General features: G+C 64.1%; 93 protein-coding genes, 6 tRNA genes and 5 pseudogenes (2 of these 104 only partly in view). 59 read left to right on the top strand and 45 right to left on the bottom strand.

Going from position 1 to position 115,343, the window contains the following annotated elements; genetic code table 11:
- Nucleotides 1-794, top strand: the 3' portion of a protein-coding gene (dprA, locus tag CI805_RS10370; protein WP_260923024.1) for a DNA-processing protein DprA. Its footprint begins 343 nt before the window's first position; the window shows 794 of its 1,137 coding nt (coding positions 344-1,137); the start codon falls outside the window, past its left edge; its stop codon occupies nucleotides 792-794.
- 129 nt (nucleotides 795-923) lie between these two features.
- Complete coding sequence (gene topA / locus CI805_RS10365; protein ID WP_260923021.1) at nucleotides 924-3,521, top strand: type I DNA topoisomerase; 2,598 nt, start codon at nucleotides 924-926, stop codon at nucleotides 3,519-3,521.
- A 10-nt stretch (nucleotides 3,522-3,531) separates the two neighbouring features.
- Here topA and CI805_RS10360 read toward each other — a convergent pair whose 3' ends face one another.
- The 5 genes from CI805_RS10360 to lepB all read right to left on the bottom strand — a co-directional run bounded on the left by CI805_RS10360 (nucleotide 3,532) and on the right by lepB (nucleotide 8,613).
- The gene (locus CI805_RS10360) at nucleotides 3,532-5,049 is read right to left on the bottom strand and encodes an ArnT family glycosyltransferase (protein WP_260923019.1); all 1,518 of its coding nucleotides are present in this window, start codon (nucleotides 5,047-5,049) and stop codon (nucleotides 3,532-3,534) included.
- 43 nt (nucleotides 5,050-5,092) lie between these two features.
- On the bottom strand, nucleotides 5,093-5,896 hold the full coding sequence (locus CI805_RS10355; RefSeq protein ID WP_260923017.1) for an SGNH/GDSL hydrolase family protein: 804 nt from the start codon (nucleotides 5,894-5,896) through the stop codon (nucleotides 5,093-5,095).
- A gap of 241 nt (nucleotides 5,897-6,137) precedes the next feature.
- A complete protein-coding gene (era, locus tag CI805_RS10350) occupies nucleotides 6,138-7,043 on the bottom strand; it encodes a GTPase Era (protein ID WP_260923015.1) in 906 nt (301 codons plus the stop codon).
- A gap of 8 nt (nucleotides 7,044-7,051) precedes the next feature.
- Nucleotides 7,052-7,720 carry a ribonuclease III gene (rnc, locus tag CI805_RS10345; RefSeq protein ID WP_260923012.1) on the bottom strand — a complete coding sequence of 223 codons (669 nt, stop codon included), beginning with the start codon at nucleotides 7,718-7,720 and terminating at the stop codon, nucleotides 7,052-7,054.
- Nucleotides 7,721-7,722: 2 nt separating this feature from the next.
- The gene (lepB, locus tag CI805_RS10340; protein WP_260923009.1) at nucleotides 7,723-8,613 is read right to left on the bottom strand and encodes a signal peptidase I; all 891 of its coding nucleotides are present in this window, start codon (nucleotides 8,611-8,613) and stop codon (nucleotides 7,723-7,725) included.
- Nucleotides 8,614-8,822: 209 nt separating this feature from the next.
- Here lepB and pgi point away from each other — a divergent pair, with 209 nt between their 5' ends.
- Nucleotides 8,823-10,346, top strand: coding sequence for a glucose-6-phosphate isomerase (pgi, locus tag CI805_RS10335; protein WP_260923007.1), 1,524 nt, complete (start codon nucleotides 8,823-8,825; stop codon nucleotides 10,344-10,346).
- A 47-nt stretch (nucleotides 10,347-10,393) separates the two neighbouring features.
- Here the strand turns inward: pgi and CI805_RS10330 are convergent, their stop codons facing one another.
- Complete coding sequence (locus CI805_RS10330; protein WP_260923005.1) at nucleotides 10,394-11,074, bottom strand: RBBP9/YdeN family alpha/beta hydrolase; 681 nt, start codon at nucleotides 11,072-11,074, stop codon at nucleotides 10,394-10,396.
- Between the two features lie 235 nt (nucleotides 11,075-11,309).
- Between CI805_RS10330 and gorA the strand changes: the two genes are divergently transcribed.
- The 9 genes and pseudogenes from gorA (at nucleotide 11,310) to CI805_RS10285 (ending at nucleotide 21,982) form a co-directional block, all read left to right on the top strand.
- The gene (gene gorA, locus CI805_RS10325; RefSeq protein WP_260923004.1) at nucleotides 11,310-12,656 is read left to right on the top strand and encodes a glutathione-disulfide reductase; all 1,347 of its coding nucleotides are present in this window, start codon (nucleotides 11,310-11,312) and stop codon (nucleotides 12,654-12,656) included.
- A gap of 117 nt (nucleotides 12,657-12,773) precedes the next feature.
- Nucleotides 12,774-14,300 carry an acyl-CoA carboxylase subunit beta gene (locus CI805_RS10320; protein WP_260927940.1) on the top strand — a complete coding sequence of 509 codons (1,527 nt, stop codon included), beginning with the start codon at nucleotides 12,774-12,776 and terminating at the stop codon, nucleotides 14,298-14,300.
- Nucleotides 14,301-14,316: 16 nt separating this feature from the next.
- Nucleotides 14,317-14,754, top strand: coding sequence for a methylmalonyl-CoA epimerase (mce, locus tag CI805_RS10315; RefSeq protein ID WP_260923002.1), 438 nt, complete (start codon nucleotides 14,317-14,319; stop codon nucleotides 14,752-14,754).
- A gap of 120 nt (nucleotides 14,755-14,874) precedes the next feature.
- A pseudogene (gene scpA, locus CI805_RS10310) lies at nucleotides 14,875-17,129 on the top strand (methylmalonyl-CoA mutase).
- A 5-nt stretch (nucleotides 17,130-17,134) separates the two neighbouring features.
- Entirely contained in the window at nucleotides 17,135-17,944 is an 810-nt protein-coding gene (locus CI805_RS10305; RefSeq protein WP_260923001.1) for a heme-dependent oxidative N-demethylase family protein, read from the top strand.
- Between the two features lie 14 nt (nucleotides 17,945-17,958).
- Nucleotides 17,959-19,026, top strand: a complete 1,068-nt coding sequence (bioB, locus tag CI805_RS10300; protein WP_260923000.1) for a biotin synthase BioB — start codon at nucleotides 17,959-17,961, stop codon at nucleotides 19,024-19,026.
- On the top strand, nucleotides 19,023-19,466 hold the full coding sequence (locus tag CI805_RS10295; protein WP_260922994.1) for a lysozyme inhibitor LprI family protein: 444 nt from the start codon (nucleotides 19,023-19,025) through the stop codon (nucleotides 19,464-19,466). Before bioB ends, CI805_RS10295 begins: the two co-directional genes overlap by 4 nt.
- Nucleotides 19,466-21,487: an acetyl/propionyl/methylcrotonyl-CoA carboxylase subunit alpha gene (locus CI805_RS10290; RefSeq protein ID WP_260922993.1), complete on the top strand. Its 2,022-nt coding sequence runs from the start codon at nucleotides 19,466-19,468 to the stop codon at nucleotides 21,485-21,487. Before CI805_RS10295 ends, CI805_RS10290 begins: the two co-directional genes overlap by 1 nt.
- 78 nt (nucleotides 21,488-21,565) lie before the next feature.
- Nucleotides 21,566-21,982: a hypothetical protein gene (locus CI805_RS10285; RefSeq protein WP_260922992.1), complete on the top strand. Its 417-nt coding sequence runs from the start codon at nucleotides 21,566-21,568 to the stop codon at nucleotides 21,980-21,982.
- 44 nt (nucleotides 21,983-22,026) lie between these two features.
- Here the strand turns inward: CI805_RS10285 and CI805_RS10280 are convergent, their stop codons facing one another.
- The 3 genes from CI805_RS10280 to CI805_RS10270 all read right to left on the bottom strand — a co-directional run bounded on the left by CI805_RS10280 (nucleotide 22,027) and on the right by CI805_RS10270 (nucleotide 25,489).
- On the bottom strand, nucleotides 22,027-23,433 hold the full coding sequence (locus tag CI805_RS10280) for a peptide MFS transporter (RefSeq protein WP_260922991.1): 1,407 nt from the start codon (nucleotides 23,431-23,433) through the stop codon (nucleotides 22,027-22,029).
- A 359-nt stretch (nucleotides 23,434-23,792) separates the two neighbouring features.
- Nucleotides 23,793-24,908, bottom strand: coding sequence for a 3-dehydroquinate synthase (gene aroB, locus CI805_RS10275; protein ID WP_260922990.1), 1,116 nt, complete (start codon nucleotides 24,906-24,908; stop codon nucleotides 23,793-23,795).
- Nucleotides 24,896-25,489, bottom strand: a complete 594-nt coding sequence (locus CI805_RS10270; protein WP_260922989.1) for a shikimate kinase — start codon at nucleotides 25,487-25,489, stop codon at nucleotides 24,896-24,898. Before CI805_RS10270 ends, aroB begins: the two co-directional genes overlap by 13 nt.
- A gap of 257 nt (nucleotides 25,490-25,746) precedes the next feature.
- Between CI805_RS10270 and CI805_RS10265 the strand changes: the two genes are divergently transcribed.
- Both CI805_RS10265 and CI805_RS10260 read left to right on the top strand, forming a co-directional pair.
- Nucleotides 25,747-27,675 carry a hypothetical protein gene (locus CI805_RS10265; RefSeq protein WP_260922988.1) on the top strand — a complete coding sequence of 643 codons (1,929 nt, stop codon included), beginning with the start codon at nucleotides 25,747-25,749 and terminating at the stop codon, nucleotides 27,673-27,675.
- Nucleotides 27,676-27,710: 35 nt separating this feature from the next.
- Complete coding sequence (locus tag CI805_RS10260) at nucleotides 27,711-28,601, top strand: tyrosine recombinase (protein ID WP_260922986.1); 891 nt, start codon at nucleotides 27,711-27,713, stop codon at nucleotides 28,599-28,601.
- 81 nt (nucleotides 28,602-28,682) lie between these two features.
- On the opposite strand, the gene CI805_RS10255 is transcribed toward CI805_RS10260, so the two are convergent.
- Nucleotides 28,683-28,853, bottom strand: a complete 171-nt coding sequence (locus CI805_RS10255) for a Flp family type IVb pilin (protein ID WP_260922985.1) — start codon at nucleotides 28,851-28,853, stop codon at nucleotides 28,683-28,685.
- Between the two features lie 101 nt (nucleotides 28,854-28,954).
- Nucleotides 28,955-29,149, bottom strand: coding sequence for a Flp family type IVb pilin (locus CI805_RS10250; RefSeq protein WP_260922984.1), 195 nt, complete (start codon nucleotides 29,147-29,149; stop codon nucleotides 28,955-28,957).
- Between the two features lie 125 nt (nucleotides 29,150-29,274).
- Between CI805_RS10250 and CI805_RS10245 the strand changes: the two genes are divergently transcribed.
- The 3 genes from CI805_RS10245 to CI805_RS10235 all read left to right on the top strand — a co-directional run bounded on the left by CI805_RS10245 (nucleotide 29,275) and on the right by CI805_RS10235 (nucleotide 29,924).
- Nucleotides 29,275-29,685, top strand: a complete 411-nt coding sequence (locus CI805_RS10245) for a (deoxy)nucleoside triphosphate pyrophosphohydrolase (RefSeq protein WP_313958494.1) — start codon at nucleotides 29,275-29,277, stop codon at nucleotides 29,683-29,685.
- Nucleotides 29,686-29,722: 37 nt separating this feature from the next.
- Nucleotides 29,723-29,799 (top strand) — tRNA-Arg (locus CI805_RS10240).
- A 48-nt stretch (nucleotides 29,800-29,847) separates the two neighbouring features.
- Nucleotides 29,848-29,924: transfer RNA gene (locus CI805_RS10235), tRNA-Arg, on the top strand.
- A gap of 116 nt (nucleotides 29,925-30,040) precedes the next feature.
- Here the strand turns inward: CI805_RS10235 and CI805_RS10230 are convergent.
- Together CI805_RS10230 and CI805_RS10225 are read right to left on the bottom strand one after the other, a co-directional pair.
- On the bottom strand, nucleotides 30,041-31,363 hold the full coding sequence (locus CI805_RS10230; protein ID WP_260922981.1) for a chloride channel protein: 1,323 nt from the start codon (nucleotides 31,361-31,363) through the stop codon (nucleotides 30,041-30,043).
- Between the two features lie 219 nt (nucleotides 31,364-31,582).
- A complete protein-coding gene (locus CI805_RS10225; RefSeq protein WP_260922979.1) occupies nucleotides 31,583-32,179 on the bottom strand; it encodes a hypothetical protein in 597 nt (198 codons plus the stop codon).
- Nucleotides 32,180-32,793: 614 nt separating this feature from the next.
- Between CI805_RS10225 and CI805_RS10220 the strand changes: the two genes are divergently transcribed.
- The 4 genes from CI805_RS10220 (at nucleotide 32,794) to CI805_RS10205 (ending at nucleotide 36,420) form a co-directional block, all read left to right on the top strand.
- Complete coding sequence (locus CI805_RS10220) at nucleotides 32,794-34,272, top strand: phospholipase D-like domain-containing protein (RefSeq protein ID WP_409934952.1); 1,479 nt, start codon at nucleotides 32,794-32,796, stop codon at nucleotides 34,270-34,272.
- A complete protein-coding gene (folE, locus tag CI805_RS10215; protein ID WP_260922975.1) occupies nucleotides 34,269-34,880 on the top strand; it encodes a GTP cyclohydrolase I FolE in 612 nt (203 codons plus the stop codon). The genes CI805_RS10220 and folE overlap by 4 nt, the downstream gene beginning before the upstream one ends.
- An 86-nt stretch (nucleotides 34,881-34,966) precedes the next feature.
- Entirely contained in the window at nucleotides 34,967-35,842 is an 876-nt protein-coding gene (locus CI805_RS10210) for a hypothetical protein (protein WP_260922973.1), read from the top strand.
- A gap of 17 nt (nucleotides 35,843-35,859) precedes the next feature.
- Nucleotides 35,860-36,420, top strand: a complete 561-nt coding sequence (locus tag CI805_RS10205; RefSeq protein ID WP_260922972.1) for a hypothetical protein — start codon at nucleotides 35,860-35,862, stop codon at nucleotides 36,418-36,420.
- A 34-nt stretch (nucleotides 36,421-36,454) separates the two neighbouring features.
- Here the strand turns inward: CI805_RS10205 and CI805_RS10200 are convergent, their stop codons facing one another.
- The gene (locus CI805_RS10200) at nucleotides 36,455-36,934 is read right to left on the bottom strand and encodes a peroxiredoxin (protein WP_260922971.1); all 480 of its coding nucleotides are present in this window, start codon (nucleotides 36,932-36,934) and stop codon (nucleotides 36,455-36,457) included.
- A gap of 239 nt (nucleotides 36,935-37,173) precedes the next feature.
- Here CI805_RS10200 and ahcY point away from each other — a divergent pair, with 239 nt between their 5' ends.
- The 9 genes and pseudogenes from ahcY (at nucleotide 37,174) to trxA (ending at nucleotide 50,128) form a co-directional block, all read left to right on the top strand.
- Nucleotides 37,174-38,595, top strand: a complete 1,422-nt coding sequence (ahcY, locus tag CI805_RS10195) for an adenosylhomocysteinase (protein ID WP_260922969.1) — start codon at nucleotides 37,174-37,176, stop codon at nucleotides 38,593-38,595.
- Nucleotides 38,596-38,713: 118 nt separating this feature from the next.
- The gene (locus tag CI805_RS10190; RefSeq protein WP_260922967.1) at nucleotides 38,714-41,071 is read left to right on the top strand and encodes a PAS domain-containing sensor histidine kinase; all 2,358 of its coding nucleotides are present in this window, start codon (nucleotides 38,714-38,716) and stop codon (nucleotides 41,069-41,071) included.
- Complete coding sequence (gene tsaE / locus CI805_RS10185) at nucleotides 41,071-41,520, top strand: tRNA (adenosine(37)-N6)-threonylcarbamoyltransferase complex ATPase subunit type 1 TsaE (protein ID WP_260927939.1); 450 nt, start codon at nucleotides 41,071-41,073, stop codon at nucleotides 41,518-41,520. The genes CI805_RS10190 and tsaE overlap by 1 nt, the downstream gene beginning before the upstream one ends.
- An 8-nt stretch (nucleotides 41,521-41,528) precedes the next feature.
- The gene (locus tag CI805_RS10180; RefSeq protein WP_260922965.1) at nucleotides 41,529-42,524 is read left to right on the top strand and encodes an aminoglycoside phosphotransferase family protein; all 996 of its coding nucleotides are present in this window, start codon (nucleotides 41,529-41,531) and stop codon (nucleotides 42,522-42,524) included.
- Nucleotides 42,521-43,258 carry a nucleotidyltransferase family protein gene (locus CI805_RS10175; protein WP_260922963.1) on the top strand — a complete coding sequence of 246 codons (738 nt, stop codon included), beginning with the start codon at nucleotides 42,521-42,523 and terminating at the stop codon, nucleotides 43,256-43,258. Before CI805_RS10180 ends, CI805_RS10175 begins: the two co-directional genes overlap by 4 nt.
- A 7-nt stretch (nucleotides 43,259-43,265) precedes the next feature.
- Nucleotides 43,266-44,480, top strand: a complete 1,215-nt coding sequence (locus CI805_RS20900) for a hypothetical protein (protein ID WP_313958493.1) — start codon at nucleotides 43,266-43,268, stop codon at nucleotides 44,478-44,480.
- Complete coding sequence (locus CI805_RS20895) at nucleotides 44,477-46,231, top strand: PD-(D/E)XK nuclease family protein (protein ID WP_313958492.1); 1,755 nt, start codon at nucleotides 44,477-44,479, stop codon at nucleotides 46,229-46,231. Before CI805_RS20900 ends, CI805_RS20895 begins: the two co-directional genes overlap by 4 nt.
- Nucleotides 46,228-49,726, top strand: a pseudogene (gene addA / locus CI805_RS10165) (double-strand break repair helicase AddA). Before CI805_RS20895 ends, addA begins: the two are co-directional and overlap by 4 nt.
- An 81-nt stretch (nucleotides 49,727-49,807) precedes the next feature.
- On the top strand, nucleotides 49,808-50,128 hold the full coding sequence (gene trxA, locus CI805_RS10160) for a thioredoxin (RefSeq protein WP_260922961.1): 321 nt from the start codon (nucleotides 49,808-49,810) through the stop codon (nucleotides 50,126-50,128).
- 70 nt (nucleotides 50,129-50,198) lie between these two features.
- On the opposite strand, the gene CI805_RS10155 is transcribed toward trxA, so the two are convergent.
- From CI805_RS10155 to argJ, 3 genes are read right to left on the bottom strand one after another with little or no spacing between them, the layout of a single operon-like run.
- Complete coding sequence (locus tag CI805_RS10155; protein ID WP_260922960.1) at nucleotides 50,199-51,014, bottom strand: inositol monophosphatase family protein; 816 nt, start codon at nucleotides 51,012-51,014, stop codon at nucleotides 50,199-50,201.
- Between the two features lie 15 nt (nucleotides 51,015-51,029).
- On the bottom strand, nucleotides 51,030-51,665 hold the full coding sequence (locus CI805_RS10150) for a glutathione S-transferase family protein (RefSeq protein WP_260922959.1): 636 nt from the start codon (nucleotides 51,663-51,665) through the stop codon (nucleotides 51,030-51,032).
- A gap of 5 nt (nucleotides 51,666-51,670) precedes the next feature.
- Nucleotides 51,671-52,897, bottom strand: a complete 1,227-nt coding sequence (gene argJ / locus CI805_RS10145) for a bifunctional glutamate N-acetyltransferase/amino-acid acetyltransferase ArgJ (protein WP_260922958.1) — start codon at nucleotides 52,895-52,897, stop codon at nucleotides 51,671-51,673.
- 421 nt (nucleotides 52,898-53,318) lie between these two features.
- Here argJ and CI805_RS10140 point away from each other — a divergent pair, with 421 nt between their 5' ends.
- The 5 genes from CI805_RS10140 to CI805_RS10120 all read left to right on the top strand — a co-directional run bounded on the left by CI805_RS10140 (nucleotide 53,319) and on the right by CI805_RS10120 (nucleotide 58,699).
- The gene (locus tag CI805_RS10140; protein WP_260922956.1) at nucleotides 53,319-53,933 is read left to right on the top strand and encodes an energy transducer TonB; all 615 of its coding nucleotides are present in this window, start codon (nucleotides 53,319-53,321) and stop codon (nucleotides 53,931-53,933) included.
- Between the two features lie 64 nt (nucleotides 53,934-53,997).
- Nucleotides 53,998-54,324 carry a hypothetical protein gene (locus CI805_RS10135; protein WP_260922955.1) on the top strand — a complete coding sequence of 109 codons (327 nt, stop codon included), beginning with the start codon at nucleotides 53,998-54,000 and terminating at the stop codon, nucleotides 54,322-54,324.
- A gap of 167 nt (nucleotides 54,325-54,491) precedes the next feature.
- A complete protein-coding gene (secA, locus tag CI805_RS10130) occupies nucleotides 54,492-57,254 on the top strand; it encodes a preprotein translocase subunit SecA (RefSeq protein WP_260922953.1) in 2,763 nt (920 codons plus the stop codon).
- 156 nt (nucleotides 57,255-57,410) lie between these two features.
- Nucleotides 57,411-57,722, top strand: a complete 312-nt coding sequence (locus tag CI805_RS10125; RefSeq protein ID WP_260922951.1) for a hypothetical protein — start codon at nucleotides 57,411-57,413, stop codon at nucleotides 57,720-57,722.
- Nucleotides 57,723-58,111: 389 nt separating this feature from the next.
- Nucleotides 58,112-58,699 (top strand): outer membrane protein, encoded by a 588-nt coding sequence (locus CI805_RS10120; RefSeq protein WP_260922949.1) that lies wholly within the window; start codon nucleotides 58,112-58,114, stop codon nucleotides 58,697-58,699.
- A gap of 95 nt (nucleotides 58,700-58,794) precedes the next feature.
- On the opposite strand, the gene CI805_RS10115 is transcribed toward CI805_RS10120, so the two are convergent.
- The 4 genes from CI805_RS10115 to CI805_RS10100 form a co-directional block, all read right to left on the bottom strand.
- Nucleotides 58,795-58,929: a hypothetical protein gene (locus CI805_RS10115; RefSeq protein WP_260922946.1), complete on the bottom strand. Its 135-nt coding sequence runs from the start codon at nucleotides 58,927-58,929 to the stop codon at nucleotides 58,795-58,797.
- A 149-nt stretch (nucleotides 58,930-59,078) separates the two neighbouring features.
- Nucleotides 59,079-59,288, bottom strand: a complete 210-nt coding sequence (locus tag CI805_RS10110) for a hypothetical protein (RefSeq protein ID WP_260922943.1) — start codon at nucleotides 59,286-59,288, stop codon at nucleotides 59,079-59,081.
- A 494-nt stretch (nucleotides 59,289-59,782) separates the two neighbouring features.
- Nucleotides 59,783-59,857, bottom strand: a tRNA-Asn gene (locus tag CI805_RS10105).
- Between the two features lie 85 nt (nucleotides 59,858-59,942).
- Nucleotides 59,943-60,746, bottom strand: coding sequence for an NAD kinase (locus tag CI805_RS10100; protein WP_260922940.1), 804 nt, complete (start codon nucleotides 60,744-60,746; stop codon nucleotides 59,943-59,945).
- Nucleotides 60,747-60,886: 140 nt separating this feature from the next.
- Between CI805_RS10100 and CI805_RS10095 the strand changes: the two genes are divergently transcribed.
- On the top strand, nucleotides 60,887-62,212 hold the full coding sequence (locus CI805_RS10095; RefSeq protein WP_260922937.1) for a bifunctional diguanylate cyclase/phosphodiesterase: 1,326 nt from the start codon (nucleotides 60,887-60,889) through the stop codon (nucleotides 62,210-62,212).
- A gap of 7 nt (nucleotides 62,213-62,219) precedes the next feature.
- On the opposite strand, the gene CI805_RS10090 is transcribed toward CI805_RS10095, so the two are convergent.
- The 4 genes and pseudogenes from CI805_RS10090 to CI805_RS10075 all read right to left on the bottom strand — a co-directional run bounded on the left by CI805_RS10090 (nucleotide 62,220) and on the right by CI805_RS10075 (nucleotide 67,056).
- Nucleotides 62,220-62,654 (bottom strand): hypothetical protein, encoded by a 435-nt coding sequence (locus CI805_RS10090; protein WP_260922935.1) that lies wholly within the window; start codon nucleotides 62,652-62,654, stop codon nucleotides 62,220-62,222.
- A 45-nt stretch (nucleotides 62,655-62,699) separates the two neighbouring features.
- A pseudogene (gene mfd / locus CI805_RS10085) lies at nucleotides 62,700-66,181 on the bottom strand (transcription-repair coupling factor).
- Nucleotides 66,182-66,206: 25 nt separating this feature from the next.
- Nucleotides 66,207-66,476, bottom strand: a complete 270-nt coding sequence (locus tag CI805_RS10080; protein ID WP_260922933.1) for a succinate dehydrogenase assembly factor 2 — start codon at nucleotides 66,474-66,476, stop codon at nucleotides 66,207-66,209.
- 157 nt (nucleotides 66,477-66,633) lie between these two features.
- Nucleotides 66,634-67,056: a host attachment protein gene (locus tag CI805_RS10075; protein ID WP_260922922.1), complete on the bottom strand. Its 423-nt coding sequence runs from the start codon at nucleotides 67,054-67,056 to the stop codon at nucleotides 66,634-66,636.
- Nucleotides 67,057-67,165: 109 nt separating this feature from the next.
- Here CI805_RS10075 and recG point away from each other — a divergent pair, with 109 nt between their 5' ends.
- Nucleotides 67,166-69,223: an ATP-dependent DNA helicase RecG gene (gene recG, locus CI805_RS10070; protein ID WP_260922918.1), complete on the top strand. Its 2,058-nt coding sequence runs from the start codon at nucleotides 67,166-67,168 to the stop codon at nucleotides 69,221-69,223.
- A 23-nt stretch (nucleotides 69,224-69,246) separates the two neighbouring features.
- On the opposite strand, the gene CI805_RS10065 is transcribed toward recG, so the two are convergent.
- Complete coding sequence (locus CI805_RS10065) at nucleotides 69,247-70,395, bottom strand: diguanylate cyclase (protein WP_260922915.1); 1,149 nt, start codon at nucleotides 70,393-70,395, stop codon at nucleotides 69,247-69,249.
- A 434-nt stretch (nucleotides 70,396-70,829) separates the two neighbouring features.
- Between CI805_RS10065 and CI805_RS10060 the strand changes: the two genes are divergently transcribed.
- The 3 genes and pseudogenes from CI805_RS10060 to CI805_RS10050 all read left to right on the top strand — a co-directional run bounded on the left by CI805_RS10060 (nucleotide 70,830) and on the right by CI805_RS10050 (nucleotide 75,140).
- On the top strand, nucleotides 70,830-72,002 hold the full coding sequence (locus tag CI805_RS10060) for an HlyD family secretion protein (RefSeq protein WP_260922912.1): 1,173 nt from the start codon (nucleotides 70,830-70,832) through the stop codon (nucleotides 72,000-72,002).
- Between the two features lie 2 nt (nucleotides 72,003-72,004).
- Nucleotides 72,005-73,611, top strand: a pseudogene (locus CI805_RS10055) (MDR family MFS transporter).
- Complete coding sequence (locus CI805_RS10050) at nucleotides 73,611-75,140, top strand: efflux transporter outer membrane subunit (RefSeq protein ID WP_260922909.1); 1,530 nt, start codon at nucleotides 73,611-73,613, stop codon at nucleotides 75,138-75,140. The pseudogene CI805_RS10055 and the gene CI805_RS10050 overlap by 1 nt, the downstream one beginning before the upstream one ends.
- A gap of 79 nt (nucleotides 75,141-75,219) precedes the next feature.
- Here CI805_RS10050 and CI805_RS10045 read toward each other — a convergent pair whose 3' ends face one another.
- The 7 genes from CI805_RS10045 to CI805_RS10015 form a co-directional block, all read right to left on the bottom strand.
- Nucleotides 75,220-75,960: a siderophore-interacting protein gene (locus tag CI805_RS10045; RefSeq protein ID WP_260922900.1), complete on the bottom strand. Its 741-nt coding sequence runs from the start codon at nucleotides 75,958-75,960 to the stop codon at nucleotides 75,220-75,222.
- A gap of 112 nt (nucleotides 75,961-76,072) precedes the next feature.
- Nucleotides 76,073-76,663, bottom strand: a complete 591-nt coding sequence (locus tag CI805_RS10040; RefSeq protein WP_260922896.1) for a TetR/AcrR family transcriptional regulator — start codon at nucleotides 76,661-76,663, stop codon at nucleotides 76,073-76,075.
- Nucleotides 76,664-76,796: 133 nt separating this feature from the next.
- Complete coding sequence (locus tag CI805_RS10035; protein WP_260922893.1) at nucleotides 76,797-77,918, bottom strand: pyridoxal phosphate-dependent aminotransferase; 1,122 nt, start codon at nucleotides 77,916-77,918, stop codon at nucleotides 76,797-76,799.
- 145 nt (nucleotides 77,919-78,063) lie between these two features.
- Nucleotides 78,064-78,891: a sulfite exporter TauE/SafE family protein gene (locus tag CI805_RS10030; RefSeq protein WP_409934951.1), complete on the bottom strand. Its 828-nt coding sequence runs from the start codon at nucleotides 78,889-78,891 to the stop codon at nucleotides 78,064-78,066.
- Nucleotides 78,892-78,980: 89 nt separating this feature from the next.
- Entirely contained in the window at nucleotides 78,981-80,450 is a 1,470-nt protein-coding gene (locus CI805_RS10025) for a TonB-dependent receptor domain-containing protein (RefSeq protein WP_260922877.1), read from the bottom strand.
- Nucleotides 80,451-80,811: 361 nt separating this feature from the next.
- Nucleotides 80,812-81,156 carry a TonB-dependent receptor plug domain-containing protein gene (locus tag CI805_RS10020; RefSeq protein ID WP_260922874.1) on the bottom strand — a complete coding sequence of 115 codons (345 nt, stop codon included), beginning with the start codon at nucleotides 81,154-81,156 and terminating at the stop codon, nucleotides 80,812-80,814.
- Nucleotides 81,120-81,581, bottom strand: coding sequence for an STN domain-containing protein (locus tag CI805_RS10015; protein ID WP_260922870.1), 462 nt, complete (start codon nucleotides 81,579-81,581; stop codon nucleotides 81,120-81,122). The genes CI805_RS10020 and CI805_RS10015 overlap by 37 nt, the downstream gene beginning before the upstream one ends.
- 325 nt (nucleotides 81,582-81,906) lie before the next feature.
- Here CI805_RS10015 and CI805_RS10010 point away from each other — a divergent pair, with 325 nt between their 5' ends.
- A complete protein-coding gene (locus tag CI805_RS10010; RefSeq protein ID WP_260922863.1) occupies nucleotides 81,907-83,442 on the top strand; it encodes a sigma-70 family RNA polymerase sigma factor in 1,536 nt (511 codons plus the stop codon).
- A 168-nt stretch (nucleotides 83,443-83,610) separates the two neighbouring features.
- Here CI805_RS10010 and CI805_RS10005 read toward each other — a convergent pair whose 3' ends face one another.
- Complete coding sequence (locus tag CI805_RS10005) at nucleotides 83,611-85,398, bottom strand: gamma-glutamyltransferase family protein (protein ID WP_409934886.1); 1,788 nt, start codon at nucleotides 85,396-85,398, stop codon at nucleotides 83,611-83,613.
- Between the two features lie 45 nt (nucleotides 85,399-85,443).
- Complete coding sequence (locus CI805_RS10000; RefSeq protein WP_260922857.1) at nucleotides 85,444-87,837, bottom strand: TonB-dependent receptor plug domain-containing protein; 2,394 nt, start codon at nucleotides 87,835-87,837, stop codon at nucleotides 85,444-85,446.
- Between CI805_RS10000 and CI805_RS09995 the strand changes: the two genes are divergently transcribed.
- On the top strand, nucleotides 87,827-88,087 hold the full coding sequence (locus CI805_RS09995; RefSeq protein ID WP_260922856.1) for a hypothetical protein: 261 nt from the start codon (nucleotides 87,827-87,829) through the stop codon (nucleotides 88,085-88,087). The genes CI805_RS10000 and CI805_RS09995 overlap by 11 nt on opposite strands.
- A gap of 103 nt (nucleotides 88,088-88,190) precedes the next feature.
- On the opposite strand, the gene CI805_RS09990 is transcribed toward CI805_RS09995, so the two are convergent.
- The 3 genes from CI805_RS09990 to CI805_RS09980 all read right to left on the bottom strand — a co-directional run bounded on the left by CI805_RS09990 (nucleotide 88,191) and on the right by CI805_RS09980 (nucleotide 93,353).
- Nucleotides 88,191-89,375, bottom strand: coding sequence for a pyridoxal phosphate-dependent aminotransferase (locus tag CI805_RS09990; RefSeq protein WP_260922854.1), 1,185 nt, complete (start codon nucleotides 89,373-89,375; stop codon nucleotides 88,191-88,193).
- 275 nt (nucleotides 89,376-89,650) lie between these two features.
- Nucleotides 89,651-92,335, bottom strand: a complete 2,685-nt coding sequence (locus CI805_RS09985; protein ID WP_260922852.1) for a TonB-dependent receptor plug domain-containing protein — start codon at nucleotides 92,333-92,335, stop codon at nucleotides 89,651-89,653.
- 941 nt (nucleotides 92,336-93,276) lie between these two features.
- A tRNA-Pro gene (locus CI805_RS09980) sits at nucleotides 93,277-93,353 on the bottom strand.
- Between the two features lie 193 nt (nucleotides 93,354-93,546).
- Between CI805_RS09980 and thyA the strand changes: the two genes are divergently transcribed.
- The 7 genes and pseudogenes from thyA (at nucleotide 93,547) to CI805_RS09945 (ending at nucleotide 99,325) form a co-directional block, all read left to right on the top strand.
- The gene (thyA, locus tag CI805_RS09975) at nucleotides 93,547-94,527 is read left to right on the top strand and encodes a thymidylate synthase (protein WP_260922850.1); all 981 of its coding nucleotides are present in this window, start codon (nucleotides 93,547-93,549) and stop codon (nucleotides 94,525-94,527) included.
- Between the two features lie 128 nt (nucleotides 94,528-94,655).
- Nucleotides 94,656-96,005, top strand: coding sequence for a 3-methyl-2-oxobutanoate dehydrogenase (2-methylpropanoyl-transferring) subunit alpha (locus CI805_RS09970; protein WP_260922848.1), 1,350 nt, complete (start codon nucleotides 94,656-94,658; stop codon nucleotides 96,003-96,005).
- A pseudogene (locus tag CI805_RS09965) lies at nucleotides 96,002-97,053 on the top strand (alpha-ketoacid dehydrogenase subunit beta). Before CI805_RS09970 ends, CI805_RS09965 begins: the two are co-directional and overlap by 4 nt.
- A gap of 4 nt (nucleotides 97,054-97,057) precedes the next feature.
- Nucleotides 97,058-98,359 carry a dihydrolipoamide acetyltransferase family protein gene (locus CI805_RS09960; protein WP_260922846.1) on the top strand — a complete coding sequence of 434 codons (1,302 nt, stop codon included), beginning with the start codon at nucleotides 97,058-97,060 and terminating at the stop codon, nucleotides 98,357-98,359.
- Nucleotides 98,360-98,384: 25 nt separating this feature from the next.
- On the top strand, nucleotides 98,385-98,969 hold the full coding sequence (locus CI805_RS09955; RefSeq protein ID WP_260922844.1) for a YdeI/OmpD-associated family protein: 585 nt from the start codon (nucleotides 98,385-98,387) through the stop codon (nucleotides 98,967-98,969).
- Between the two features lie 130 nt (nucleotides 98,970-99,099).
- Nucleotides 99,100-99,176 (top strand) — tRNA-Asp (locus CI805_RS09950).
- Nucleotides 99,177-99,248: 72 nt separating this feature from the next.
- Nucleotides 99,249-99,325, top strand: a tRNA-Asp gene (locus CI805_RS09945).
- A gap of 107 nt (nucleotides 99,326-99,432) precedes the next feature.
- On the opposite strand, the gene CI805_RS09940 is transcribed toward CI805_RS09945, so the two are convergent.
- The 4 genes from CI805_RS09940 to CI805_RS09925 all read right to left on the bottom strand — a co-directional run bounded on the left by CI805_RS09940 (nucleotide 99,433) and on the right by CI805_RS09925 (nucleotide 101,040).
- Nucleotides 99,433-99,648: a DUF2842 domain-containing protein gene (locus tag CI805_RS09940; protein ID WP_260922837.1), complete on the bottom strand. Its 216-nt coding sequence runs from the start codon at nucleotides 99,646-99,648 to the stop codon at nucleotides 99,433-99,435.
- A 1-nt stretch (nucleotide 99,649) separates the two neighbouring features.
- Entirely contained in the window at nucleotides 99,650-100,282 is a 633-nt protein-coding gene (locus tag CI805_RS09935; protein WP_260922834.1) for a 5-formyltetrahydrofolate cyclo-ligase, read from the bottom strand.
- Between the two features lie 169 nt (nucleotides 100,283-100,451).
- Complete coding sequence (locus CI805_RS09930) at nucleotides 100,452-100,829, bottom strand: cell division protein ZapA (protein ID WP_260922832.1); 378 nt, start codon at nucleotides 100,827-100,829, stop codon at nucleotides 100,452-100,454.
- Nucleotides 100,830-100,839: 10 nt separating this feature from the next.
- Nucleotides 100,840-101,040 carry a hypothetical protein gene (locus CI805_RS09925; protein ID WP_260922830.1) on the bottom strand — a complete coding sequence of 67 codons (201 nt, stop codon included), beginning with the start codon at nucleotides 101,038-101,040 and terminating at the stop codon, nucleotides 100,840-100,842.
- 264 nt (nucleotides 101,041-101,304) lie between these two features.
- Between CI805_RS09925 and tkt the strand changes: the two genes are divergently transcribed.
- From tkt to thiE, 7 genes are all read left to right on the top strand, one after another.
- Entirely contained in the window at nucleotides 101,305-103,290 is a 1,986-nt protein-coding gene (gene tkt / locus CI805_RS09920; RefSeq protein ID WP_260922828.1) for a transketolase, read from the top strand.
- Between the two features lie 25 nt (nucleotides 103,291-103,315).
- Nucleotides 103,316-104,323, top strand: coding sequence for a type I glyceraldehyde-3-phosphate dehydrogenase (gene gap / locus CI805_RS09915; RefSeq protein WP_260922824.1), 1,008 nt, complete (start codon nucleotides 103,316-103,318; stop codon nucleotides 104,321-104,323).
- A gap of 126 nt (nucleotides 104,324-104,449) precedes the next feature.
- A complete protein-coding gene (locus tag CI805_RS09910) occupies nucleotides 104,450-105,649 on the top strand; it encodes a phosphoglycerate kinase (RefSeq protein ID WP_260927938.1) in 1,200 nt (399 codons plus the stop codon).
- Nucleotides 105,650-105,678: 29 nt separating this feature from the next.
- The gene (locus CI805_RS09905) at nucleotides 105,679-106,596 is read left to right on the top strand and encodes an acyltransferase family protein (protein WP_260922821.1); all 918 of its coding nucleotides are present in this window, start codon (nucleotides 105,679-105,681) and stop codon (nucleotides 106,594-106,596) included.
- Entirely contained in the window at nucleotides 106,560-106,796 is a 237-nt protein-coding gene (locus tag CI805_RS09900) for a hypothetical protein (RefSeq protein ID WP_260922812.1), read from the top strand. The genes CI805_RS09905 and CI805_RS09900 overlap by 37 nt, the downstream gene beginning before the upstream one ends.
- A gap of 83 nt (nucleotides 106,797-106,879) precedes the next feature.
- Nucleotides 106,880-107,791 (top strand): fructose bisphosphate aldolase, encoded by a 912-nt coding sequence (locus CI805_RS09895; RefSeq protein WP_260922811.1) that lies wholly within the window; start codon nucleotides 106,880-106,882, stop codon nucleotides 107,789-107,791.
- Nucleotides 107,792-107,900: 109 nt separating this feature from the next.
- The gene (thiE, locus tag CI805_RS09890) at nucleotides 107,901-108,554 is read left to right on the top strand and encodes a thiamine phosphate synthase (protein ID WP_260922809.1); all 654 of its coding nucleotides are present in this window, start codon (nucleotides 107,901-107,903) and stop codon (nucleotides 108,552-108,554) included.
- Nucleotides 108,555-108,561: 7 nt separating this feature from the next.
- On the opposite strand, the gene CI805_RS09885 is transcribed toward thiE, so the two are convergent.
- A complete protein-coding gene (locus tag CI805_RS09885) occupies nucleotides 108,562-108,861 on the bottom strand; it encodes a helix-turn-helix transcriptional regulator (RefSeq protein ID WP_409934885.1) in 300 nt (99 codons plus the stop codon).
- Between the two features lie 737 nt (nucleotides 108,862-109,598).
- Between CI805_RS09885 and cysD the strand changes: the two genes are divergently transcribed.
- The 3 genes from cysD to CI805_RS09870 are packed head-to-tail and all read left to right on the top strand — an operon-like array spanning nucleotide 109,599 to nucleotide 113,181.
- Nucleotides 109,599-110,501 (top strand): sulfate adenylyltransferase subunit CysD, encoded by a 903-nt coding sequence (gene cysD / locus CI805_RS09880; RefSeq protein WP_260922807.1) that lies wholly within the window; start codon nucleotides 109,599-109,601, stop codon nucleotides 110,499-110,501.
- Nucleotides 110,501-112,438 carry a sulfate adenylyltransferase subunit CysN gene (gene cysN, locus CI805_RS09875; protein ID WP_260922803.1) on the top strand — a complete coding sequence of 646 codons (1,938 nt, stop codon included), beginning with the start codon at nucleotides 110,501-110,503 and terminating at the stop codon, nucleotides 112,436-112,438. Before cysD ends, cysN begins: the two co-directional genes overlap by 1 nt.
- Nucleotides 112,435-113,181 (top strand): 3'(2'),5'-bisphosphate nucleotidase CysQ, encoded by a 747-nt coding sequence (locus tag CI805_RS09870; protein ID WP_260922800.1) that lies wholly within the window; start codon nucleotides 112,435-112,437, stop codon nucleotides 113,179-113,181. The genes cysN and CI805_RS09870 overlap by 4 nt, the downstream gene beginning before the upstream one ends.
- Nucleotides 113,182-113,191: 10 nt before the next feature.
- Here the strand turns inward: CI805_RS09870 and CI805_RS09865 are convergent, their stop codons facing one another.
- Nucleotides 113,192-114,658: an efflux transporter outer membrane subunit gene (locus CI805_RS09865; RefSeq protein WP_260922798.1), complete on the bottom strand. Its 1,467-nt coding sequence runs from the start codon at nucleotides 114,656-114,658 to the stop codon at nucleotides 113,192-113,194.
- On the bottom strand, nucleotides 114,655-115,343 hold the 3' end of the coding sequence (locus tag CI805_RS09860) for an efflux RND transporter permease subunit (protein ID WP_260922794.1). 2,515 nt of this gene lie beyond the right edge of the window; 689 of the gene's 3,204 nt are visible here — the last part of the coding sequence; the start codon falls outside the window, past its right edge — the gene reads right to left on this strand; the stop codon is at nucleotides 114,655-114,657. The genes CI805_RS09865 and CI805_RS09860 overlap by 4 nt, the downstream gene beginning before the upstream one ends.

Genomic DNA, 115,343 nt, shown 5'->3' with positions numbered 1-115,343 from the left:
TCGCGATTGTCGGTGCGCGCAACGCCTCGGCGGCGGCATTGCGGCTGGCGCGTGAATTGGCACTGGAGCTTTCCGAGGCGGGCTTTGTTGTCGTGTCAGGTCTGGCGCGCGGGATTGACGGCGCCGCGCATCGGGGCGCGCTTGCAGCAACCTGCGGCGCGGGCACCGTCGGTGTGATCGCCTCGGGGATCGACGTGTCCTATCCCCCCGAGCACGCCGATCTTCAGGAACAGATTGCGCTGGAGGGCTTGCTGCTGGCCGAACAGCCCTGCGGCACGGAGCCGCTTGCCAGGCATTTCCCGACGCGAAACCGCATCATCGCCAGTTTGTGTTCCGGCACTGTCGTTGTGGAAGCCGCCCCGAAATCCGGATCACTCATTACCGCCAGACTTGCTGGCGAAATGGGGCGGGAAGTGATGGCGATACCGGGCTCACCGCTCGATCCGCGCTCTCAGGGATGTAACCAGTTGATCCGCGACGGCGCTATTCTGGTACAGAATGCGGGCGACGTGATGGAACTCTTGCGTGACTTTTCAGGAAGGCCTCGTGGCGTAGTTCGCGAGCCGGAAACAGTCTGGACGACGATGGATGAGAATGAGGGGAGAGGGCTTGGCGATAACCATGCATCGTCATCGGTAAATGCACTGCTGGGCGGAGCACCGGTGGCTATCGACGAACTGATCCGTCAATCGGGAGCGAATGCGGGCGACGTGCAAATGGCTCTGCTCGAACTTGAACTGGCGGGCCGCCTTGTGCGGCATGCCGGAGGGCGTGTCAGCCTGCTGGATTCCTGATTGATGTGTCTGTCAAACGCTGGCCATCAAACTGGCCTCTTGACGAGACCGCGAACAGGCAACCACCTTGTACGTGTACATGCATGCGCGTAGGTGCGCGCGTGCGAGGGGCATCTGAAAGTTTGTAATGTGCAGCTAGTCATCGTCGAATCTCCGGCCAAGGCCAAGACCATCGAGAAGTACCTGGGCAAGGATTACCGGGTGCTCGCCAGCTATGGCCACGTCCGCGATCTGCCGCCCAAGGACGGCTCCGTTCGTCCGGACGAGGATTTCGCGATGGACTGGGAGCTTTACGGCGATAAGCAAAAGCAGGTGAAGGCCATCGCGGATCTCGCGAAGGAGGCCGACCGCCTGATCCTCGCGACTGACCCTGATCGCGAGGGAGAGGCGATTTCGTGGCATGTGCAGGAACTGCTGCGCAAGCGTCGCGTGCTGCCCAAGGACGTGCAGCGCGTCACTTTCAACGCGATAACCAAGGATACCGTGACGAAGGCCATGACCCAGCCGCGTGAGCTGGATCAGGACCTGATCGACGCCTATCTTGCGCGCCGTGCGCTGGACTATCTGTTCGGCTTCACGCTTTCGCCGGTGCTGTGGCGCAAGCTGCCCGGTGCCAAGTCGGCGGGCCGTGTGCAGTCGGTCGCGCTTCGCCTGATCGTCGATCGCGAGCGTGAGATCGAGGCGTTCAAGCCGCAGGAATACTGGTCGGTCGCGGCGCAGATGGCGCATGACGGATCGGATTTCACCGCGAAGCTGGTGACGTTCGAGGGGCAGAAGCTCGATCGCCTCAGCATTGGCGATGAAGGCACCGCGATGCGGGCCAAGCTGGCCGTCGAGCAGGGTGCTTTCAAGGTCGAAGGGGTTGAGACCAAGCCGCACCGCCGCAATCCGCAGCCGCCGTTCACGACGTCGACGCTGCAGCAGGAAGCGGCGCGCAAGCTCGGGTTCTCGGCCAGCCAGACGATGCGGGTGGCGCAGACGCTCTATGAGGCAGGCGCCATCACCTACATGCGTACCGACGGTGTGCAGATGGACCCCAGCGCCATCTCTGCCGCGCGTGCGGCGATTTCGGACCGCTTCTCGGGCCATTACCTCCCCGAAAAGCCACGCCATTACGAGACCAAGGCGAAGAACGCGCAGGAAGCGCACGAAGCCATCCGCCCGACCGACTTCATCAAGGACCGTCATGGTTCGGGTGACGAGGCGCGGCTTTATGACCTTATCTTCAAGCGGGCGATGGCCAGCCAGATGGCGTCCGCGGCATTGGAGCGCACGACGGTAACGCTGCGTGACGGCACGGGGCGCAACGAATTGCGGGCGTCCGGACAGGTGGTGAAATTCCCCGGCTTCCTTGCGGTGTACGAGGAAGGGCAGGACAACAAGTCCGACGATGACGATTCGGGCCTTCTGCCGTTCATGAAGGCGGGCGACATGCCGGCCAAGAAGGACGTTGTCGCCGAACAGCACTTCACGCAGCCGCCGCCGCGTTTCTCCGAGGCCAGTCTGGTGAAGCGCCTCGAAGAGCTGGGGATCGGCCGCCCATCGACTTACGCGGCAACCATTCAGGTGCTCAAGGACCGCTCCTACGTCCGTACCGAGAAGAACCGTTTCTTTGCCGAAGAAACCGGGCGCTTGCTGACCTCCTTCCTTGAGCGGTTCTTCGATCGCTACGTGGCCTATGAGTTCACCGCCGGGATGGAGGATGAACTCGATGACGTCTCGGGGGGACGTCAGGAGTGGAAGGCGCTGCTCGAAGCGTTCTGGCGCGATTTCAAGCCGAAGTCGGATGAGGTCATGGAGAAGAAGCCTTCGGAAGTGACCGAGGCGCTGGACGAGTTTCTCTCCGATTATCTGTTCCCGGCCAATGCGGATGGTTCCGATCCGCGTGTCTGCCCCAAGTGTGGCGACGGACGCCTGAGCCTGCGTGGTGGCCGTTATGGCGCTTTCGTGGCGTGCTCGAACTATCCCGAATGCAAGTTCACCCGCAAGTTCGCGCAGCCTGGTGGCGCCGAGGGCGAAGGCGAAGAGGAAGGGCTCGGCAAGGACCCCGAGACCGATCTGGAAGTGTTGCGCAAGGTCGGGCGTTTCGGCCCGTATATCCAGCTTGGCGAGGGCAAGGAGGCAAAGCGCGCTTCCATTCCCAAGGACATTGACGAACTGACGCTGGAGTGGGCGCTCAAGCTGCTCAGCCTGCCGCGAACTGTTGGCGAACATCCCGAAAGCGGCAAGGAGATCACGGCGAGCATCGGTCGATATGGCCCTTATCTCGCACATGACGGCAAGTATGCGCGCCTGCGTAATACGGCAGAAGTGTTCGAGACCGGTATGAACGCTGCCGTTGCGATGCTGGCCGATGCGGCCAATCGTGGCGGACGCGGAACGCGGGCCAAGGCTGAGCCGATCAAGGTTCTCGGGGCACACCCCACCAGCGGCGGGGAAATGCAGGTTCTGGCGGGGCGCTATGGGCCCTATGTGACCGATGGCACGACAAACGCCACCCTTCCGCGCGATCAGAAGCCGGAAGACCTCAGTGCCGAACAGGCTGTGGCTCTGATTGACGCGAAGGTCGCGAAGGGCCCTTCAACCAAGAAAAAGGCACCACCCAAGAAAAAGGCGCCTGCTAAGGCTGCAGTGGCGAAAAAGCCCTCCACAGCAAAGAAGAGTCCGGCAAAGGTTAAGGCTCCGGCGAAGGCAAAGACGGCCAAGGCTGCAGCTGAGGCTGAATGAATATGTAGCTCTACCGTCCGTACTCGCGCAGGCGGTAGAGCAAAAGGTTCAGCTTGCCGAGATTGGTCCGGGCATAAAGCTCGTAGTTATGGGCAAGCGCGGCATGAAGCATGGGGCGGACCGTAAGGTTCGCTTCACTCATGTCGGGCTTGGCGTTGACGACTATGACGCCGGGTTGATGGTCCAGAATCCTTTGCAACGCTACGCGTGAATCCACGCCAAGCGCGACGGAATCCACCCGGCGCGAGATGTGCGAAGGGAACACGAAGCGTGAAGCGGTGCAGGCATGGGTGGCGGAATAGAGCGCCGCATACCCTTCGAATACGTAGAGGCAGCGCCCATGTAGATTGGGCGAAATGAGAGCTGCTGCGCGGTCAAGATCGGTGCGTCCGCCGTATTTACGATAGGTGCCTATCGTGATCGCACTGCCCGCGATAATCAGAAATGACAGGATGAAAGCGGTCACCATACGCTTTCCAGGACGGCAGCCCAGAATGGGCGAGAGCAGAACCGCAAAGGAAGGTAGCAGAGCGGCGGTATAATGGTCGTAATATGTCCCGAAGATCAGGAAGCCGAACGTCGCAACGCCTGCCCAACCCAATAACCAGACTTGCGCACCCGGAAGTGTCTGGATCGTATTATTCTTGGTCGCGAATGCAGGTGTGTGCCGGTGGCGAAACCAGTAAAGGCCTCCAGCCCAGAACGGCAGCGTCAGTGCAATGTCAGTGGCCAGATCGGATATCCGATCGAGCGACAACGCAGCCCCGGTATCTCGCAGGAAGATCGACAGGAAATTGGCCCAGATAAATTCCTGAGCGTAGCCGTGCAAGGCATACCATCCCAGTGCCAGCGCCGTCGGCGCAAGCGCGCTGGCCACCCACACGAGGCCTGCTGCAATGAGCTTTACAACGCTGCAGTTCTTACGCCAATTCAGCCAGAGGAGCACGATTCCGAAGGCAATTCCTTCGAATACGACGGTGTACTTGATCTGGAGCGCCAGCCCGACCAGCAGCATGGCGGCTGCGCCACGGATAACGAGATGATCAGGGCGCTTCTGCGTGGCCAGTGCCAGCATCATGCCGGCTGCAAGTACCATCGGCAGGTTATAGAACACCGGCGATTGACCGCCTGAGCAACGGAAGACAGCAAGGCCGAGAATGTACGTGACGGCAGCAAGGCGTGAGCCTTGCCGGTCTGCAATACGAGAGGCCAATCTTTCTATAGCAACAGCGGTCAGGAAGACACTGAGGGCGGCAATCAGTTGGTAGCCAAGCACCCCGCTCCCCAAAAGGGCGTGGGACGCGGCATAGATCAGGAACAGGCCAACGGGCTTGCGGTCCCATATGTCGACGAAAGGCACGGCACCGTGCAGCATGCGTTCGCCGACAAGATTGTAGAAGGTCTCATCTGAATGGATCAGCGGGTCGCCGAACAGCGGCAACCTGCAGGCCAGCACGACGATTGCCAGTAAAAGCCAACCAAGGATTGGCCAGCGTCCAGCCTGAAAACGCGAGAAAGATGAACTCATGGCGGAGGTGCCTCCAGGCATGGGACTGCAACTGCCCGCGACGTCACGCAGGTGGCGTGGGCACTGCTGGATCGTTCGGGGGAGGCACGGCCTGATCGGTCGAAGTCGCCGAAGGTTGCGCAGGGGAGAATGTCGCAGGCGCGTTGGCGAGCCAGTAAGCAATACCGTCTGCCGTAGCCTTCATCCCGGCAAGGTTGAGATGCCATTGCAGACCGTTGCGACCGTCGTATCCTTTCGGAGAGCCGATCATCCACGGGTCAGCATCGCAGGGGGTGTGGGCGGCCGAGGATTTATCCATTTCGACGACAAGGGCATTGTTTGTGCGCCCGACGCGATCGATGATCTCGGATAGGCGACGACCGATCGTCCGGATGATCTCTGCGTCGCTCTCGCTGATTGGCGTATCGGCGCACAGTTTGCCGGTCGCCGGGAGAGGCTGGAGATACTGGACGAAAACCAGCTTCGCTCGCGGAGCAAGCTGGTGAATCCGCTGGGCAATGCGCCCAAGTTGCACCTCGTCGCGTTGATAGTCTGCCTCTGTCGGTACGCGGACCGGATTGCATGGGCTGACTGTTGATACCGCCGTCTGCTGCCTGCGGCGGTGATCTTGCTGACAGGTCGCGTTGAAGAGGTTGCCAACGTAAGTAAGATCATTTCCTCCGATTGTCAGCGTTACGAGCCTGGTTGCTGCATTAACGCCGGAAATTTGCGGAGGAATGTCTCCCCAAGGGCCGAGGATGTGTTCGGTAGTAGCACCCGAGCAGCTATGATCGATCAGGGCGAGGCCGAACTTCTTTGCAAGGAGCGACGGATAGTTATTGGCGCTTTGCCCGCATCGCGTTGCCATGCCAGGTTTGCCCGGCGGCAGCATCGGGCCAGCGGCATACGATGAACCCATTGCAACGTAGTTTCCGCCCGCCAACGCATTCCGGAGCGTCTGCTCGGCAGAGGTGAGCGGAACTGCGCCATTTACGGCAGTAGTGGTGGCAGGTGCGCCTGAAGGACCATTCTGCGCTGCGTTGGCGGCAGGCGCAGCAAGGCTGGCTGCGATAAGCAGTAAAAGAGGAGCGCCCCCCGTTGCAGCGATTTCATTTTACCCAGTCCAGCCCGATCTCTTCGTAGATGTCGCGCAGGTCGGCCCAGTTTTCCTCGACCTTGACGTGCAGGAAAAGGTGAACCTTCTGGCCCAGAACCTCGGTCAATTCCTTGCGTGCAGCTTCGCCAATCGCCTTGATCTTGGCGCCGCCCTTGCCCAGCACGATGGCGCGCTGGTTGTCGCGGGTCACGACGATCTGCTGACGAATCTCGACCGAGCCGTCCTTTCGCGGCACATAGGCTTCAGGGCGAACGGCAGCGTCGTAGGGCAGTTCTTCGTGAAGCTGGCGATAGAGTTGCTCGCGCGTGATCTCGCAGGCGAGCAGGCGTTCGCTGGCGTCGGAAACCTGATCCTCCGGGTAATGCCAGGGGCCTTCGGGCATCAGCTTGGCGAGCCAGCTCTTCAGTTCGGGTACTCCGTCACCCGAAAGGGCAGACACGAAGAACACTTCATCAAACTGGACTTCGGCGGTGAATTCCTGCGCCAGCACCAGCAGCTTTTCCTTGGCGCCGGCATCGACCTTGTTGAGCACCAGCACCTTGCGTTCGGGACGCTCCTTCAGCGTTTCGAGCAGCGGCATCAGCTCATGGCGGCGCAGTTTGACCGTATCGACGATCAGCAAAAGCGCATCGGCTTCCTGAGCGCCTTCCCAGGCGGCCGCGACCATCGCGCGGTCAAGACGGCGCTTGGGCGCGAAAATACCAGGCGTGTCGGCAAGGATAATCTGGGCGCTTCCCTCGAGCGCGATTCCCAGAAGGCGCGCGCGGGTTGTCTGTGCCTTCGCCGAGGTGATCGCCACCTTCTGGCCTACAAGGGCATTGACCAGCGTGGACTTGCCGGCGTTCGGCGCGCCGATCACGGCCACCAGGCCGCAGCTCTCGCCTGCCGTTTCAGTCATCGCGCCCGTCATCCGTAAGTCCTCATGAATTCCTCGGCGGCCAGTGTTTCCGCCTCCTGCTTGGAGTTGCCCGTCGCGCGGGCACTGCCAACGTTGTGTACCGAAACCTCGACTGTAAAGCGCGAGGCGTGATCCGGGCCGGAGCGATCAACCAGCGCATACTCCGGCGTCCGGCGACGATTACCTGCGGCCCATTCCTGTAGCGCCGACTTCGGGTGCTTGCGTTTGCCTGCCTTGCCTTCCAGCGAGGGGGTCCACATCCGCAGCACCATGGCACGCGCTTCGGGAAATCCGTTTTCCACGAAGCAGGCGCCGATCAGCGCCTCCATAATATCGCCGAGAATGTTTTCGCTGTCGAGGCCACCATCGTCGCGCGCCTGCTTGCCCAGCAGCATGTGCTCGCTCAGCGAAAGGCCGCGCGCGATCTGTGCGCAGGTGGCGCGGCTGACCAGAGCGTTGAGGCGCTGCGACAATCGTCCTTCCGCCTCGTCGCTGGTGCGGAACAGCCATTCGGCGACCACCAGCCCGAGAACCCGGTCGCCCAGGAATTCAAGGCGTTCGTAAGTTCGTTTCTCGCCGGTGCTGCCGTGGGTGAGGGCAGAGCGCCAGAGAGCTTCATCCTTGACGGCATGGCCTGCGATCCGCTCGATGAAATGGCGGGTCTGTAAGGTCAGCAAGGTCAGAACGTGCCTCCGATGCGCGACCAGCGGGCCGCGGTGAACCACGTCCACGGCTCATACCACTTCGAGGAACCGTCGGTGGAAAACATCATGAGAGAGGCCTTGCCGACGAGGTTGGCCTCGGGAACCATGCCCACGCCTTCGCCTTCGACGGCAGGGAAGCGGCTGTCCATCGAGTTGTCGCGATTGTCGCCCATCATGAACAGGTGGCCCTCGGGTACGACATAGACTCCGGTGTCGTCCTGGGGCGTCTGCAGAAGGTCGAGCACATTGTAGCTCTTGCCGTTGGGCAGAGTCTCACGGAACTGCGGGTAGTTGCAGACCGGATTGCCCTTGGCATCCTTGCCCTCGAACTCGGGCGCGTAGCAATGCGTATTGGGGGTGACGGGCAGCACGAAGTCCGCCACGCGAACCTTCGGAACGGCGGTGCCGTTGATATAGAGCTGGCCGTGCCGCATCTGAATCTCGTCACCCGGCAGGCCGATCACGCGCTTGATGTAATCGACGTCGTTACCGGGAGGCGCCTTGAAGATCGCCACATCGCCGCGCTCGGGCTGATGGGCGAAGATCCGCCCCGGAATCAGCGGCAGGCTGAACGGCAGCGAGTATTTCGAGTAACCGTAGCTCCACTTCGTCGCAAACAGGTAGTCGCCGTCGAGCAGGCGCGGCAGCATGGATTCGCTCGGAATATTGAAGGGCGAGATGATGAAGCTGCGCAGCACCACCACGCCGAGCACCAGCCAGAACAGGAAGGAGAGGAAATTCTCATCCTTCTTGGGCTTCTTGTCGGCCGCTGCCGGAGAGCCCGCGTTTTGCGAGGGCGGTGCAGCGCTGGCCTGCGAAGGCGTGGCGGATACGGGGGCGGAGACGGTATCGTCGGCGTCGGTCATGGATCGAACCCATGTTGTGCCTTGGCGCGCGCGTCAAGCACAATGCCGATAGTGGTGCGACAGCTGTCGACGAGCGTGAAGTTGGGTGTATCCAAAACAATACCAAAATAGGTCCTATGCGGTGTTTTGTACTTGGCCACCGCGCAATCGCGATGCATAAGGCCTGCCGCAGGCCACTGCGCCCGCCAACCCCAAGAGGATGACCGACAATGAGCGATGCGATCTGGAGCGAACTGAAGGCTTTGCCCAAGCCGAGCCTTGGTGAACTCTTTGCTGACGATGCAAACCGCCTGGATCAGCTTGCGACCCGGTTCGAGCTTGGCGTGGGTGGCGATGCTTCGGGGATTCGTTTCGACTGGTCGAAGACCCATCTGGATGCTGCGCATATCGCCGGTTTTGAGAAGCTGGCTACGGACATGGATTTCGATGCCCGTCGTGCAGCCCTGTTCGCAGGCGAGATCGTCAACCCCACCGAAGGCCGTGCGGCAGAGCACACTGCCCAGCGCGGCGTCGGCAAGGCGGAAAGTGTGGAACTGGCCGGTCAGTATCACGCGCGCATGGCTTCTCTCGTCGAGGCGATCCATCGTGGCGTGCTGGGTGAGATCAAGCACCTGATCCACATAGGCATTGGCGGGTCCGCGCTTGGTCCGGCACTGGCGGTTGACGCTCTGGCGCGTGAGGGCGCATTGTGCGACGTCCATGTCGTCTCCAATATCGACGGCTGTGCGCTGGAGGCGGCTTTTGCGGCTTGCGATCCGGCGACCACGATGCTGGCGGTCGCGTCGAAGACGTTCACGACCATCGAGACGATGACGAACGCGGAAAGCGCCATCGAATGGTTGCGCGACGGTGGCGTTCTCGATCCCTATGGCCGGGTTGTCGCGCTGACCGCCGCGCCCGAAAAGGCCACGGAATGGGGCGTCGACGAGACCCGCATCCTGCCGTTTTCGGAAAGCGTCGGTGGTCGATACTCGCTCTGGTCCTCGATCGGCTTCCCGGTCGCCATGGCACTGGGCTGGCCCGATTTCTCGGAGTTCCTGGCCGGTGCTGCGCTGATGGACGAGCATTTTCGGGATGTAGAAGGCCTTGCCAACCTGCCGCTGCGGGCGGCCTTTGCGGACCAGTATTATACCCGTCTGCTCGGCTGCCAGACCCGTGCGGTCTTTGCTTATGACGAGCGTCTGGCGCTGTTGCCCGATTATCTCCAGCAGCTTGAAATGGAATCGAACGGCAAGAGCGTGAAGGCTGACGGCACGCCGGTCGATGGTCCGACGGCGCCGATCACCTGGGGCGGCGTCGGCACCGATGCGCAGCATGCCGTTTTCCAGTTGCTGCATCAGGGCACCAACATCGTGCCGGTGGACTTCATCGCCGCGATCTTTCCGGGGCACGATCTGCAACCTGCGCATCACCGAATCCTGTTGTCGAACTGCTTCGCGCAAGGCGCAGCGCTCATGGCCGGCAAGGCGAGCGAGGACCCTGCGCGGGCCTATCCCGGCAACCGCCCCTCTGCGACGATCCTGCTCGATGAGGTCAGTCCGGCGGCTTTCGGTGCCCTGATCGCTTTCCATGAGCACCGCACGTTCGCCAATGCCGTGCTGATGGGGATCAATCCGTTCGACCAGTTTGGTGTCGAACTGGGCAAGGAGATCGCCAAGCAGATCGAGAAGGGCGGAACGACCTTCGATCCCTCCACCGAGGCTCTGCTCGAACTCGCCGGCATCGCCTCCTGATCGATATCCCGGCCGTGACATCCGTGTCGCGGCCGGGATTTGCATTCCTACCTATGAGCAATGGCAGAGTACGAGGGCCGCTCACCTGAGCCAGTCGGTGCTGTACGATCTTCAACCGTGCCCGGCGGCAGGAGGCGTGCCAGCAGCGATTTGCCGTAAGGCCAGTCACCAAGTCCTGAATCGGCATTAATGTGTCCGGCCTCGCCCAGATCGACAAGTTCACTACCCCACTGGCGGGCCAGCAACTTTGCAGTCCGAAAGCCCATCCAGGGGTCATTCTGGCTTGCGACCAGAATGGAAGGGAATGGCAGCGGATCGACCGGCATCGGTGCGAACCGGCCAACCCGGTCATCGCGCGGGAAGAAATCCACTTCGGGCGGTGCGACGAGCAGGGCGCCGGTGACCTTCGATGTGTTTTCTTCCTGCTCGAACTTGGTCCACCATGTCGCGACAAGGCAGCCCAGGCTGTGGGCGACCAGAACGACAGGCCCGTCAATCGCGCGGATCGCCAGATTGAGCTGGTTGATCCACGGGCTGCGCTGAGGATCGTTCCAGAGGCCGAGTTCGACGGTATGGGCGTTGTCGATATCGCGCGCCCAACGGCTTTGCCAGTGATCTGGTCCGCTGCCGTTGAGGCCGGGAATGAGCAGAATGGTCGGTTGCCGCAGTGCCTGATTCCCGTTGGTCGGGTGGCCACGCGCTGCAGTGGGGCGGCGATGAGGATTCATGCTGTGTCTCTCCACTGTGCGTGACGTGCCGCAAAACCGTCCGGTCGGCACGTCGAGCGGAATGCATATACTCTACTCATTAAATAGACAAATATTTTGCGACGATAAGTGAATGGTCTGAGACTGGCGGAAAGGCGCGTCATGTGATTTGCTGCGCTGGCAATCGCCTGCTGCCTGCCCCATATGCACGCTTCCCGGCGGGCCAGCGGACGGCCCGGCGAACTGGAGTGTGTTCATGGCCGAGTACGACTACGATCTCTTCACCATCGGCGCCGGATCGGGTGGCGTACGTGCCAGCCGCGTGGCGGCAGCGCATGGCGCGCGCGTCGCGATCGCGGAAGAGTACAGGGTCGGCGGCACCTGTGTCATTCGCGGGTGTGTGCCCAAAAAGATGCTCGTCTACGGGGCGCATTTCGCCGAGGATCTTGAAGATGCAACTCGTTTCGGCTGGGAGATCGGCAACGCGAAGTTCGACTGGAAGAGGTTGCGCGACAATGTGCTGGCTGACGTCGATCGCCTGAACGGTCTTTATACCCAGACACTGGAGAACAACGGCGTCGATATCTTCGGTGAGCGCGCGACGATCACGGGGCCGCATGAGATTACGCTGGCCAGCGGCGAAACGAAGACGGCCAGAATTATCCTGATTGCGACTGGCGCCCGCCCGCATGTGCCTTCGATTCCGGGGCATGATCTTGGCATCACTTCAAACGAGGCCTTTCACCTCGATGCGATTCCGGACCGCATTCTCATTGCCGGCGGAGGGTATATCGCCAACGAGTTCGCAGGCGTATTCAATGCGCTTGGCGCCAAGGTCACGATTGTGAACCGCTCGGACAAGCTGCTGCGGGGCTATGAAGAGGCACTGCGGGATCGCTTGTTGCAAATTTCGATTACCAAGGGCATCGACTTCCGCTTCAATGCCGATTTGCGGGGGATCGAGAAGAACCCGGATGGATCGCTCAAGGTCTCGATGACGAACAACGATCCCATCGACGTCGATTGCGTGCTGTTCGCGACCGGTCGTGTGCCCAATATCGAAGGCCTTGGCCTGGAAGCTGCGGGCGTTGAGGTGAATGATCATGGTGCGGTTACGGTCGATGATGAAGCGCGTACCAACATCGCATCCATCTATGCCGTGGGCGATGTGACGAACCGGGTTCAGCTCACCCCGGTCGCAATCCGCGAAGGACAGGCTTTCGCGGACAGGGTTTTCGGCGATAAGCCGTCCAAGGTCGACTATTCGTGCATTCCGGCAGCAGTTTTCAGCCACCCGCCGATCGCTTCGGTCGGGTTGACGGAGGCGCAGGCCAACGAACAGCTTGGTAGCGTTGCGGTTTATACCAGCGACTTCAGGCCGATGAAGAATGCGCTCGTCCAGCGCAATGAGCGCGCGCTTTACAAAATGATCTGTGATGGAGAGACCGGCCGTGTCGTCGGACTTCACGCGATCGGCCCGGAGGCTCCGGAGATCATTCAGGCGGCGGCGATCGCCGTGAAGGCGGGGCTGACCAAGGCCGATTTCGATGCCACGGTCGCGGTGCACCCAACCATGGCCGAGGAACTGGTACTGCTGAAGTGATTGCTGGGCGGACATTCCGCGGTCAGCCTTCTTAATCGACCGATTAAAGAGGTTGACCGGACCTGCTCAAGCCTGTTTTATCCCGAGAAAAGCAGGATAAGACAGGAAAGGGCGCAAATGTCCGCCAATATCGCCGAGATGGAAAAGCGCCGGGCTGCCGCCAAGCTTGGGGGCGGGCCGCGCCGCATAGAGGCGCAGCATGCCAAGGGGCGTCTGACTGCGCGTGAACGCATCGAGGTCCTGCTCGACGAAGGCAGCTTCGAGGAGATGGATCTCTACGTCGAGCATGATTGCGTCGATTTCGGGATGCAGGACCAGAAAGTGCCGGGCGATGGTGTCGTTACCGGTTCAGGAACGATCAGCGGACGTCTGGTATACGTTTACAGTCAGGACTTTACCGTCTTTGGCGGCTCCTTGTCCTCGCGCCATGCCCAGAAGATCTGCAAGGTCATGGATGCGGCGATGAAGGTGGGCGCGCCGGTGATCGGGCTGAACGATTCCGGCGGCGCACGCATTCAGGAAGGTGTTGCCTCGCTTGCAGGCTATGCCGATGTATTCCAGAAAAACGTTCTGGCATCGGGTGTTATCCCGCAAATCTCGATGATCATGGGGCCATGTGCCGGTGGTGCGGTCTATTCGCCGGCGATCACCGACTTCATCTTCATGGTGAAGGACAGCTCCTACATGTTCGTCACCGGCCCGGAGGTGGTGAAGACCGTCACGAACGAGATCGTGACGCAGGAGGAACTCGGCGGGGCACTGGTTCATTCGACGCGCACGTCGGTATCCGATCTGGCGCTGGAGAACGACCTGGAGGCCCTCTCGACAGTGCGGGAAATGGTCGATTTCCTGCCTCTTTCCAACCGTTCACCGTTACCGGAAAGGCCGACCAGCGATCCTTGGGACCGGATCGAGGACAGTCTGGATACGCTCGTTCCGCCCAGCGCCAACCAGCCCTATGACATGCACGAACTCATCGAGAAGGTGCTGGACGAGGGTGATTTCTTCGAGCTTCAGCCGAGCCACGCCGCGAATATCCTGATCGGCTTCGGGCGGATCGAAGGGCGTACCGTCGGCGTGGTCGCCAACCAGCCAATGGTGCTTGCAGGCGTGCTCGATATCGACGCCTCGCGCAAGGCCGCACGCTTCGTAAGGTTCTGCGATGCCTTTGAAATCCCGATCCTGACCTTCGTCGATGTGCCCGGATTCCTGCCCGGCACCGATCAGGAGCACAAGGGTATCATCAAGCACGGCGCCAAGCTGCTTTTCGCTTATGCCGAGGCGACGGTGCCCAAAATCACCGTCATCACGCGCAAGGCCTATGGCGGCGCCTACGACGTCATGGCCCCCAAGCATTTGCGGGGTGATCTCAACTATGCCTGGCCGACGGCGGAGATCGCCGTGATGGGCGCGAAGGGCGCTGTGGAGATCATTTTCCGAGGGCTCGATGCCGAAGGAATTGCCGCCAAAACAAAAGAATACGAGGATCGTTTCGCGAATCCCTTTGTGGCTGCAAGCCGGGGGTATATCGACGAGGTGATCTATCCGCATTCGACCCGGCGGCGGATCGCTCTGGGGCTTCGCAAGTTGCGCAACAAGCGGCTGGAGAATCCCTGGAAGAAGCACGCGAACATTCCTCTGTAACCAACTGAGAAAGCGCATGAAACTTGGTCGCATCAATCACATCGGCGTGGCTGTTCCGGATCTGGACGCGGCCATTGCCTATTACCGGGAGGTGATGGGAGCGACGTCGATCACGGAGCCCTTCGTGCTGGAAAGTCAGCAGGTCAGGGTGTGTTTCGTGGACACGCCGGGGCTTTCGGGAACGTCCGGCACGCAGATCGAACTTCTGGAGCCGACCTCACCGCAGTCGCCGGTTGCCAAGTGGCTGGAAACGCACCCTTTTGGTGGGCAGCATCACCTCTGTTACGAGGTCCCCGATATCCACGAGGCGAAGAACTGGTTCGAGAGCCTTGGCAAGCGGGTCCTGGGTGATCCACGTATCGGGGCGCATGGAACGCCGATATTCTTCCTGCATCCCAAGGACATGGCAGGGCAGCTTACCGAAATCATGGAAACGCCGAAAGCGGTGCACTGAAACGGACAGAGACCGCACCTAGACGGACATCAAGCGCACCTAGACGGACATCAAGCGCACCTAGGCGGACATAAACCGGGTATAGGCCGACCGAGGCCACGAGAGAGGACCTGAAGCCGAATGGCCGAGAACAACAAACGGGCCGACGTGAACGACTGGCAGGAGAGGGGCGCAAAAGAGGTGAAAGGGCGTGACCTGACATGGCGCACGCCCGAAGGGATCGCTGTCAAGCCGCTCTACACGTCAGCGGACGTCGAACACGATCCGGGACTGCCCGGTTTCGCACCGTTCACGCGCGGGGTGAAGGCGACGATGTATGCCGGACGTCCCTGGACAATCCGCCAGTACGCCGGTTTCTCGACGGCTAAGGAATCGAACGCTTTCTATCGCCGCAATCTTGCCGCCGGACAAAAGGGGCTGTCGGTCGCCTTCGATCTGGCGACGCACCGGGGCTACGATTCCGATCATCCGCGCGTGACGGGGGATGTCGGCATGGCCGGTGTCGCCATCGACAACGTTGAGGACATGAAGATCCTGTTCGACGGAATTCCGCTGGATGAGATGTCGGTCTCGATGACGATGAACGGCGCGGTGATCCCGGTTCTGGCCTTCTACATCGTCGCTGCGGAGGAGCAGGGCGTGGCGCCGGACCAGCTCTCCGGCACCATCCAGAACGATATCCTCAAGGAGTTCCTGGTCCGTAACACCTACATCTATCCGCCTGAGCCCAGCATGCGGATCATTGCGGATATCTTTGCCTATACCGCCGCGCGGATGCCGCGTTTCAATTCGATCTCGATCTCGGGCTATCACATGCAGGAGGCCGGGGCGACGCAGGTGCAGGAACTGGCCTTCACTATCGCCGATGGCATCGAATATGTCCGGCAGGGTCAGGCCTCGGGGCTAGATATCGACGCGTTCGCGGGGCGGCTTTCGTTCTTCTTCGGCATCGGCATGAACCTGTTCATGGAAGTCGCCAAACTGCGCGCCGCGCGCCTGCTGTGGCACCGGGCGATGACGAAGCTGGGTGCGAAAGACGAGCGCTCGATGATGCTGCGCACCCATTGCCAGACCAGCGGCGTGTCGCTGGCCGAGCAGGATCCGTACACCAACGTCATCCGCACCACCATCGAAGCGCTGGCGGCGACGCTCGGCGGCACGCAGTCGCTCCACACCAATGCGCTGGACGAGGCGATCGCGCTGCCGACCGACTTCTCGGCGCGCATCGCCCGCAACACGCAACTGGTCCTGCAGGAGGAAAGCGGCATCACCCATGTCGTCGATCCGCTCGGCGGCTCGTATTACGTCGAGGCGCTGACGGCAGAGATAGCGGACAAGGCCTGGGCCATCGTCGAGCGGATCGAGGCGGAAGGCGGCATGGCCAGGGCCGTCGCTGCCGGGTGGCCCAAGGCGATGATCGAGGAAGCCGCCGCGGCCCGTCAGGCGCGGGTCGATCGCGGCGAGGATGTTATCGTCGGCGTCAACAAGTACCGCCTGCCAGAAGAGGCGCCGCTCGCCACGCTGGAGGTGGACAACCACAGCGTGCGCGAAGCACAGGTCGCACGCCTCGGGAAAGTCCGTGAGACACGTAACGAGGCGACGGTGCAGGCATCGCTCGATGCCCTGCGCACGGCCGCAGGCGGGGCAGCATCGGTGGAGTACTCAGAAGCTGATATCGATTCCGAGGATATGGCTGCAAGCGTCTTCAATCAAAGAGCCGATCTGCCCGATAACAACCTTCTTGCTCTCGCGGTGGAAGCAGCCCGCGCGCGTGCGACACTGGGTGAGATTTCGGCGGCGATGGAGGCGGCGTTTGGCCGTCACGATACCTCGCCCAGCCCGGTCAGCGGGATCTACGGCGCGGCGCACGAAGGCGATGGGCGCTATCGGCAGGTCGTCCAGGGTGTCGAGGCGGTGGCGCGACGGCTCGGGCGCAGGCCGCGCCTGCTGGTCGCCAAGATGGGGCAGGACGGACATGATCGCGGCGCCAATGTGATCGCCTCGGCCTTTGCCGACATGGGTTTCACGGTCACGTCCGGCCCGCTGTTCCAGACGCCGAAGGAGGCTGCCGATCTCGCGCTGGAAAGCGAAGTGGACGTCGTCGGTGCCTCCAGCCTTGCCGCCGGGCACAAGACGCTGATCCCGAACTGATCGGCCATCTCCGCGCAGCAGGGCGAGCGGACGTGAAAGTGGTTGCCGGCGGGGTGATCCCGCAACGCGACTACGAGTTTCTCAAGAAGGCCGGGGTGCAGGGCATCTATGGTCCGGGATCGAATGTGGTGGAGTGTGCCGCCGATGTCTTGCGGCTGCTCGGCCACAATATGCCGCCACTCGAGGAAGGGCTTGCCAACGGCCCTGAAGAAGGCGCAGCATAGCATTTATGTCGCTAGGTTTTTCCGTCGAGACACTGCTTCCTTATGCCCGCGTCACCGGGGCGCCGCGCATGGGCTTGGTGCGTCTGGGGGAGAGCGACTGGCTGGATGCGGCACCCGATCTCGCCGCCCGCGCCGAAGTCTTCGAAGCCCATACCGAATGCGTGATGGCACTGCCGGAGGCCGGGGCTGCCATCGCCGAACTGTCCGACGTGCTGCGCGTACAAGGCGGGCTTGAAGCGTGCGGCCGGGCGCATTGGGAAGACTTCTGCCTGCTGGTGCAGGACCGGCGCGGCGAGCCCTATCGTCTGGTCGCAGGTGCGCTCGCATTCCCGACCGACTGGCATCTGCCGGAGAAGCTGGGATTGCCGATGGGCGCGGTCCATGCGCCGATTCACGGCTATGCAGGGCAACTGGAGCGGGGTGTCGACCGGTTCATGGACGGTTTGAAGGAAGGGCAGATTTTTGGGCGGGCGAATGTCTTCGTCCAGCCTTCGCCTGCGCTGCGCTATCTTCCGGGAGCTTTGGCAGGGGCAGGATATTCTCATATCACACCTGATAATGCCGGTGAAACTCTCTGGATTCGCTCCGAAAGGCAATCCCTGCGCCGACTTCCGGAATCGGGCGCGATTGTCTTTGCCATCGGTATCTACCGGACGCGTCTGGACGCGCTTTCCGACGCGGCGGTGGAGCGTCTTGCCCTGTCGCTTACCGGTTTTGGTGCAGGAGAACTGGATCGCCGCGCCGGACCGCTCTATGCGCAGGGTTTGGCCGCTTATGCCGATGCGCGAAAACGCCGCTCGGGCGCGCAAGACTGAACAGGATTTTCGAGATGACCGACACCGCTACCGCCTCGGGCGTTGCCACCCAGCCCCGGAACGACTGGACCCGCGAAGAGATCGCCGCGCTGTTCGACCTGCCGTTCACCGAACTGGTGTTCCGCGCCGCAGAAGTCCACCGCGCCAACCACAAGGCCAACGAAGTGCAGCTCTCCACGCTGCTCTCGATCAAGACCGGCGGCTGCGTCGAGGATTGCGGCTACTGCTCGCAGTCGGTTTCGGCGAACAGCGGGGTCAAGGCCACCAAGCTGATGGAAGTGCAGCAGGTGCTCCAGCGTGCCGCGCAGGCCGCCGATCAGGGTTCGACCCGTTTCTGCATGGGCGCGGCCTGGCGCAATCCCAAGGACCGCGACATGCCCGCCATCATCGAGATGGTGAAGGGCGTGCGCGCGCTCGGCATGGAAACCTGCATGACGCTGGGCATGCTGACGCCCGAGCAGGCCGACATGCTGAACGAAGCGGGCCTCGATTACTACAACCACAACATCGACACCTCGCCCGAGCGCTACGATCAGGTTATCACCACCCGCACGATGGAAGACCGGCTCGACACGCTCACCAACGTGCGCATGGCGGGTATCAACGTGTGTTCGGGCGGGATCGTCGGCATGGGCGAGACGCGCGCCGATCGCGTCGGCTTCGTCCACACGCTGGCGACGCTGCCCGATCATCCGCAGTCGGTGCCGGTGAACGCGCTGGTCCCGGTCAAGGGCACGGTGCTGGGCGACATGCTGGCCGACACGCCGCTCGCCAAGATCGACGATGTGGAGTTCGTGCGTACCGTCGCCGTCGCGCGGATCACCATGCCGATGTCGATGGTCCGCCTTTCGGCAGGCCGCGAGTCGATGAATGAGATGACGCAGGCGATGTGCTTCATGGCCGGTGCGAACTCGATCTTCACCGGCGACAAGCTGCTGACCGCGCCGAACTCGGGCGATGACAACGATGCGGCGATGTTCGCGCGCCTGGGCATCAAGCCGATGGCGATCAGCGAGACGGCTGCCGATGTCGAGGCGAGCCGGATGCCCAAGGGCTGCGCCAAGCTGGAAGCGGCGGAGTGATCTTCACGGCGCTTGTCCTTGCCGCTGCGGCGCCGAGCGTGCCGCTCGATTGCAGCGCGGTGAGCGGCGCGCTGGCGCAGGACAAGTGCCAGCTCGCACAGTCGATGGCGATGAAGGACCCGGCGCCGGACTGCGCGGGGCAGGGCACGCAGTTCGACATGAACGTGTGTTCCTATCGCGACTATCTGCGGGCGGACATCGCGCTGAACGAAACATGGCAGCAGTTGTCGAAAGGGCGCGATGCTGCCGGGCTGGCGCTCCATCGCGATGCCCAGCGCAAGTGGCTGGCCTATCGCGACGCGCAGTGCCTTGCGGAAAACGGGCGGCGTGAGGACAGCGGCACGATCTGGCCGCTGCTCCAGAACACCTGCCTTGAAGGCATGACCAAGAACCGCACACAAGAATTGCGGGCCTATCTGGAAGAGGACGCGAAGCGCTGATGTTCAGGAAGATCCTCATTGCCAACCGGGGCGAGATCGCCTGCCGGGTCATCAAGACGGCACGAGCGATGGGGATCGCGACAGTGGCGGTCTATTCCGATGCCGATGCCCGCGCGCCGTTCGTGGCGATGGCAGACGAGGCGGTGAATATCGGTCCGGCGCCTGCCGCGCAGAGTTATCTGGTGGCCGAGAAGATCATCGCGGCGTGCAAACAGACCGGCGCGGACGCGGTGCATCCGGGCTATGGCTTCCTGTCCGAGCGCACCGCCTTTGCCGAGATGCTCGCCGCAGAGGGCATCGCCTTCATCGGCCCGCCCGCCAAGGCCATTGCGGCGATGGGCGACAAGATCGAATCGAAGAAGCTGGCGAAGGCCGCCGGCGTCAATGTCGTCCCCGGCTTTGTGGGCGAGATCGCCGATACCAACCACGCGGTCGAGATCGCGCGCGAGATCGGCTATCCGGTGATGATGAAGGCCAGCGCGGGCGGCGGCGGCAAGGGCATGCGGCTTGCTTACAGCGAGGCCGACGTGCGCGAGGGCTTCGAGAGCGTCAAGCGCGAAGGGCTGAACTCGTTCGGTGACGACCGAGTGTTCATCGAGAAGTTCATCGAGAACCCGCGCCATATCGAGATCCAGATCCTGGGCGACCGGCACGGCAACGTGCTCTATCTGAACGAGCGCGAATGCTCGATCCAGCGCCGCCACCAGAAAGTGGTCGAGGAGGCGCCATCGCCGTTTGTCAGTCCGGCGATGCGCCGCGCGATGGGCGAGCAGTGCGTCGCGCTGGCGAAGGCCGTCGGGTATTACAGCGCAGGGACTGTCGAACTGATCGTCTCGGGCGCGGACCCGAGCGGAAAATCGTTCTACTTTCTGGAGATGAATACCAGACTTCAGGTGGAACATCCGGTTACGGAAGCGATCACCGGGATCGATCTGGTCGAACAGATGATCCGCGTGGCGGCGGGCGAGCCGCTGGCCTTCGAACAGGACGACATCGGTATCGATGGCTGGGCGATCGAGAACCGCGTCTATGCCGAGGACCCCTATCGCGGTTTCCTGCCGTCTACCGGGCGGCTCGTGCGCTATCACCCACCGGTCGAAGGCTGGACCGACGATGGCGCGGCCAATGGTCGTCGCGGCGTGGAAGGCGTGCGCGTCGACGATGGCGTGTTCGAGGGCGGCGAAGTCTCGATGTTCTACGACCCGATGATCGCCAAGCTGGTGACATGGGGCGAGACGCGCGAAGAGGCTGCCGACCTGCAGATTGCCGCGCTCGACCGGTTCGTGATCGACGGGCTTGGTCACAACATCGATTTCCTCTCGGCGATCATGCAGCATGGGCGGTTTCGCGCGGGCGATCTTTCTACCGGATTCATTGCCGAGGAATATCCCGAGGGCTTCCATGGCGCGCCCGCATCGGACGAACTGAAAGTCGCGCTGGCTGCTGTCGCCGCGTTCATTTCTGCTGCGCGTTCCGACCGGGCGCGTCAGATTTCCGGGCAACTCGCCGAGCCAACCGAACCGCCATACGACTGGGTGGTCACTCTCGATGGTGAGCCGTTCGATGTCGAGATCGGCGAGGAGGCCGTGCTGGTCAACGGTGCCGAGATCGACATGGGTATCGAGTATACGCCCGGCGACCGGCTGATCGAGGCCGAGATCGACGACGAGATCTATGGCATCCGGGTGCTGATCGACCGGATCGGCCTGCGTCTGGTGACGCGCGGCGCGGTCCACAAGGTGACTTGCCTGCCGCGACGCCTGCACGAGCTTTCACGCTACATGATCGAGAAGGTGCCGCCCGATCTTTCGCGCTATCTCATCTGTCCGATGCCGGGGCTGCTGGTGGCGCTCCACGCGGGCGAGGGCGACCGCGTCGAAGCCGGACAGCCGCTCGCCGTGGTCGAGGCGATGAAGATGGAAAACACGCTTCGCGCCGGAAAGTCCGGCACGATCAAGGCATTGCGCGCGAAACCGGGAGACAGTCTGGCGGTGGACGCGATCATTCTCGAAATGGAGTGAACACAGTTTAAGGGTGCGAGGCTGGAGTTTCCAGCGAACCTTCCCTAGAACGCGGCGACGTTTTCCAAGGGGGACAGGATGACTGCACTTTTGATGCTTGCGGCAGCCGTTGCAAGCCAGACCATTCCGGTAACACCCAAGCTGCTCGAAGGGCTTCCCGATGTGCAGGCGGTGCTCAACGATCACGGCACGCGCCGCATGTGCGAGGGGCCGGCGCTTGCCGATGTGCTTGCCCGCGCGGGCGTTCCTCACGGTAAGGACCTTCACGGGAGCGAACTGACCAAGGGCGTGATCGTTCATGCCCGAGACGGTTATGCGGTCCTGTTCTCGTTGGGTGAGATTGACCCCGGCCTGGGGCACGAAGGTATGATCATTGCCGAGCGCTGCGATGGGCAGGCCCTTGATGACAAGACGGGGCCTTACCGTCTGATTGTGCCGGGCGATCTGCGGCCGGCGCGTTCGGTCCGTCAGGTCAAGGCGCTCGAAATCCGCTGATGATATAAGCCCCCGACAGGATTGTGTCGGGGGCCTGTTTCGGATCAGGCGGGAGTTTCGCCGCTGAGCAGTCGGCCCAGCGCCAGTTTGCACACGACGAAGGCGACGAGGCCAAAGGCGCCGGTTCCGGCATGGATCAGCCAGAACGTGGTGGCGGGCATCGTCGACAGCCAGGGGCCAACGACGTTGCCGACGATCCAGTTCGCCAGCACGAACGACATGTAATAGATGCCCACGACCGTGCCGCTGAGCGGGCGCGGTGCGATCTTGGTGAACAGCGCCAGGCTGATCGGCAGGATATGGGCAAAGCCGATCGAGTTCAGGAAGTGGAACATGAACGGCCAGAACAGGCCGATCTTACCGGTTCCTTGCGTGGCGGCGGCCATGACGAGGCACAGGGCGCCGGCAATGGTGAACACCGAACCGATGATCATCTTGCCCAGTTCGTCGGGCTCGCGGCCGGTGATGACCTCACATAATTTCCAGAACGCGGCGACCGTGAGCAGCATCAAGAATGACAGCGAGGCGTCGAGCGTGATCATCCAGCTTGACGGCATGGTATGGCCGAAGAAGGTCAACTGGAACTGCTGGTCCGCCCAGACGAGATAGGCGTTGAAAATCTGCTGGTTGGTGATGAGGGCGATACCCATGACCGGCACGAGGATCAGGAGCGCGATCAGGCGGGGATAGTCCTCGCTCTGCAGCTTCATCGCCGTCTTGCCCTTGGTCTTGCGATCCTCACGGGCGTCGGCGGGAAGGTAGGGCGCAGCCTTGAGGTAGATCAGCAGGCCGAACAGCATGACGACGCCGGCGCAGCCAAAGCCCCAGTGCCAGCCGACCTTCTGGCCCAGCGTTCCGGCGATCAGCGGCGCGGCGATCACCGAGACGTTGATGAAGATGTAGAAGATCTGGAAGGCCATCGCACGGCGCAGATCCTTGGGGCTGTAAAGCTCGCCTACCTGGCTGGCGATGTTGCCCTTGAACAGGCCAACGCCGACGATCAGCGCGATCAGCGCGAACAGGAACATGCTCTCGAACGCCATCAGGAAATGGCCGAGCGACATGATCACGCCGCCCGCGATCAGCGTGGCGCGGCGTCCCAGCCAGCGGTCGGCGATCAGCCCGCCCAGGATCGGGGTGAAATAGACCAGCGAGGTATAGTCGCCGAAGATCGAGGAGGCGAACTGCTGGCCGGTCTCGCCGATATGACGGCCCTGAAGCCAGGGTAGCCCGATCACGTTTTCAGCGTGGCCCGGCAGCAGCAGGTAGTTCACCATGTAGAGCACCAGCAGCGTCTGCATGGAGTAGTACGAGAAGCGCTCGCACCCTTCGACGAAGGAAAGATAGCCAAGGCCCTTGGGGTGGCCGAGGAACGCGGTGTCGGAGGATTTTCCGGATGATCGGAAATCTGGTTCGGATTCGAAATCCGGCGTGGCTTCGGCTGCTGTCATGGCACCCCGTGCTGTTTCACTGTTGTGCTGGTTTATTATCGAAGGGCGCAACTTAGACACGCTGGTCGGTAATGTCACGCCGCAGGGCGCGCACGATTCCATCCCGAAGCTGAACGGGGGCTGTCATCCCGGCGAATTGTCCCCCGTTCGCCAAAAGGCGGCGATTCCGAGGGTAGGAAACCGCCGCCTTCCGGTGCCCCCGGGTAGGGGCAACAGGCCCCCCGCCCGTGGCGGTAGCGCTCGTGCCTGCCTCGTAAGGGGCGTTGGAGGACAAGGCACGATCATCAAGGCAACGCGGAAGGCCGGCGCGCAGTTTCGCGGCCTGTCCCGGCATAATCTCGGCTCGGCGAAAGAGGCCGTCAGTTTGCCGGGCGTGCGAGTTCGTCGTCGAGGAAGGCGGCAACCGCATCGAGCGAGACGGTCTTGTCGAGATAAGTCTCGCCGATGGCCTTCATCAGCAGGAAGGGCAGGGTGCCTGCGTCCATCTTCTTGTCGTGGAGCATGTGCTTCACTAGCGCCGCGCCATCGCATTCGAGGCCCAGCGTGGCGATTTCGGCGCGCAGGCCCACGGCGGCGATATGGCTGGCGACACGCTCTGCACTGACCTTGGGCATCAGGCCCGAACGTGCCGAGAAGCGCGCGGCGAGGACCATGCCCAGCGCCACCGCCTCGCCATGGAGCAGGCGGTTCGAGAAGCCGGTCTCGGCCTCCAGCGCATGCCCGAAGGTGTGGCCGAGGTTGAGGAGGGCACGCTTGCCCGTGGTCTCGCGCTCGTCTTCTGCCACGATACGCGCCTTGGACGCCACCGAGTGCGCGACCGCATATTCGCGAAGGGCCGCATCGCCTGCCAGCATGGCCCCGGCATTGGCCTCGCACCACGCAAAGAAGTCCGCATCGTCGATCAGTCCGTACTTCACGACCTCGGCATAGCCGGCGAGCAGTTCGCGCATTGGCAGCGTCTCCAGCGCCGAGAGATCGGCCAGCACCAGCGAAGGCTGGTGGAAGGCGCCGACGAGGTTCTTGCCCGCCGCCGTGTTGATCGCGGTCTTGCCGCCAACGCTCGAATCGACCTGCGCGAGCAGGGTGGTCGGCACCTGGATGAACTTGCAGCCGCGCTTGAGCAGCGCTGCACACAGGCCGGTCAGGTCGCCGATGACGCCGCCGCCCAGCGCGATCACGTGATCGCCGCGCTCGACTTCCAGTTCCAGCAGCCAGTCGATGGTGGCGGACAGTTCCGCCCAGGACTTGGTCTGCTCGCCTGCGGGCAGGATGCGCCAGTGCGGTTCGTGGCCGTTATCGCGCAGCGAGGCCTCGATCACCGAACCCCATGCGGCGTGGACGTTGACGTCGGTGACGATCGGTACGGCGCGCTTGCGCAGCAGGCCCCGGCATTGCGGCACCAGTTCGGCCAGCAGGCCCGCGCCCACGCGCACCTCATAGGGCGCGCCCGCGATGTCGACCTTTATGACAGCCATTGCCCGATCCCCTGAAGTACCTTGTTGACGGTGTGCTGGTGCGGCGCGTGCCCGCTCATGATGTGGATCGGCGCCTGCGCATAATGCACTTCGCGTTCGGCGCGAAGGCGCGCGATGATCTCCGCCGGATCGCCACCGCGCAGCAACGGGCGGTTGCCCTTGCGCCCGACGCGATCGACCAGCGTGGCGACCTCGCTGTCGAGCCATACGGCGATGGCGCGATCGAGGATCAGCTTACGTGTCTCGGCATTGCAGAACGCGCCGCCGCCGGTCGCGATGACGCCGTGATGTGCCCCATTTTCAGCAGGTGCATCCTCGATCAGGCGGGCGATCACCCGGCGTTCGCCGTTGCGGAAGTATTCTTCGCCGAAGCTGTCGAAGATTTCGGGAATCGTCATCTGCGCCGAGCGCTCGATCTCGTCGTCCGCATCGACGAACGAGCAGTCCAGAATCTGCGCAAGGCGCCGCCCGACGCTGGACTTGCCGACGCCCATCATGCCCACAAGCACGATCGGGCGCTCGATCCGGCGGGCGATCGTCGCAATATCCTGTGGCGAAAGGCGGGTCTGTTGAACGTCCATTGCCCCACCGCCTATAGTTGCGCTAGGTCGCAGCGCAAGCATCGGTGAAGGAAGACGAGTGACTATCGTATCGGGCGCAGCGCAAATGCCGCAGCAGGCGGTATCGCGGGCAGACTTGCGGTGAAGGGAGCCTCCCTGGTGATTGTGGGCGCGCTGGTGGTGGTCGCCGGCCTGGGTATTCTCGCCTGGAGCAAGGGTGGGCCGGAGCCCGTGCGGAGCCTGTCCGTCCCCATTTCCGTACCGACGGGAGCGGCATCATGAGACCGATTTACCTGATCGCCGGGGCCAGCCTCGCCATGACCTCGGCCTTCGCGCTGGCGCAGAGCGGCCCTGAATCGCTGCTGCCCAAAGCCTTCGAGGACCCCGCGCCGCAGGCTGCCCCGTCGCCGCGCGCGACACAACGCCCCAAGCCTGCGCCGCGTGCCGTGCCAAAACCGGCGGCGCCAAAGCCGGTGGTGACGGCGAGTGCGCCTTCGGCGCCTGCCGCACCCCGTCCCGCGCCGGTTCCCGTCGCAACCGCCTCGCCGGTGGTGCAGCCATTGCCGGGTATTACCGCACCTGCGGCTCCTTCCGATCAGCCGACGAACACTTCCGGCCTCTCGCGCATTCCCACGCTCGATGAACTGGCGCGCATGACGCCCGACGATTTCGATGCGCTGCTCGGCACCCGCACGCTGCTCGACATGCCGCCTGCCGCGCGCCGCAAGCTCGACAACGTTGGGCTGATCGATGCGGGCGAGGGTGGCCTTGCGGCAGATTCGCTGTCGCGCGCCAACGCCTCGATGATCCGCATTGCCCTGTCGGCGAACAAGGGCACGCTGGTTTCGCGCTGGGGACATATCCTGCTGCGACAGGCGCTGGCCTCGCGCCTTGCGCCGCCGCCGGGGATGGACCCGGTAGCGTTCGCGGCGATGCGCGTCGACCTGCTGCTGCGCATGGGCGAGCCCGATGCGGCGCGCGCGGTGCTGCAGGATGTCGATATTCCCGATTACACGCCGACGCTCGCGAGCATCGCGCTCAACGTCTATACGCAGAATGCCGATTTCACCGGGATGTGCCCGGCCATGTCGGCGTTCGGCAATGCCCGTCAGGATGCGCAGTGGAATGCCGCGCGCGATATCTGCATGGCCTATCGCGGTAATGCGCAGGCCGCCTTGCAGCGTCTCGACAGCGACATGAACCATGGCCGGGCCGACAAGATCGACCTGCTGCTGGCCCAGAAATACGTGGGCGCCGCTGGCCGTGGCCGCCGTGCCGTGACGATCGAGTGGGGCGATGTCACCTCGCTCACGCCCTGGCGCTATGCGCTGGCGATCGGCACCGGACTGGAGCCGCCCGCCTCGCTGATGAAGGATGCCGGTACGCAATACGCCAGCATGACCGCGCTTGCGCCGATGGTCGGGCTGGAGCGCCGTGCCGAGGCGGCGGATTACGCAGGCGCGACAGGCGTGCTTTCCAGCGCCGCGATGGTCGATCTCTACGGCCAAATCTACGAAGCGCCCGAAGTGACCGGCGTGTGGCAGGATCGTGCCACATCGCTGCGCTCTGCCTATACCGATCAGGACCCGGCCACGCGGCTTTCGGCGATGCAGAGCCTGTGGAAGGTGGACACGCCCGAGGCGCGCTATGCCCGTCTCGTGCTGACCGCCGCTGCCGCTGCGCGAATGACACCCGGCAAGGACATGGATTCCAGCTCGGGCGATCTCATCGCCTCGATGCTGGCGGCGGGCTACGATGCCAACGCGATGCGCTGGGCCTCCGTGGTGGAGCCGGGCAGCCTCGGCTGGGCGCTGGTGACGCTGGCCGATGCCAATGGTGGCGGGATCGATTCGGGCGCGGTCAGCACGTTCTCCGATGCGGACAAGAGCGCAGAGCATCATCGCACGGCTTTGTTCATCGCGGCGCTGGCGGGCCTTGGGCGCATCGATTCGGGCGATGCCAGCCGCTATTCGCGTGACATGAACCTTGGCCTCGACAGCCCCAGCCGCTTTACCGACGCGATCGATGCGGCGGCGGCGCGCGGTGACAGCGCGGGCGTCGCGATCCTCGCCGGCTTCGGCATGCAGGGTAGCGACTGGGCGCAGATGACGCCGCGCTACTTCCTGCACATCCTGTCCGCGCTGCGCAGTGTTGGGCTGGAGGCGCAGGCACGCATGATCGCGGCGGAAGCCGTCGCGCGGTCATAAATATGGCGAGTGCCCCGCAGCCCGTAGGCGGGGACATGATCGAGCGTTTTCTGGCGATGCTCGCGGCGGAGCGCGGTGCGGCGGCGAATACGCTGGCCGCCTATCGCCGTGACCTGGAAGCCGCACGCGAAGTGCTGGGCGATCCGGGACAGGCAGACGTGGCCGCACTGGAGATGCTGGGAGAAGCGTGGAGCGCTCTTGCGCCCTCCAGCCTCGCCCGGCGCTGTTCGGCGCTGCGCCAGTTCTATGGCTTCCTGCAGGACGAAGGAATCCGCAGTGACGATCCGTCACCTGCGTTGCCCAAAGTGAGGGCGCGCCGTCCTTTGCCGCGCCTGCTGTCTCGCGCCGAAGTGGAGCGGTTTCTGAACGCCGCTGAAACAGACGCCAAAGGTGACGATCCTGCCGCCGTGCGCCTGCTGACGCTGCTGGAACTACTCTATGGATCCGGGCTGCGCGCGACGGAACTGGTCTCGCTCCCGCTGGCGGCGGTGCCGCGTGATGCGCCGTTTCTTCATGTTACGGGCAAGGGTGGGCAACAACGCATGGTGCCTGTCAGCACGCGGGCGCGACAAGCGCTCTCGCGTTGGTTGGTTGTGCGAGGGGGGCTGGGCGAGGGTAGATCGACCTCGCGGTTGCTGTTTCCCTCAAGCGGGAAGACCGGTCATCTGACCCGTGTGCGGCTGTTCCAGTTGCTGCGCGATCTGGCCGTGCGCGCGGATATCGATCCCCAAAGGGTATCGCCGCATGTCCTTCGTCATGCCTTCGCGACGCATCTGCTGGAAGGGGGGGCGGATCTGCGGGTGCTGCAGACCCTGCTGGGCCATGCCGATATCGCGACTACGCAGATCTATACCCATGTCGACAGCGCGCGGCTTGTCGAACTTGTGAATGCCCGGCATCCGCTGGCGGGCAACCCGTTCGCCTGAGAGAACGCAGGGCGGAAACGACAAAGGGCGGTGAACTTGCGTTCACCGCCCTCTTGCTTGCGCCTTGTAAGGCTAAGCAGATTAGCCGGCAGCCGTCAGGTTGCCCGAAACCTTGTTAAAGGTTGCGCCGAGGTTGCTGCCGAGGGTCGACATCGCGGTGATCGCGGCGACGGCAATGAGAGCGGCGATCAGGCCGTACTCGATGGCGGTTGCACCTTCTTCGTTGCGGCGCAGCTTGGTAAGGAACTTCATGTTTGGTCTCCTGGGAAAATGCAGTCTGTATGTACCCGGCCCGGGGGGCGGCATCGCCCTTTGGACATTTCCGCTTCTACGGACGATTCCTTGAAAAAATCTTAAGTGCCGGTGCCTGAAACGGCGGTCGCGACTTTGGCGCTGACGTCGTTCCACATCGATATGGTTTTGGTCGCCACGCTGCCGATAGCGGTCAGCGTAACGAGGACGATCAGGGCCACGATCAGTCCGTATTCCACGGCAGTAGCCCCCTTGGTGTCTCGCCGCAGGGCTGTCAGAAATGTCGGTCGTTTCATGATCGGCCCTTTGCAGGTAACGCTGGCACATCGGTGTATATGGTGAAAGACAATGCCGCAGGGCCGTTAAAGGGCACTTAAGAAGGACGCATTCTTTGCACAAACCTCAAGGTCCGTTGCTGGTTGTGGCAGTCGCGCTCGTTCGTCGCGATGGACATGTGCTCATGCAGCGCAGACCATACGATTCCATGCACGGCGGCCTATGGGAGTTCCCCGGTGGGAAAGTGGAGCCGGGCGAAGCCCCTGCGGCTGCGGCTGTGCGGGAAATGGATGAGGAGCTTGCTGTCACGCTCGAAACCTCTCAGCTCGAACCTGTGGGCTTTGCTGGAGATGTGACGGCAGGCGTCCCTGTGCGAACGATCGTCATCTGCCTCTATATTGCCCATCGCTGGACCGGCGAGCCGCAACCGCAAGTCGCCTCGGAGATCGAGTGGGTTCCCGCTGAGGCTTTGAAAAACCTGGAAATGCCGCCGTTGGATTACCCGCTGGCAGAGCAACTTTGCACTTTGATGAAAAAAGTCGAGAACAGGTGTTGACGGGAATCAGGAGCCCTTCTATTGGCGCCTCTCCAACGCACCCGTAGCTCAGCTGGATAGAGCATCAGACTACGAATCTGAGGGTCGGGCGTTCGAATCGCTCCGGGTGCACCACCTCCCTTTCAGGGAAAGGTGGCCTGATGTTGGAATGAAAATTGGTGTGCACCCGTAGCTCAGCTGGATAGAGCATCAGACTACGAATCTGAGGGTCGGGCGTTCGAATCGCTCCGGGTGCACCATTTCATAACTCAAAAAGCCACCGATTTTCGGTGGCTTTTTTGTGTCCGGCGTTCATGTGGGCGCCTGAGACGCACCACCCTGAGGCGAGCCGAGGAAATGGGGCGGGTGGGGCTTGTCAGGCCTGTCGCGAGGTCTCGCGCTCGCCGTGCATCAGAAAGCCGTGCGAGAGGCCATGGTAGAGCTTTTCGCGGCTGACGAAGCGGCTCATGCTGTCGGCGATCATTGCGGTCACGAACAGCGGCAGGATCATCGCGCGGGCACCGGTGGTTTCCATCAGCAGGATCACGGCGGTCAACGGCGCACGCGTCACACCGACGAAATAGCCGCACATGCCCAGCAGGATCACCGCAGGCACCGACGTACCGGGGAAGCAGAACGAGAGCAGTTGCCCGAACCCGGCGCCGACCGCCAGCGAAGGCGCGAAGATGCCGCCGGGCGCCCCCGAGACTGCCGTGGCCGCCGTCGCGACGAACTTGGCAGGGCCGAACCACGCCGAAGTTGCCGCGGTGCCCTCGATCATGTCGCGCGTGGTGGCATAGCCGGTGCCCCAGGTGTTGCCCTTGGTCAGCACGCCGATCACGGCCACGATCAAGCCGCAGACGAAGGCCATGACGATCGGATGCGAGCGCGCCTTGGTGAACCACGCGTGCTTGCTGCGCGAGAACAGCAACAGCGTTTTGGCGAAGGCACCGCCGAGCACACCGCCTGCAATTCCCGCGACGGGCGAGACGAGGATCACCGAGACGATCGGCAGGCTTTCATGCACTGCGCCGAAATAGAGATAGTCACCCGCGATGCCGAGGCTGACCAGGCCCGAGACCACGACCGCACCCATCACCAGCACCGCAACGCGCTGTTCGTAGGCGGAGGCGAGCTCCTCGATCGCGAAGACGATGCCGCCCAGCGGCGTGTTGAAGGCTGCAGCGACACCCGCCGCGCCACCTGCGATCAGGACGCCTGCGGTGATCGGCACGCGCAGCACGCGGTGGCAGGCGATCATGATCGCGGCGCTGACCTGCACGGTCGGCCCTTCGCGCCCCACCGATCCGCCGACCATCAGCATGATCACGGTCAGCACCAGCTTGCCCAGCGCCACCGGGAGCGAGAGCAACCCGCTATAGGCCAGTTCGGGGTCCTTGCTCGCGGCCATGACCTGCGGAATCCCTGAGCCCTTGGCGGCGGGAAAGAAGCGTACGGTCAGCCACACGACCGCGACGAAGGCGATCGGCGTCATCGCTAGCGGCGCATAAGGATAATGCCGGAAGATGGCGCTGAACATTTCCTGCGCCTGATCGCCCATCTTGGCGAACAGGATCGCGATCAGGCCCAGCAGCACCGCGCCGACCAGCGAGGCAAGGCGACGCCGCGCGGCATCGAAGGAATCGTCGAGACCCGGCAGGCCCTTGAGGATGTCGTGGGTGCGATCACTCAGGTGCAAGGGGTCGGCTCCGTTCAGCGGGGAGTGCCCAGGCGGACCGCCGGGGCTGTCGCGGCCCCTATGACCCCTGCCGATTGCGAGTCGCAAGGGCGCAACCAAAAAAATGTTTACTGTGGCGATAGAGAAACGGCCGCGAAGGTTTCCCCTCGCGGCCGTCGATCGTGTCTATCCGGTGTGTTCGGCTGCATGCTGCGCGCCGGGCACGCCGGAGAAGGGCGATCAGTTGCCCGTCGGTGCTGCTGCCGGGGCCGAAGCCGCATCGGTCGGCGCGGCGGCCGGAGCGGCTGCTGCCGAGGCGCCGAGGGCCGACTTGAAGGCGGCGTCGGTCATGGTCAGGGCAACGCTGCCGTCTTCGCCGACCGAGAAGTAGGCCTTCTGCAGGATAGCCGAGCGCTTGTCGGGCAGTTCGAAGGTGACATTGTCGCCCTGAACGTTGGTGATGATGCCTTCATCGACGCCGTCGCTGCTCTTGATCGCGGCATCGACGACGAGCGCCGAATCCTTGGCGGCGTCGGATTCAGCCTTGGCGCTGCCGACGGCAGCTTCGACCTGAGCCTTGGTCATGCCGATGGTCAGACCCTTGGCACGCATGGCGAACGAGCTGGTGGGAAGGCCAGCGCGGGCAGTGCCGGTGTTGACGGTAACGACGCCGTTGGCGACCTGTTCGACCGTGCCGACGTCGCTGCCGTCAGGTGCGTAGACCTTGGCGCCGACCGTCGGGGTGACAGCAGCGGCAGGGGCGGCAGCCTGTGCCATCACGGCGGCCGGAGCGAAGCTTGCGGCGGCGATCGCGGCAGCGATGAGCGATTTCTTCATGGTCTGCGTACTCCTTCATTGTCCGGCAAAGCGACCATCCGGTCCCCTTGCCGTGGCATGCCCTATGCGTCCCAGGGCGATTTTCTTGGCCCGCGATCCGCGATGCGGATCATGGATCGGGCCAGGCGATACCGACCGAGGCCGGTGCGAAAGGCTGATCCCGTGGCTTTCGATCATGGTCCGAAAGCCGTTTGCGGTGGACGAACAGCATTGTGTGACATTCGCACACGCAAACAGGAATGGCGGGTGAATGTTGCAAGATCAACCGCCGAAATGCCCCGACGATGCGGCGGAGCGTTGGATTTGGACGATTATATGGTTCAAGCGGCTGGAGCGTCCGGGCGTCGTTCGTCTGTTTTCGTGTGTGCACATGCAAACAGAAGGGGGCAGTGTGCGCGGGAACATGCTGCGCTTCCGGGATTTTCTGTGCTGCGCGTGAGGCGCAGCAGGATTTGCAACGGAACGGGTGATCTGGAGTGGTGGAACAGGTGGGGCAGGGCATTCAGGCATCGGATCGCGACAGCAGTGCCGCCGGTCTTCAGGATGCAGCGTCTTTCGATACGGCAGAAAAGCCGGACTGCGACGTGGGCGGAGGTTCGGTGTGGCGCTATGCGATGGCGAAGCGCGCCCATGTCGTCATCGATGCGGCACCGTACTTCAACGTTATCCGCGATGCGATGTGCCAGGCGCAGGAGCGTATCTTCCTGATCGGCTGGGATTTCGATTCGCGTATCCTGCTGTCCGACGGACGCCGCTGGTGGCAGCGGGGACGCCGGGACAAGGAGCGGTTCCCGGCACGGCTGGGCACGTTCTTCGTGTGGCTGGTGCGCACCCGTCCCAAGCTGCGAATCCTTGTGCTGCAATGGAACTTCTCGCGCTTCAAGTCGCTGTTTCGCGGCACCATGATGGTCGACCTGATCCGTTGGTCGTTTCGCAAGGGGATCGATTTCCGCTTCGATTCGGCCCATCCGATCGGGTGCAGCCATCACCAGAAGATCGTGGTGATCGATGACAGCTTTGCGGCCTGCGGCGGCATCGACATGACCTCTGATCGCTGGGATACGCCCGAACACGTACCGCACGATCCGCGCCGCCGCCGTCCCACCGGGCGGCTCTATGGGCCATGGCACGACGTGACGATGGTGATGGAGGGCGAGGTCGCGCGAACGCTCGCGGACCTTGGCAACGATCGCTGGAAGATCGCAGGCGGCGATGACCTTGCGCCGTGTGCCCCGCGACAGGATTCGATCTGGCCGGAAGGGCTCGTCGCCGAGTTCGAGAATGTCGAGATCGGCATTTCCCGCACGCGGGCGCAATATCGCGATTGCCCGCAGGTCAGCGAAATCGAGCAACTGTTCGTCGAGCAGATCCGCCGTGCGAAGCGCTTCGTCTATGCCGAGACGCAATATTTCGCTTCGCGCGCGGTGGCTGAAGCGGTCTGCGAGCGGCTGCTGGAGCCCGATCCGCCCGAGTTCTGCATCATCAATCCGCTGACCGCCAATGGCTGGCTCGAACAGAAGGCGATGGACACCGCGCGCGTCGAGCTTGTGAAGACCTTGCAGGCCGCCGACCACGCGGGGCGCTTCCGCATCTTCGACCCCCGCGCGGCCGATGGCGAACCGATCTATGTCCACGCCAAGCTCACGATCATCGATGACGAAATCCTGCGCGTCGGCTCTGCGAACATGAACAACCGCTCGATGGGGCTCGACAGCGAATGCGACGTCTTCATCGATACGACGCGGCCCGCGAATGGCCATGCGGGCGCGGCGATCACCAGCTTGCGGCACCGTCTGCTGGCCGAACATTGCGGCGTTTCCGAGCGCGATATCGCGCGTGCCATCGCGGAGCACGGCTCCATGGCGGGGGCGATCGAGGCGCTGTGCAACGGTCGTCATGGCAAGCATCTCGAACCATTGCCCTTGAAACATCTCTCCGAAGCTGAAAGAGCGCTCGGCGAAAGTGCCTTGCTCGATCCCGAACGCCCCGAGGAGCGGTTCGAACCGATCGAGCGACGCGGGCTGTTCCGTCGCAAGGGGCAGCTCCTGCGAGTGCGCCTGATGGAACGCGTGCGAAGGAGAATGAAGCCATGACCGGTCTGGTCGACGATCACGACGAGGGCCTTTCGCTCGCGAAGCCCGCAGTGCCCGAGGATGTGCAGGAGGCGATCCGCACGCTGATCCGCTGGTCCGGCGATGATCCAACCCGCGAAGGCCTGCTTGATACGCCCAAGCGCGTGGCACGGGCGTGGAAGGAATATTGTCAGGGCTATGCCGACGATCCTGCCGTGCATCTCAGTCGCGTGTTCGAGGAAGTCGGCGGCTACGACGAGGTCGTGCTGCTCAAGGATATTCCGTTCCAGTCGCACTGCGAGCACCATATGGCGCCGATCATCGGCAAGGCGGCCATCGCCTACCTGCCGCGCGATCACGTTGTCGGCATCTCGAAGCTGGCGCGCGTGCTGCACGGTTTCGCGCGTCGCCTGCAGATTCAGGAGCGCCTCACCGCCGAAGTGGCCGAGTGCATCTGGACACACCTCAAGCCCCATGGCGTCGCCGTGGTGATCGAGGCCAGCCATGCCTGCATGACCGCGCGCGGCGTCCGCACGCAGGGCGTGGGCATGATTACCAGTCGTATGATGGGTACGTTCCGCGACGACGAGCGCAGCCGCAAGGAAGTGCTCAGCCTGATGGGCTATTGATCGCGCACGGTTCAGGGCAGGTCGTAAGGCTCTGAACCGGGGGAGAAGGGGGCTGAGGCATGGTGGGGGCGTCGCAGGATGCGTTCGTGAGAGCGTCTTCCAGCTCCGGCGTGCGCCGCGTATCCGTGGCGAGCGTCGCACTGGCCGTGGTGCCTGCCATCATGTTGCTGGTGCTGATGACGCGTCCGGTCTGGGACGTCGATGTCTTCTGGCAGCTCAAGCTGGGTGAACTGACGCTCCTGCGCCATGCGCCGGTACTGCGCGAACCGTTCGCCGCCCTCCATCTGGGAGAGCCGCTGCCGCGCGTGGGCTGGCTGGCGCAGGCGATCATGGCCGCCGCGCGTTTGTCCGGAGGTTGGACGGCGTTGCGGCTGCTGGACGCGCTGTGCTGGGCGGGCGGTTTCTGGGCCATCGCCTGGGCCTGCCGTCGACGCGGGGCGCGCGCTGAGGCCGTGCTCTTTGCCTTGCTGCTATCCTTCGTGCTCGCAGTGGCGACCGCGAGCATTCGTCCTCAAAGCTATGCTGCCTTGAGCTTTGGCCTGTTGCTGGCCTTGCTCCGACTCGATTTTCCGCCCCGGCGCGCCGTACCGCTGGGTGCGCTGTTGCTGGTGGTCTGGCAGAATCTGCATCCTTCGGTGAGTATCGGGCTGGCGGCGCTTGCCATCCATGCCGGCGCGGGATTGCTTGATCGTTTTCGCGGCCAGCGCGATACATGGCCATGGACGCCGATGCTGCTTGCCATCTGCAGCATTCCGGCGATGCTCCTGACGCCGGATGGTCTTTCGATCTTCGCCATTTCTGCCGAGAATGCCCGGTCGAGTCTGGCTATCCACGCGGCCGAATGGCTGCCCTTGTGGAGCCCTGAAAACCTGCATCATCTGCTGCGCATCGGCTTTGTTATGGGCGTGGGGGGCATTTTGTGGGGCGGTATCGCGCTACAGTCCCGCTTGCAGAATGGCTGACGATGGCGGCTTTGCTGGTGATGACATTCGTTGCCTATCGCTTCGTGCTGTTCCTGGCGATCGGTATCGTGCCGGTCGTGTCGCGCCTGCCTATCGGCGGTGAGACGCAGGCACGGCGCGCGCCATCCTGGCTGGCACCGGGCGCGCTAGGCCTTGTCGTGATCGCTACTCTGGCATTCCAGCCGACGCGATTTGCGCCAGAACTGCCGCTTGCGGCGGCCCATCGCCTGAAGGACGCGCATGTTCGCGGGACGGTCTACGCGGACTTTCCCTATGGCGGCATCCTGATCGATACCGGCTGGCCGGACTGGCGGGTCGCCTACGACGGCCGCTATTATCGCTATAGTTCGGACGAGTGGCAGCTCAATGGCGGCGTGGAGGCGGGCTATGTTCCGCTGGTGGATGTGACGCGCCACTGGCGCCCTGCAGCGTTCCTGCTGAACGACGAACATAATCGTTCGCTTGCAGGCGAACTCGCGCATTCGCGCCGCTGGTGCCGGATTTTCGAACAGAGCCACATCGTCGTTTATGTGCCTGCGTGGAATACGCTGTGCGCACCAAAAAGGCCGCGCCGGTAAACGACGCGGCCTTTTTGCAATCAGCCCGAAAGGATCAGAGCTGGCCGAGCATGTATTCGGCCGAGCTGACCTCGAACGTGCCGGGCTGTTCGACGTTGATCTGCTCGACCACGCCATCGTTCACGACCATCGAGTAACGCTGACCGCGCAGGCCCATGCCGAAGCCGGTACCGTCCATCACCAGGTCAACCGCCTTGGCGAAATCGCCGTTGCCGTCAGCCAGCATGGTCACGTCCGCCGAGCCGTCGGCACGGTTCCAGGCGCCCATCACGAAAGCGTCGTTGACCGAGGTGCAGGCGATCTCGTCGATGCCCTTGGCCTTGAGGTCGGCCGCCTTGTCAACGAAGCCCGGAAGGTGCTTGGCCGAGCAGGTCGGGGTGAAGGCGCCCGGAACCGAGAACAGCGCGACCTTGCGACCGGCGAAGAAGTCTACGCTCTGCACCGGCTCGGGGCCGCTTTCCCCGGCCTTTACCAGCTTCACGTCGGGCAGCTTGTCGCCAACGGCAATCGTCATGTGCAAATCCTTTCGATGTCGGGCGAATCCCGCTCAGCGCAGCTTAGCTAGGGTGCATGACAAATGCTCGCAACGGGCTTCCCACAGAAGATACCGCCGTTGGACGTTCGTGAGGCTCCGTTCAGGCATATAAAGATGTCTTTATATTTGCCATGAGGGGGGCGAGCGGCTAGGGAACGCGGCATTGTCGAACGGGTCCGAACACGCGGGCCTGTCCAGTTCCAGGAGTTTCGTGTCCCATGGCCACTGCCGCCAACACCGCGCCCGATTACGCCATCGCCGACATCTCGCTGGCCGATTACGGCCGCGCCGAGATCGCCATCGCTGAAACCGAGATGCCGGGCCTGATGGCCCTGCGCGCCGAATTCGGCGACGCACAGCCGCTCAAGGGCGCGCGCATCACGGGCTCGCTGCACATGACCATCCAGACCGCCGTGCTGATCGAGACGCTGGTCGCGCTCGGTGCCGACGTGCGCTGGGCCACCTGCAACATCTTCTCGACGCAGGACCACGCTGCCGCCGCGATCGCTGCACGCGGCATCCCCGTCTACGCCATCAAGGGCGAGAGCCTGGCCGACTACTGGGATTACGTGGGCAAGATCTTCGACTGGTCGACCGAAGAGAACCCCGATCTCACCGCTAACATCATCCTCGACGATGGCGGCGATGCCACCATGTTCGCCCTGTGGGGTGCCCGCGTCGAAGCCGGTGAAACGCTGTTCGAGCCCTCGAACGCTGAGGAAATCGAGTTCGTTCGCGCGCTCAATGCCTTCCTCAAGGCCAAGCCGGGCTACCTGACCGCCGCCGTCAAGGCGATCAAGGGCGTTTCGGAAGAGACCACCACGGGCGTTCACCGCCTCTATCACCTCGCCAAGGAGGGCAAGCTGCCGTTCCCGGCGATCAACGTCAACGACTCGGTCACCAAGTCGAAGTTCGACAACCTCTACGGTTGCCGTGAATCGCTGGTCGACGCGATCCGTCGCGCCACCGACGTCATGCTTGCCGGCAAGGTCGCCTGCGTTGCCGGCTTCGGCGATGTCGGCAAGGGCTCGGCGGCTTCGCTGCGCAACGGCGGCGCCCGCGTGATGGTCACCGAGATCGACCCGATCTGCGCGCTTCAGGCTGCCATGGAAGGCTATGAAGTCGTCACCATGGAAGAAGCCGTCGAGCGTTGCGACATCTTCGTGACCGCCACCGGTAACGAAGGCGTCATCACCGGTGCGCACATGGAAGCGATGAAGGACAAGGCGATTGTCTGCAACATCGGCCACTTCGACAGCGAGATCCAGATCTCGGCGCTCGACAACTACGACTGGTACGAAGTGAAGCCGGGCACCGACCTGGTGACCTTCCCCGACGGCAAGCAGGTGATCATCCTCGCCAAGGGCCGTCTGGTGAACCTGGGCTGCGCCACCGGCCACCCCAGCTTCGTGATGTCGGCCAGCTTCACCAACCAGACGCTGGCGCAGATCGAGCTGTTCACCAAGCCGGAAGCTTATGGCAACGACGTCTACGTCCTGCCCAAGCACCTCGATGAGAAGGTCGCCGCGCTCCACCTCGAAAAGCTGGGCGTGAAGCTGACCGTGCTGTCGCAGAAGCAGGCCGACTACATCGGCGTGCCCGCGAACGGCCCGTTCAAGCCGGACCACTACCGCTACTAAGTGCGGGTTTCGGTGCAGCGCACCGGATCGACACTATAAAATACCGCGATGGGGCGGGTGCCATGTGCACCTGCCCCATTGTCTTGTCCGCGCGGTCCATCCATAGCCTGAAACACCTATGGTTTCCTCTCCCTACCTCCCGCTGGCGATCGGACTGCTGCTGGCCGCGTGGACGATCGCGGCTGCGTGGGCTGTGATCGCGGCGCGGCTGCGCATGGCGCGTGCGGATGCGGCTCTGCGCTCGGCCCGGCGCATGGCGCGCATGGTGGAGGATTCGCCTGCCATTCCGCTACTGGTCCGCACCGATGGCCGGATCGAGGCCAGCCCGCGCCTTGCGCAGTGGCTGGGGCTCGATGCCGTGCCGCAATACCTCACCGAGCTTGACGGCGGCGATTGCGGGCTGCCGACACAGACGCTCGGCGCCTTGGCTGAAGCGGTGCGGCGGACCCAGAAGACTGCCGCCCCGTTCCGCATGACCGCGCGTCCGCGCGGCTCGAAGCGCAGCCTTGCCCTGCGCGGGCATCTGGCTGACCCGCAAGTCTCGCCCGGCGGCGCGGCGCTGGTCTGGCTTTTCGACTTTTCCGACAGCGAGAGCGAGTTGGTGCGCCTGCGCGAGGAGGCGACGCGGGCGCGCGGCGATTTTCATGCGCTGGTCTCGTTGATCGAGGCCGCGCCCATGCCGATGTGGTTCCGCCGCCCGGATGGCGCGCTGCAACTCGTGAACTCGGCCTATGTCGCGGCGGTGGGCGGTTCCGATGCGCAGGGCGTGGTCGCCGCCGGGACCGAACTGATCGAGGCGGTGGATGGCGTCACCCCTGCGCAGGTCGCTGCCCATGCGCGCGACAAGCATCGCCCGATCGAGCGCGTCGTCTCCACCACCATCAGCGGCCAGCGCCGCACGATGCGCGTCAGCGACCTGCCGCTGGGTGACGATGGCGTGGCGGGCTATGCCATAGACATTGAGGATCTGGAGGAAATGGCGCGCTCGTTCCGCGCTTTCCGCGAGGCGCAGCGCGCACTGCTCGACCAGCTTTCTGCAGGAGTTGCGCAGTTCGACGGTCGCCGCCGCCTGACCTTTGCCAACCAGCCGTTCCAGCGTCTGCTCTCGCTGACAGCCCGCGATCTCACCGACCCGCCGCTGTTCGAGCGTCTGCTCGACAATGCCCGCGATGTCGGACGCGTACCAGAGGCGCGCGATTTTCCCGCATGGCGGCGCGAGCGTACCGGGTGGTTCGCCAGAAGTGCGGCCAGCGAGGAGGCCTGGACGCTTTCGGACGGCACGCACCTTCGCGTCGTGGCCCAGCCGGTGCCCGATGGAGGGCTACTGCTGATTGTCGAAGACCGCACCGAACAGCTGCGCCTCTCGGCCATGCGCGACACGCTGCTGCGCACCCGCACCGCGATGTTCGACAGCCTGTTTGAGGCCGTGGCGGTGTTCGCCCCCGATGGCCGCATGCAGTTGTGGAACCGTCGCTTCGCCTCGGCGTGGGATTTGGAGAGCGAGTTCCTTGATCAGCATCCGCATATCGAGGATCTGCTGCGCAAGATCGCGCCGGGGCTGATGCAGCCGCTCGACGCGCAAGGGGTGGGCGATGTGGTCCGCGGCTCCACGCTGGATCGCGCCCACCGCGATGGCCGCGTGACGATGGCGGACGGGCGCGTGCTGAGCTTCGCAGGCGTGCCCTTGCCGGACGGCAACGGGCTGCTGGCAGTGCTCGACATCACTGACAGCCAGAAGGTGGAAACGGCGCTGCGTGAAAGCAATTCGGCGCTGCTGGAGGCCGATGCGATCAAGACGCGCTTCTTGGCCAATACCAGCTACAAGCTGCGCACGCCGCTGACCTCGATCGGCGGGTTCGCCGAACTGCTCGAAACCGGGATCGGCGGTGAGCTGACAGAATCGGGCCGAGAATATGTCGGCGCGATCCTGACCTCGGTCGAGCAACTGGGCGAGGAGATCGACAGCCTGCTCGACCTGTCGCAGGGCGAGGCGGGGCTGCTGCCGCTGCGCAAGGAAGAGATCGATCCGGCGCTGTTTCTGCGTCAGGTGGTGCAGGAGCGGGCGGACCGGCTCGACAAGGCGGGCCTGTCGCTCGATCTCCAGACGCTCGGCCTGCCGCGCCCGATCCTGGCCGATCGCAAGCGTCTGGCGCGTGCAGTCGGTCATCTGGTGGACAATGCCATCGCCGCCAGCCCGCGCGGTGGACGTATCCTTGTGCAGCTGTCGCGCCGCAAGGCCGAAGGGCGCGGCGATCTGGTGCAGATGTCGGTTCAGGATCGCGGCGCAGGGATGGATGGCCGCATGCTCGCCCGCGCGCTCGACGGCATTCGTCTTGGCAGCGACGGCGAGAGTGTGGAGCGACGGCAGGGGCTTGGCCTGCCGCTCGCGCGCCAGCTGGTCGAAGCGCATGGCGGTACGCTCACGCTTCAATCGGAGCCGGGGGCGGGGACGCTGGCATTGGTGGAGCTACCGTGATCGTACTCGAACTTCCCGATCTTGCCGCGATGGAGCGGTTCGGCCAGCGCATTGCCGAGGTCCTGCGCCCCGGCGATGTCGTCGCGCTGACCGGTGGCCTTGGCGCGGGCAAGACCACGCTCGCCCGAGCGATCATCGCGGCGCTGGGGCACGAGGGCGAGGTGCCGTCGCCTAGTTTCTCGATCGTCGAGCCCTACGATCCCCCGGCGGTGCGACTGCCGCTGGTCCATGCCGACTTCTACCGGCTGAACGATCCATCCGAGGCCGAGGAGATCGGTCTCGACGATTATCGCCACGGCGCGGCGCTGATCGCCGAGTGGCCCGATCATGCCGGCGGCTTCGCGCATGAGGCAGGTTGCCTCTCGATCACGCTGGAAACTGCGGATGAAGGGCGCAGGGCCATTGTCGAGCCGGGGGCGGATTGGCTAGGGCGAATGCCTCAGGATTGACAGGACCGATGACCCAGACCCGCGCACCACTGCCCCAGGGGCTCGACGAATTCCTTGCCGCCGCCGGTTGGTCCGGCGCGACGATCGAGCCGCTGCTCGGCGATGCCTCGTTCCGCCGCTATTTCCGCCTCCACAAGGAGGGGCGCAGCGCGATGCTGATGGATGCGCCGCCGCCCAACGAGGACCCGACGCCGTTCCTGCGCGCGGCCAGCTGGCTCGATGCCAATGCCATGCGCGCACCGCGAATCATGGCGCAGGATGCGCCGCGCGGCCTCGTGCTGCTGGAAGACTTCGGCCACCAGCGCATGCGCGATCATCTGGATGAGCACCCGGCAGACGAGATGACGGTCTATCGGGGTGCCATCGATGCGCTGGTCCGTTTGCACGATCTGCCGCCGGGGCCGTTCCTCAACTATTCGCTCGCCGAATACCTGCGCGAAGTGCGCCTGTTTCTCGAATGGTACTGTACCGCGCGCGGCATCTACGTCGATGCGCCGGCTTTCGTCGCGGCGTGGGAAGAGGCGCTGGCGCCGCTGCTCGGTCGCCAGCGTCCGGGTGTGACGGTCCTGCGCGACTATCACGCCGAGAACATCATGCTGCTCGGCAGTCTTGAGGATCAGGGGCTGCTGGACTTTCAGGACGCGCTCGTCGGCCATCGCGCCTACGATCTCGTCTCGCTGCTGCAGGATGCGCGCCGCGATGTTCCCCACGCGGTCGAGGCGGCGATGCTGGCGCATTACCTGCGCGAGACCGGTGCCGATCCCGAGCTTTTCCTGGCCGACTATGCCCGCCTCGGCGCGCAGCGCAACGTCAAGATCGTCGGCATTTTCGTGCGGCTGTGGCGGCGCGACGGCAAGGCGCGATACCTCGATCTGATCCCCCGCGTATGGGCGCAGATGGAGCGTGACTTGCGCCACCCTGCGCTGGCACCGGTCGCCGCTTGGTTCGATGCGAACATCCCGGCGGACTTGCGCTCTGCGATGGGCGGGAGCTTCGAGGCATGAGCGCGAACGGAGCCGCAAAGCCGCTGGCCAGCGACACCGCGATGGTGATGGCGGCCGGGATCGGCAAGCGAATGCGTCCACTTACCGCGACCCAGCCCAAGCCGCTGGTACGCGTCGCGGGCAAGCCGCTGATCGATTATTCGCTCGACAGGCTGGAAGCGGCAGGCGTCGCGAAGGTCGTGGTCAACGTCCATTATCTGGCCGATCAGCTTGAGGCCCATTGCAAGGGGCGCCGCCGTGCGCCTTCGATCACCCTGTCGGATGAGCGCGAGATGCTGCTCGAAACCGGCGGCGGTATGGTCAAGGCGGCGGACCTGCTGCCCGATCCGTTCTTCTGCCTCAACAGCGACAATATCTGGCTGGATGGTCCGCGCGACGTGTTCCACGAACTCTCGCAGGCGTGGAACCCGGACATCATGGACGCGCTGCTGCTGGTGGTGCCGCACACTCGCGCGCTAAATTATCGCGGCGAGGGCGATTTCCACCTCGATCCGCTGGGCAAGGTTTCGCGTCGCCAGCCGCGCAAGGTGGCGCCGTTCATCTATACCGGTATCCAGCTGGTCTCGAAGCGGCTGCTGCGCGATGCCCCCGAAGGTGCCTTCTCTACCAACCTGCTGTGGAGCCGCGCCATCGAAGAGGGGCGGCTCTACGGCATCTCGCATACCGGACTGTGGTTCGAGGTCGGCGAGCCGGGCGCCATTGCGCCGACTGAAGCCTGGCTGACCCGTGCCTGAGGGCCGCATGGCCCCGCGTATCTATTCCATAGCAGCGCATCGCGGATTTGCCGATGCGCTCGTTGCCGGGCTGATCCCGCGCTATGCCGAGGACGAACTTGGCCTTGCGCGGCTGACGCTGCTGCTGCCGAGCCGCCGCGCGATCCGCACTGTGACCGAGGCCTTCGTGCGCGTCGCTGGCGGCGGCATGTTGCTGCCGCGCATGGCAGTGGTGGGCGATCTCGATCTCGATGAGACGCTGGGGCCGCTGCTCGATCCGCTGGGCGCGGCGGACATTCCCCCCGCCGCCGATCCGACGCGCCGCTGGCTGCGTCTGGCACACTACTTGCGCGAAGTGGAGGGCGATGAGGCCTGGACTGGCCCCGCTTTGCTGCGCCGCGCCTTCGAGATCGGTCGCACGATGGACCGGCTGCTGGTCGAGGATATCGCGCCGATCGATCTGCTGTCCGAGCGGGTGATCGGCATCGTCGGCGAGATGGCCTCGCACTGGACGCGCAACACCGCGACGTTCCTCAAGGTCCAGCAATACTGGATCGCCGAAATGGCCGAGCGGGGTGAGATCGATGCGCCGGAGCGCCGCAATCGCCTGTTTCGTCACGCCGCCGAGCATTGGTGGAACGCACCGCCGCCGCATGGCGTGGTCGCTGCCGGTGTCACCAGCGCCTCGCCCGCGCTGGCGCGCCTGCTGCGCGTCGTCTCGGAACTGCCGCAGGGTGCGGTGGTGCTGCCGGACTTCGACCTGTCGCTCGATGCCGAAGTCTGGGATGAACTGGGCGCCGCAGGAAACACGCAAGGACCGGACGATCCGCCGTTCGGTCGCGACGATGCGGTGACGCATCCGCAATATCACCTCAAGCTGCTGCTCTCGCGCATGGGGCTGGCGCGCGAGGAAGTGCGGGCCTGGCATCGCTCCGGCCTTGGCGCGACGCCACCTGCGCGCAGCAAGGCGATTTCGAGCCTGTTCCTGCCGCCCAGAGCCTCGGCACAATGGGTTTCGCTGCCTGCAGAACGCCGCCGTCTGTCGGGCGTGCGCCTGATGGAGACGGCGCATCCCGGCGAGGAAGCGCAGGCCATCGCCGTCCTGATTCGCGAGGCGCTGGAAACGCCCGAACGCCGCGTGGCGCTGATCACCCCGACCGGGGCCTTGCCGGCCGCGTCGTCGCACAACTGCGCCGCTGGGATATCGAGGCGGACGATACCGCAGGTCGTGCGCTGCCGATGACGGCGGCGGGCCGGGCGTTCCTGCTCCTCGCCGAAGTTCTGGCCGAACAGGCCGCGCCGGTTCCGCTGATCGCACTGCTGACCCATCCACTGGCGGGATCGGGTGAGGGGCGCGCGGCGTGGCTGGAGAGCGCGCGCAAGCTCGATCTTGCGCTGCGCGGGCCTCGACCGGCCGCAGGGCTCACCACCTTGCGCGAGATTGCCGAAGCCCGCCGCCTTGGCGATTGGTGGACTTCGGTAGAGGCGGTGCTGGCGCCGCTGTTCGCGCTGGAAGGTGCGCAGCCGCTCGACGATATGCTCGGGGCGCTGGCACAGGGTATCGAAGGCCTGTGCGGCGAGATGGTCTGGGGCAACGCCGATGGCCGCGCGCTCAGCCAGTTCGTCGAGGACTTGCGGATGGCTGCGTCCTCGGCAGGAACGATGGTCGAGCCGCGCGACCTCCATGCGGTGCTGCGTGATGCGATGGATCGCGTGGCCGTGCGCCCGCCGTGGGGCGGTCATCCGCGCGTGGCCGTCTATGGCCTGCTCGAAGCCCGGATGAGCCGCGCCGATCTGGTGATCTGTGCCGGGCTGACCGAGGGCATGTGGCCTGCCAGCCCATCGCAGGATTCGCTGCTGCCGCCTGCCGTGCTGCGCGCGCTGGGCGTGCCGGGCGCGGACTTTCGCATTGGTCTTGCCGCGCACGACCTTGCAGGCGCGCTGGGCGCGCCCGAGGTGGTGCTCAGTTGGGCGCGCCGCGACGAGGGCGGCCCGGTGATCGCCTCGCGTTTCGTGCTGCGCGTGCTCGCCATGGCGGGCGGCGAGGTGATGCGCGAGACACGGGCGGTGGAACTGGCGCAAAAGATCGACCGCGCTACCGCCGTGCCGTCGCATCCGCGCCCACAGCCGATGCCCGATGCCGAGCAGCGCCGGGTCGACATTTCCGTGACCGGCCTCGATCGCCTGCGCGGCGATCCCTACCAGTTCTACGCCAGCGCGGTGATGAACCTGCGCCGTCTCGATGCCATCGATGCCGAGCCGAGTGCGGCGTGGAAGGGCGAAGTCGCGCACAAGATTCTGGAGGAATGGCACGCCGCAGGAGAGCCACCGCTGGGCCTGCCCAAGATTGCGCAGGACGTTCTGCTGCGCAGCAATACGCATCCGCTGATGCGCGCGCTGTGGTGGCCGCGTCTGGCCGCCGCGCTCGATACGTTCGCGCAGCGCGTGCTGACGGAGAAGACCGAAGGTCGCCGCGTCATGTGCTTCGAAGCCAAGGGCGAAATGCGCCGCAAGGATATCCGCATCCATGGCCGCGCTGACCGGATCGACCGGCTCGGCGATGGCACGCTGGCGGTGGTCGACTACAAGACCGGGCAGCCGCCTTCGAAGCAGATGGTGCTCGACGGATTCGCGCTGCAGCTGGGTCTCGTCGCGCTGATCGCCGAGGCGGGCGGTTTCGCGGATGTGTCCGGCGAGGCCTCGGCTTTCGAATACTGGTCTTTCGGCAAGGTAAGAGACCAGTTCGGCTATGTCGTCGAGCCGGTGACGGACGATGAAAAGAAGCGCGGCAAGGTGATGATGCGCGACGAGTTTCTGGGCGAAACGGCGCACTATCTGGATGAAGCGCTCGACCGCTGGATTCTCGGCACCGAGCCCTTCACTGCGCGGCTCAACCCGGAACTGGGCTCTTATGCGGACTACGATCAGTTGATGCGTCTGGACGAATGGATCACCTCGCTCGGCGGTCCGGCGAACAGGGAGGCCGAGGCATGAGCGGCCCGGCAAAGGTCTGGCCGCTGCACGGGAACCAGATGCGCGCGGTCGATCCGCTGGAAACGGTGTGGCTCTCCGCCTCGGCAGGCACGGGCAAGACGCAGGTGCTGTCCTCGCGCGTGCTGCGGCTTTTGCTGCAACCGGACGTCACGCCTTCGCAGATTCTATGCCTGACCTTCACCAAGGCCGGTGCGACCGAAATGGCCGCGCGCGTCAACGGCACGCTCGCCGAATGGGTGCGGCTGGAAGATACGCACCTTGCCGCAAGGCTGGAGGCTATCGGTGCCTCGGGCGATCCGGGCACGCGCGCCCGCGCCCGCACGCTGTTCGCCGCCGTCCTCGATTCGCCCGGCGGCGGTCTGCGCATCGACACTATCCACGCCTTCTCGCAGTGGTTGCTGGCGACCTTCCCGCAGGAAGCGGACCTGATCCCCGGCACCCGCCCGATGGAAGATCGCGAGCGCGTGCTGCTGGCACGGCAGGTGCTGGCCGATCTGCTGGTGTCCGCCGAAAGCGATCCGTTGGGCGATCCGTCGCTGCTGCGCGCGGTCGAGGCGCTGTCGATGCGGCACGGGCCGGAGGCGGTCGAAGCGTTCCTGCTGCGCTGCGCACAGGCGCGCGAGGCGTGGTTCGGTCCGGTGCCTGGCAGGCGGGTGATATGCGCGCGCATGTGCTGCGCCTGCTCGACCTGCCGAGCGATGCCGATGGCGAGATGGTCGAGGCGCTGTGCGCCGATCAGGCGTTCGACGTGGCGTCGCTGCGCCGCTGCCGTCTGGTCAATGCCGAATGGGCGACCAAGACCGGCGAGGCGGCCGCCTATGCGATCACCGCGTGGCTGGACAAGTCGCCTGCCGAACGCCTCGCCGGGTTCGACGATCTGCGCAAGGTGTTCCTGACCGCCAAGGACGAGCCCAAGTCCACCACCAATCAGGACAAGCGCGATCCCGAATACGGCGCCTATGCCGCGCGCGTGTGCGAGGCGATCTTCCGTGTGCTCGACCTCAAGGCGCGGTTGGCTCTGGTCGAGCGACTGGTGCCTGCACTGCGGCTGGGGCGCGCCTTTGCGTTGGCGTGGGACGCGGCCAAGCAGCGTGAAGGGCTGATCGATTTCGACGACCAGATCCGCCGTGCCGCGCAGCTTCTGGCGCAGCAGGAGCAGGCCGACTGGATTCGCTACAAGCTGGATCGTCGCTTCGACCATATCCTTGTCGATGAGGCGCAGGACACCAACGCGGCGCAGTGGGACATCGTCATGGCCATCGCCGGGGAGTTCTGGGCGGGCGAGGGGCAGCATGGTAACCTCATGCGCACGCTCTTCGTCGTGGGCGATTACAAGCAGGCGATCTTCCGCTTTCAGGGCACCAGCCCGGAAAACTTCCGTCGTGCTGCCGATCGCGTTCGCAAGACGATGGCCGATGCCGCGGATAATGCGGCGATGCTGCGCGGAGGTGGTCCTCTGCGTGAGCTTCGCGAATATGGCCTCGACCGGAGTTTCCGCACAGCACAGCCAGTGCTCGATTTCGTCGATGCCGCGATTGCCGGGATCGGTCACGCGCAGTTCGGCCTTTCCACGCCGTCCGAACCGCATGTCGGCGAGCAGCGCCCCGGCTATGTCGCGCTGTGGCAGCCGGTCGGCGGCGCGGGTGAGGTGGAGGCCGAGCCCGAGGATGAGGTGGATGAGGGGCAGGAGAACTGGCTCTCCAAGCCCGACCGACAGATGGCCGACCAGATCGCCGCGCAAGTGCGCGAATGGCTCGATCCGCATGGCCCCGGCTTTGCGCTGCACAAAGGTACACCCGTCGCGCGACGGCAGGCGATATCATGGTGCTGGTGCGCCAACGCAAGGAACTGGCGGCGCTGATCGTCGCGCGGCTCCATGCTGCGGGCGTAGCGGTGGCGGGTGTCGACCGCCTGCGGCTGGGCGCCCCGCTGGCGGTCAAGGATCTGGTCGCGGCGCTGCGGTTCGCGGTGCAGCCGCTGGATGACCTGAACCTCGCCTCGCTGCTGGTCTCGCCGCTGGTGGGCTGGTCGCAGGAGCAGTTGCTGCGGTTCGGCTATCGCGAGCGGAACGTCGCGTTGTGGAACCATCTGCGCGCCTCGCGCGAGCCTGAGGTTGCTGTGTTGCTCGGGCAGCTGGGCGAGCTTCTGGCGAAGGCCGACTTCGGCACGCCGCAGGATCTGTTGCACTGGCTGCTGGTCGGACCGTGGCAGGGGCGCCGTCGCCTGACCGCGCGGCTCGGCAGCGAAGCCAACGATCCCATCGACGAGCTGCTCAATGCGGCCAGCGCCTATGTCGCGACCGATACGCCGAGCCTTGCCGGGTTCCTCGCGTGGTTCGATGCAGGCGACGGTGAGCTGAAGCGCGAGGCTGATGGCGCTTCGGGTCTCGTGCGGGTGATGACGGTTCATGGCTCGAAGGGCTTGCAGGCGCCTATCGTCATTCTGGCCGACGCTACCGGCAATCCCGAGACGGCGCGCGATCGCGGCATAGACTTGCCCGACCCGGCGAACGAGCGCCGTCGAATCCCGCTGCCGCCGCTGTCGAAGGACGAGAAACGCGGTCCCATCGAGAGCGAGATCGCGCACAACAAGACCGGCGACGAGCAGGAGCACTGGCGGCTGCTTTACGTCGCCATGACCCGTGCGGAGGAAGCGCTGTTCGTGGGCGGTGCGCTGGGTTCAAGGGACAAGGGAGTGCCTGCGCCCAAAAGCTGGTACGCGAAACTTCGCGAGATTTTCCCGGCAGAGGCCCCCATTGCCGATCCGATCTGGGGCAGCCGTTGCGAGTGGGGAGAACTGTCACCGTCTACGCCCGCAGCCGAGATCCAGGCCAAGGCGCCCGAATTGGCGCTGGAGGAACCGCTTCCGCGCTGGCTCGATCGCCTGCCGCCCGCCGAACCGCGCCCGCCGCGCCCGCTGGCGCCGTCCGCGCTGGGTGAGGACGAGGCGCCCGATCCGCCGTGGCCGCCCGCCGCCGGGCGCGATGCCGCCCGCCGGGGTACGCTGGTCCACCGTCTTCTCGAACGCCTGCCCGATGTGCCGTCCGATCTGCGTAAGGATGCCGCGCCGCACTGGCTGGCGCGCCACGCCGCCGATCTCGATGAGGCGGTGCGCGGAGAACTGGCGAGCAGCGCCATCGCGGTGCTGGAAGAGCCTGCGTGGGCCGATCTGTTCGCGCCCGGCTCGCTGGCCGAAGTGCCGATTGCAGCGGTGGTCGGCGGGCAGGTCGTCGCGGGCACCATCGACCGGCTGGTGGTGACGCCCACGCATGTGCGGCTGGTCGATTTCAAGACTTCGCGCCGCCCGCCTGCGGACATCACGGCGGTGCCGCGCGCGATCCTGCGGCAGATGGCCGCCTATGTCGCCGCGCTGGAAGTGACCTTTCCGGGGCGCACGGTGGAGGCCGCGCTGCTCTACACCGCCGCACCGCGCCTGATCGCGGTTCCCGCAGACCTTATCACCGCGAACAAGCCGGACTTGGCCGCGACGCAGTAAAGCTTGGAGGAAAGGGGCGTTGCACCCGTCCGTTTCCTCCCTAGATTGTCACCAACATCCTTTTGTGGAGCATTTCCGATCATGTCGACCATCGCCGTTACCGACGCCAGCTTCGAGGCAGACGTTCTCAAGTCCGACAAGCCCGTGCTCGTCGATTTCTGGGCCGACTGGTGCGGCCCGTGCAAGATGATCGCCCCGGCGCTCGAAGAGATCGCTGCCGAACTCGACGGTCAGGTGACGATCGCCAAGATGGACATCATGGCCAACACCCAGACGCCCGCCGATTTCGGCGTGCGCTCGATCCCCTTCCTCGTGCTGTTCAAGGATGGCCAGAAGGTTGCCGAGAAGCTGGGTGCGGCTCCCAAGAGCGCGCTCAAGGGCTGGATCGAAAGCGAAATCTAATCTCGCGCTTCACCGTCTGAGAAGACAGGAAACCCCTCCCGCCGATATGGCCGGAGGGGTTTTCTTTTGTTCAGGCTGTCCGCTTCGCCAGCAGGTTCGCGAAATCGTCCCATAGGCGGGGCGATGCAGCGCCGATAAGGCCGCCCCGGTCGTATTCGTCGACGCGATAGGCGCTGCCGTCCTCGCGCGCGGCCTTGCCGCCTGCTTCGTTGAGGAACAGCACGCCTGCCGCGTGGTCCCAGGGCAGCGTGCGGTTGAACACGGCGATGTCGTTCTGGCCTAGCATCAGGCGCGGGTATTGCTCGGCGGCGCAACGCGGAATGTCGACCAGCGTGTAGTGCGGCGCGACGTGGGCGCTGACTTCAGCCCGCTCTGTTGGGTCCATGAAGACCGTCGAGATCGCCGCGACCGGTCTGGCCTCGCCGGTGGTGCGCGCGGTGACGCGCTCGCCGTCGATCCACGCGCCGCAGCCCGGCGTGGCGGAGCAGAAGCGCCCGGTCAGACTGTCGAGAATCCAGCCGCCCAGAGTCTCGCCCTTGTCCGCCAGCGCGACAAGCACGCCGAACGGCGCTTTTCCGGCGGCAAAGTTGTTGGTGCCGTCGAGCGGATCGACGATCCAGCACAGGCTGTCCTTGAGCGGGGCCATGCGATTCTCATCGTCGAACACCGCTTCCTCGCCCACGACCACGGCGTCGGGCAACAGCGCGGACAACTTTTCGGTCAGGAAGGCTTCGCTGGCCTTGTCGGCCACGGTCACGACGTCATCGGGCGCCTTGGCGTCGATCTGGTCGCTGGAGAGCGTGCGGTAGTGCGGCAGGATCGCCTGCTCGCTGGCCTGCCGCATAAGGGCTTCGACGGCAGGGGTGAGGCGGGCAAGATCGGTCATGGGGCGCATTGGTCCTTAGGTCAGCGGGATCATTACGTGTTCGGCAAAGCCGGGGCGCTCGCGGAGGCGGGCATACCACTCGGCGATGTGAGGGAACTCGCGCCGGGGCAGATCGAATGCGTCGAAGGGTAGCGAGAACCAGGTGTGGATGTAGCAGCCCATCGGAATGTCGCCGATGCCGAACTGCCCGCCGGAGAGCCACGGGTTCTGGGCCAGATGCGCTTCGAGGACGGCGAGGTGCGAGGCGCACGTGGCGATGTCGCGTTCGATGGCGGGCATGTCCCACTTGTCCTGCGCGATGCGCGCCATCGACAGGAACGGCAGGCGCTGGCCGTCGGCATAGGTGAACTGCCAGTCCATCCAGCGGTCGGCGAGGGCGCGGTCAATGGGGTCGCGCGCGAACCAGCGCTCGCCGCCGTATTCCGCTGCCATGTAGCGCAGGATCGCATTCGATTCCCACAGCGCGATCTTGCCGTCCTCGATCATCGGCACGAGGCGATTGGGGTTCTTCGCCAGATACTCGTCCGAGTAGCCGAAGGCCCCGCCCATGTCGCGCCGTTCGAACGGCAGGCCAAGCTCCACCGCGAACCACGCGATCTTCTTGACGTTGTGCGAGTTGGGGCGGCCCCAGAGGATGAAATGTGCAGCCATGGCACTCAGCTCCGGTAGTCGGCGTTGATCGAGATGTAGCCGTGCGTCAGATCGCAGGTCCACACGGTGGCGGTGCCTTCGCCGAGGCCGAGGTCGACCTCGATGGTCACGTCCTGACCCTTCAGATGCGCAGCCACCGGTGCCTCATCGTAGTCGGCAAGCGGCAGACCCTCGCGGGCGCACCAGATGCCGCCGAAGCCGATGGAAAGCGTGTCGCGGTTGGCAGGCTCGCCCGCCTTGCCGACCGCCATGACCACGCGGCCCCAGTTGGCGTCTTCGCCCGCGATGGCGGTCTTGACCAGCGGCGAGTTGGCGATGGCCATGCCCACGGTGCGCGCGCTCTCGTCCGAGACGGCGCCGGAAACGGTCACGGCGATGAATTTCTGCGCGCCTTCGCCATCGCGCACCACCAGATGGGCAAGCTGGCGGCAGACGTCATGGACCGCAGCGGCAAAGGCGTGGGCGCCGGCATCCTCGATCGAGGTGAGCGGCGCATTGCCCGCCTTGCCCGTGGCGAAGGCCATCACGGTGTCGCTGGTCGAGGTGTCCGAATCGACGGTGATGCACGAGAACGTGCGCAGGTTGGCGGAAGAGAGACAGGCCTGCAGGAACGCCGGGCTGACTGCCGCATCGGTGAACAGGTAGCCGAGCATCGTTGCCATATCGGGCGCGATCATGCCCGATCCCTTGATGATCGCGCTGATCGTGATCTTCGTCTCGCCGATCATCGCGGTGGCGGTGGCGCCTTTCGCGAAAGTATCGGTGGTGGCGATGGTGTTGGCGGCCTCTTCCCAGGTGCAGGCATCGGCGGTGAGCGCCTTCTCCACGCCCTCGCGCGCCTTGCCCTTGGGCAGCGGCACGCCGATCACGCCGGTCGAGGAGACGAAGACCTGTTCTTTCGGGCAGCCGATGCTTCCGGCGACCTGCTCCATGATCTGCTCCACCGCCTCGCGCCCGCGATAGCCGGTGAAGGCGTTGGAGTTGCCCGCATTGACCACCAGCGCGCGGGCCGAACCTTGCGCGATATTGGCGCGGCCGATCTCGACCTCGCTCGAACAGCACAGGTTCTTCGTGAACACGCCTGCGACGCTGGTCCCTTCGTCCATCGAGACATAGGTGAGGTCGCAGCGACCCCAGTCCTTGTAGCCGGCGCGCACCACATGCGGCGTCACGCCCGCGATGGCGGGAAGGGCGGGGAAGGGCTGTGCGAGCGGGGAGGTGGGATAGGCCATGGCCGGTTGCCTAGCGCGTGGGCAGGACAGGTCAAGGGAGCTTGGCGGGACGCGGCACGCAGGCCCTCGCAAGGTGACAGGTTGACACAGTTGACACGGTCCAGAGGAAAAGTGTCACCTTGGTGCCGGAGCATGCCTTCGCTCGGCGGAAAACCGCTGTTTCGTGAGAACGAAAGTGTCACCTTGCGGCGCGCGGGGCGGAGAGTTGGGCACATGATGGGCAACTTACCGCGCCGGGATCCGTGTAGGAAAATGGCATCGCAACGAGATGCAGCAGAACAGCGGCAGGCGGCGGCAGGCACGGCCCTGACCGCAAGGCCGTAATTCCTTCTGGTCATGTTCCTTTCCGCTTCATAAAGCTGTGGTGCGATAAAGCTGAGGCGAGATATTCGGGGGCGAAATGAACTACATATCGAAAACCGTGGCGGTCCTTCTGGCGATGTCGGGAGCGGCCGGCGCTGCGATGGCCTCGCCCGTGCCGATCACCGGTGCCGAGAAAATCGCGGAAAGCATGCAGGGCAAGGCACAAGCGCCGCGTCCGAATGGCAATCCGGGCGCGTGGGTGCTGCCTGACGATTATCCCAAGGGCGGGGCGCAGGGGCGTACCGGCGTGCGTCTGGCGGTCGCCGCGGACGGGCGGGTGACAAGCTGCACCGTCACCTCGTCCAGCGGAAACGATGAACTCGATCAGACGGCGTGCGCGCGCCTTGCCGAGCGGGCGACGTTCTATCCGGCCACGAACGACAAGGGCCGGGCGGTGGCGGGCACGTACAGCACGGCGGTGAAATGGACGCAGGATGAAGAGGGCAGGCATCTGGCCCCCGGCGCCACGACGATGATCATCGACGTCGAGGCGGATGGCAGCGTCGCCGATTGCCGGATGGTGGAGGCCACCGGCATGTTCGCGGGGCGCGAGGAACAGGCGGAGGCAGCCTGCCGTAAATCCACCTATGCGCCGTTCCATGATGACAAGGGTAATCCCGTCCCGAGGCGGGTCACCGTCAAGAACTCGATTTCGATCGATCCTGCACCATGACGGGTTTGCGTGCGTCGATTGGTCGCTGCACGCATCTATGATCGCAGGATAAAGCGCATTCCCGGTGGACAGGTCCTCTCGCGCACCCTATCTCGTCGCCATGGCGAACCGCTTCGTCCTGACCCTGCTTGCCCTGCTGACGGGCCTTGTCGCGCAGATCGGCCCTGCCGAGGCGCGCATGGTGCCTGTCGCCAGCGTGCAGATGGGGCTGGGCGCTCAGGTGGACAGTCTGGTCGAGAGCCTCAAGGCGCCGCGTGCGCCGATCGCGCTGGCGCGGCTTCCCGAACCGGGGTTCAGCAATACCCGACGCCATGCTCCTGCCGAACTTCCGGGCTTTGCGCCCCGCCGTCCCCTGACGGTGCAGACCGGCAGCGACCGCGCGCGGCAATAAGCGCGGCGCGTCATACCCCATTCCCGACCGCGCACGGCCCTCAAAGGTCCGGCGCGCGTGTCCTGCGAGACCCGTGTCGCTGCTGCGCGTGAACTCCGCGCCTGCATCTCCGTCCGGTTCCGCCTGCCATCCATATCGAATTCAAAGAAAACAGGGATACCAAGGCCATGCTCGGCTCTCTCATGAAGTCCGTCTTCGGCTCGTCGAACGAGCGTTACGTCAAGTCGCTCGACAAGGTGATCGCCCAGATCGCCGGTTTCGAACCGGTGCTGAGCGCACTGAGCGACGAGGAACTCAAGGCCCAGACGCCCAAGCTGCGCGCGATGCTGGCCGCAGGATCCACGCTCGACGATATCATGCCCGAAGCCTTCGCCACCGTGCGCGAGGCTTCGAAGCGCGTGTTCGGCATGCGTCACTTCGACGTGCAGCTGATCGGCGGCATGGTGCTCCATCGCGGCGAGATCGCCGAAATGCGCACCGGTGAAGGCAAGACGCTGGTCGCGACCGCGCCGACCTATCTCAACGCGCTGGAAGGCAAGGGCGTCCACGTCGTCACGGTGAACGACTATCTCGCCCGCCGCGATGCCGAGCAGATGGAGCAGCTCCACGGTTTCCTCGGCCTGACCGTGGGCGTGATCGTGCCTAACCTCGGCGAGTACGAGCGCCGCGAGGCCTATGCGGCCGACATCACGTACGGCACGAACAACGAGTTCGGCTTCGACTATCTGCGCGACAACATGAAGCACGAGCGCAGCCAGATGGTGCAGCGCCCCTTCAACTACGCGATCGTCGACGAGGTCGACTCGATCCTGATCGACGAGGCGCGCACGCCGCTGATCATCTCCGGCCCGACCGACGACAAGAGCGAGCTGTACATCTCGGTCGACGCGGTGGTGAAGCAGCTGGCGCCGGAGGACTACGAAGCCGACGAGAAGCAGAAGTCGATCACGCTGACCGAGGACGGCGTGGAGCGCGTCGAGCGAATGCTCGAAGAGGCGGGCCTGCTGGTCGGCTCGAACCTCTACGATGTCGAGAATACGCTGGTCGTGCATCACCTTGAGCAGGCGCTCAAGGCGGTGATGATGTTCAAGCGCGACACCGACTACATCGTCAAGGACGGCAAGGTCATCATCATCGACGAGTTCACCGGCCGCATGATGGACGGGCGTCGCTGGTCGAGCGGCCTGCATCAGGCGGTCGAGGCCAAGGAAGGCGTGAACATCGAGCCCGAGAACCAGACGCTGGCCTCGATCACCTTCCAGAACTACTTCCGCATGTATCCCAAGCTCTCGGGCATGACCGGTACGGCGGCGACCGAGGCGGGCGAGTTCTACGACATCTACAAGATGAACGTGGTGACGATCCCCACCAACCTGCCGATCCAGCGCATCGACGAAGAGGACGAATTCTACAAGAACACGCTCGACAAGTTCGCGGCCATTGCCAAGCTGATCCGCGAAAAGCACGAGATCGGCCAGCCGGTGCTGGTCGGCACCGTCTCGATCGAGAAGTCGGAACTGCTCTCGGACTTCCTCAACAAGGAAGGCGTCAAGCACTCGGTGCTGAATGCGCGTTTCCACGAGATGGAAGCGCATATCGTTGCGCAGGCGGGCAGCCCCGGCGCGGTGACGATCGCGACCAACATGGCGGGCCGCGGCACCGACATTCAGCTGGGCGGTAACGTCGAGTTCCGCGTCGAGGACGAACTGCGCGACATGCCCGAGGGGCCTGAGCGCGAGGAGGCCATCGCCCGCATCAAGATGGAAGTGGCCGAGCAGAAGCGCCTCGTGATCGAGGCCGGCGGCCTGTGCGTCATCGGCACCGAGCGTCACGAGAGCCGCCGCATCGACAACCAGCTGCGCGGCCGCTCGGGCCGTCAGGGCGATCCGGGCCTGTCGAAGTTCTACCTCTGCCTCGAAGACGACCTGCTGCGCATCTTCGGGCCGGACACGCTGTTCGCCAAGATGATGAACAGCAACCTGGCCGATGGTGAGGCGATCGGTTCCAAGTGGCTTTCGAAGGCGATCGAGACCGCGCAGAAGAAGGTCGAGGCGCGCAACTACGAAGTCCGCAAGCAGGTCGTCGAATACGACGACGTGATGAACGACCAGCGCAAGGTGATCTACGAGCAGCGCTCGGACATCATGGATGCCGAGACCGTGGATGACGTGGTGGTCGACATGCGCCACGAAACGATCAACTCGCTGGTCGCCGATGCCTGCCCGCAAGGGTCGTATCCCGAGCACTGGGACATCGAGGGCCTGACCGCGAAGGCCAAGGACATCCTCGGCGTCGATGCTCCGATCGCGGCCTGGGCCGACGAGGACGGTGTCGATCCCGAAACCGTCGAGCAGCGGCTGACCGACGCGGCCGATGCGCACATGGCCGACAAGATGGCGAACGACGACCCGGCGATCTGGCGCCAGGCCGAAAAGACCATCCTGCTAGACCGACTCGACAACCACTGGAAGGATCACCTCGCCACGCTCGACGCGCTGCGTCAGGTGGTGTTCCTGCGCGCCTATGCGCAAAAGACGCCGATCAACGAGTACAAGCAGGAGGCCTTCGGCCTGTTCGAGCACATGCTCGATGCGATCCGTGTGGACGTGACGCGTATCCTCTCGATCAGCGAGCTGCGCATGCCCGAGATCTCGACACTGCCCGAACTGCCGGACTTCCTGACCGGCCATATCGACCCGCTGACCGGCTTCGATGACAGCAACGACGGGGACGGCTCGGCGTTCAACCCCGAACTGTTCGCCTCGCTGGCAGGTAGCCCGCAGCCGGCGCCCGTCGGGTTCGGTCAGGCAACCCCTGCGGGAGCACCTGAGGGCGGTGATCCCTATGCCGAGATGGGCATCAGCCGCAATGCGATGTGCCCTTGCGGTTCGGGCCAGAAGTACAAGCACTGCCACGGCGCGCTCGTCTGATCACGCGCTGATCCAGGCTGACGCCATGTAAGGGGCGGGGATCGGAAAGCCGGTTCCCGCCCCTTTTCTGTAAGCGCGTTCCGTTCGTCGAAACGGATGCGATGGACGTCCGTGGTACAGTGGACACCGGCGCGGCGATCCAGCATGACCATTCTCATGAAGCTCGTGTATCTTTACGAAGACCTGATCCGGTGGCTCGTCTCGCTGTGCCCCGCGCCCGACAAGTTCGCGCAGACCTACGCGGGGCTGGCAATCTGGCTTGGCGCGGCATTGTTGATGAAAAAACCGCTGCGCCACTGGCATCCCCTCGGCGTGGTGATCGTTGCCGAGTGCCTCAACGAATGTATCGATTATCTTGCCCACGGCGGGTGGATGTGGCGCGATACGCGTGCCGACATGATCGCGACGTGGTTCTGGCCAGTGGTGATTTTTGCGGCGATCCGTGTCCGGCCCAAGCTGCGCGGTTAGTTGCAACTGAAAGTGTCACTCTAAAGTCACAGTTCCTGATGTTCCGCATTCGTGCCGGAACTCTTACCCCCGCCCGGTCATTTATCCGGCGAGATGGTTAGAGAGGTCATGAGGCCGACACAGCTGAAATAGCTCATGGATTGCAGAGGGTTGCGGCCTTTCAGGTGGATCGCAAAAAAGCCCATTCTGCACCGTCGGTACGGTTCGGTTCACGAATTGGTAGCGAGAGCATACGGGAGCGCGGATATCGCGCTTTTCCCGATGGGTTTCCTCACTTCGGTAAGGCGCCTTCAGCTGGTCGCAAGGGGCCTCTCAAGCCGCTCGAATGGAAACGGAAGCGAGATTGTCCGGCCTGAACACCGGCTGTTTCGTCCCGAGGAGTCGAGACTATGAAAAAGATTGCCCTTCTTGCAGTGGCCATTGCCGCTGCCGCCCCGGTCGCCAGCTATGCGCAGGACGCATCGGGCACTGACACCAGCACCGAAGCAAAGGCACCCGATGGTTCCAAGGCCTTCGGTATCGAGCCCTATGTCGGCGTGATGGGTGGCTACGACAGCTACGACAAGTCCAGCGAGTTCGGTTCGGCCAATGGCGGCAAGATGGACGGCGCGCTGATCCAGGGCGTGGCCGGTGTGAACGTGCCCATCGGCCCGGCCTTCGTGGGCGTTGAAGGTAACGCGGCCAAGGGCTTTGGCGACATCAGCTGGGAATACGGCGTCAAGGGCCGTGTCGGCGCGCGAGCCGGTGATAGCGGCATGGTCTATGCCACTGCCGGTTACGAGTGGGTCAACGGCAAGGCCAGCCATGGCTATGGCGACAAGAGCGACTGGATCTATGGCGTCGGCGCGGAAGTCGGCCCCAAGGACATCGGTCTTGGCGGGATCACCGGCAATGCCGGCGTTCGCCTGCGCTTCGAGGTCGATACTTACGACTTCGACAGCCTGCGTCCGATGGCGGGTGTGATCTTCCACTTCTGACCTGTGGAACCATGAGCGATCCGGCATCCCTTCACCGAGTGGCACCGGATCGATCGCGGGAATGGCGCGGCCGGAGCGATCCGGCCGCGTTTTTTTTATCCAACTGGCGGTTTTCGCTGATTGCGTGCGGGTTTTCCTGCCGCCTGAAGTAGTTCGTTCATTTGTGAACGAAGCTCCTTCACTTCATATTCCAACGCCTCAAGTCGATTTTCAACTTTTGAATTGGCCATTCTGCCCTCCTTTGAGCGGAGACAGGCATATTCGATAATTGGGGTTTATGAATCGCGGGCCTTTTTTATCTGCGACGCGTCATGATCGTGGCCAGTGAGCAGGTCGCCACGATGGGGCCGATCCAGTCGATCCACTGGTCCCAGGTGGTCTAGACCCGCAGGTCCAGCGCGCCCCACCAGGGCATGTTCGCGCGCAATCCGTGGCCGAAATGCTCGATCCAGCGATATTCGGCCTGCGTCAGCTCGCGGCTGATGAAATAGGCGCAGGCGATCGCCGCGCCTGTCCACCACCGCCCCGTGGTCCTGCCTATCAGGATCTGGAAGATCAGTGCGGCAAGGGCGTGGGCGAAATAGTTCATCGGATTTTATGCTCTGTGCCGTGAAAGTCCGCAGGCTCGCGCAGGCATGCCATCCTCAAACGAAAAGGCGACCCTGAGGCCGCCCTGTTCGTGTCCTAGCAAAAGACGCTTGGGATCAGAGGAAAGGTTCGTCCGCCGTATTGGCGATCGCCTTCATCAGCCCTGCGAACAGCCGCCCGGCCTTGTCTGCCAGACGATCGTTGCGCACAATTGCCGGGTCGGAGCCGCCGTGAAGGTGGCGTCCAGATCGTAGAGCTTGCGGGCGGAGGCGGTCATGTTTCCCTCTGTCTTCAAATTGCTGCATTGCAGCGTGAAGGTCCAATTGCAGAGAGGTGAATTTTACGCAATTGCAAGAATTGCATCTATGGTTGCGCGTCCCAGCGAACCGTGCGCGGGTGAGGGGAGGGATAGGAAACGGCTCATGCGCCTCGAGCAGAAACGAAAAAAGCGGCCCGAAGGCCGCTTTTGCGTCATCCTTTCCAGAGGAAGGATGTTGGCTCCCCGAGTAGGATTCGAACCTACGGCCATTCGATTAACAGTCGAATGCTCTACCGCTGAGCTATCGGGGAGCAGCCTGTCAGTGTCACCACCGCCGGGCAGGTGTGCGCCTATAACAGGCTCAGCGGGCTTGGCAACAACTTCCTCTCGAAAATGTCATGAAAACTTTTCCACAGGCTCACCTGTCTGGAATTGCTCGGCAAATATGCGCTCCTCCAGCGTGTGGCCGGGATCGAACATCAGCGTGAGCGTGCGCTCGCGGGCGATGGAGATATGCACCTCGGCGATGTCGCGCACTTCGCGCTGGTCGGCGACGGCGGCAACCGGGCGCTTGCCGGGCTCGCGCACGCGGAACTCGACGACGGCGCTTTCGGGAATGATCGCGCCTTTCCAGCGGCGCGGACGGAACGGGCTGATCGGGGTGAGGGCAAGCATCCGGGCGCCCAGCGGCAGGATCGGTCCGTTGGCCGAGAGGTTATAGGCGGTCGAGCCGACCGAGGTTGCCACCAGCACGCCGTCGCCCGCCAGTTCCTCCATGCGGACACGCCCGTTGATGCGCACTTCCAGCTTGGCGGTCTGGCGCGTCTCGCGCAGCAGCGAGACTTCGTTGATGGCGTGATAGACGAACTGGCGCCCGTCCTGCGTCACCGCGCGCATCTCCAGCGGGCGCACTTCGACCGCATGAGCCTCGGCAATGCGCTTGGCGATCGGCTCGTCTTCCGGCAGCGCGTTCATCAGGAAGCCGATGGTGCCAAGGTTCAGGCCATAGACCGGCTTCACCCGGTCGCGCGCCATCATCTCGTGCAGCACCTGCAGCAAAAAGCCGTCTCCGCCGAGCACGACCACGACATCGGCCTCCTCCTGCGACACCCAGGGATGCGCGGCCAGCAGGCCGGAAAGGCCGTCCTGCGCCTTGGGTGTTTCGGAGGCGACCAGCGCCAGTTTCAGCTCTTTGTGCATATCCGCCGCCATCGGCAAATGTCCCTTCGGACTTGTCAAGATTCTCCCTGCCGGGAGAGCTGCGGGAACGTCCCGAACCGGGGCAGGGCTGTCGAATTTTGAAGTGTTTGGCAAGGGTTTTGGCGGTATGACCACCTCCCATGAGTTCACCTTCGCCGTCGCCGTCGTCCAATCTCGCCCGAACCCTTGAAACCCGGCTGACCGGGGTTCCGGCGGTGGAGTCCGTGCGCGAGCGGATCGAGAGCTGGAAGGCGAACGAGGCGATGCTGCCGCCCGATGCGCATGTCCATGCCATGCTGCTCAGCCTGCGCCGCCTCGATGCGATCAATATCGCTTACGGGGCTGAGGCAGGCGATGGTCTGCTGGAGGAAATCGCAGGCCGCATTTCGCACTATGCTTCCGAGGAACTGGACGGGCCGTGGATGGTCGCGCGGGCGGCGGGCGGCAGCTTCCTGCTGGTCGCGAACGAGGCCTGCAGCCGCGAGCGCTGGTATCTGGTGGCGGACCAGTTGGCAGAGGACGTGGCAAGGCCGATTGCGGTGCCCTCGGGTATCGTGCGCCTGTCGCCGCGCGTCGCCCTGATCCGCGCGCTGACCGGAGAGAGCGTCGATTCCATGCTCGACCGGCTCGGCCAGACGCTGGCGGATATCAACGAAAGCCCCGCCGCGCGCATCGCCTGGGCCGAGGGCGAGGTCTCGTTGCCGGGACGCAGTGCCGCGCAGCTTGAGGCCGACCTGCTCGGCGCCATCGACCGTGACGAGATCGAGATCCTGTTCCAGCCGCAGTTCAGCCTCACCGATGACCGGCTGACCGGGGCCGAGGCGCTCGCGCGCTGGAACCACCCGACGCTGGGCCGCATCGGGGCTGGTGCGCTGTTCGCGCTGGCCGAGCGGGCCGATCACATCGCCCCGCTGTCGCAGCATATCGCCCGCAAGGCGATGGCGATCGCCAGCAACTGGCCCAGCGACCTACGCCTTTCGATCAATGTGACGCCCGCCGATCTCGCCTATGCCAGCTATACCCGGCAGATGCTCGACCTGATCCGCGAGAGCGGGTTTCCGCCGCGCCGCCTGACGCTGGAGATCACCGAGCAGGCACTGATCAAGGACGTCAGCATGGCGGCGCAGACGATGGCGGAGTTCTCCTCGCAGGGTATCCGCATCGCGCTTGACGATTTCGGCGCGGGGTTCTGCAACTTCCGCTATCTGAAGGTCCTGCCGATCCACTACCTCAAGCTCGACCGCTCGATGATCGAGGGTGTCACCACCGACAAGCGCGACGTGGCCGTGCTGCGCGCCATCGTCGGTGTAGCCCGCGCGCTCGATCTTCAGGTGATCGCCGAGGGGATCGAGGAAGAGGCCCAGCGCGCTGCCGTGGCGCGCGAGAAGTGCGATTTCTATCAGGGCTTCCTGCGCGCCCAGCCGATGAGCGCGGCGATGTTCGCCAAGCTCGCGCGCGCGTCCTGAGTTCGCCTTAAATCGGCCTGATCCGCATGCCCATCTGCGGCACGCGGCGGTCGGGCCAGACGATACTGCGGGCTTGCGCGTCGGTGGGCCGCACCACGCTTTCGATCTTGCCATGCTTGTCCAGCAGGCGCGCGATCTCGGCAGGCTCGGGCGCTTCGCTTATCGGCATATCGAGCGCCGCTACCGACAGTTCGCCGCACCACTTCGGCAGGCGCGCCAGCGTCACCTGCGCGGCCTCGCTGGCGTGGTACTTCTCCATCACCTTGCGCGAGGTCCACAGCGAGACCGTCCAGTAAACCTGCCCCGAACTGAAGCCGAGATAGCCGTCGATATAGCCGGGCGTTGCCTGAAGTGCTTTCGAGGCGGTGCCGGTGGCTTTCAGATAGCCGGGTACGCTCCACCAGTGGCGCAGTTTCAGGCGAGTGATCGAAAGGCAGGGCATGGCGGTTTCCGGCGTCGGTTGTCGGGTTCAGGTCTTGGTCGGCAATCAGCCTTTGCGGGCGATGGCCGAGAGCCCCTTGGTCAGTTGCAGCAGGCCGTTGAGGCGGCTTTTCGGATCGCCCCAGGCGCGCTGGAGCACCAGCTTGTTATCGGGCCGCAGCTTCACCGTGCCTTCCAGTCGCGCGGCATAGGCGATGAGGCCCGCCGGGTTCGGGAAGCTGTCGTTGTGGAAGCTGACCAGCGTGCCGCGCGGCCCGACGTCGATCTTGGCGATATGCGCCTCGATCGCCTGCCGCTTGATCTGGATAAGCTGGACGAGGTTGGCGGTCGGCTGCGGCAGCGGGCCGAAGCGGTCGATCATCTCGGCCGAGAGGGACTCGATCTCGTCCTTGCTGTCGGCATCGTTGAGGCGGCGATAGAGCGCCATGCGGACGGCGAGATCGGGCACGTAGTCCTCGGGGATCATGATCGGCGCTTCGACCGTGATCTGCGGACTGAGCCCGGAGGTGTCCTTCTCCAGCCCGACACCGCCCGCCTTGGCGGCGAGGATCGCGTCCTCCAGCATCGACTGGTAGAGTTCGAAGCCGACCTCGCGGATATGGCCGGACTGCTCGTCGCCCAGCAGGTTGCCCGCACCGCGAATGTCGAGATCGTGGCTGGCCAACTGGAAGCCGGCGCCCAGACTGTCGAGATCGCCCAGCACCTTCAGGCGCTTTTCGGCAACTTCGGACAGCGCACGGCCCGCAGGGGTCGTCAGGTACGCATAGGCGCGCAGCTTCGAGCGACCGACGCGCCCGCGCAACTGGTAAAGCTGGGCGAGGCCGAAACGGTCGGCGCGGTGGATGATGATCGTGTTCGCGCGCGGAATGTCGATCCCGCTCTCGACGATGGTGGTGGAGAGCAGCACCTCGTACTTGCCCTCGTAGAACGCGCTCATGCGCTCTTCCACTTCGCCAGCAGACATCTGGCCGTGGGCGGAAATGTACTTCACCTCGGGGACATGGGCGTGGAGCCAGTCCTCGATCTCCGCCATGTCGGAAATGCGCGGCACGACGATGAAGCTCTGGCCGCCGCGATGGTGTTCGCGCAGCAGGGCTTCGCGCATCACCATTTCGTCCCATTCCATCACGTAGGTACGCACCGCAAGACGGTCGACCGGCGGGGTCTGGATGGTGGAGAGTTCGCGCAGGCCCGACATCGCCATCTGCAAGGTGCGTGGGATCGGCGTGGCGGTGAGCGTCAGCACATGCACGTCGGCGCGAAGCTGCTTGAGCTTCTCCTTGTGGTTCACGCCGAAGCGCTGTTCCTCATCGACGATGACGAGGCCGAGGCGCTTGAAGTTCACCGTCTTCGAGAGGATCGCGTGGGTGCCGCAGACCACGTCGACAGTACCCGAGGCGAGGCCTTCACGGGTGGTGCGCGCTTCCTTTTCGGGCACCAGGCGCGAGAGGCGCCCGACATTGAGCGGGAAGCCGCCGAAGCGCTCGGCGAACCCGGCATAGTGCTGGCGCGCGAGCAGGGTGGTCGGCGCCACCACCGCCACCTGCTGGCCGGCCATGGCCGCCACGAACGCGGCGCGCAGCGCGACTTCGGTCTTGCCGAAGCCGACATCGCCGCAGACCAGACGGTCCATCGGGCGACCGGACGACAGGTCGCCCAGCACGTCCTCGATGGCGTGTTCCTGATCCTCGGTTTCCTGCCAGGGGAAACGGTCGACGAACTGCGGGAAGGCGGAAGGGTCGGGTTCGAGCGCCGGGGCAACGCGCAGCGCACGCGCGGCGGCGGTCTTCATCAACTCGCCCGCGATCTCGCGGATGCGCTCCTTCAGACGTGCGCGGCGCTTCTGCCAGGCCTCGCCGCCCAGCTTGTCGAGCGCGACGCCTTCGGCCTCGCTGCCGTAGCGCGAGAGCACGTCGAGGTTCTCGACCGGGATATAGAGCTTGTCGCCGCCCGCATAAGTCAGCATCACGCAGTCGTGCGGGGCCTTGCCGACCGGGATCGACTGGAGCCCTTCGTACCGGCCGATGCCGTGGTCCATGTGGACGATCAGGTCGCCGGGCGTCAGCGCCGCCAGTTCGGCGAGGAAGGCGTCGGAATCCTTCTTCTTTTTCTTCCGGCGGACAAGGCGATCACCGAGAATGTCCTGCTCGGTGACAACTTCCATCACCTCGTTGGAAAAGCCGGTTTCCAGCGGCAGCACCAGCGCGGCGGAGCGGCCCTGCACGGCAAGGCCCAGCGCTTCCTGCCACGTTTCCGCAACGCGCGGCTCGGGCGCCAGCGCCTCGCCCAGGATCGAGACCAGACGCGCGCGACTGCCGGGGGAATAGGCGGCAAGGATCGCCTTGCGGCCCGATTTCGCGACGGCCTGCAAGTGCTTCGCCGCCGCCTCATAGGCGTTGTCACCGCGCGCACGTTCGGGCGTGAAGTCGCGGGCATTGCCGAAACCGAAGTCGAGCACCTTGGCGCTCTCGGGCTGGGCGAAGGGATCGGCGCGATGGATCGGGCTGTCGCTGACCGCCTGCTCGTATTCGCTTTGGGCGAGATAGAGCGCGTCGGTCTTCAGCGGGCGATAGCTGCCCGCCTTCTGGCCCGAGGTGTCGAGGCGCGCCTTGTGATAGTCGGCAATGTCCTTCAGGCGTTCTTCGGCGGCGCCCATCGCGGCGCTGTCCATCACCAGCACGTCGTCGTCCGACAGGTGATCGAGCAGGGTGACGAGGCGGTCCTCGAACAGCGGCAGCCAGTGCTCCATGCCCGCCAGACGCCGCCCGTCGCTGACCGCCTGATAGAGCGGATCGGCAGTGGCATTGGCGCCGAACATCTCGCGATAGCGGCTGCGGAAGCGCTTGACGCTGTCCTCGTCGAGCAGCGCCTCGCTGGCGGGCAGCAGCAGGTGCTGGTCGACCGAGCCGACCGAGCGCTGCGTGCCGGTATCGAAGCGGCGCACCGTTTCCAGCTCGTCCCCGAAGAAGTCGAGGCGCAACCCGTGTCCATCGAAGCCCGAGGGACGATATCGAAGATCGCGCCGCGTACCGCGAACTCGCCCGCGTCGATGGCGGTGTCGCTGCGCTGGTAGCCCTGACGGCGCAGCAGCGCGATCAGGCTTTCGTGCCCCACTTCCATGCCGGGCTTGAGCAGGCGCACGGACTCGCGGATGCGAAACGGCGTGAGTACCCGCTGGAGCAGCGCGTTCGACGTGGTGACGAGCAGCTGGGCGCCGTCCCGCTTCAATTGCAGCGCATGGAGCGCGGCCAGCCTGCGCGCGCTGACCGACAGCGCCGGGCTGGCACGGTCGTAGGGCAGGCAGTCCCACGCGGGAAATTCCAGCACGTCCAGTTCGGGCGCAAAGAAGCGCGCGGCGTTGGCCACCGCCGCCATCGTCGCCTCGTTGTCCGCCACGAACACCGCGCGCGCGCCCCTGGTGGCTGCGGCGCGGGCAAGATCGGCCATGACCAGCGGCTGACTGCCGCGCGTCACCGAGGAAAGCGTGAGCGGCGTCTTGGCCGAGAGGATGCGCTGGAAGTCGGTCATGGCTCTGGAAATAGGCGAAAATGGATCAGCGCGGAATGGTGACGTAGTCGATCACCTGCATGCGCGCCATCATCGGGCCTCGGTACTTTTCGGGGACCTGTTCGGTGCCCAGCGCCCAGGCCATGATCTCGACATCTTCTTCCTCGATCAGCTCTTCGAACAGGGTCGTCTCGGCCTCGGTCCAGTCGGCATGGAAGCGGTCGAAATAGCAGCCGATCATATAGTCGGCCTCGCGCGTGCCGCGGTGCCAGGCGCGGAACTTGATACGGGCGAAGCGGGGAGAAAGTTCGGTCATGTCAGCGCCGATACTCCCGCGCGTGGGGGAGGGCAAGGCAGCAGGTTTAGGGATGGAGCGCTCGTTCAGAGGCGAAGAGGTCAGGGGCTGGCCCCGGAGTCTGGAAGGCCAGCCCCTGACTCTGCGGCCGATCTGTTCGTCGGCCGTCAGGGGTATATCAGGCGTGGAGCACGCGCACGATCTCGGCGGGCGGGCGCCCGGTCATCGTCTTGGGCACTTCGGCGACCAGCGCGCCTTTCAGCGACTTGTGATAGTGGCGGCGCATTTCGCCCAGCGAGCGCGGATCGGCGACAACCACCAGCTGGTCGATCTCGTGCTCCATCACCTGTCGGTTGAGCCAGCCGGTGACGGCGGCGACATGGGCGCTTTCGTCGAAGGAATCGTTGCTGCCATCGCCCGTTCGCACCTGATGACGGCGCGGCTCGTCGCTGCGGCGGTGCCCGGCGGAGAAGTTGGTCGCCGCCAGTTCGGGCGTGGTGATCGCGGTGAGCATCGGCTCGGCCTCGATCCCGGTATTGCGGTACAGCTCGAAGTGGGAGCCATCGACGATGGCGAGCACGGTGCCGTTCGGCAGAAGCATGGGCGTCTCCATTTCGGTGAGTGTTCGAATGTTTCCAACGGAGAAGGGCGCTTTGCGTTCCGCGCGGGCTGGCGAAACGTTCGTCTCTCGGGCTAAAGGGTCGGACATCATGAGACCCGATGCGCTCAATCCCCTGTTCGCCGAAGTCGAGACGCTCGACGGTGTCGGCCCCAAGCTCAAGAAGCCGCTCGACAAGCTGGGGCTGACCCGGCTGCGCGATCTGGCGTACCACTTGCCCGACCGCTTCGTGGAGCGCCGCGCCGTGGCCGATCTCGACGAGGCGGGCGTGGGCGAGAACGTGATCGTCGCGCTGACCGTGCGCGAACACCGCGCGCCGAGCGGGCGTGGGCCGTTTCGCGTGATCGCCGAGGACGTCAAGGGCAATATCTGCACGCTCACCTATTTCGGGCGATCGTCGTACACCGCCAAGAAGCAGCTGCCGGTGGGTGAGACGCGCTGGGTGGCGGGAAAGCTCGACCAGTACGGGCAGATGCTGCAGATGGTCCATCCCGAGCATGTCTCGGAAGCGGGCGCGGTGCCAATGGGGCAGGTGTGCGAGCCGATCTATCCGCTGTCCGAAGGGCTGACGCAGGGGCGTGTCGGCAGCATGGTGCGCCAGTCGCTGAAAGTGCTGCCCAGGCTGGACGAATGGATCGAGCCGAGCCTGCTTGCCAAGACTGATTGGCCCGCGTGGATCGAGGCGTTGCCCGCCGCGCATCAGGGGCCGAATGCGCCCGCGCGCGACCGGCTGGCCTATGACGAACTGCTCGCCAATGCATTGGCGCTGATGCTGGTGCGCGAAAGCAACCGCCGCCAGAAGGGCACGCCGCTGACCGGCGACGGCTCGCTTCGTGCCAAGCTGCGGCTGCCGTTCTCGCTGACCGGCGCGCAGGTCCGCTCGATTGCCGAGATCGAGGGCGACATGGCGCAGGCGGCGCCGATGCTGCGACTGCTGCAGGGCGATGTCGGCTCGGGCAAGACGGTGGTCGCGCTGTCCTCGCTGCTGATCGCCGTCGAGGCCGGACGGCAAGGCGCGCTGCTGGCGCCGACCGAGATTCTCGCGCGCCAGCACCACGAAACGCTGGTGCGCATGGCGCAGGGAACCGGCGTCGAGATCGCGCTGCTGACCGGGCGCGACAAGGGCAAGGCGCGTGAATCCGTGCTCATGGGCCTGCTCGATGGCTCGATCGATATCGTGGTCGGCACCCATGCGATCTTTCAGGATGCGGTCGCCTATCGCGATCTGGCGCTGGTGGTGATCGACGAGCAGCATCGCTTTGGTGTCGGCCAGCGGCTGATGTTGGCGCGCAAGGGCAAGCGCACGCCGCATACCCTGGCGATGACCGCGACGCCGATCCCGCGCACGCTGACACTGGCGCAATATGGCGAGATGGAAGTCTCCAAGCTCGACGAACTGCCGCCGGGACGGCAGGCGATCGATACCCGCGTCGTCTCGGTGGACCGTATCGCCGATGTGGTGAGCGCGCTGTCGCGGCATCTTGAGGGGGGCGGGCAGGCCTACTGGGTCTGCCCGATGGTCAACGAGAGCGAGAACGACGATCTTGCGGCCGCCGAAGCGCGCTTCGCGGTGCTGAAGGAATTGTTCGGCGACGACGTGGTGCTCGTTCATGGCCAGATGCGGCCCGAGGCGAAGGATGCGGCGATGGAGCGCTTCTCGCGCGGGGAAGCGAAGTTGCTGGTCGCGACCACGGTGATCGAGGTCGGTGTCGATGTGCCCAACTCGACGCTGATGGTGATCGAGCAGGCCGAGCGCTTCGGCCTTGCCCAGCTGCACCAGCTGCGCGGGCGTGTCGGCCGCGGCAGCGAGAAATCGGTTTGCCTCCTGTTGCGCGGCGGGGCCTTGAGCGAAACCGCCAAGCAGCGCCTTGCGCTGATGCGCGAGACGCAGGACGGCTTCCGGCTGGCCGAGGAAGACCTGAAGCTGCGCGGCGGCGGGGAACTGCTGGGCACGAAGCAGTCGGGCGATACCCCGTTCCGCATCGCCAGTCTGGAGCAGATCACCAAGTATCTGCCGATGGCGCACGACGATGCACGGCTGCTGATCGAACGCGACGGCGGCCTGTCAGGTCCGCGCGGTGAGGCGGCGAGGGTGCTGCTCTACCTGTTCGAGCGCGACTGGGGCGTGCAACTGCTGCGCGGCGGCTGAGTTCGTCAGACAGCCGAGCCAGCTCAGGCGGCGCGGCGAACCATGTCGCGACCGTCCTGCTTGGCCGCATAGAGCGCAGCATCGGCCCGTGCGATGGTCTGTTCGGCGCTATCTTCGCCGCGCATCTCGGCAAGGCCGGTGCTGATTGTCAGGCGCACTTGCGTGCCGTTGCCGAGCGGCACCGGATGCTCGGTCATGGCCTTGCGAAGCCTTTCGCAGGCGACCAGCGCAGCCTCGGTCGAGGTGGCGGGAAGCAATACCGCGAATTCCTCGCCGCCGATGCGGGCGACAAGATCGCCGCCACGCATGCAGGCAGAGGCCCGCCGCGCGACTTCGCGCAAAGCCTCGTCGCCGCACAGGTGTCCATATTCGTCGTTGATGCGTTTGAAGTGATCGATATCGAAGATCGCCACGGCCAGCGGTGCGCTCGAACGCCGGGCGGAGGCTGCGGCCCGGTCGAGTTCGGTCAGGAACGCGCGGCGGTTGGCGAGGGCGGTCAGTTCGTCGGTCAAGGCCAGCTTCTGCAATTCGCGGCGGTAGCTCTTTTCGCGTTCGAGCGAGCGGTTAAGGGCAAAGAGGCTGATCGCGGCCATCACCAGCAATCCGAAACCCGTCAGGGCAACGAGGCCTGCGAAGACGATGGTGAGGGTATAGGCCTGCTGCGAGCGGGTGCAGAAATCGTCGAGCCGGGCTTTCTCCCGCGTCGAGATCGCATCAAGCAGCCGGTCCATCCCCTCGATGGCAACGCGCGAATGGCCGGTCATGACTTCGGCCATGGCGGCATCGTGCTGCCCGGTCCGGTTGAGCGTGTCGACCGTATCGATATGCCTGAGATAGGCCGCCGTCTGTCGACGCAGGGCCGCGACGATGCGGCGCTGTTCCGGCGTCTGGGTGGACAGCGCATCGAGCTTGTCGAGCGCCTTGAACATCTCTTCGCGACCGCGTTTATAAGGTTCGAGATAGCCCTCGTCGTTGGTCAGGAGATAGCCGCGCTCGCCCCGCAGCGCGTTGAGCGCACCGATCCGGACATGGTTGTTGGCGACCAGCACGCTCAGGGTGTCATCGTACATCCCGGTCAGTTGGACCTGACGGCGATGTGCCTGCCAGGCCACGACGGAAGAACCAAGCAGCAGGATACCCATGATCAGGATGGCGATAATGAAGACCACCATGCGACGGGAGGGCCACTTGCGCCTCCTGTTCGCCCCGCTGTTCGGCTGTCTGTCGCTGATCAACTGTCCCGCTCCGTCCCCTATGGATTTCTGCTAGGGCAATATCCTTGACGCGACGTTAATTATCGCTGCTGCTGCTCCTTTGCAGGGCAGGCCGGTCTTCGGATACTCACGAATATTCGGGTTGGTTGGAAATGCACGTAAATAGCGGTTTTCCGGCACATTACCGTCATGAACCCGATCTACGGGAGCATGCGGGTCTCGCGATCCGACCTGCTCCGGCGAATTACCTGTTGCTGCAATGCAATAGCGCGCTACTCTGGAGGGGATTGCAGGAGACAAATGCAACTTTGGCGGGAGATGTGACTTACGTCGTCCAGCATATGCCAAGGCTGCCTTCCGCGCGGTAACAACAGGGACGATTTCCAGCCGTCATGACAGACGAAACCCAGTCGATGGACAACGAACCGCAGCAGACGCAAGCCGCTGACCAGCCCGCTGCGCCCAAGAAGCGCATGAGCCCTCGCGCCAAGGTTATCCTGCTGGTGCTGCTGGTGGTGGCCGTGGTCGCCGCGCTGGTGTGGTTCATCCGCTACCAGACCTATGGCCAGTACATGGCCTCCACCAACGATGCGCAGATCGATGCCGATGGCGTGGCGATCTCGCCACGCGTCAACGGCTATGTCTCGCAGCTGCTGGTGGCGGACAATCAGGACGTGAAGAAGGGCCAGCCGCTGGCCCGGATCGATGCGCGCGACTATCAGGCGCAGGCCGCACAGGCGCAGGCGTCTATCGCGCAGGCCGATGCCAGCGTGGAGAACGTCAAGGCCTCGATCCGTGAGCAGGACGCCGCGATTGCGCAGGCTGCGGCCCAGCTCGCCGCGGCTCGCGCGCAAGCCGCGCACGATGCAGGTGAAGTGGCGCGCTACACGCCGCTCGTTGCCAGCGGTGCCGAAACCCGCCAGCAGCTGGCGCAGTTGAAGCTCGCTGCCGCGCAGTCCGCCGATCAGGTCTGCCAGCAGAGCGCGGCACTGGAAGCGCAGAAGCGCCGGATTGCCTCGCTGCAGGCCCAGATCAAGCAGGCCGATGCGCAGGCCGATGCCGGCAAGGCCCAGCTCGCCTCGGTGAAGGTGAACCTCGACGCCACGCTGTTGACCGCGCCGTTCGATGGCCGGGTGGGTGATCGCACCGTGCAGGTGGGGCAGTACGTCCAGCCGGGCACGCGCCTGATGTCGGTGGTGCCGGTCCACCAGCTCTATATCGTGGCGAACTTCAAGGAAACGCAGCTGGCCCTGATGCGCCCCGGTCAGCCTGCGAAGATCTCGGTCGACGCGCTCGACGGTCTTGAGGTGGACGGCCATGTCGAGAGCGTCTCGCCAGGTACGGGCGCGCAGTTCTCGATCCTGCCGCCGCAGAACGCGACCGGCAATTTCACCAAGATCGTCCAGCGCGTGCCGGTGCGTATCGCCATCGATGCGACGCCCTCTGCCGCCAAGCTGCTGGTGCCGGGCCTCTCGGTGACGGTGACGGTGGATACGCGCGGCGCCAAGGGTGATCTCGACCGCATCCGCCAGCAGCAGAAGCAGTTCGAGGACGGGAAGCACTGAGCGTGGCCAGCGCCGCAATCAACGGCAAGGGTGGAAGCTCTGGTGGGGGCGGCGGGCGCAGTGCGCCTCCCGCCACTACCGGCAAGCCGCAGAACGCCGACCTGACCGCATGGCTGGCGGTGATCGCCGGTACGCTGGGCGCGCTGATGGCGACGCTCGACATCTCGATCGTCAACTCCTCACTGCCCGAGATCCAGGGCGCGATCGGCGCCAGCGGCACGGAAGGGGCCTGGGTCTCCACCGCCTATCTCGTTGCCGAGATCGTCATCATCCCGCTTTCCGCCTGGTTGGAGCGATTGCTTGGCCTGCGCACCTTCCTGCTGATCGCGACGACGATCTTCACGCTGTTCTCGGTGATGTGCGGCATCTCGACGACGCTGGGCATGATGATCGTGGGGCGCGTGGGCAGGGCATCACCGGCGGTGCGCTGATCCCCACCGCGCAGACGATCATCGCCCAGCGCCTGCCGCGCCATCAGCAGCCGATCGGCACCTCGGTGTTCGGCGTCGTTGCCATTCTCGGGCCGATCGTCGGCCCGGTGGTGGGCGGCTGGCTGACCGAGAACATCTCGTGGCACTATGCCTTCTTCCTCAACGTGCCGGTATCCGCCGTGCTCATCACGCTGCTGCTGATCGGTCTGCCTGCGCAGAAGAGCAACCTGCACCTGATCGGCGAGGCGGACTGGCTGGGCATCGCCGGGCTGACGCTCGGCATGGGCGGGCTGACGGTATTCCTTGAGGAAGGCGCGCGCGAGGAGTGGTTTTCCTCCGAGATGATCCGCTGGATGGCGGGCATTTCAGTCTTCGGGTTCATTCTGCTGTTTCTGGGGCAATGGTTCGCCAGACGCCCGGTCATCAAGCTGCGGCTGCTGCTCAACCGGCAGTTCGCCTCGATCATCGTGATGGCGATGGCGCTGGGCATGGTGCTTTACGGCACGTCCTATGCGATCCCGCAGTTCCTTTCCTCGATCGCGGACTACAACGCGCTGCAATCGGGCCAGATCGTGATGCTTTCGGGCATTCCCTCGATCATGCTGATGCCGTTCCTGCCGCGCCTCGTGCGGGTGATCGACATCCGCCTCGCGGTGGGCTTCGGCATGGCGACGCTGGCGCTTTCGGCGTGGATGGAGACGAACCTCACCATCGAATCGGTCGGCGGCGATTTCATCGATTCGCAGCTGATGCGCGGGGTCGGCACGATTCTGGGCATGCTGTTCCTCAGCCAGGCCTGCGTGCAGTCGGTCCCGCCGGAAGACGCAGGCGATGCCTCGGGCCTGTTCAACGCCGCGCGCAACCTTGGCGGCAGCTTCGTGCTGGCGGGCATCTCGATCCTCCAGCAGGACCGCATGTGGTTCCACTCGCGCCGTCTGGAAGAAACGCTGAACGCCAACACGACCGCCGTGCAGGACTACGTCCACACCCTCTCGCAAAGTTACGGCGGAGACATGGGCGCGATCCGCATGATCGGCAACCAGATCCAGCAGCAGGCGCTGACGATGACCTACAACGATATTTTCTTCGCGATGAGCGCCGTGACGATGGGCGTCATGCCGCTGATCCTGCTGTTGAGACCTCTGGCCAAGGACGCCCCCAAGGCGGCGATGCACTGATGCGTAAAACTTCTCCTCTCTCCGCACCGCTGATGGCCGGGACACTTCTGGCAGGCACGCTGCTCGCCTCGGGCTGCACCGTCGGCCCGAACTATGCCGGGCCGCCCAAGGTCGCCTCGGCCGCGGCCGCGCGGGGCGCCTTCGTGCGCGCCGACGATCCGGCGATCTCCACCGCGCCGGGCCTTGCCCGCTGGTGGGAGACGCTGAACGATCCGACGCTGAACGCGCTGGTCGACGATGCGCTGAAGAACAGCCCCTCGATCGATCTGGCACAGGCGCGGATTGCCGAGGCGCGCGGCAAGCTCGATCAGGGCAAGGCGAACCTCCTACCCAGCGTCAGCGCCAGCGGCTCGTACCTTCACGCGATTCTGCCCAACAGCGCCAGTTCGCTGCTGGGCAGTTCGTCGGACGACAGTTCGGGTTCGGGAAGCGGTAGTTCGGGCAGCGATCGGGGCGCGGTGGACTTCTACAACGTCGGCGCGACTGCTTCGTGGGAGCCGGACCTGTTCGGCGGCAAGCGGCGCGGCGTGGAAGCCGCCCGCGCGACGGTGGAGGAGCGCTATGCCGACCTTGCCGACGCGCAGGTTTCGCTGACCGCACAGGTCGCGCAGACTTATGTGAACCTTCGCGATGTTGAAAACCGCGCGAAGCTCAACCGCGATTCCGCCCGGTTGCAGGCACAGTCGCTGGACCTGACAAAGCAGCGCTATGCCGCCGGTACGGCCTCGAAGCTCGATGTCGAGCGGCTGCAGGTGCAGTTGGAGAATACCAACGCGCAGATCGTGCCGCTCGATGCGCAGATCGCGATGTACAAGGATGCACTGGCGGTGCTGACGGGGCGCGTCCCCGGCGCGCTCGATGCAGCGCTTGCGACCGAGGCCCCCGTGCCGCTGCCGCCGGCCTCGGTGCCAATCGGCGATCCTGCCGCGCTGATAGCCCATCGTCCGGACATCCGCTCGGCCGAGCGGGCGCTGGCGGCGAGCACTGCGCAGATCGGCGTGAACAAGGCCAAGGCGCTGCCCGGCGTCAGCTTCTACGGTATCCTTGGCATGGGTGGCACCAAGCCCGGCGACGTCGTCGATCCCGACAATCTCGTCACACTGCTGGCCCCGATGATCAACTGGTCGTTTCTTGACTTCGGGCGCAACGCGGCGGCGATCCGCCAGTCGGAAGCGCAGCGCGATCAGGCCACTGCGCAGTATCGCCAGAAGGTGCTCGAAGCCCTGCAGGATGCCGAGGACAGTCTGGCCCGGTTCGGCTCGACCCGTCGCCAGCTGGCGGGCCTCGTCCGTTCCGAGCAGAGCGCGGACAATGCCGCCTCGCTCAACGGGCAGCGCTATCGCGCGGGCACCAGCACGCTGATCGACCAACTCGACATCGAACGCCAGCAGCTTTCCGCGCAGATCAGCGTGGCGCAGACGCGCGCGCAGCTGACGATCGACTATATCGCGGTGCAGAAGGCACTGGGCCTTGGCTGGAGCGATCCGGCCCAAACGCAGGCAAAGCCGCAGGCGGCTCCCGCGCAGTAACAGATGGTTCCGAATGCAAAAAAGGGCGCGCGCGCAAGGCCGCGCCCTTTTTTCGTGAGGCTTCAAAGGCTCTGCGCGATCACTTCTCGCTGGAGTCGGCCTGACCCTTGATCCAGTAGCCCGAAGCCTTGAGCCAGCTGGTGTTGTGCTTCATCGTGTCGATGACATGGGCTTTGGCAGCGCGCATCACGCGGGCCTCGGTGCCGATCCACACGAAGCCGTCGCCTTCGGGAACGCTCAGCGTTTCGAGCACGGCCATCACCGGGGCCGGATCGTCGTTGGCGCTTTCGGGACGGTGGATCCAGATCGCGGTGTGATCGGCGGCGGTGGTGAAGGTCTGCTCTTCCTCGGGGCCGGTGACGGCGGCGACGGTGATGACCTTGGCGCCTGCGGGAAGTTCCTCAAGGCGGCGGCCGATGGCGGGAAGGGCGGTCTCGTCGCCGATCAGCAGATACCAGTCGAAGGTCGGCGAGACGACCATCGAGCCCTTGGGGCCGCCGATGCGGATTTCGTCGCCCGGCCTGGCATCGCGCGCCCATGCGGTGGCGGGACCGGCGTGATCCTGCCCACCATGCATGGCAAAATCGATGACCAGCGAGCGATCGGCATTGTCGTAGCGGCGCGGGGTATAGTCCCGCATCTCGCCCGAGCCGGGGACGAAGACCTTGATGTGATCGTCTGCACCCAGGCTGACGAAATCGGCAAGGTCTTCGCCTTCCAGCGTGATGCGGACCATCGCAGGCGTGACCTGCTCGACCGAGCGGACGGTGACCGCGCGGCGCTTGAGTTCGTGGCGGACGCGTTCGAGCGTGTGGGTCATGCCTGTCTTCCTGCTGTTTTTCCGAGTGCTTGTGTCGAACACGCAGATACTGCCGGGTATGACCGATTTCAAGTCTAAAGATATATCTCAGATAAACTAATGAGACCTATTCTCAAGTTATAGCCGGTACTTTTGCCGGCAGCACGCGTTCCAGCACGACGCGCATGAGCTCGCCTGTGGTGGGCTCCTTCACGAAAGTCAGCGCAGGCGCATAGGCGATCTCGAACAGCAACGCGCCGAGCGTCAGCTCGGGCAGGTCTATTTCGGGAAAGCGTTCCTTCAGCCATCCCGCGAGCTGGCGCCAGTTGGCCGTCAGAATGTCGCGCTGCCGGACGAGCGCGGGCGAGTCCGGCGTCGTGCTGCGGACGTGTTCGAGGATCGTCAGCACCCAGCTTCCCGACCCCGAACAATAATTCGCCCAATTGCACAGCGTGGCGATCACCGCCTCGCGCGAAGGGTCGGCCTTGAGCGAGGACATCAGCGCTTCCATGCCGTCGGTGCCGATTCCTTCGAGCACTTCGAGAAAGATCGCATCCTTGGTCGGAAAGTTGGAGTAGACCGCACCCTTGCTGAACCCGGCATGGGCGGCGATCCGATCGACCGAGGTGATCGCATAGCCGTCGCGCCGGAACAGTTCGCGCGCCGCCTGCAGCAGCTTGACGCGGGTGATGGCCTGGCTTTCGCTACGGGTCAGTCTGGGCACCGGGATTCTCTCGTTTGAAAAGACGCGACATAATATTTGTCGCAACCGGTATCAGAGTAGTGCGGGGCGTGCCAAAGCCAAGCCTGTAGTCAGTGTTATCCGCAGGGCATTGCGATCAACTCGCAAAGAGGGGTCAGGCGCCGACGTAGGCGCGCAGCACGGCGGCGTAGCGGCCGATGTCCTCGGCCCGGCCGGTGCTGACGCGCGACCACTGGGTCCATCTGCCATAGGCGGGCCGGATATCGACCTGCGCCTCGACCATCTTCTGGTAGAGTGCATCGGCATCGGGTACTTTCACGTAGACGAAGTTCGTATCCGACGCACAGGTGGCAAGACCGCAGGACTTCACCACCTCCATGATCGAGGCGCGCGATTCCAGGATGAAAGCCTTGGAGGCCTTGAGGAAAGGCTCGTCGTGGTACGAGGCGATCCCGGCGGCAAGGCCCGCCAGATTGCCGCCGAAGCTCATCAGATAGCCGCGCAGCGTCTCGGCGATGTCGGGCGAGGTCATCGCATAGCCCAGACGAAGCCCTGCCATGCCGTAGATCTTCGAGAACGTGCGACAGATCACCAGATTGGCGCGTTCCTTCAACAGCGGCACGACCGTGGTGTAGTCGGGCCGCGCGGTCAGTTCCATGTAGGCCTCATCCACCAGCACGGTGACGCGCGGATCGACGCTGCGAATGAAGGCGCGCAGAGCCTCGCCATCCAGCGACATGCCGGTCGGATTGTTGGGATTGCAGATATGGATCAGGCTGACATCGGGCGTGATCGCGGCCTTCATCGCGGCAAGGTCGATGCTCATGTCGCTGGCGAGCGGCACACGCTTCACCTTGACGCCCTTGGCCTCGGCATAGTGGACGGTGGTGTCCCAGAACAGCTCGGGGCACAGGATCGTGCCCTTGCGACCGAGGCCCAGCGCGACACACTTGAGCACTTCGGTCGAGCCGGAGGAGAGCACCACACGATCGGATTCGAGACCATGGCGCTCGGCGATCATGGCGATCAGCTTGCGCACCGCGCGGTCCGCGTAATAGGCGCCTTGCGCCGAATAGCGTGCGACCGCCTGCAGCGCGGATGGCGCAGGGCCGAAGGGGTTCTCGTTCCGGCTGAGTTGGGCGACTCCCGGTGGCGGGCCGAACACATCGGCGACATCGACACCATAAGCTGCCGTGCCTTGCTCCACTGCTGCCGCAAGCGCCGGATTCGTGCCAGTCAGGGCCAGTGCGCCGCCTGCTCCGGCTGTGCCGAGCAAGGAGCGCCGGGAAAGGGAGAAGGGGGCATGTCGGGTGTCTGGCCTCTTATGCAATGCCGGTCCGGCGGGCATGAACGCCGCCGGACCGGACTTTGCCCTGCCGCTCGCTGGGGGGAGGCGGCAGGGCGGGGGAACGGTCAGGCGATCAGTAGCCGAGCCCGTGGCGGATCATCGTGAAGGCGACGAACAGCAGGTAGAGCCCGAAGACCGGCGTCAGGATGTGCTTGGGGATCTTGTGCGCTGCGGCCACGCCCCAGGGCGCCGAGATGATCGAGGTCGCCGAGATGGCAACGACCGACAGCAGGTTGATATAGCCGATCGAGCCCACCGGCAGCCCTTGCGAGCCAAGACCGATGATCATGAAGCCGATGGTGCCGGGAATGGCGATGATGACGCCAATGCCCGAGGCGGTCGCGATCGAACGGTGGATGTCGCGGCCGCACAGCGTCTGCACGATGATCGCGATGGTGCCGCCACCGATGCCCAGCAACGAGGAGAAGGCGCCAAGGCCACCGGCGATGCCGACGCGGGCATAGCCCACCGGCAGCGTGTCGGACACGCGCTTCTCGCGCAGCACGGGATGCAGGAAGTGGACTGCCATCAGCGCGACACCGACACCGAAGATCATCGCCAGACCGTTGCTCGACACGCGCGAGGCGAGCCACACGCCCACGCCGTCACCGATCACGATCCACGGCGCCCAGGTCTTGAGCATCTCGAAATCGACCGCGCCGCGCTTGGCCTGCGCATGGGTGGCGCGCAGGGCGGAAATGATGATCGTGGCCAGCGAGGTGCCGATCGCGACATGCGCGATCTCGGACTTCGCCGCGCCCAGCAGCGGCAGCATCACGAACAGCACGGGGACGACCACGAAGCCGCCGCCGATACCGAACAGGCCCGCCACGAAACCGGCTGCGACACCTGCCGCCAGCAGCATCAGCACCGGCATGCCCCACTGGGAAACAAGCTCCATCATGCCTGCGCACTCCTGACAGGGAGTGCATCGAAAACACAGGATACCGACTTCGTCACAGGCATTGGATCAGAACTCCCCTGAAAGCGTCAGTTGCACCGTGCGCGGAGACATCGGCCGATAGGTGGCCTCTCCGGACACGGTGGGATTGATGAAGGACAGCGCATCGCGGTCGAACACATTGTCGACGTTGAGGCGCAGGCGCATGTCCTTGAGCGGGCCGAGCCTGCGGGATGCCCCAGCTCGGCATAGGCATCGACGACCAGCTGGCCGCCGACCGATTGCGTGTTGGCATAGTCGGCAAAGCGCTTGCCGGTGTAGCGGGCACTCACCCCCAGCAGCGACCAGCGTGTGGGCTCCACCGTGGCGCTGCCCGAGACAATCCAGCGCGCGCTGTCGGGCAGACGTTTGCCCCGGATCGCCGTCGCCGCAGAGACGGTGGTGGCAGGCAGGTCGTCCAGGAACGTGGCATCGGAATAGGTCAGCGTGCCGGTGAAATAGGCCTTGTCGCCCAAAAACGCGGGCTTGACCGTGGCCGAGGCTTCGGCCCCATGCGCTTCTACCGCGCCGACGTTGACATAGTAGGTTTCCACCTCACTCGCATCGCCGGGGGCGGTTACGCTGAGGGCGCTGATGAGATTGCTGAAGTAGGTGTGATAGAGCGTCGCCACGGCATAGAAACACGGCTGTTTGGTACGGATTCCGACCTCGAAATTCTGCGCCCGCTCAGCCTTAGGTATCGGGGCAAAGGCCGATGTCGAAGCGAACGCGGTCGAGGCAATCGTGTCCATGCCCTTGGGCATCGCCATGTTCTGCGCGTAGCTGGCAAAGACCTGCGTGCGCTCGCCATCGAGGCGGTACAGCGCGCCAAGGCTCGGCAGAAAACCGTCCGACCAGTGCGCCTTGCCGCTCTGCGGTCCCCATCCCGGCGACCCGTCGGCATGCGCATAGTCATCGAAATCGCGATAGCCGGTCAGACCATAGCGCATGTCGAGCCCCTTGATCCCCGCCTCAATGGTCAGCCGTCCCTGACCCGGCGTCCAGCGATCCCGCAGCCAGTATTGCAGCGTGTCACGGTGCGAGCGGTAATTGCGGCGATAATAGACGACTTCATCGGCAAGCACCGCGCCGTCCGGAGCGCCATCTTCCAGATTGAGCCGGTACTGCGTGCGGTGATAGCGGTCGCTCTCGATCCAGGCTCCGGCATCGATCCGGTGATCGCCGATTTCCTGCGAGGCGCTGAGCACGGCGCCCTGGCGATGCCCGGTAAGCCCCGAATAGCCGTACTGCACGCCGCGCGGTGCTGTGACGGCGAGCCCGGCTTCGGCCTGCTCGGTGTAATAGATCAGCGAGTTCGCATAGCTGTCCGGCGAAACGCCATGGCCGCTCTTGTTCTCGCGGTAGCTGGTCAGTTCCAGCGTGCTGCCGGATGCGGGTTCGAGATGCAGCGTCGCGCCATAGAGGCGGTCGCTGCGCGCGTTCTTCGCAAGGCCTGCGTAGTAGGTATAGTCGGGATTGGAGTACGGCACGCCCGCCACGGTCTCTGGCAGGTCGAGCACCGTGCCGACATAGCCCGGTCGCGCCCGGTCTTGCCGCCGAGATCGGGCGTCGTGCTGTCGTACTGCGCCTTGGTGAGCGAGGGGCTGTCGGTATCGTCGAAATCGTTGGCGACGAACTTCAGCCGCAGCCATGAATGGGCATCGATCCGGGCGTGAAGCTGGCCTTCCCAATGGGTACGATCGATCGATCCGGCACCACGCCACAGATCGCTGTCGAGCCGGGTCCGGCTGATATAGGCCGAGAAAGGACCGACCCTGCCGGTGGAGGCGCGCAGGAACGTGCGGCGCAGCGCGTCCGAGCCGAGCGACTGCGCCGCGAACAGTCCCGGCGTATCCTGCGGCGCAATCGTCGAATAACGGATCATCGGCCCCAGCGAGGAATAGCTCGGCTGGGTAACGTCCGAGGCCCCCGGCGAGGCCTCGACGCCCGCAAGGTTCTCGTTATCGACATAGCGGAAGATCGGACTGCCCCGAACGCGTCGGAGCGCCCCATCGGGATACCGTCGAGCACGAAGCCGATCTCGTCGAGGTTGAAGGCGCGCACCTGCACCGAATTGCCGAACTCGTAGAGGCCGAGCGGGCCGTCGGTCTGGACATTGAAGCCGGGCAGATACTCCAGCATTTTCAGGCCGGAAATCCCCGGCGGCGCGGAAAGCAGGGCCTTGCGGGTCACGCCAACGGTCTGCGTGGTGTGTCCGCTGCCCACCGCCTCACTGCTGTCGGAAATCCGCTTGCCGGTGACGACGATCTGTTCGCCGGGGCAGGGCCGCCCTGCGCGGTGATCGGCCGGGAAAGACCATGCCTCGGGCTCACAGGAAGATTGTCTGTATCGCCGGGCGCTGCTCCTGCGGAAACGGCGCCGGCACTGCGCGGCAGACTGAGCACCACCACATTGTCGCGCATGCTGGCGATCCGCAGCGCGGTTCCGGCGATCAGGCGTTCGAGTGCCTCGCGATCGTCAAGCCGTCCCTTGACCGCGCGCGATCGCATCGCCTGCACGCCCTCGAACGGGAACAGGATGCGCAGGTTCGATTGCTCCGAAAATCGGGTGAGCGCTTGCGCCATGGGCTGGGCCTCGATCCGGTACGGGTGAACGTGCGCCTGTTGCGCGGCGTCGGGTGCCTCGGCCATTAGTAGCGGCGCGAATGGCAACAGGAGCCAGTATCGTCCTGTACCTCGCAACCCGACCCCCCTTTGGCCGTCGTCGTCCCTTGCTCATCCAGAACGGACCGCCGTCACGAAACCGCTATCGGTTCGCTCGATTTTTTTGCACTGCGGCAGGAACAATGTCCATGCGACAATTTTATGTCGCAAATTTGCTGGACAGGCGTGCACATGCGTGGTGCAATGGAATGCACAGGGCAGGATATAACAAATCCGTACATTTGCGTGGAGAGGCGCTTCTTATGGTTTTAGCCGCGCACGGGTAGCCGTGCCGGGGTCGCAGGGGTTTCGATTGGGCGATACACGCGCCAAGCTGGACTGGTACAAGTCTGTCATTCTGCCGCATCAGGCCGCGCTGCGCTCGCGCCTCGTGCGGATCGTGACGGGGGGCCAGGACGCGGACGACATGGTCGCCGAAGTGCTGTGCCGGGCCTGGACCGTGATCGAATGGGAACGCGTGATCCACGGCCGCGCCTATCTCTATAATATCGCCCGCAATCTCGTGATCGATGAAGCGCGGCGAAACAAGGTGGTTTCATTCGAGCAGATTGCCGATGCCGAACTGCTGCAGGCGGACACCAGTCTGGAAGGACAGTTGCAGGCGCGCTCGGAACTGCGCTGGCTGCACAATTTCCTGCCCGAGTTGCCGATCCAGGCCCGTCGCGCATTCCATATGCGCCGGGTTCAGGAAAAATCGGTGGCCGAAATAGCGGAAGTGATGGGGTTATCCGTTTCTACCGTAGAGAAACATTTGGCCAAGGCACTTGCACTGATTATGCAGGCGCGCAGGCAACGCGAGGAATTCGGCGGTGAACCAACAGGTTCCGGGAGAACGGAACGAGCGGAGATCGAGGAGACGGCTGCACGACACGCAGTTCGGTATCCTGATGCGGACGATCACGAACGGGCCGAAATCATGGCCTGGGTCGATGAAAATCCGTTTCATGCCGTAGCTTACGCTCAAGCAGAAAGTGCGTGGCAGGATGCCGAGCGCCTGAAGGCGCTTGGTCCCCGTTTCGATGATGCGGCAAAGCGCCGCGACGTGCCGGCCGATCTTGTCGAGCCGGATGATTTTCCCGTCACCGATTCGGACGTGCGCCCCGGTCGCTCGTCGCGCCGTGGTGTCATACTCAGCGGAGTAGCCGTGGCAGCCTTGCTGGGCGCGTGGCCAGCGCGCCACCTCTTCGGCCCGCGTGGAGAGCGTATCGAAACGCGTTTCGGCGAAGTCAGGACGCTCCAACTCGACGATGGCAGCACGCTGCATCTCAACACCGATTCCGCAGTCGAAGTCGCCTTTACCGGAGACCGTCGCTTCCTGCGTCTGCTGCGTGGGGAAGGCACCTTCGACGTGGCGCACGATCCCGACCGGCCTTTCGAAGTCGAGACCGGCGATTCGATCACCCGCGCCATCGGCACCAGTTTCACGTTGCGTCGCCAGTCCGACCGGGTGGATCTGACCGTGACCGAAGGCGTCGTCTCGGTTCGCGATGCCAGTCGCTATGCGCAAGTTCCGGCGGGAAGCGGTGCGCGGATCGTCGATGGCGCAGCCATCGTACCGGCAAGGCTGACGTCGCTGGAAATCGCGCAGCGAACCTCGTGGCAGGACCGTATGCTGGTGTTCGATGGCCTGACGATCGGTGAGGCCGCAGCCCAGTTCAACCGCTACCGCGCAAAGCCGCTCCGGGTCAACGATCCCGCCGTCGCGCAAATGCGTATCGGCGGCCGTTTCGGGCTCAACGAATCCGACGTGTTTCTCGATGCCCTGCAATCGGGCTTCGGCGTGAACATCACGCGGGAGGCGGATGGATCGGTCGAGATCGGCACCTGATCCGAACGGCTCGATGACGGATATGAAAAAGGGGGCTCAGTTGCCCCTTTTTTGCGTCTGTGTCGGGTTGTACCCCATGTTTACCCTGTCTCTAGCCCCGTCTCTGCCGGTTTTAACCCGGTTTAGCGGCGGAACGCTGTCGAGGCGCTCCGCCGGCAGGGGATCAGATCAGAAACCGCGGGCGCGGCCTTCGCGACGCGGATCGGCACCGCCCAGATAACCACCGTTTTTCACGATGATAGCCTGAATGCCGGACTCTTCTCCGCGCGCGGTGTCGAGCGGCATGTCGCGGTCGGCAAGGCCTTTCATGATGTCCGCCGGGAACGGATCGGCGTTGAACTTGTCCCCCTTGGCGACAAGATTCGGCAGCGCCACGGCGTCCTGCGGGCTCATCTTCCAGCCCAGAATCGCGACAAGGGCCTTGAGGTTGTAGGCTTGGATCGCGCTTCCGCCCGGTGATCCCGCAGCGGCATAGAAGCGGCCGTTCTTCAACACGATAGCAGGCGCCATGCTGGAACGCGGACGCTTGCCGGGAGCAGGTGCGTTGGCCGCCGGAACGCCATCGGGATCGCTGGGTGAGAACGAACTGTCTGTCAGCTGGTTGTTCAGGAAGAAACCATCGACCATACGCCCGGAACCGAAGATCGATTCCACCGTCGTCGTCATCGACAGGACATTACCATACTGATCGACCACGATAAAGTGGCTGGTTCCGCCCGGCTCAAGCGTCTTGTCCGTGGCATAGTCCGGCGCGCCTTCGGGCTGGCCGAACGTCACCGGCCCCGCCTTTTCGCCCACCAGCGCGGCACGCTTGGCAAGGTAGTTCGGCGCGAGCAATCCGGCGAGCGGCACTTTCACGAAAGCGGGGTCGCCCACGTAGCGGTCGCGGTCGGCATAGGCGAGGCGACTTGCCTGCGCGAATTCGAACCACGCCTTTTCGTCGCTCGCATTACGCTTGGCGATGTCGGTGTGATTGAGGATTCCCAGTGCCATCTGGAGGCCGGGACCACCGGAAGGTGCCTGCGGCGTGCAGACCACGTAACCGAGGAAAGGCTCGCACAGCGCGGGCTTTACCGTCGGGCGATAGGCGGCAAGATCGGCCAGCGTCATTGTGCTGGGACGCGGACCTTCGTGCAGGCGCGCCACGATGTCCTGTGCGACAGGGCCGGTCAGCAGGCCGGAGGCGCCGAACTTGGCGATCAGGCCGAGGGTATGTGCATAAGCAGGGTTTTTCAGGACATCGCCCGCGACATAGCGCTGGCCATCGGCCTTCGTGAAGTAGCGCACGGCATCGGGCGCCTTGGCCTGCGGTGCCTTCGAGGCGATCATCTTGGCAAGGCGCGGGCTGACCACGAAGCCATCGGACGCAAGCTTTTCACCCTGATCGAACAGGCTGGCCCAGGACAGCTTGCCGTGGTCGCGATGCGCCTGATCGAGCATGGCGATAGCGCCCGGAACCCCGGTCGAAATCCCGCCGAGCACGGCATCGTAGAAGGGAATGGGCTTGCCCTGATCGTCAACGAACAGGCGGTTGGTGGCTCCGGCAGGCGCGAATTCGCGGCCATCGTAAGCCGTCACCTTGTGGGTCCTGGCGTCATAGTAGACCATGAACGAGCCACCGCCGAGGCCGGAACTCTGCGGTTCGACAAGGCCCAGGACGGTCTGGATCGCGACGGCTGCATCGATCGCGGTGCCGCCACGCTTGAGGACGGCAACACCCGCCTCGGTCGCCAGCGGATTAGCGGCGGCGACCATCGCATGGCGCGCGAAACCGGATTGAACGGGCTTGGCCGTTTCGCTTTGCGGCGCGACGGGGGCCTCTGCCCCGGCAGGCGCCAAAGAGGACAGGGCCAGAGCGAGACCTGAGGCGAGGGAACCGGCTGACAAAAGAAAGGCGCGCAAGTGGGGATCTCCGCGAAAGCCTTGAGAATATAAGAAAACAGGGAAGGGGGCCATGCACCGCTTAAGGGATTAGGGGGCGATGCATGGCCCAAGTGGTGCTTACCAGTTCAGGCTGGCACGCACGTAAAGGTAACGCCCGTTATACCCGAACGGCGAGTAGTACGGGAAAGCGACGACACCGGTCGAATTGAGCGAGGCCGGAACCTTCTTCGGATAGACGTCGAACACGTTGTTCGCGCCGAATGCCAGCTGAAGGGCCGAGTCCGTAGGCTGGTAGCGCAGCTCGAGATCGGTGATGAACTTCTTGCCGGTATCCAGGTCGCTGGCCGCGGTCGAACCCGGTTCCACGACATTGCCGTAGTAGGTTTCGCGTGCGGTCAGGCCGATCTTGCCCTTGCTCCACACCATCGTTCCCGTGACCTTTTCGCCCGGCGTACCCTCTTCCATGGTCAGGATGCGGGTACGCGCGAAGAGCGTCGCGGTAGTGACGGTCGATGTCTGGGTCGGGACCTTGGTGACCTTGATCTGGTTGACGTTGCCCGCCAGCGTGAAGTCGAAGGTGCCAGCCTTGTCGGTGTTCCACTTGTAGTGGGCAACCGCATCGATGCCCTGCGTGGTCGATGCCAGGCCGTTGATGAAGAAGCGCGCTGCCGAAACGCCGTAGGGCTGAAGCAGCGCGGCAACTTCCGCGTTGGTGCTGGCATAGAGCAGCTCGGAAAGACCGATCTGATCGCGCACATGGATGCGATAACCATCAACAGTCAGCGAGAAGCCGCCTGTGCGGAACACGAAACCGGCCGAGAGGTTGGTCGACTTTTCGGGCTTCAGCGCCTTGCCACCCAGGGCCTCACCCACCGACGAGGTCGACGGGAAGGTTCCGGTCAGCACGGTGTCGTTGGTCGTGGTGTCGATGACAGAGGCGATCGAGGTGAAGTACTGCTGGGCCAGCGAAGGTGCGCGGAAGCCCGTCGAAGCGGTACCGCGGATCGCGAAGGACGGCGAGAAGTCGTAGCGAGCCGAAAGCTTGCCGGTCGCCGTCTTGCCGAAGTCCGAATAGTCTTCGCCGCGGCCTGCGAGGCCGATAAACAGCTTGTTCGTTACCTGCGCTTCGATGTCAGCGTAGATCGAACCGTTGGTGCGGTGCTTGTCGATGGCATTGTCCGGCGAGAAGCCGGTGAACCCTTGTGCGCCGGCCGTGGCGTTGGGGTATTCGGTGCCATAGTCGTACGAAGCGGGCTCACCTGCCTTGATCTGGTAGCTCTCGCGACGACCTTCGACGCCCCATGCCACGTTCAGCGACTGGAAGACGTTGAACTCCTTGGAGAAGTCCGCGCCTGCCACGAGCTGATCATAGATCAGCGCGCCGTCATAGAAGTCGGTCTGAGTATCCGCGCCGTAGGTGTAGTTGGCCGAATTGCGCGTCCAGTAGTCAATCCGGTTACGACCGTAGCTGACGTTGATGTCCGTCTTCCAGCCGGCAATCTCGCCGCGCAGGCCACCGGTTGCCGTCATGTCCTTGGAGTGGCTGTTGATCAGCGGCAGGAAGCCGTCGGGATAGATATCCTCAAGATCGTAGGCCGACATTGCCGACGCCAGGCGGGGGAAGGCGGCCGAGGTGCTGTTGCGATACTGATAGCCACCGAAGGCATAAAGCGTCCACACATCGCCAAGCGGCTTGGCGGCGTTGACATAACCGCTGTAGCTTGCTGCCTCGGGATCGCCGAAGCGGCTGTCTACAACCGGGGTGCTCAGGCGCGGATCGACGTCGCCACGGCTCGTCGCATCGCGGTGCGAGTATTCGCCCGAAATCGTGATGAAACCGTCGTTGCCAAGCTTGAGGCCCTGCCAGCCTGCCGCCGTGATCGTACCTTCGCCGTTGACGTGGCGGCTGTCGCGCGCGGTGTCGACGTCGGTGTCGTACATGCCGTAGGTGACCGTAGCGCCGCCACCATGGTCGGCTTCGCGCAGGCGCAGATTGACGACGCCGGCGATCGCGTCCGAGCCGTATTGCGCGGAGGCGCCGTCACGCAGGACTTCGATCGACTGCAGCGCGGTCGAGGGGATGGTATTGAGGTCGACGGCCGAGGAGCCACGGCCGACCGAGCCGTTGATGTTCAGCATTGCCGACGTATGCGCCCGGACGCCATTGATCAGAACGAGCGTCTGATCGGGCGACATACCGCGCAAAGTGGCAGGACGGATCGCGTCAGTACCGTCGGTGCCCGAGGGGCGCGGGAAGTCGATCGAGGGAACCGAGTTCGCGAGTGCGGTCGCGAGTTCGGTGGTGCCCTGCTGCTTGAGATCGTTGGCCGTAATCACGTCGACGGGCGAAGCGCTGTCGAGCTTCGAGCGGCCTTCGGTACGGGTGCCGGTAACGACGATTTCGTCTCCAGCGTCAGTGGCTGCGGGCGCAGTTTGCGCGTGGACCACCTGAGCCTGGGCCAGGGCGAAGCCGGAAGTGGCTGCCAGCACCAGAGCGTTCTTGAACGTCATTCTATTCTCCTCGCGCGACAGGGCCGATCCGGACGCCCGCCGCAAATTCCTGAACCTTGCTTCGTTTCTCTCCCGGATCGGCTTCCGGCATCGGCTGCGCCGACCCCGAAACCGTCAGTTCCCTATCCGCCACGCGACTGTTCTGCCGGCCTCCGCTTGTGCGGTCGGCACGGTCGACGGTTGGGTTACTGACCGGAAAAACGAATGGCAGATGAACACCCGCCATGGTCCAGCAGAATTTTTTGGATGAGGAGAAGGCTGGCTTGCGCAACGATCTTATGCGTTGAGCGAATGCCATGCATTGATACTGCCGCACCGCCCGATTGTGGGGCGATGCGGCGTAATCACATGCGTCAGGCCATCAGGATCTTGTCGAGCGCCAGGCAGAACTTCTGCATGTCCTCGGCAGAGCCCACTGTAACGCGCGACATCTGCGGATAAGCCGTCCAAGAACGACCGATCTGCACGTTGTGCGTCAGGAATGCGGCCTGCATTTCCTTGGGGGTCTTGCCCTTCCATTCGACCATGAACATGTTTGCATGACTGCCGGGCAGGACGTTGAGGCCACGGCTCTTGATATGGGCAATGGTCTTTTCGCGCGCGGCGATCATCTGGCCGCGACGCGCGGCGATCTGATCGGCGAGCGGGAGCGAGGCGGTGCCGCAGGCGACGGCGGTCATCGGCAGCATGTTCGTGACCTGCATGCCGTCATAGCGCATCATCTTGTCGTGGATCTGCTTCGATGCGATCGTCAGGCCAAGGCGCATGCCCGCCATGCCGAACAGCTTGGAGAAGGTGCGCATCACCATCACGTCATCGCGCGTGGCGGCGAGCTTGGCGGCGTTCTGCGTGCCGGAGAAGTGGATGTAGGCCTCATCGACAACGAGAATGGCGTCCTTGGGCTTGTTCTCGGCAAGCCATACGATGTCCTCGATCGGCGTCAGCGTGCCGGTGGGGTTGTTCGGCGAGCAGACGTAATAGAGCCCGGCGTTCGGATCGGCGGCCAACATGGCCTTCACATCATGGCGATAGTCGGCCGTCAGCGGTGCCTTGGTGACCTTCACGCCGAGCCATGCGCCGGTGCGCCAGATCTGCTCGTAGGTCGGGTCCGCAGTCACGATACCGCGCGTCGGCGAAGCGAAGGTCACGGCAACGCGGTTGAGCGGATCGCTCGATCCGGGCCATGCCGTCACGCGCTCGACGGGAACGCCTTCGACCTGTGCGACGGCGGCGAAAAGCTTCTCGTGCTCGTCGTCGGGCTCGTAGCGATTGCCTTCCGTCACCAGCTTCTGGCCAGCGGCGACACCGGCGGGCAGGGGGCCGGTCCAGCATTCGTTCGAGCCGATACGCACGGCGCCGACGACGGCCTTGGCCGACTGCTGCGCGAATGCCGTGCTTGCGGTCCCGGCGAGAGCAACGCCGCCGCCGAGGAGCGCAGCAATACGGCCAAGGTGACGGCGCGAGTATCCGCGGCCCATCAGGTCATCGCGGATTTCGGGCGCGATGGTTTCGGCCAGTTCGGTCTCGAGGTCGGTCATTGAAGGAACTCCCTGTCGAATGTCTTGCCTGCGGTCAGCGCGTGACGGCGCGGCGAATTTAGAGAATGGCAGTGCAGTCGGCGCGGATCACGAACGCGTGCAGGAACTCGCTCCGATCTGTCCCGGATCGGCTCGGGTACATTGCTGCGTTGTGAAAGTGGTCCGTCCTGTCTGTTGAAACGAACGAAGCGAAAATTTCCGCCATGGGCCGCTGCATTTTTGACGATAATTTTTCGTCGCAATGCAGCGGCCTGGCTGTCAGTTCACGTGTGTGATCAGAAGTTCACGTTCACGCGGGCGTAGTAGTAGCCACCGTTGATCCCGTAGGGCGAGATGGTGGGGTAGACGCTGCTGGCGTAAGAGGTCGAAGCGATGCTGAGATAGGCGTCGCGGATCTCCTTGGGCGTCTTGGTCGGGTACTTGTTGAACAGGTTGTTCGCACCGATCGAGAACTTGATCATGTCGGTAGCCTTGAAGCCCAGTTCGAGGTCGGTGATGAAGGCCGACTTGACCGGGGTCTCGATATCACCGGAGCAGTCGCAACCGGCAGGCGCGGCTGCCAGCGAGGACACCTTCGAGTAGAAGTTCTCGCGGAAGTTCACGCTGAAGCGGCTCGATTCCCAGTAGGCGCTGAGAACCGAACGGAACTTGGGCGTGCTGTTCTCCAACTGCCAGACCGAGTACCGGTTGATGAGCGCGGTGGCCGAAGGGTTGACCGTGCTGGTGTACAGCGCGGAAGGCAACGGGTTGATCTTGTCGACCTTGTTGTCGTTGTAGTTGGCCGACAGACCCCAGTTGATCGTGCCGAAGCTGGTCGGCATATCGTAGTGGGCGGCAAAATCGACGCCTGTTGTGGTCATGTCGGCGCCGTTGACGAAAGTCTGCAGGCTGACCGCGCCGCTCAGGTTGCGGGTGCCGTCATCGTTGGTGAGGACATAGGACGGGATCGAGCCGCCGAGCGCTGCGGAGACGGCGTTATATACGGCGGCCTGGTTGTAGATGTTGTAGTTGTCGGCGCTGTAGGGCGTACAGCTTGCCGCGTTCGAGCCGGAGTAGCCTTCGGGGCAGTAGCCGCCGCTGAAGCCGTAATAGGTGCTCGAAATCATGATGCGGTTGCGGATCTTGATGTAGTAGCCATCAAGCGTGAAGGTCAGCCTGGAACTGGGCGTGAAGACGATGCCCGCGCTGAGGTTAGTCGACTTCTCCGGCTTGAGGTTGCCGAAGCCCAGCGCCGCAGTGGAGGCCGAGTTCGCAGCGAACACACCCGAAACCGAGGTTGGGCTGACGTTGATGCCGGAATAGTATTCTTCGGCCAGGGTCGGTGCGCGGAAACCGGTCGAGGCGGTGCCGCGGATCGCGAACATGGGCGAGAAGTCGTAGCGGCTGGTCAGCTTGAAGACGGTTGTATCGCCAAAGTCGCTGTAGTGCTCGTGGCGCACTGCGCCATCGACCAGCCAGTTCTCGGTCGGTTTCAGGCTGACGTCGAGGTATTGCGAGAAGTTGGTGCGGTCGTAATTGCCGGCATTGGAAGGGGCGTAACCGAAGAAGGACTGCGCGCCCGCGCCATAATACGATGCCGGATCGCCTGCGACGATACCATACGTATCGCGCCGCCATTCAAGACCGCCAGCGATCGTCATCGGTTCGGAAAGTCCGATATCGATCGGATAGGTCAGATCGAGAGTATTGGCCCACTGCGAGGACTTGAAATCGCCGTTGTGGAATTCGGTTGGCGTGAATCCGGTGTCTGTCAGCAACTGGGCATTGGCCGAGTTCTGGACATAGACGCCGACGAAATCGTTGCCATAGGTCGTGGCGAGATCGAACGTGCCTGCGCCCATCGGGCCCTTGAAGCCGGCGCCTACCGAATAATCGGTCTCCTTGATGGCTTCCAGCGGCGAGAAGCCGGTCGGGTAATAGGGTGTGCCGGTCGCGTAGTCTGACGTATCGGCCGAGTAGGTCACGATGCTCGGCGTGCGGTAGTTTTCGTAAGCACGCGCATATTTGTGGCCGTACGAACCGGTGGCGTAGAGTTGGTAGTCGCCGAAATTGTATCCGGCATTGACCATGCCGACAGTCTGTTCGATCTGCGGATCGCCCTCGATACGGTTGACGTAAGGGTAGTCCGACTGATTGACCGTATCGGGATACTTGGTCAGCAGCGAGGTCGCCGAGGTGGTGTTATAGACGCGCGGATCGTAATCGCCGCGGAAGCTGAAGCCCTTCTTCTTCTTCTGCAGCGTGATGTTGACGAACGAGTTCTCGATCGGGGCGAAGCCGAAGTTTGCACCAATGCTGTAGGTGTCGCCGCCACCGTCCATGTACTGGCCTGCGGTCGCGTCGATCGATCCGCCGTGGTCGGCATCCTTGAGGATGATGTTGATGACGCCGGCGATGGCATCGGTGCCATACTGGGCGGCGGCGCCGTCCTGCAGCACTTCGATGTGGTCGATCGCTTCGGGCGGGATGAAGCTCATGTCCGGCGCCGCGCCGCCACCGTAGGGACCGCCCGAAACCGCGAGGTTGGCGGTGCCATGGCGTCGCTTGCCGTTGATCAGGATCAGCGTGTGGTTGGGCGAGAGACCGCGCAGCTTCATCTGCAGGTTCATCGCCTGAAGGTCCGAACCGAATGCCTGCGCCTGGATGGTCGGCAGCGTCTGGGCAAGGCTCTGGACGAGGTCGGGCTGGCCGACACGCTGCAATTCCTTGTTGCTGAGCAACTGGATCGGGGCTGGGCTGTCTGCCGCTTTCATGCCCGTCGTGCGCGTGCCGGTGACGATAATCGCCTGACCTTCGTCGGCGGCCTCTGCCGGTGCGGCTGCGGTCGTGGCGGCGGCGGTGGTCTGCCCTTCGTCCGCTGCGCCGCTACCAGATGCTGCGTCTGCGGCGAAGGCAGGCTGTGCTGCGAGCCCGAGCGCGACCGCAAGCGCGGCGCGCGAAACTGCTTCCCTGTACTGCATTTCGGTTAAAGCCCCCATGATGGCTGCAATGATGGTCGGCCTCCCCCGAGACGATCATTTTTATGTAATCGCAGCGCGCATCACCGCCTTTTCATGAACGCAAGACGCGCCCATAAGGCTGTGAAAGCACAGCTAATGCTTTTCACATGGTGAATTGCTCAATTTTGCCATCACTTCGCCTCGCAAAAGCCCCCCTATTGGCTATTTTGCGGACGCCTTATTTTTCCAGACCCCTTAATGTCGGGAAAATTTCAGGATAAGTATCCAGAGCATATTTGCCTGAAACTGACAGAAATTCGATTATTCAAAATACTGGATCAAAATTCTGCGAAGTCTGCTGCTTCGCTTCCGGAACATCGATGAAGTGTATTTTTCTCTTTTCCGCCTATCAGAACGATTCAGAACGGAATTCCCACCATAAATATTTTTAAAAATAATGTCGGCAGATATTTTTTGACTAAAAATCACGAATCCCTCGTCGCATATGCGACAAGATATCATTACGACGCATATTTCGTCTTGAAGTGCGACGGTCGTACCGGCCATTGATCATCCCAATTGGATCAAAATGCCGATCTGGGCCTCGTCCCGTGCCCTGTGTACTTGATTGAGGTCGATGCTATCGGTCGGCAATCGAATGTCAACACGCGGTTACGCAATCGATGTAATTTTTTGTCGGCAGTGTGTCATCGCGCGTTATATTGCGTCTCACGCACCTTGGCTGACGGGGCGGAGGCCACGTCGGGCTAGGGTAGGCGCGCCCATTCGCTCACGCAGGCAGCATCGTTTCTGCAGGCAAGTTCTGATCGCCTTGCCAAGGAGCGGCAGGGTCTTCTCAGAGCGATTGAGATGTGTGTGTGAGGTCACAGCAAAGGGTGGACGAGATATCGCCACCTATTACTCCAGATAACAAAAAACCCTCGGTTTCCCGAGGGTTTTGTTGGTCGGGGAGAGAGGATTCGAACCTCCGGCCCCTGCCTCCCGAAGACAGTGCTCTACCAGGCTGAGCTACTCCCCGACCGATCGAGCGGTAAGAACCGCCCGAGGCAGGAGCGCGCCTATAAATAGCGAATCTGAGGCTGGCAAGGGGCGATTACAAACTTTCGAAATTTCCTTTGAAAAAAGATCGATGCGCCTTTCGAAAGCGGACGCGTTGCGCGCAACTGCTGCCAAGGCTTCCGTGTCAGGGAAAGAGTGCGTAAGCCATGCCCATGACCATCACTGCCAAGATCCCGCTCCCGCCTGTTGCCGAATCCCCGCATTGGGAGGCGCAGTATCTCGACCTGATGCAGCGTATATGGGAGACAGGCGACGAACGACGTGATCGCACAGGCGTCGGCACGCGATCGCTGTTCGGCGCGACGATCCGATTCGATCTTTCGGGGGGCGCGATGCCGCTGCTGACCACCAAGCGCGTCTACTGGAAGACGGCAACGCGCGAACTGCTGTGGTTCCTGACCGGCGAAACCAATATCCGCACCCTGTGTGCGCAGGGCGTCGAAATCTGGACCGACTGGCCGCTCGACCGCTATCGCCGCGAAACAGGCGAGGAGATCGAACGCGCCGATTTCTCGAAGCGGATCGTCGAGGATGCAGCCTTTGCTGCGCAGTGGGGTGATCTCGGTCCGGTCTACGGCAAGCAATGGGTCGACTGGCCGGTGTTCGAGCCGGTGGGTGAGACGACCAGCGGCGAAGCGCTGTTCCGGCGCCGTTCGCAGGGAATCAACCAGATCGCGCAGGTGATCGAATCGCTGCGCAACAATCCGGGCAGCCGTCGCCATATCGTCGAGGGCTGGAATGTCGCCGAACTCGACGCGATGGCGCTGCCGCCGTGCCACAAGACCTACCAGTTCCATGTCGCGGACGGGCGGCTCTCCTGCATTCTCTATCAGCGCAGCTGCGATCTCGGGCTGGGCTTTGCCTTCAACATGTGGTCGCTGGCCGCGTTGACGCGGATGATTGCGCAGCAGTGCGATCTGGAACCGGGTGAGGCGGTGTGGATGGGCGGCGACGTGCACCTCTATCTGAACCATGCCGCGCTGGTGGAAGAGCAGCTTTCGCGCACGCCGGGTGGGCAGCCGGTCCTGTCTTTTGCACGGCGCCCCGAATCGATCTTCGATTACCGGATCGAAGACTTCGAGGTGCGCGATTATACCCCGCAAGGGCATATTTCAGCGCCGGTTGCGGTGTAAGAAGTGCGCGATTGACATTGCTCATGCGTGAAATAATATGACCTTGTCGTAGAATTTTCGCATCCCGAGAAGGAGCCTGTTCTGCGATCCCGGATGCCTCGGCCCGGAACCCGAATGGGAGAGCAGATATGGCCGATCCAACGGCCCCGAACGCGACGGCAGTGCATGGGACAGGTGCGTCCCGCAAGGCGCGCGGCAACCTGCCGCCGCTGGAACTCCACGTTCCCGAGCCGCGATACCGGCCCGGCGATGCCGTGGACTATTCCTATCTGGAGATTCCCGAGGCCGGGACTTTGCCTCGCCCCGACGAGAGTTGCGCGGCATCGGAAACGCTGTCGCTGACGTCGGGCCTTATCCGCGTGCTGGGCGAGGACAATCGCCCGCTCGGAGCCTGGGCGCCGGGGCTGGATGTCGAGACATTGCGTCAGATGCTGCGCACCATGGCGCTGGTGCGGGCCTTCGACGACCGCATGTACCGCGGCCAGCGACAGGGCAAGACCAGCTTCTATATGAAGTCCACGGGCGAGGAGGCGGTCTCGGTTGCCTCGGCCTTCGCGCTGGCCGACGATGACATGGTGTTCCCCAGCTATCGCCAGCAGGGCATCCTGATCGCGCGGCGCTATCCGCTGGTCGAGATGATCAACCAGATCTACTCGAACCGGGCGGACCGGCTGAAGGGGCGCCAGTTGCCGATCATGTATTCGGCGCGCGACTATGGTTTCTTCACGATCTCCGGCAATCTCGCCACGCAGTTCCCGCAAGCCGTGGGCTGGGCGATGGCCAGCGCGATCAAGGGCGATACCCGCATCGCCACCGCCTATCTCGGCGAAGGATCGAGCGCGGAGGGGGACTTCCACGCGGCGATGACCTTTGCGGCGGTCTATAATGCGCCGGTCGTGCTCAACGTGGTGAACAACCAGTGGGCGATCTCCAGCTTTTCGGGCTTTGCCGGTGCCGAACGCGCGACCTTCGCGGCAAGGGCGGTCGGCTACGGCGTCGCGGGGCTGCGGGTCGACGGGAACGATGCGCTGGCCGTCTATGCGGCGATGGAGTGGGCGGCGAACCGCGCGCGCTCCGGCCATGGCCCGACGCTGATCGAGCATTTTACCTATCGCGCCGAAGGGCACTCCACCTCCGACGATCCCACGGCTTACCGCTCGGCGCAGGAGCGGGAGGAGTGGCCGCTCGGCGATCCGGTCACGCGGCTGCGCGATCACCTGATCGCGCTGGGCGAATGGTCGCTGGAACGACAGGCGGAGATGGACCTGACGCTGGCGGAGGAAGTTCGCGCCGCCACGCGCGAGGCGGAGAAGAACGGCATTCTCGGCCACGGGCTGCACCACCCGTTCCACACGATGTTCGAGGACGTGTTCGAGGATCTGCCCTGGCACCTTGAGGAGCAGGCCGAGCAGGCGATCCGTGAGCGGCGCCTGAAATGGCCGGACTGGGACGCAACGCATCCGGGAGAAACGCCATGATCGAGGAAGAAGCGGTCAGCCTGCACGAGGCGCAAGTGCGCCCGATGAGCATGATCGAGGCGATCAACGATGCGCTGCATGTAATGATGGCGCGCGATCCCAACGTGATCGTGATGGGCGAGGATGTCGGCTACTTCGGCGGCGTGTTCCGCGCGACGGCGGGTCTGCAGAAAGCCTTCGGACCCTCTCGCGTGTTCGACACGCCGATCAACGAATGCGGCATCATCGGCGCGGCGGTCGGCATGGCTGCCTATGGCCTGCGCCCGGTGCCCGAGATTCAGTTCGCGGACTATATATATCCCGGCCTCGATCAGTTGATCTCCGAGGCGGCGCGCCTGCGGTATCGTTCGGCAGCGGAGTTCATCGCCCCGATCACCGTGCGCTCGCCCTTTGGCGGCGGCATCTTCGGGGGGCAGACGCACAGCCAGAGCCCGGAAGCGCTGTTCACCCATGTCGCAGGGCTCAAGACCGTGATCCCGGCAACGCCCCACGACGCCAAGGGCCTGCTGATCGCCGCGATCGAGGACAATGATCCGGTGATCTTCTTCGAGCCCAAGCGCATCTATAACGGCCCGTTCGACGGCTATTACGATCACCCTCGAAAAGCTGGAAAGGCCATCCCGACGGGCTGGTGCCCGAGGGGTATTATGCCATTCCGCTCGGGAAGGCGCGCAAGGTGCGCGAAGGCGCGGACCTGACGGTGCTGACATACGGCACAATGGTTCACGTAGCCGAGGCCGTGCTGGCCGAACGCGGTATCGATGCCGATATTCTCGATCTTCGCACGCTGGTCCCGCTCGATATCGAGGCTGTGGAAAACTCTGTGAAGAAGACGGGGAAATGTCTGGTGATACACGAGGCGACCCGCACCTCCGGTTTCGGCGCGGAACTGAGCGCGCTGGTGCAGGAGCGCTGCTTCTATCACCTCGAAGCTCCGGTCGAGCGCGTCACCGGTTTCGACACGCCGTACCCCCACAGCCTTGAATGGGCCTATTTCCCCGGCCCCGTGCGCATCGGTGAAGCGCTCGACCGGCTTTTGCAGGACTGACCCGATGGCACGCTACACATTCCGCCTGCCCGATATTGGCGAGGGCATCGCCGAAGCCGAGATCGTCGCCTGGCACGTTGCGGTCGGCGACCGGATCGAGGAAGACGGCCGCATCGCCGACATGATGACCGACAAGGCCACGATCGAGATGGAGAGCCCGGTGTCGGGCGTGATCGTCGAAGTGGCGGGCGAGGCGGGCGATACGATCGCCATCGGCTCGGCGCTGGTGGTGATCGAGATGGAGGGCGAGGGCAGCGTTGTGCAAACGGCGCTTCCCGCTGCGTCCGATGAGGTGGCTGCGAGCACGGCGGAACCGGCGATTGCCGCGCCAGTTCCCGAGAAACCCGAAGCCCCCGCAGCCGCTCAGGCTGAGCCTGTCGAAGCCCGCGCGCCTGCGCCTGTCCTACCTCCCGAAACCCGGCGAACACCTGCAAAAGTCCTCGCCAGCCCAGCAGTGCGCCAGCGCGCCAAGGATCTCGGCATAGACCTCGCCGAAGTGCGTCCCGCCGAAGATGGCCGGGTGCGCCATGGCGATCTCGACGCGTTCCTCTCCTACAATGCCGTAGGTGGTTTTCAGCCCGTAGGTACAAAGGGCGTGGACGAGCAGGTCCGCGTGATCGGCCTGCGCCGTCGCATTGCCGAGAACATGGCGGCCTCCAAGCGTTCGATCCCGCACTTCTCCTATGTCGAGGAATACGACGTCACCGCGCTGGAGGAGACACGCGCGCAACTGAATGCCGGGCGCGGGGATCGCCCGAAGCTGACCATGCTGCCGTTCCTGATCGCGGCGATCTGCCGTCTGGCGCCGCGCTACCCGATGCTCAATGCCCATTACGACGACGAGGCGGGTGTGGTGACGCGCTTTGGTTCCGTGCATATCGGGATCGCCACGCAGACCCCCGGCGGCCTGATGGTGCCGGTGCTGCGCGACGCGCAGGCGCGCAACCTATGGCAACTTGCCGCCGAAATTGGGCGACTGGCACAGGCCGCACGCGATGGTTCCGCGAAACCGTCCGAACTTTCTGGCTCGACGCTTACCCTGACCTCGCTCGGGCCGATGGGCGGTGTTGCGACCACGCCGGTCATCAACCGGCCCGAAGTCGCGATTATCGGCCCTAACCGCATTGTCGAGAGGCCGATGTTCGTGCGCGATGCGAGCGGCGTGGAGCGAATCGAGCGACGCAAGCTGATGAATATCTCGATGAGCTGCGATCACCGTGTGGTAGATGGCTGGGATGCCGCCAGCTTCGCGCAGGATCTGAAAAAACTGATCGAGGCGCCGGCGGTGATACTCGCAGGGCCGTAATTTTCATAAAACGGGGGCAGAACAGATGGGGCACGATACGCGGATCGATGACTATATCGCCGGGGGTTCCGACTTCGCCCGTCCGATCCTGATCCATCTGCGCGCGCTGTGCCATCAGGCGCTTCCCGGCTGCGAGGAGGCGATCAAGTGGGGCATGCCCCACTTCACGCTGGCAGGGAAGAACGTTGCCGGGATGGCGGCATTCAAGGCGCACTGCACGTTCGTCATCCATGGGGAGGGACGGCAGGGGGACGCGATGGGGCAATTCGGAAAAATCACGAAGCTGGAAGACCTGCCCGACGATTCGATTCTCATCGGGCGCCTTCAGGAGGCTGCCTTGCGCATTGCGGAAACGGGCACTGCGACGAAGCGCCCTGCCACGCGCGAGCCGAGGGCGGAAATCCCCATGCCGGACGATTTCGCCGCCGCGCTGGCGGCCGTTCCTGCTGCCGCACAGGTTTTTGCAGGGTTCTCGGCCTCGGCACGCAGGGATTATCTCGAATGGATCACCGAGGCCAGGACGCAAGCCACGCGAGAGAAGCGCATGGCTGAGGCCACGGTGTGGATCGCGGCGGGAAAAAGGCGCAACTGGAAATACGAAAAACGGTGATTTTCCGTTCTTTCTCTGGAGCTTGGGGGATCAAATGGCAAAAATCTTTCATCCTGTGCGCAAGGGTCGTTGACAGCCCATCGGTGCTGGCCTAGAGGCGCGTCTCCCAAGCGGACGCAACGCTTCTAAAGCGGGTGTAGCTCAGTTGGTTAGAGTGCCGGCCTGTCACGCCGGAGGTCGCGGGTTCGAGCCCCGTCACTCGCGCCACTTGGGAAAAGCGCTTCCACTGCGAAGCTCACTGTAGGCTTTAACGGTTCGCCGTTTTGCCTTCAGGGCTGCGCGGGTGTAGCTCAGTTGGTTAGAGTGCCGGCCTGTCACGCCGGAGGTCGCGGGTTCGAGCCCCGTCACTCGCGCCACTTTCTTCGGAAAGTAGCGCCATGAGAAGCGAAAAGAAGGCCGGGGAAACCCGGCCTTTTTCTTTGCCCGAAATCCATTCGAAAGCACTCCCGATGTCTCGCGAATCTTAACGCGTGCGCCCGGTTTCCATCCAGATCAGGAATCGACGCAAGGGCAGCAGCCACACCACCCCCAGCACCAGATAGACCAGCGCCTGTGCCAGTGGGGGCCATTTCGTAATCAGAGGTGCGAGATAGCGTGCAATCAGCAGGCCGTAGACGGCCAGTGCCGCGCACAGTACCAGAACCCCCACCGGAATACGCCAGGTGGGAGTCTCACGCATATCAGGCCTCTTCGCTTGCCGAGGTCGCCGGAGCAGGTTCGTGAATACGGGTTGGCGTCACGATCGCGGCGAGCGCGCGGTCATGCGGCTCGACGGGCAAGGCTTCTGCCTGCTGGACATCCCACGCCAGGCCGATGGCAAGCACGTCGGGATGCTCGGCCAGCCAGCGGTCGTAATGCCCACCACCTTGCCCAAGGCGCGTGCCTGCCGCAGTGAACGCAACGAGGGGTATGACTACCGCAGACGGTACAACCTCCTCTGCCTCAACACCGGGCTGCAACGCGCCGCCCCAGGGGGAGGGCTCCAGCGATTCTTCATCGAAAGCATCGTCCCAGATGCGGAAGGTCATCGCACTGTCACGATCCGTGAAGGCGGGGAGGGCGACTGTGCGACCATTTTCTGCCAGCCAGCGCACCCAACCGAGCGCCGGTGCTTCTGCGCCGACGGGGTAATAAAGCCCGACGGTGGCCCCTTCCGAAATCATGGCTGCGACGGGTGCAGGCGGACGGTTCAGGATCAGCGCTCGCAGGTTATGCGGCAGCGCCTCGACATGCGCCTTGCGCGCCGCGCGAAATTCGCGCCGCAGCGCGGCCTTCTCGTCCGCAAGGGAAATGGGGGGTGACGGGTCCACCATGGGGTCGTTTTCCGATTGAAATCCTCTGACGCCTCAACGTCAGGTGGGGACCATGTACATCGAGCCTCTATGCGAAATAGTGGCTCGGGCAGGGACAGCCCCCTTTGGATTGCTTATAGCCTCAGGGATGTTCGCGGATCGTGCCGGGCAGATCCCGTCGAGGCCCTATCTAGGCGTTCTGTGTGTCGTGCTCAAGAAGGTCTGCAAGATTTTCGATGCGCGTCGCAATTCCGCCGAGCCGTTTCTCGAACTCGGCCTCCATTTCGGGCGAAAACGCGAAAGCGCTCGGATCAACGGCATCGGGTTCGACCGATTCGGAAACCTGCCCCGGTGCAGATTCTGCGTTCGCTGCTTTCGCCTTGCACAGTTCATCGGCCAGGAACAGCGCGGCATAGAGCATCGAGCGTGCCTCGGTCTGGCCCTTGACGCCCAGCATTGCGAGGCGTTCGTCGATCATGCCCGCCAGCATCTCGACGTGGGGCTGATCCTCGGGATCGCAGGCCAGCGAATATTTGCGTGCGGCAATGGTGACGGTGATGTTGGTCATGGCCTGTCCCTCAGTCCTTGGGCGCGGTCATCAGCGTTTCGAGATCGCGCAGCGAACCTTCCACGGTTTCGCGCAAGCGCTTGTGGCGCCCCCGGATATGGTCGGTGTTGCGCGCTGCCGTCTCGCAGGCGGCTTCGACGCGGGCCAGCGCGCGCTCGATGCGGTCGAGCAGGCTGTTCACAGGCAGATTGTGCTGGGGATCGGTTGTCATTGTCATAAGTCGGTATCCCTCCACGCCCCCAAGTGGCAACCGGGTATCGCGCATTCAAGTGTCGAGCCGTGTGCACAATCGGGCGAATTTCGCCTTGCGGTCAGCGCATCATGCCCTACGTCAGGGCTGGGCTCGCGGGAGGCGAACTTGACGCACGCCCGCCGCTCCCTAAAGGGAGGCCGCAACGTATCGAATCGCCCGGACAGGTATCCGATCGGCCCACCGGTCAAGCCTGGTCGGTCCCGTATTTTTCCGGAGCTTCCCATGACCCTTACCACCGACCGTCTCGCGCCGATGGCGAACGCCATCCGGGCCCTGTCGATGGATGCCGTGCAGGCAGCCAACAGCGGCCATCCCGGTATGCCCATGGGCATGGCCGATGTTGCCACCGTGCTGTTCTCGAAGTTCCTGAAGTTCGATCCGGCCGCCCCCAAGTGGGCTGACCGCGATCGCTTCGTGCTGTCGGCGGGCCACGGCTCGATGCTGATCTACTCGCTGCTCCACCTGACAGGCTATGCCAGCCCGACGATGGATGACATCCGCAACTTCCGCCAGACCGGTTCGGTCTGCGCGGGCCATCCCGAGAACTTCCTGATTCCGGGTGTCGAGTGCACCACCGGCCCGCTGGGTCAGGGCTTCGCGATGGCGGTCGGCATGGCGATGGCCGAGCGCCAGCTGAACGCGACGTTTGGCAGCGATCTGGTCGATCACCGCACCTGGGTGATTGCCGGTGACGGCTGCCTGATGGAAGGCATCAACCACGAGGCCGTGGGCCTTGCTGGCACGCTCAAGCTCGCAAACCTCAAGGTTCTGTGGGACGACAACCGCATCACCATCGACGGCGACACTTCGCTGTCGACCAGCGAGGATGTCGCTGCCCGCTACCGCGCTTCGGGCTGGGACGTGTTCTCGTGCGACGGCCATGACTTCGCCGATATCGAGCGTGCGCTTGCCGAAGCGGCTGCCAGCGACAAGCCCTCGCTCGTCGCCTGCCGTACGGTTATCGGCAAGGGTGCCCCCAACAAGCAGGGCGGCCACGACGTTCACGGCGCCGCGCTCGGCGATGCCGAAGTCGCCGCCGCGCGCGAATATCTGGGCTGGACCTCGGCGCCGTTTGAGGTTCCCGCTGAAATCCTCGCCGACTGGCGCTCGCTGGGTGAGAAGGGCGCCAAGCTCCACGCCGAGTGGACCGCACGCCTCGATGCCAGCGCCGACAAGGCCGAGTTCGAGCGCCGCATGGCAGGCAAGCTGACCAATGTCGACGAAGCAGCCGCGACGTTCGCGTCGTGGCTGGAAGGCGACAGCAAGGTCGCCACCCGCAAGGCCTCGGAAAACGCGCTCAACGTGCTGGCGCCGCTGATGCCTGAAATGGTTGGCGGCTCGGCTGACCTGACCGGTTCGAACAACACCAAGGCCAAGTGCCAGGCACCGTTCACGCCGGAAGACTACGCCGGTCGCTATGTCTATTACGGCATCCGCGAGTTCGGCATGTCGGCGGCAATGAACGGCATGGCGCTGCACGGCGGCGTGATCCCCTATGGCGGCACCTTCCTGATCTTCTCGGATTACTGCCGCAATGCCATCCGCATGGCCGCGCTCCAGCAGATCCGTTCGATCTACGTGCTGACCCATGATTCGATCGGCCTTGGCGAGGATGGCCCGACCCATCAGCCGGTCGAGCATGTCATGTCGATGCGCCTGATCCCGAACCTGCAGGTCTTCCGCCCGGCAGACGTGATCGAAACCGCCGAGTGCTGGATGCTGGCGCTGCAGAGCGAAAGCACCCCTTCGGTGCTCGCCCTGACCCGCCAGAACCTGCCGCAGCTGCGCAAGACCGGCGGCATGCTCTCGGCCAAGGGTGCCTACACGCTCAAGGCCGCCGAAGCTGCACGCAAGGTGATCCTGATCGCCACCGGTTCGGAAGTCGAACTGGCGGTCAACGTGCGCGAGGCCCTCGAAGCGCAGGGCATCGGCGCCGATGTCGTCTCGATGCCTTCGATGGAACTGTTCGCGGCGCAGGACGAGGCTTACCAGGCCGAGATCCTCCCCAACGATCCGGCGATCCTCAAGGTCTCGATCGAGGCGGGCACGACGATGGGCTGGCAGCGCTTCACCGGCGCGAGCCTGGGCGGCGGCCTCAACATCGGTCTCGACCGTTTCGGCGCTTCGGCTCCGGCGGGCGAACTGTTCAAGCGTTTCGGCTTCAGCGTCGAGGCGATCGTTCCGCAGATTCTCAACAAGCTCGGCTAAGTTTAGCTAAAACAAGGAGAAGGACATGGCGACCAAGGTTGCGATCAATGGTTTCGGACGTATCGGGCGCAATGTCGCCCGCGCCATTCTGGAGCGTACCGACCACGACCTCGAACTGGTTTCGATCAACGATCTGGCCGATGCCGAGGCAAACGCTCTCCTGTTCAAGCGCGACAGCGTGCACGGCACTTTCTCCGGTTCGGTGGAAGTCGACGGCAGCGACCTGATCGTGAACGGCAAGCGCATCAAGGTGACCGCAGAGCGTGATCCGGCGAACCTGCCGCACGCCGAGAACGGCATCGACATCGCGCTGGAGTGCACCGGCTTCTTCGTCGACAAGGACAGCGCCAGCAAGCACCTGACCGCAGGCGCCAAGCGCGTGCTGGTTTCGGCGCCTGCCAAGGGCGTCGACCTGACCGTCGTCTATGGTGTGAACCATGAGGAACTGACCGCCGATCACCTCGTCGTGTCGAACGCCTCGTGCACCACGAACTGCCTCGCGCCGTTCGCCAAGGTCCTGCATGAAGCGATCGGTATCGAGCGTGGCCTGATGACCACGATCCACTCGTACACCAACGATCAGAAGATCCTCGATCAGGTCCACAAAGACCCGCGCCGCGCGCGCGCTGCCGCGATGAACATGATCCCCACCAGCACCGGCGCCGCCGTGGCTGTCGGCCTCGTGCTCCCCGCGCTCAAGGGCAAGCTCGACGGTTCGTCGATCCGCGTGCCGACCCCGAACGTCTCGGTCGTCGACCTGACCTTCGTGCCCTCGCGCGACACTACCGCAGAGGAAGTCAACGCGCTGCTCAAGGCCGCTGCGGAAGGCGAACTCAAGGGCGTGCTCGGCTACACCGAGGAGCCGCTGGTCTCGATCGACTTCAACCACGATTCGCACTCGTCGACCATCGACAGCCTCGAGACCGCCGTGCTCGAAGGCAAGCTGGTGCGCGTCCTGTCGTGGTACGACAACGAGTGGGGCTTCTCGAACCGCATGGTGGACACCGCCGGCGTGATGGCGAAGTTCCTCTGATCGGCTAACGCCTTTCGATCAAGCTGCAAGGCGGGTTCCCCAATCGGGGCGCCCGCCTTCGGCATCTTTCGACCTTTCGGTCGTAACTCTCTGATTTTCTGCCCTTTCAGATCAAAGGATCGCATGATGAGCACCTTCAAGACCCTTGACGATATCGGTGACGTGAACGGCAAGGTCGCGCTGGTGCGCGTCGACTTCAACGTGCCGATGAAGGACGGGCTCGTCACCGACGACACCCGCATCCGCACCGCGATGCCCACGATCCTGGAACTCGCTGAAAAGGGCGCCAAGGTTCTGATCCTCGCGCACTTCGGCCGCCCCAAGGGTGAGCGCGTGCCCACCATGTCGCTTTCGCTGGTGGTGAACGAAGTTGCCAAGGTGCTCGGCAAGGAAGTGATGTTCGTGCCCGAGATCGCAGGCGACGTGGTCAAGCAGGCCGTCGGCATCCTGCGCGCCGGTGACATCGCGCTGCTGGAGAACACCCGCTTCTGGAAGGGTGAGGAAAAGAACGATCCCGAACTCGCCGCAGCGGTTGCCGCCAACGGCGATCTCTACGTCAACGACGCGTTCTCCGCCGCACACCGCGCGCATGTCAGCACCGAAGGCCTCGCCAAGGTGCTTCCCGCTTACGCCGGACGCTCGATGCAGGCCGAGCTCGAAGCACTGGAAAAGGCGCTGGGCAAGCCCGAGAAGCCGGTCGCAGCCGTGGTTGGCGGCGCCAAGGTCTCGTCCAAGCTCGACGTGCTCAAGCACCTCGTCACGCAGGTTGATCACCTCATCATCGGCGGCGGCATGGCTAACACCTTCCTTGCCGCAAAGGGTGTGAACGTCGGAAAGTCGCTGTGCGAGCATGACCTGACCGGCACTGCTGACGACATCATGGCCAATGCCGATGCCTCGGGCTGCACCGTGCATCTGCCTTACGAGGTCGTCGTCTCGAAGGAATTCGCCGCCAATCCGCCGAGCCTTCGCACCTGCAATGTGCATGAAGTCGCCGAGGACGAGATGATCCTCGACGTCGGTCCGCTCGCGGTCGAGGCGCTGGGCGATGTGCTCAAGACCTGCCGGACGCTGGTGTGGAACGGTCCGCTCGGCGCGTTCGAGACGGTGCCCTTCGATGCCGCAACCGTGGCGCTGGCAAAGACCGCTGCCGCGCTGAGCCATGAAGGCTCGCTGATCTCGGTTGCAGGCGGTGGTGATACCGTGGCTGCGCTGAACCACGCAGGCGTCTCGCAGGACTTCTCGTACATCTCGACCGCTGGCGGCGCCTTCCTCGAATGGATGGAAGGCAAGGAACTGCCGGGCGTGGCTGCGCTCTCGGCCTGATCGTACACTGACGGGCGGGGGCGTCGCGTATGCAGCCGGATGATCCGGGCCGGATTGCGACGCCGCCCGTCGCCGCGTCCATCGCTACCGTAAAGGCAGGCGGGCAGGGGCGTTACGTGACGCTCGATGGCATGCGCGGGATCGCCGCGCTGGCCGTCGCGCTGTTCCATTTCAATATCTCGCAGGCCCCGCACGGCTATGTCGCGGTGGACTTCTTCTTCGCGCTCTCGGGCTTCGTGCTGTGCCGGACGTATGAGCCGCGCTGGAAGGCCGGGCTGGGCGTGATCGAGTTCATGCGCCAGCGGATCGTGCGGCTCTATCCGCTGTTCCTGACCGGCATCGTGGTCACCTCGATCGCGACGATCGCGCAGGGCAACGATCCGCATTCCCTGCGGGTCTTCGCGATCAGCACCGCGCTCAACGCGCTGATGATACCCTCGCCGCTGACGATTACGCTGTTTCCGTTCAACGTTCCCGCATGGTCGCTGTTCTTCGAACTGGTCGCGAATCTGGCGATGATCGTGTTCCTTCTGCGTCTGCCGCGCCTCGCGCTGCTGGCGATGTGTCTGGTGTGCGCCTGGTATCTCGCGCCTGCGGTGATCGCCAATGGCTCGGGCAATCTCGGCGCGGTATGGGCGCAATGGCTGGTCTCGTTGACCCGCACCGCGTTGTCGTTCGGTGCGGGGATGCTGATCGCGCGCCTTCCCGGCGTGTCGCTGCGCAAGGCGGGACTGGGTGGCCTGCTGTGTCTGATCGCCATTACCGCCTGCCTGCTCGCGCAGCCGAGTGACGTGACCGGGCCGTACTACGATCTGCTGTTCACGCTCGTACTTTCGCCGCTGCTGGTCTGGTGCGGCGCACAGGTCGAGCCTCCGCGTGCGCTACAACCCGCCGCGCGGTTTCTGGGGACATGTCCTACGGCCTTTATGCCGTACACTGGGGCCTGATGGGGCTGTTCCGCCATTTCAAGGACGATCTGGGTTACGACCCCGTCCTGATGGCGATCGTGTACCTTGGTGCGGGCATCCTGCTGGCCTGGTGCGCCTCTCGCTGGGTCGATCAACCGGCTCGGGCATGGCTTTCGCGACGCAGGCGATCGAAACTGGCCTCAGAAGGCCCCGCAACAGTCTCGCATCGTCCATCCTGACCCTTTGCCGCAGTTGCGAAATGCAGCATCGGCGGATAAGCCCTCCTGCAGGTTGTGTTACCAACGACCAGGAGGAGAAGGTCATGGATTTCGCCCGGATGAAGGGAATTATCGGCGCAGGAGACGGCTTTATTGCTGCGCTCGATCAGAGCGGCGGTTCCACGCCCAAGGCGCTGAAGGGATACGGGGTCGAAGACGACGCCTGGTCCAGCGAAGAGGAAATGTTCGGTCTGATCCACCAGATGCGCGCCCGCATCATCTCGTCGGATGCCTTTTCGGGGGAAAAGGTCATCGGCGCGATCCTGTTCGAGCGCACGATGGACGGCGAAGTCGATGGCGTTCCGACGCCTGCCGCACTGATCGCCAAGGGCGTGGTGCCGTTCATCAAGATCGACAAGGGTCTTGAGGATGAGGCCGACGGCGTTCAGCTGATGAAGCCGATGCCGACGCTCGACGCGCTGCTGGAACGCTCGAAGGCGCTCGGCGTGTTCGGCACCAAGGAGCGCTCGGTGATCCACTCGGCCAATGCCAAGGGCATTGCCGAGGTCGTCGCCCAGCAGTTCGCAATCGGCAAGCAGGTGCTCTCGCACGGCATGATGCCGATTATCGAGCCCGAAGTGAACATCAAGAGCGAGACCCGCGCCGAGTGCGACGCGATCCTGCGCGACGAGATCCTCAAGCAACTCGATCTGCTTCCCGAGGGCGAAGTCGTCATGCTCAAGCTGTCGCTGCCGGTGGTGCCGGGCACCTTCGACGCGCTGGTCGATCATCCCAAGGTGCTGCGCGTGGTCGCACTCTCGGGCGGCTACGAGCGTCCCGAGGCTTGCGCTGAACTGGCGAAGAACAAGGGCATCATCGCCAGCTTCAGCCGCGCGCTGCTGCAGGACTTGCGCGCGCAGATGAGCCAGGACGAGTTCGATGCGGCGCTGGGCGGCGCGATCGACGAGATCTACACCGGATCGACGCACAAGGTTGCCGCCGCCGCTGCGGCCTGACCCTTTGCGAATCTGATCGAAGAAAAGGGCGGGGCCGCGAGGTCTCGCCCTTTTTGCTTGTGCGCAAGACCGCTTGGCGCAGACGCGCTGTCGGGCTAGAGCACCGCGCATGAGCGAAGACACTGCCGATATCGTCCCGCGCGAACCTGCCGCGCTTTACCTGATCTCGCCCCTCGACGTGACCGGCGATTTTCCGAAGCGCCTCGAACGCGCGCTGTCGGCGGGCGACGTGGCGGCCTTCCAGTTCCGCGTGAAGGATCTCGATCAGCACGAGGCTGCTCGGCTTGCCGAGCCGCTTCAGGCGATCTGCGCAGCGCATGACGTCGCCTTCATCGTCAACGATTCGATCGCGCTGGCCAAGCGCCTGGGTGCGGACGGCGTGCATCTCGGGCAGGAAGACGGCACCGTCGAGGAGGCCCGCAAGGCGCTCGGCAAGGATGCGCAGATCGGCGTGACCTGCAATGCCAGCCGCCATCTGGCGATGGAAGCGGGCGAGAACGGCGCCGACTACGTGGCGTTCGGGGCCTTCTTCCCGACCACCACCAAGGAGGTCAAGCACATGGCCGGGCTGGACGTGCTGGAGTGGTGGCAGTCGCTGTTCGAGATTCCGTGCGTGGCCATCGGTGGCCTCACGCCCGAAAACTGCGGCGATGTTGTAAAGGCCGGGGCCGATTTCATCTGCGCCTCGTGTGCAGTGTGGAACGGCGACGAGGCCGAGGCCGTGATCGCCTTCAATACGGCGATGAAGGCCGCGCTGGCCTGAGCCACGGTCAGGGCAGCATGGCAACGCCGCGCCAGACCTTGGCGCAAAGCGCGGGCTGCCCGGACACGCCGAGCCTTGCGTAGATTCGCTTGGAATAGTTGCGCGCAGTCTCCAGCGTGAGGCCCATCGCAGCGCCCGCCTCGGCGATCGATTGCCCGGCGGCCATCGCGGCGGCCAGTTGGGCTTCGCGTGGCGGGAGACCGTGAAGCACGGCAAGGCGGCGCGCGGCGCGGGCCAGATCGAGCTCGCCTTCCGCTGACAGCAGCAGCGCTGCATCGGGATCGCCCGGCTCCAGCGGCACAAGCAATGTCTCGCCCCTTGCGCATCTTCCAGTGCCGTGGCCTCGGCGCTCTCAATTCGGACGCCGGAGCCCGGCAGGCGCCATGCCCATCCGGTCTGTGCAAGCGCCTTTGCCGTGAGGCGCGTGTTGTGCGCCAATTGCTCGCCCGCAAGTACCTGCGCCGTCGTTGCTGCAACATAAGGCGCGAGGCTGGATAGCAGGGCGCTGTCGCTGGCGGTGCTGTCAGTATCGCGGGCAAGGTAGAGCCAGGCCTGCGTGCTTGCGGTCTCGCCAAGGTGGACGATCCGGGCATCGTGTAGTCCAAGCGTGGCGAAAGTGCGAAAGAACTGCGCGCGTGCGAGCGGCGATATGTCGAGCAGTTCCTCGATGGCGTAGACCCTGTTCGGACGCAGCGCTTCAAGCTTGGCGCGCTCCAGCGCCAGCGGTTGCTTTTCGGGCAGTGAGCGCGCTGCGGGATTTCCTTGCTCGTAGCGGCGAAAAGTCGATGTTTTGACATCGAGCATCGCAACTCCCGCCAGTTGCGCCCGCGTTCTGCGCAAGAGCCTTTCCAGAAATGTCGCGAACGGCGTTTCATCCGCATGCGATTGCATCAGCGGAAGCAACAGATCGGTCTCGTCGTTGCTGGTGAGAGCCATAACCTCCCATATGGGAGGTTTCATGGCCTGTCACCTGTGAAATGACGCTGCCACTCGCGTCGCAGTCCCGGTCATCGGGGAAAGCGGCAGCGCAAAAGGACATGCAGAATGAAAAGCCTGACCCATCTCGAACGGCTCGAAGCCGAGAGTATCCACATCATCCGCGAGGTCGTGGCCGAGGCGGAGAAGCCGGTCATGCTCTATTCGGTGGGCAAGGACAGCGCAGTCATGCTGCATCTGGCGCGCAAGGCGTTCTATCCCTCGCCGCCGCCGTTTCCGCTGCTGCATGTCGATACCACGTGGAAATTCAAGGCGATGTACGAACTTCGCGACAAGATGGCGCGCGAGAGCGGGATGGAACTGCTCGTCTACCAGAACCCCGAGGCCAAGGCGAAGGGCATCAATCCGTTCGACCACGGGGCGCTCCACACCGACATGTGGAAGACCGAAGGCCTGAAGCAGGCCCTCGACAAGTACGGGTTCGATGCCGCGTTCGGCGGGGCCCGCCGCGACGAGGAAAAGAGCCGCGCGAAGGAGCGCATCTTCTCGTTCCGCACCTCCTCGCATGGCTGGGATCCGAAGAACCAGCGTCCGGAGCTGTGGAACCTCTACAATGCCCGCAAGGCGCGCGGCGAATCGATCCGCGTCTTCCCGATCTCCAACTGGACCGAGCTGGATATCTGGCAGTACATCCACCTGAACGACATTCCGATCGTGCCGCTCTACTTCGCCGAGAAGCGCCCGACCGTCGAGCGCGACGGCATGCTGCTGATGGTCGATGACGAGCGCTTCCCGCTCAGGGATGGCGAAGTGCCGGTGGAGCGCTCGATCCGCTTCCGCACGCTCGGCTGCTATCCGCTGACCGGCGCGGTAGAGAGCACGGCAAAGACGCTGCCGGAGGTGATCCAGGAAACCCTGCTCACCACCACCAGCGAGCGGCAAGGGCGCGCGATCGACAAGGATGCAGGCGGTGCCGGCATGGAAGTGAAGAAGCAGCAGGGGTATTTCTGATGGCCGATTTTGACACCACCGAACCCCGCTATGTCGTCGATGCCCTGATCGCCGAGGACATCGACGGTTATCTCAAGCAGCACGAGCACAAGACGATGCTGCGCTTCATCACCTGCGGCAGCGTCGACGATGGCAAATCCACGCTGATCGGGCGGCTGCTCTACGATTCGAAGATGATCTTCGAGGACCAGCTCGATGCGCTGGCCTCGGATTCGAAGAAGGTCGGCACGCAGGGGCAGGAGATCGACTTCGCGCTGCTGGTCGATGGCCTCGCCGCAGAGCGTGAGCAGGGCATCACCATCGATGTCGCCTATCGCTTCTTCAACACCGAGAAGCGCAAGTTCATCGTCGCCGACTGCCCCGGCCACGAGCAGTACACCCGCAACATGGTGACGGGTGCCTCGACGGCGGATCTTGCGGTGATCCTGATCGACGCGCGCAAGGGCGTGCTCGTCCAGACCCGCCGCCACTCGTACCTGTGCCACCTGCTCGGCGTGAAGAATATCGTGCTGGCGGTGAACAAGATGGATCTGGTCGACTACAGCCAGGACGTGTTCGACCGGATCGTTGCCGACTATGGCGAGTTCGCGAAGTCGATCGGCATCGAGAGCTTCACCGCACTGCCGATCTCGGGCTTCAAGGGCGACAACGTGACCACGCTTTCACCTGGGACCCCGTGGTATGCCAAGCCTGCCTATGCGGGCGTCACGCTGATCGAGCATCTCGAAACGGTCGAGGTGCTGTCCTCGCTCGATGCGGAGCGTCCGTTCCGCCTGCCGGTGCAGTGGGTGAACCGCCCGAACCTCGATTTCCGGGGCTTCTCGGGCCTCATTGCGACCGGTTCGGTCAAGCCCGGCGACAAGGTGCGGGTGCTGCCCTCGGGCAAGACCAGCTCGGTCACGCGCATCGTAACCTATGACGGCGACCTGGACGAGGCGAGCGCGGGGCAGTCGGTCACAGTATGCTTTGCCGACGAGATCGACTGCTCGCGCGGATCGGTGATTGCGGTCGCCGACAATCCGCCGCAGACCGCCGACCAGTTCGAGGCAACGTTCGTGTGGATGGCCGACGAGGCCATGGTGCCGGGGCGCGCCTACTGGCTCAAGCTGGGCACACAGACGGTTTCGGCCACGGTTGCCGAGCCCAAGTACGAGGTCAACGTCAACACGATGGACCGTCTGGCGGCCAAGACGCTGGACCTGAATGCCATCGGCGTCGCCGAACTGACCACCGATCGCCAGATCGTGTTCGAGCCTTATGCCCAGAACCGCACGCTCGGCGGGTTCATCCTCATCGACAAGATGACGAACTCAACCGTTGCCGCGGGCATGATCCACTTCTCGCTGCGCCGCTCGCAGAACGTCCACTGGCAGGCCGTCGATATCGAGCGCAGCCAGCATGCGGGCCTCAAGAACCAGAAGCCTGCGGTGCTGTGGTTCACCGGGCTTTCGGGATCGGGCAAGTCGACCATCGCCAACATGGTCGAGAAGAAGCTGCACCGGATGAACCGGCACACCTTCCTGCTTGATGGCGACAATGTGCGCCATGGCCTCAACAAGGATCTGGGCTTCACCGAGGCCGATCGTATCGAGAACATCCGCCGCGTCGGCGAAGTGGCCAAGCTGATGACCGATGCTGGCCTGATCGTCATCACCGCCTTCATCTCGCCGTTCCAGGCGGACCGCGAGATGGTGCGCGCGATGATGCCGGAGGGCGAGTTCATCGAGGTGTTCATCGACACCCCGCTCAAGGTCGCCGAGGCGCGCGACGTGAAGGGGCTCTACAAGAAGGCGCGTGCGGGCGAGTTGAAGAACTTCACCGGCATCGACAGTCCCTACGAAGCGCCTCGCAGCCCCGAGGTGCGGATCGACACCACGCTGATCTCGCCCGAGGAAGCCGCCGACCTGATCGTCGATACGCTGCTGGGGGATGCATGACGCAGCTTTCCGACGGCGACCTCGCCGAACACCTTGCCGCCACGGCCGGGCGTATCCTGATCGAAGTGCGCGAGGCCGGGGTGTTCGAGGGTAAGGCGCTGGGCAAGGCGGGAGACCAGACCGCCAACCAGTTCCTGTGCCATGCCCTGCGCGCGCAGCGGGCAGAGGATGGCCTGCTTTCCGAAGAGGAAAAGGACAGCTTCGAGCGGCTCGATCATACGCGGGTGTGGATCGTCGATCCGGTGGACGGCACCCGCGAATATGGCGAGGCGCGCGCGGATTGGGCGGTGCATATCGGTCTGGCCGAGAACGGCGCGCCGGTGCTGGGCGCGGTGGGTTTGCCTGATGCGGGGCTTGTGCTGCGGTCTGATCGTCCCGGCGAAGTTTCGCCCGCACCCGAAAGGCTGCGCATGGTCGTCAGCCGCACGCGCCCGGCGCCCGAGGCACTGGCCGTGGCCGAAGCTCTGGGTGCCGAGCTGGTGCCGATGGGATCGGCGGGCGCCAAGGCGATGTCGATCGTGCTGGGGCAGGCGGATATCTACCTGCATTCCGGCGGGCAATACGAATGGGACAGTTGCGCCCCCGCCGCGGTAGCGCTGGGCTGGGGTCTTCACGCCTCGCGCATCGACGGCAGTCCGCTGATCTACAACCAGCGCGACACCTATATGCCCGACCTGCTGATCTGCCGGAAGGAACATGCGGACAAGGTTCTGTACCTCGTCCGCACGCTGAAGGCTGGTTAATTCCGCGCGATCAGTTGGCTGGCGGTGGTGCTGTTTCCGCTGGTGCCGTCGACTGATCGCCACCCAGCACACGATAGAGCGTCACACGGTTCGTCGCCGCCGTCAGCGCCATCTGCACTTGCGACTGGCGTGCCGAGTAGAGGCTGCGCTGCGCCACGAGATTTTCGAGATAGCTGTCCACCCCGTGCTCGTAGAGCGCGTTGGTCAGCTTGGCCGTATCCGCAGCGGCATTGGTATAGGCATTCGCCGCGCGCAGCCGCTCGGCAATCGTGCCTTGATCGGCGAGCGCATCCGCCACTTCGCTGAAGGCGGTCTGGATCGCCTTTTCGTAGGTCCCCAACGCCGCATCGCGCTGGGCCTTGGCAACCTGCACGTTGGCAAGTTTGCCGCCCGCGTTGAAGATCGACCAACTGGCATCGCCGCTGCCGGTGGCGGAGAAGGCGCCCTTGTCGAACAGCGAGGACAGCGAAGTGCTGGCAAGGCCAAGCAGTCCGGTGATCGAGATTGAGGGGAACAGTTCCGCTCGCGCGACGCCGATATCGGCATTGGCGGCGCGGAGTTCATACTCGGCCTCGACCACATCGGGGCGGCGCAGCAGGACCCTGGAACTCACGCCTGCGGGCAGCACCGCGAGCGAGGCATTGACCTCGGCAATGCTGGCCGGGAGCAGCGTCGTATCGTAATCGGCACCGACCAGCAGGCGGATGGCATTCTCGTCCTGCGCCAGTGCGGTCGTCTGCGTGGCTATATCGCCGCGTGCGGTTTCGAGCACCTGCTCTGCTTCGCGCAGATCGGTACGCGGGGCCACGCCGCCGGACAGCCGCGCGCTTGTGAGCTTGACCGAACGCTCGGCATTGGCGGCAGTGTCCTGCGCGATGGTCAGCAGGTCCTTGTCGGCGCCATACTGCGCCCAGGCCAGCGCAAGATCGGCAACAAGGCCAAGCCGCACCGTGCGCGCTGCCGCCTCGGTCGCCAGCGCGGTGTCACGCTGCGCGCGGGTGGCGTTGAGGTACTTGCCGAAGAAGTCCAGCTCGAAGGCGGAAACGCCGCCTTGCAGCGAGTAACTGGTGCCCTTGCTGGAAGAGCCGCTCGACGTGCTCGAACTGCTGCCGTTGCGTTCGGTGTGCGATACCGAGCCGGTGACGCCCAGCGCCGGGAACTGGTCGGCGCGCACCACCCGGATCTGGGCGTTGGCCGCCGCGACGTTCGCGGCGGCCACACGCAGATCGCGGTTGTTGGTCAGCGCACTCTCGATCAGCGTTTGCAGGCGCGGATCGCGGAAGATCTCCTTGTAGGAGACCACCGGCAACTGCGCTTCGCTCTGCGCGAGATAGGAATCGCCTGCGGGCCACGATGTCGGCACCGGCGCGGCAGGCTGGACGTATTTGGGGGCCATCGAGCAGGCGCAGAGCGCCAGAGCCGGAAGGCTGAGCGTCACGATGCGCATGGGGCGACGCAGGCTGTTGATAGTCGTCATGCGGATGCCTCAGGGTCTGCCTTAGCGTCGCGGCGCTCCTCGCGCTTGCGGCGCAGGGCGCGCAGGCCATCGCGCGCGCCCATGCGGACGAGCACGAAGAACAGCGGAATGTAGAAGATCGCCAGCAGGGTTGCGCTCAGCATGCCGCCAACGACAGCGGTGCCGATGGCGATGCGGCTGTTCGCGCCTGCACCATGGGCAATGGCGAGCGGCACCACGCCAAAGATGAAGGCGAAGCTGGTCATCAGAATCGGGCGCAGGCGAATGCGGGCCGCTTCCAGCGCAGCGTCGATCACGCGGCGCCCCTGCCGCTCGGCCTGCTCGGCGAACTCGATCATCAGGATCGCGTTCTTCGCGGCGAGCCCCATCGTGGTCAGAAGTCCGATCTGGAGATAGACGTCATTGTCGAGTCCGCGCAGCGTGACTGCCGCCACCGCGCCCAGCAGGCCGAGCGGAATGACCAGAATCACCGCGACCGGGATCGACCAGCTTTCATAGAGCGCGGCAAGGCACAGGAACACGACCAGCAGCGAAAGTCCGTAGAGCAGGGGCGCCTGTCCGGTCGACAGACGCTCCTGATAGGAGGCGCCCGCCCAGGCGACGCTGGTGCCGGGGATCTGCGCAGCGAGTTGCTCCATGATGGTCATCGCCGTGCCCGAGCTGACGCCGGAAGCGGCGCTGCCGG

The sequence above is a fragment of the Novosphingobium sp. 9 genome (assembly GCF_025340265.1).
Classification (GTDB): Bacteria; Pseudomonadota; Alphaproteobacteria; order Sphingomonadales; family Sphingomonadaceae; genus Novosphingobium.
This window is presented reverse-complemented; position numbering and strand designations above follow the sequence as displayed.

Bases quoted from the DNA above. Each gene is read 5' to 3' on its own strand.
- CI805_RS20895 (WP_313958492.1), top strand. From the start codon at position 44,477: ATGACGGCGGCGGGCCGGGCGTTCCTGCTCCTCGCCGAAGTTCTGGCC.
- CI805_RS09870 (WP_260922800.1), top strand. From the start codon at position 112,435: ATGACGCAGCTTTCCGACGGCGACCTCGCCGAACACCTTGCCGCCACG.
- CI805_RS10200 (WP_260922971.1), bottom strand. From the start codon at position 36,934: ATGACGATTGCCGTTGGCGACAAGCTGCCCGACGTGAAGCTGGTAAAG.
- CI805_RS10360 (WP_260923019.1), bottom strand. From the start codon at position 5,049: ATGAGTTCATCTTTCTCGCGTTTTCAGGCTGGACGCTGGCCAATCCTT.
- CI805_RS09940 (WP_260922837.1), bottom strand. From the start codon at position 99,648: ATGCGTGAGACTCCCACCTGGCGTATTCCGGTGGGGGTTCTGGTACTG.
- thyA (WP_260922850.1), top strand. From the start codon at position 93,547: ATGACCATCACTGCCAAGATCCCGCTCCCGCCTGTTGCCGAATCCCCG.
- CI805_RS10255 (WP_260922985.1), bottom strand. From the start codon at position 28,853: ATGAAGTTCCTTACCAAGCTGCGCCGCAACGAAGAAGGTGCAACCGCC.
- CI805_RS10115 (WP_260922946.1), bottom strand. From the start codon at position 58,929: ATGGCCAATTCAAAAGTTGAAAATCGACTTGAGGCGTTGGAATATGAA.
- ahcY (WP_260922969.1), top strand. From the start codon at position 37,174: ATGGCCACTGCCGCCAACACCGCGCCCGATTACGCCATCGCCGACATC.
- CI805_RS10175 (WP_260922963.1), top strand. From the start codon at position 42,521: ATGAGCGCGAACGGAGCCGCAAAGCCGCTGGCCAGCGACACCGCGATG.
- lepB (WP_260923009.1), bottom strand. From the start codon at position 8,613: ATGACCGACGCCGACGATACCGTCTCCGCCCCCGTATCCGCCACGCCT.
- CI805_RS09895 (WP_260922811.1), top strand. From the start codon at position 106,880: ATGGATTTCGCCCGGATGAAGGGAATTATCGGCGCAGGAGACGGCTTT.
- CI805_RS09955 (WP_260922844.1), top strand. From the start codon at position 98,385: ATGGGGCACGATACGCGGATCGATGACTATATCGCCGGGGGTTCCGAC.
- pgi (WP_260923007.1), top strand. From the start codon at position 8,823: ATGAGCGATGCGATCTGGAGCGAACTGAAGGCTTTGCCCAAGCCGAGC.
- argJ (WP_260922958.1), bottom strand. From the start codon at position 52,897: ATGGCCTATCCCACCTCCCCGCTCGCACAGCCCTTCCCCGCCCTTCCC.
- aroB (WP_260922990.1), bottom strand. From the start codon at position 24,908: ATGGCTGTCATAAAGGTCGACATCGCGGGCGCGCCCTATGAGGTGCGC.
- CI805_RS09930 (WP_260922832.1), bottom strand. From the start codon at position 100,829: ATGACCAACATCACCGTCACCATTGCCGCACGCAAATATTCGCTGGCC.
- CI805_RS10280 (WP_260922991.1), bottom strand. From the start codon at position 23,433: ATGACAGCAGCCGAAGCCACGCCGGATTTCGAATCCGAACCAGATTTC.
- CI805_RS10270 (WP_260922989.1), bottom strand. From the start codon at position 25,489: ATGGACGTTCAACAGACCCGCCTTTCGCCACAGGATATTGCGACGATC.
- CI805_RS10285 (WP_260922992.1), top strand. From the start codon at position 21,566: ATGACTGCACTTTTGATGCTTGCGGCAGCCGTTGCAAGCCAGACCATT.
- CI805_RS10260 (WP_260922986.1), top strand. From the start codon at position 27,711: ATGATCGAGCGTTTTCTGGCGATGCTCGCGGCGGAGCGCGGTGCGGCG.
- CI805_RS10355 (WP_260923017.1), bottom strand. From the start codon at position 5,896: ATGGCAACGCGATGCGGGCAAAGCGCCAATAACTATCCGTCGCTCCTT.
- CI805_RS10120 (WP_260922949.1), top strand. From the start codon at position 58,112: ATGAAAAAGATTGCCCTTCTTGCAGTGGCCATTGCCGCTGCCGCCCCG.
- CI805_RS09970 (WP_260922848.1), top strand. From the start codon at position 94,656: ATGGCCGATCCAACGGCCCCGAACGCGACGGCAGTGCATGGGACAGGT.
- recG (WP_260922918.1), top strand. From the start codon at position 67,166: ATGAGACCCGATGCGCTCAATCCCCTGTTCGCCGAAGTCGAGACGCTC.
- CI805_RS10330 (WP_260923005.1), bottom strand. From the start codon at position 11,074: ATGAATCCTCATCGCCGCCCCACTGCAGCGCGTGGCCACCCGACCAAC.
- cysN (WP_260922803.1), top strand. From the start codon at position 110,501: ATGGCCGATTTTGACACCACCGAACCCCGCTATGTCGTCGATGCCCTG.
- CI805_RS10155 (WP_260922960.1), bottom strand. From the start codon at position 51,014: ATGACCGATCTTGCCCGCCTCACCCCTGCCGTCGAAGCCCTTATGCGG.
- trxA (WP_260922961.1), top strand. From the start codon at position 49,808: ATGTCGACCATCGCCGTTACCGACGCCAGCTTCGAGGCAGACGTTCTC.
- CI805_RS10290 (WP_260922993.1), top strand. From the start codon at position 19,466: ATGTTCAGGAAGATCCTCATTGCCAACCGGGGCGAGATCGCCTGCCGG.
- CI805_RS09935 (WP_260922834.1), bottom strand. From the start codon at position 100,282: ATGGTGGACCCGTCACCCCCCATTTCCCTTGCGGACGAGAAGGCCGCG.
- CI805_RS10080 (WP_260922933.1), bottom strand. From the start codon at position 66,476: ATGACCGAACTTTCTCCCCGCTTCGCCCGTATCAAGTTCCGCGCCTGG.
- CI805_RS10110 (WP_260922943.1), bottom strand. From the start codon at position 59,288: ATGAACTATTTCGCCCACGCCCTTGCCGCACTGATCTTCCAGATCCTG.
- CI805_RS10220 (WP_409934952.1), top strand. From the start codon at position 32,794: ATGGCGAAGCGCGCCCATGTCGTCATCGATGCGGCACCGTACTTCAAC.
- era (WP_260923015.1), bottom strand. From the start codon at position 7,043: ATGACTGAAACGGCAGGCGAGAGCTGCGGCCTGGTGGCCGTGATCGGC.
- CI805_RS10305 (WP_260923001.1), top strand. From the start codon at position 17,135: ATGTCGCTAGGTTTTTCCGTCGAGACACTGCTTCCTTATGCCCGCGTC.
- CI805_RS10320 (WP_260927940.1), top strand. From the start codon at position 12,774: ATGTCCGCCAATATCGCCGAGATGGAAAAGCGCCGGGCTGCCGCCAAG.
- CI805_RS09990 (WP_260922854.1), bottom strand. From the start codon at position 89,375: ATGACCGACCTCGAGACCGAACTGGCCGAAACCATCGCGCCCGAAATC.
- CI805_RS10045 (WP_260922900.1), bottom strand. From the start codon at position 75,960: ATGACCCACACGCTCGAACGCGTCCGCCACGAACTCAAGCGCCGCGCG.
- thiE (WP_260922809.1), top strand. From the start codon at position 107,901: ATGAGCGAAGACACTGCCGATATCGTCCCGCGCGAACCTGCCGCGCTT.
- secA (WP_260922953.1), top strand. From the start codon at position 54,492: ATGCTCGGCTCTCTCATGAAGTCCGTCTTCGGCTCGTCGAACGAGCGT.
- cysD (WP_260922807.1), top strand. From the start codon at position 109,599: ATGAAAAGCCTGACCCATCTCGAACGGCTCGAAGCCGAGAGTATCCAC.
- CI805_RS10030 (WP_409934951.1), bottom strand. From the start codon at position 78,891: ATGGAGCTTGTTTCCCAGTGGGGCATGCCGGTGCTGATGCTGCTGGCG.
- CI805_RS10100 (WP_260922940.1), bottom strand. From the start codon at position 60,746: ATGCACAAAGAGCTGAAACTGGCGCTGGTCGCCTCCGAAACACCCAAG.
- CI805_RS20900 (WP_313958493.1), top strand. From the start codon at position 43,266: ATGGCCCCGCGTATCTATTCCATAGCAGCGCATCGCGGATTTGCCGAT.
- CI805_RS09865 (WP_260922798.1), bottom strand. From the start codon at position 114,658: ATGACGACTATCAACAGCCTGCGTCGCCCCATGCGCATCGTGACGCTC.
- CI805_RS09905 (WP_260922821.1), top strand. From the start codon at position 105,679: ATGCAGCCGGATGATCCGGGCCGGATTGCGACGCCGCCCGTCGCCGCG.
- gap (WP_260922824.1), top strand. From the start codon at position 103,316: ATGGCGACCAAGGTTGCGATCAATGGTTTCGGACGTATCGGGCGCAAT.
- CI805_RS09900 (WP_260922812.1), top strand. From the start codon at position 106,560: ATGTCCTACGGCCTTTATGCCGTACACTGGGGCCTGATGGGGCTGTTC.
- CI805_RS10180 (WP_260922965.1), top strand. From the start codon at position 41,529: ATGACCCAGACCCGCGCACCACTGCCCCAGGGGCTCGACGAATTCCTT.
- CI805_RS10225 (WP_260922979.1), bottom strand. From the start codon at position 32,179: ATGAAGAAATCGCTCATCGCTGCCGCGATCGCCGCCGCAAGCTTCGCT.
- CI805_RS10015 (WP_260922870.1), bottom strand. From the start codon at position 81,581: ATGGCCGAGGCACCCGACGCCGCGCAACAGGCGCACGTTCACCCGTAC.
- gorA (WP_260923004.1), top strand. From the start codon at position 11,310: ATGGCCGAGTACGACTACGATCTCTTCACCATCGGCGCCGGATCGGGT.
- CI805_RS10005 (WP_409934886.1), bottom strand. From the start codon at position 85,398: ATGGCCCCCTTCCCTGTTTTCTTATATTCTCAAGGCTTTCGCGGAGAT.
- folE (WP_260922975.1), top strand. From the start codon at position 34,269: ATGACCGGTCTGGTCGACGATCACGACGAGGGCCTTTCGCTCGCGAAG.
- CI805_RS09925 (WP_260922830.1), bottom strand. From the start codon at position 101,040: ATGACAACCGATCCCCAGCACAATCTGCCTGTGAACAGCCTGCTCGAC.
- CI805_RS10060 (WP_260922912.1), top strand. From the start codon at position 70,830: ATGACAGACGAAACCCAGTCGATGGACAACGAACCGCAGCAGACGCAA.
- CI805_RS10125 (WP_260922951.1), top strand. From the start codon at position 57,411: ATGAAGCTCGTGTATCTTTACGAAGACCTGATCCGGTGGCTCGTCTCG.
- bioB (WP_260923000.1), top strand. From the start codon at position 17,959: ATGACCGACACCGCTACCGCCTCGGGCGTTGCCACCCAGCCCCGGAAC.
- CI805_RS10190 (WP_260922967.1), top strand. From the start codon at position 38,714: ATGGTTTCCTCTCCCTACCTCCCGCTGGCGATCGGACTGCTGCTGGCC.
- tkt (WP_260922828.1), top strand. From the start codon at position 101,305: ATGACCCTTACCACCGACCGTCTCGCGCCGATGGCGAACGCCATCCGG.
- CI805_RS09960 (WP_260922846.1), top strand. From the start codon at position 97,058: ATGGCACGCTACACATTCCGCCTGCCCGATATTGGCGAGGGCATCGCC.
- CI805_RS10075 (WP_260922922.1), bottom strand. From the start codon at position 67,056: ATGCTTCTGCCGAACGGCACCGTGCTCGCCATCGTCGATGGCTCCCAC.
- CI805_RS09910 (WP_260927938.1), top strand. From the start codon at position 104,450: ATGAGCACCTTCAAGACCCTTGACGATATCGGTGACGTGAACGGCAAG.
- CI805_RS10150 (WP_260922959.1), bottom strand. From the start codon at position 51,665: ATGGCTGCACATTTCATCCTCTGGGGCCGCCCCAACTCGCACAACGTC.
- CI805_RS09985 (WP_260922852.1), bottom strand. From the start codon at position 92,335: ATGCAGTACAGGGAAGCAGTTTCGCGCGCCGCGCTTGCGGTCGCGCTC.
- CI805_RS10250 (WP_260922984.1), bottom strand. From the start codon at position 29,149: ATGAAACGACCGACATTTCTGACAGCCCTGCGGCGAGACACCAAGGGG.
- CI805_RS10095 (WP_260922937.1), top strand. From the start codon at position 60,887: ATGAGTTCACCTTCGCCGTCGCCGTCGTCCAATCTCGCCCGAACCCTT.
- CI805_RS10000 (WP_260922857.1), bottom strand. From the start codon at position 87,837: ATGACGTTCAAGAACGCTCTGGTGCTGGCAGCCACTTCCGGCTTCGCC.
- CI805_RS10050 (WP_260922909.1), top strand. From the start codon at position 73,611: ATGCGTAAAACTTCTCCTCTCTCCGCACCGCTGATGGCCGGGACACTT.
- CI805_RS10065 (WP_260922915.1), bottom strand. From the start codon at position 70,395: ATGGTGGTCTTCATTATCGCCATCCTGATCATGGGTATCCTGCTGCTT.
- mce (WP_260923002.1), top strand. From the start codon at position 14,317: ATGAAACTTGGTCGCATCAATCACATCGGCGTGGCTGTTCCGGATCTG.
- CI805_RS10265 (WP_260922988.1), top strand. From the start codon at position 25,747: ATGAGACCGATTTACCTGATCGCCGGGGCCAGCCTCGCCATGACCTCG.
- CI805_RS10090 (WP_260922935.1), bottom strand. From the start codon at position 62,654: ATGCCCTGCCTTTCGATCACTCGCCTGAAACTGCGCCACTGGTGGAGC.